Raw genomic sequence first — 115,343 nt, forward strand, 5'->3', positions numbered from 1 at the left:
GTTAATAATAATTTTCTCATTTTCTTATAGTTTTAATTGTAATAAAATAATTTCGTTATCTATATATTGCTAAAAATAGAAATTAATTTCCAAATAACAAAAACATTTATTATCCGGAACATATATTAGATAGATATGCTTTAAGTCAAATAGTTAAAACGGATTTTGACAAATTTTAACCTTCAGATCAATATAATTTCCTGTTGATTACCCTGTTCATATAGTCCTGGTACCATGCTTTAGCAATCAATATTCCTTTTTGAGCTTCCGGATTACTTTTCAGTTGATCCATCAGGTTTTTCTCCAGTCCAAGATCAGTCTTGTCAAAAATCCCAACCACTTCTTTCCCGTCGAAACGGTAAATATAATTTCCGATAATAAACTGTTCCACGGAACCATCTGAATTAGCAATGATCGGAGCGGTTTGTTTTTCACTCACTAAACTTCTTCCCCAGCTTCTGATTTTTTTATTGTACCCAATCAGGTCTGCCAGAGTAGGATAAATATCAATTTGTTGGGCAAACTCATTATTTACTCCTTTTAATTGATATTCAGGATTTGGAGAATAAAATAATAAAGGAACAGCAAAACGGTTCATAATTTTTTCATATTCAGGATAATATACTTCATTGGTATGATCTCCTGTGAATACAAAAATTGTATTCTTAAACCAAGGCTGTTTTTTGGCGGTTTCAAAATATTTTTTTATCGCGTAATCAGTATATTGGATAGGCTCATGCATCGAATTCTTACCTTTTTTAAATTTCCCATTATATTTTTCAGGAATTTTAAACGGATGGTGGGAAGATGCCGTAAATACAGTAGTCATGAAAGGTTGCTTTTTCCCTACATTTTTAGCAAAATATTGCAGAAAAGGTTCATCCCAGATCGCCCACATCCCATCAAAATCGTTATCATTATGGTATTCTGTTTTGCCGAAATAATGTTTAAAGCCTAAAATATTACCAAAACCTAAAAAGCCCATCGACCCATTCGGTGCTCCGTGATAAAAAGAAGTATCATATCCCATTTCGTTACAGACAGAGACAATGGACTGTATTTTCTGATTTGAATAAGGTGAACTTGTAAAAGCATCCGTCAAACTCGGAATCCCAGCCAAGACAGAACTCATTCCGTGAATTGACTGTCTCCCGTTGGCAAAAGTATTAGGAAAAATAAGACTCTGCCCGGCGAGACTATCCATAAAAGGTGTATAAGAGACGTAATCTTTTATATTTTTACCTTCATTAAAAGCCCCGGAATACTCTCTGCCAAAAGACTCTACAATAAAAATAACAATATTAGGCTTCTCGGCAACCTTCCTTTCATATAATTTATAAGGATGAAGATTTTCTTCGATAAATTTCTCATCAACAAAATGGACTTCTTTAAAATTATTGGTATTTAAAGTCCTGAAAAATGAAAAAGTACTGTTCAGCACCATATTTCCCTGGGAAGGCAGTTTTGCAAACCGGTTGGCATCCACCAAATTTATAGGTCTTGTGCTGTGTTTGAAATCGCCGCGTATACCCCCAACTGCCAGAACCGCTGTTATACAAAGCATAATTACGGACCAAATAAAATACGGAACCAGCTTTACAGGTCTGCATTCGGTTATTTTTACCTTTTTATACAGGAAAATCCATAATGCCATTAAAACTACAAACCAAATGAGTACAAAAGGATTCTGAATAACCGACGATGTGAAAACCTTAAAAATATTATTCTCATGCTGTGCAACCTGAAACGCAGCGGAAGTCAGCCTCATTTGGGAAAACTTAAAATAAACCATATCACCAAAATTCATGGCATAAGCAATTCCGTTGGTGATAAAGTAAAGCCAGAAGAGAAATTTCTGGTATCCTTTTTTAGTATTAATGATGATTGGAATAATGCTCAACAGAATAAAAAGTGCATTGACATATAAAATTGCGGTGGTATCGAATGCGATTCCGTGAAAAGACAAGCTGAAATAATCTGATACAGAATCAACTTTAATCAATCCGCGGTTAAAATACCAAAACAAAAACCGCGCAATCTGATAGAAAAAATAAGCTAAAAAAATCCGGTACAACAATACCAGAAGTTCCTGTTTCCTAAATTCTTTAAACAATTTCATGGCGCAAATTTATCAAAATAATGCAACAGTTAAACAATATAGCAATATATCAACGTAATAGTGTACGAATGAACTAATGGAACAGTGTAACGATTCGGAATGAAGAAATAATTGATACACCGTTAAATTGATACATTGTTACATTAATTTATTAATTTTGTGACTATGAATTTTATTAAAAATAATTTAGCCAACGTTATCACTCTGGGAAATTTATTTTCAGGTTGTGTAGGGGCCATTCACCTTATTTTGGGAGATTATCAGACGACCGCTATCTGCCTGATTTTTTCTTTGGTATTAGATTTTTTTGACGGTTTTGTAGCACGGGCTTTAAAAGCAAATTCCAATCTGGGTGTTCAGCTGGATTCATTGGCAGACATGGTGAGTTTTGGACTGGTTCCAGGCCTGACAATGTTTAAAATACTTGAACCATTTGGAACTGATCTGTTTGGTTTTTCTTTGCCTTTTGAGATTAAATATTTCGGATTATTAATTACATTATTCTCTTGTTTAAGATTGGCAATTTTCAATCTGGACGAAGAACAGAAATATTATTTTAAAGGATTAAATACTCCGAGTAACACTATACTTATATTTGGAATTTATTATTTTTTACAAATACATACTCAACAAGAACCAACAAATCAATTTGGAAGTTTAAGTATAAATTTCAATTTTGGTTCAGAGATATGGCTACTATTAACAATACTTTCATCTTGGCTTTTAATTAGTCCGATCAAAATGATTGCGATGAAATTCAAATCGATGAAACTGCAGGATAATTATCCAAAAATTGCTTTATTAGTTGGGGCTATCATTATTTTAATCTTCTTTAAAACGGTCGGAATTCCTTTAGTCATCATTTATTATATCTTAATTTCTCTTATCTTTCAAAAACAATTGAAATAAGATTGATTTTATTGCGATTCCATTTTCAAATTAACACATTCTCAAATTTTCAAATTATAACAAATGAACTTAAAATTACATAAACCGCTCTGTATATTTGATTTAGAAACAACAGGAACCAACATCGGGAGAGACCGTATTGTTGAAATCTGTATTTTAAAAGTGAATCCTGATGCTTCAAGAGAAAGCAAAACCTGGAGGGTAAATCCGGAAATGCCAATACCCAAAGAATGTAGCGAGATTCATGGAATCTATGATGAAGATGTAAAAGAGGCTCCGACTTTCAAAGAAATTGCTCCGAAAATCATGGAAATGCTTTCCGGAAGTGATCTTGGAGGCTTTAATTCCAACCGTTTTGATGTTCCGTTACTGGCAGAAGAATTACTGAGAGTAGGAATTGATTTTGATCTAAGTAAATTCAGATTGGTAGATGCACAGACGATTTTCCATAAAAAAGAACCAAGAAATCTGAGTGCCGCCTACCAGTTTTATTGCGGGAAAACATTGGAAAATGCCCATTCTGCTGAAGCTGATGTGATGGCAACTTTTGAAGTGCTGGATGCACAGGTCGGAAAGTATGATGATATTCCGAATGAAATCGGACCGCTGAGTGAATTTACGTTCCATAATAAACATGCAGATCTTGCAGGATTTATCGGTTATAACGAAAAACTAGAAGAAGTTTTCAACTTCGGAAAATATAAGGGACAGTGCGTAAAAGTTGTTTTCAAGAAAGATCTGGGATACTTCGGGTGGCTTCAGAATGCAGAATTTCCGCTGTACACTAAAAAAGTCTTTACTAAAATCCAATTATCAAGCAGATTTTAATAATGAGTGAACTTGTTAAATTCAAATTTTACGAAACGGCACTGCAGGCAAACAGAGACAAGCAGATTCTGGCTGAAGGCGGCATCAATAGCTTTATTGCCAATGAACAGCTGATCCAGTCGGACTGGCTTCTTTCACAGGCGGTTGGAGGAATTCAGCTACAGGTTTTTGAAGAAGACCTTGAAAAGGCGCATCAGGTTTTGGAGGACTACAAAGAAAATGAAGTATTTTCCCTGGAAGTGGAACATACCATTGCAGATCCAGAATTTGACTTTGTATGCCCAAAATGTGGATCCAATCATATTTACAGGGATGACAGCGCGACAAGTTTTTTTGGTATTTCAATTCTGACAAGCCATAAATTCGTGTGTTATTACTGTGGAAATGAGTTTACCCATTAAAAATGAATGAATTTTTCAATTTTTCGCTTTTAGTTTTTGTAACAGGTATTTTTGTTTTCTTTATCAAAAGGATACCAAAGGAACCAAGATTCAAAGTGACCAAAATCTTTTTAATTTCAGGAATTGCTTTATATTTCATCTATTTAATTGAGTTTTTAGGCATTGTAGATATTTATGGAGCCTTTTCACAGAATTTTTTTTATGGAGTATCTCTAAGTCTTTTGCTTCTGGCGATGAAATTTGGTATAAAAAATCCTGGATTAAAATTAATCAATATTTTCTCTTTTATATTTAATATTCCGGTTTTACATCAGTTTATTTTAATTATTGCCGGAACAATTGGCGGGATAAAAATATATCATACACCATCAATAGAAAAAGAGACAGCAAATTACAGAATTGAAAGCGAGTATAGCTCGCCAGGGATGACAAGAGCTGAAGATGTTTATTTTGTACAAAAAAAATTTCCTTTTGAACAAAAATACAAACTGCTTTCTGTTCCGAAAAAACAATATATTGACAGTATGAAATTTACGGAGATTCGTGATTCATTACATATTCAATATATTGGCAAGGAACTCGATATTAATACAACATTTAGCATTAAATAAAATTATGAAAATAATCTGCATAGGGAGAAATTACAGCGAACACGCAAAAGAACTGGGAAATGAAATCCCGGAAAGACCAGTCATTTTCATGAAACCTGATACTGCCGTTCTGAAAGGAAATGATTTTTATATTCCGGAGTTTTCAAATGACGTTCATTATGAACTTGAAGTGGTCGTAAAAATCTCAAAAGGAGGAAAATATATCCAGAAAGAAACGTCTCATAAACATTATGAGGAAATCGGGTTAGGAATTGATTTTACGGCAAGAGACCTTCAAAGTGAACTAAAATCAAAGGGCTTACCATGGGAGCTTGCTAAGGGATTCGACGGTTCTGCAGTCGTTGGAAATTTCTTTAAAAAAGAAGATTTTAATCTTGAATCTTTGAATTTTTCATTATTAAAAAATAAAGAAAAAGTTCAGGACGGAAATACGAAAGACATGATGTTCGGTATTGATGATATTATTGCTTTTGTTTCGCAATATTTTACCTTAAGAGTTGGTGATCTTATTTTTACAGGAACTCCAAAAGGTGTTGGTAGAGTTGAAGAAAATGATATTCTGGAAGCTTATCTTGAGGATAAAAAAGTGATTGATATCAGAATATTGTAGATAATTTAATGCTGTTTTCTACCATATTTTTCTTAACTTTAGTAGACAAAATTAAAGGTTATGGTAAATATTGTATTGCCCGTAGATTTTGGGGACAAAACAGAGCAGCTCATAGAAGGTGCAGTAAAATTTGCAAAGCAGATAAACGGCAGGATTTTTCTTATCCATGTAGCGCCGTCGGATATTGGTTTTGCGATCGGTGATATGGGTTTCCAGTATTTTCCGGAGGTTGAAGAGAACGAGATCAGAGAAGAACTGGTACAGCTTAATAAAATACAGCAAAGAATTCTTGCCCACGAGGTAGATTGTGAACACATCCTGAAACAGGGTATTGCGAAGGATATTATTCTAGAACATGCCCATGACAAAAAAGCAGATTTTATTGTAATGGGGTCACACGGAAGAAGCGGAATATATGATGTTTTTGTAGGAAGCCTAACAAAAGGAATCACCAAAGACTCTAATATTCCTGTGCTGGTATTGCCTATTCATGAATAGCTATAATTTTTTAATCGTTAACAATAAAAAAAGCCGATCAAACAGAATTTGATCGGCTTTTTACTATATAACCAATTAATTAACCTTCTTTTTTGTAGATATTCGGATCATAGTAAGGGAACTTCCCTTCTGTTGGAGAATAGTAGTCTTTGTCTTTATTGTTGCCAAGTGTAACCACCAATACATAGCACCAGTAGGTAAACAATGCGCAGCAAACAATAAATAAAATCCAGTTTAATACGTTTCCGAATGCATCATAAAAACCAAACGACCATTTGAAAACTTTGCTTAAGAATAGAAAGAAAGACGTCATTATTTTCCTTTTTTAAATTAACTTTGTACAAATTTATAAAAAATGTTTAAATTACTTTCAAAAGAAAGCAATATTTTTTCAATACCGGTTTATATTGGTTTTCTTCTGTTAATAGTAATAACTTTTAACTTTTTGAATTTCAACACTTATGAAGCAATTATCGCTGTAATTACCTTTCTGGGAATTGCTTTGGGATATTTTTGCTTTCACAGCATTGCGCTGAATTATCAGACTCATTTACCTTTATTTTTATATACATTTTTTATTTTTGGATTATATCCCGGAAGGCTTGATATCGGTCTGGCCATTGCACTTCTTACCAATTCTTTTCTTCTGCTTCTTCTTACCAGCACCAATGAAGACATCAGAAAAAAATCTTATGTTCTGGTAGGATCTATTGTAGCCTTGAACTTTATTTTTCTTCCGACAACCTGGCCGATGGCGGTTTTTGTGATCATCCATGTTGTTGCCACTTCTGAAAGGATAGGATTGAACATTTTCAGGTTTTTGTTGGGAATTTTACTGATCGTTTTCAGTTATTTCTCCGTGATGTTCTTTTTAGATTTCACTTCATGGAATATGGATTACTTCCCTTTCGGAAGAATGAAATTTGTTACTGATTATGAAGGGCTGCTGCCACTGATTCCTATTGTGCTGATGCTGATCTACGCAGTTTATGACCACTTTAGAAATTATAATAAGAAGAGCCCGGTAAGCAGATACAAGTACACTTTTTTATTGGTTTTTTCGTTTGCCCAGCTGATTACCATCGTGCTTTATATGAACAAAAATTATGAGTACTTATTGCTTCTTGCATTCCCTTCTACGATTATCCTCAGCCGGATGTTGAGATTTTTACCGAAGTACTGGATGCAGGAGGTGAGCCTTTGGGTAATAATTTTCAGTTTAATCGGTTTTAAAGCCGGAACTTATTTTGATTTATTTTAAAAGATTATGATTCAGATAGACGATAAATTGATCTCCGAAGAAATTTTTTCTGAAGAGTTTGTTTGCAACCTTACCAAATGTAAAGGTGCCTGTTGTGTGGAAGGAGACGTAGGAGCTCCTTTGGATAAAGATGAGTTGGAAATTTTAGATAATATTTTTGATAAAATTAAGCCTTATCTTACCCCGGAAGGCATTAAAGCTTTGGAAGAACAGGGAACATGGACCACCGATCCTATGGACGGCATGTATGTAACACCAATGGTGGAAGACCGTGAATGCGCTTACGTTACCTTTGATGAAAAAGGCATTACAAAATGTGGTATCGAAAAAGCTTACGAAGATGGCGCCGTTGACTGGCAAAAACCAATTTCCTGTCACCTCTACCCGATCCGTATAACGGAATATTCTTCTTTTACGGCTTTAAATTATCATGAATGGAGCGTATGCAGTGACGCCTGTACTTTAGGAAAAGAACTGCAGGTACCTGTATATAAATTCCTGAAAACACCGTTGATCAGAAAATATGGTGAAGACTTCTATGAAGTACTGAGCGGTGCAGCCGAAGAATGGAAGAAAGAGTACGGCTCGTAATGGGGTTTGAGAGTAAGGGTTTGAGAGTTGACTTGTGTATGTGTATTCATATGACCTAAAGATCAACATTGACCTTTAGTAATTAATAGAACAATAAATAAAAATCCCGTCCGGTAGATTTATCGGACGGGATTTATTTGGAATATTAAATCGAATATTAATTTGCAGCTCCGGCTTTGATCACCGCTGTTTCAGGTTTTGCTTCATCTTTTTTAGCATTTTCCCAACCATCTTCCGGCATTAAAGTCGCCACAATTCTGCCTTTTGTAAGGTATTTTTTACCTACATTCTGAAGATCTTTTACCGTTAAAGCTTTCACTTTTTCCTCATAGTTCAGGATTTCATACTTATCACTTCCATCCATCTGATTTTTAGTAAGCGCATTCATCCAGTACATATTATCCTTCAAGCTTGTTTTGTGGTCATTATATTCGCCTTCTTTGTATTTGTCAAGATCTTTTTGTTCAGGTCCTTTGTCAATTAACTTCTGCAGCTCTGTCAGTGCACTTTTTGTAAGTTTATCTGCATTTTCAGGTCCGCAAGGGAAACTGATGCTGAAACTGTAATTGTTGTAAGGTACCCGGTACATTCCACCTCTTGCTCCTCCGCCATAAATTCCACTTTCATCCTCGCGTAGTTTTTCAATCACTTTTATGGTAGCTACTTCTCCTAAAGCTTCCAGCGCAAGCGCTTCTTTTTCATTATAAGGAGTTTCACCCAGATAAGTGATCGTCACCATACTTTTAGGATCTTTCCCTTTTTTATAGGTTTTCGTAAAATCCCCTGTCATCTGTCTGTATCCCGTATCCTTGAAGTTGGATGATTTTCCTGTAGACGGAAGACTGGCAATATACTGCAGCACTTCATTTTTAAATTTAGCTTCATCAATATTTCCTACAAAATAGAAATGGAAGTTTCCGGCATTGGCAAATTTCTCTTTATAAATATCATATGCTTTTTTATAATCTGTATTGGTCCATTCTTTTTCTAAAGGAACAATACCTATAAATCTTGGGTTCTTCTGATTCATAAATTTGGCATGCTCATTTGAGAAATAAAACTGAGGATTCGACAACAGATTGTCCAGCATAGCAGATTGCTTTGTTTTATAGGCGTTGAATGCGTCAGGATTATAATTAAGTCCTGTAAAATACGCATACATCAGTTCCATTGCCGTACCAAGATCTTTTTGTGTCGTGCGTCCTGAAACTCCTTCAAATAAAGAACTTACCATAGGATTTACGCTTACCTGCTTTCCGGCAAGATAATTCGTAAGATCTGATTTTGAAAAACCGTTTACTCCAGCTTCTGATAATGCAGGAAAAGCAAACTGAGTTTTATTGTAATCAGCATCATTAATCAGAGAGCTTCCTCCCATACTTCTTGCGGAGAAAACAATTTCATCATCTTTAAAATCCGTTTTTTTGAATGTTACTTTTGCCCCGTTGCTTAGTGTCCAGGTTGTAGTACCCAGTTTTGCATCAGTTTCTGTTTTGGCAATTTTTCCTTCTGATTTGAATGGCTTTACTAAATTTTTAATCGTTTCTTTCTCCTGGTAAGGCTTAAGATCAGCCATTTTCACGCTTTCAAACATGTTTAAAACCATAGCCTGCGTCGGCATCGGAACATTGTCTTTTTTAGGACCGGTGATCACGACTACCCTGCTATCGTCTTTCACGAATTTTTTGATAACTTCATTCGTCTGAGCGAGTGTTACTGAAGGTAAAAATTTCTTTGTATCCTCATATTCCCATGCAATACCCGGAATCGGCTCCTGCTCCAGGAAGTTTCTCACATATTCATCGACCAGCATATCGCTTTCCGTTTTATCACGGTTGTTGTAAGATCTTTCCAGGTTTGATAAAACCTGAGCTTTTGCTCTGTCAAGTTCAGTCTGAGTAAATCCGAATCTTTTAGCTCTTTCGGTTTCTTCCAAAAGCACTTTGAGCGCATTCATCTGGCCACCATCTTTAACCATGGCAAATCCCTGGAAACCTTCTTTGCTTCTTGCATACGTTCCTCCATGATAAACTGATCCATAAGTAAATGGAGGATTCGTAGAATTTACAAGTTCTCTCAATCTGTTATTCAACATGGTTGAAGTAAGGTTTTCAATAATACTCTGATTGTATTGCTCAACTGTAACATCCGGCTGATAAGCTTCCGAATCTTTCATGATAAACTGAACCATTGAGCTTGTCGCATCAGGATCCGTTTCCACAGCTACCAGCGTTTCTTTATGGTTTGGCAGATCAAATGTTTTTCTTTCTCTTGGTTTTTCAGGATTTTTGTATTTGCTGAAATTATCTTTAATTTTCTTTTCAATCTCATCTACATTCACATCTCCCACAACAACGATTGCCATAAGGTCCGGTCTGTACCAGTCTTTATGAAACTGTCTGATCACTTCAGGTTTAAAATTTTCAAGCACTTCTTTCTTTCCTATCGGAAGCCTGTTGGCATACTGAGAATTGTACAACAACTTAGGAAGATATTTGTCTGACATTCTTTTGTCTGCACCAAGACCTAATCTTAATTCTTCCAGAACAACGCCTCTTTCCTTATTGATCTGCTCATCAGAAAGTGTTGCATTGAATGCCCAGTCTTCCATTACCTTAAGGCCTGCGTCAAGATTGCCTGGTTTATCCAAGGGAACCGGAAGCATGTATACCGTTTCGTCGAAACTTGTGTAAGCGTTAAGGTGCTGACCGAATTTTACTCCGATTGACTGTAGAAAATCAACCAGCTTGTTATCTGGGAAATTTTTTGTCCCGTTGAAGTTCATGTGCTCCATGAAGTGTGCAAGCCCTTGCTGGTTTTCGTCTTCAAGAATAGATCCTGCATTGATCGCCAATCTGAAATCTACTTTCTTTTCGGGTAACGTATTTTTTTTGATGTAGTACTTCATTCCGTTTGAAAGAGTACCGATTCTTACAGAGGGGTCTGTAGGAATATTCTGTGCGAATGCATTTGCAGAGAAAAGGAAAACCACTGCAAATGAAGATAGCATTTTCTTCATAGTTTGATTATTAATTTTTATGGTTCAAAAATATCATTTATTCACAGAACGAAGAAATAATGAAAATATTATTTAGAGTTAAAATTCGTTAAATAGAGTTAATTTTTCAGGATTCTTCAGGAATTGATTGCAAACAGGGAATAGAAATCTGTTTTCGTTGGATTTTTTTATCATTTTAATGTGTCTTATTTGAAGCAAAAATACAAATTCAATAAAAAGCGGTAAAGGAGTTTTTAGTTAATCTTTCGTTAAATATCAATTCAATAAAAAAACCGGGACGAGCCCGGTTTAATTATGTTAAATAATAAATTTTATTTAAAATCAGCATCCGAAACTCCGGAATTAAGTGTGATTTTTGTAGTCTTAATAACCACTTTCTGACCGTTTCCTTCTGCCTCAATTTCCTGAGGAAACTGAATTCCGTCTACAGTCATATAACTTTTTACAGTTGCTACTCCTTCAGCTGCAGAGGATTTATACAATAATCCTGTAGAAGCATCAAAATAGAATTTACCTTTATCTGAGTTTAATACATTGTAGTCTTTTCCATCTACTTTTTCAACGGTAACTGTTGTGAAGCTGGCCGGATCATACGCTAAAGCATCAATTACTTTGCTCTTTTTTAAATCTGCAATTTTATCAGCCGGAATATCCATTTTTTGACCTCCCTGCTCGAAGTATCCTTTTTCACCATCAAAAAACTGAACCATTTTCTGACCCATCACAGATTGCTCAGATTTGAATTTGTTTCCCATTTTTTTGGTGGTCATCGTAATATCCATTCCCTGAACAGTAAGTGTATTTTCGATAAGTGTTGTTTTAATACTTTCCAGTTTATCTTTTCCTCCCAAAGCTTTAAGATAATTGTCGATAACTTCTTTGGGTGTTAATTTCGATTTTACAGCTTCCGTCTTAGCCGGAGCAGCAGTAGTTGTTTGTGCAGCCACAGGAGCAGCATATAGCACAGCGCATAAAAAGGGAATGATGATCTTTTTCATATACTAAATTTAAGTCGTAAATATATGAATATTGTATGATAAAATTTATGGATGACCCATAAAAAAACCACCAAAATGGTGGTTTATAAATATTTATAATTGTATAAATTATTTTTTAAGCTCCTCTAAAAACTCGTCGTGAGAAATTACAGTTTCTTTTTTTGTTGCTTTTTCAAGAATTACATCTTTAAGTTTTGTCATAGCAACTTCAGAAGAGATTTGTCTTACCTGCTCTTGGTCTTTCAACATTTCAACAGCATATTTCTGGATTTCTTCGTCTCCTAAGTGGTGGATTCCGTAGATTGCCAGTTGATTTCTTACCAATTGCTCAGCCTGTGCCAAAACATCAGCATAGTCTAATTGAATCTCATTATCCGTCATTAATTTACCTTCAATGATCTGATATTTCAACTGGTTTTTCTCAGTTTCAAGAATTTGTTTAGCCTGTTCTTCAGACTGGATGTTCTGATTAGAGAAGATTAACCATTTTACAAGGAATTCTTCCGGTAATTTTACTTCTTCTTTTTCAGAAACCTGCTCCAAAACTTTATTTACAAAGTGTACATCTGCATTTTGCTGGAAGTATTCATCCAGTTCAGATTTTACCTTTTCTTTTAATTCTTCTTCAGATTTGATGTTTCCTTCACCATATACTTTATCGAAAAGATCCTGGTTAAGCTCAGCAAGATTCAAAGAATAGAAATCTTTTACTTTTACTTCCACTTCATTGTGGTGTAAGTGCTCAACTTCTTCTTTAGAGAATCCTAATTCTTTAGCCAATTCTTCGCTACCTGCAAGCGTTTCTTTAGAAACTTTTACAGATCCGTCCATTTTCAAACCTTTTACCAATTTGAATGCTTCTTTGTTTTCAGCAGTGATGGTAACATTTTTAGGATGGTGGTGGTGCTCTCCTTCTGCATCTTCTTCCACTACCTGAGAAACTTCCAGGGCGATGTAAGAATCTTTAGTGATTTTATCTTGAGGAACCTGCTCAGCGAAACGCTTCTGCATGTTTTCGATACTCTTGTTAATTTCTTTTTCAGAAGCTTCAACTTTGTAGTGAGGCGCTTCGTATTTAGCTAAATCGATGCTAAATTCAGGCTCAAATCCTACTTCAAAAGCAACTTCCAACTGATCAGCATTGTAATCGAATTCGTTTACTGGCTGAGGAACAGGCTGACCAACTAATCTTAATTTGTTTTCATTTACGTAGTTGTTTAAAGCATCAGAAACCTGCTTGTTGATTTCTTCGAAAGCAATGCCTGCTTCATATTGTCTTCTAACCATACTTAAAGGCACTTTCCCTTTTCTGAAACCAGGAACTTGCGCATTTTTAGCATAATTAATCAATTGCTTCTCAACTTTTTCTTTATAGTCAGATTTTTCCAATGTCACTGTAAGCAATGCACTTACATCATCATGGTTTTGTGCGGTAACCTTCATTATTGATTAAAATTTTAGGTTGCAAAAATAGGAAAATTTTATGAAAATCTCTCATTAAAATGAACTTAAAAAGCCAAATAATGTTAAATAAAAAACCACCGAAAGAATCAGTGGTTTTATAACAAGATTAAGGATCTATATTAATGAATAATATTATAATTAGCCTGAGCGTCGGTTTCACCTCCGGTATGGGTACCGTAGATAACTCCGTTTCCGCTTACTGAGGAAGCTTCAGACACAGTTACCGGCTCATGATAGAGCGTAAGAACCAACTGTGCCGGGGCAGAAGTATTTTTAATTGCCGTATTCACAACCCATTTTGTTTTTATTCCGACATGGTTTCCATCGCCTCTTACAAATCCGGGATCGTCAGTACGGGTCAACGTAATATCGGAATTCGGGAAATTATACACTAAAAAGTGCTCATCTACAGCATCTTTTATTTCCTGTGTAGCATCTTCATCTCCGTTTCTGAACATCACTTCTACATTATAAGTATGGCCGTCAACCAACTTAACATTCGGGTTGGTGGTACTGTTCACCTGATAGTCGTACACCACAGAAGTTCCTGTTGATGCATCTGTAACTTTCAGCAGAACATCAGACAATTCTTCCTGCGGAAGGTCATCTGCTTCATCGTCGCTTCTGTTACAAGAGGTTAAACTCAAAGAAGCCGATAAGAATAATAGTCCTGCAATAAGTGTTGTATTTTTAAAAATATTTTTCATTTTTTTGATTTAAGTAATTAAAATTGATATTTAAACGTTAAAATAAAGTTTCTTCCCATATCATCAGCGAAGAAACGGAGCCTGTTGAGATAATCTCTGTAGGCTTTATTAAATACATTACGGGCTGAAAAATCAACGCCGAAATTTTTAGACAGCTTTACCCCTGCCTGAAGGTCCCAGAGCGAATATCCGTTGGGAGGTGTGGAAATATCCACTTCCTGATTATAGGCATTGCCATTTGAATCAAATAATCGGATCGGAACATTGTAAATCGGAAATCTCGTTTGCTTCAGGTAAGTATTGTTGCTTACATTTACATAAAAGTTTTTCCACTCTTTTTTACTGAATTCCAGTGAATTATTAAAATTCGGCGGCATCATCAGGATTAATGACACATTGTGGGTAAGATCCTGTCCGTAAACATATGATGCGCTTCCTTTATATCCGAGATTATCGGTAATTTTAAGCTGAACATCGAGGTCTACCCCATACATCTTTGCATCAATCTGTTCATAGTTGTACACGACAAAAGCCCCTCCCCATTGTGTATTCTGGTATCCCGAAGGAATTTCGTTAATAAAGTTTTTGGTGTAAAAGAAATAGGGATTTACAGAGATATTTAATCCTTTTAAAACATTGGCTCTTACATCAGCCACAAGATTAAATTGGTTCCCTGTTTCATTTTTGATCCTCATATCTCCTCTTTCAATGATCGCTGCCGAATGATGCAGCCCATCTGCAAAAAGCTCAGCAACATTCGGAGATCTTGAAACCCTCGCATAATTGAATTTCAAATCAAAATTCTGGAAAGGACGGTAGACGATACCTGCATTGGCCGATACATTATTATAACTTAATGATGGTTTTGTAAGAATTCTGTTTTTGTTTACTCTTACAGCGAAGTCAGAGAAATCGGAAGCATATAATTTGTTCCAATCGCTCAGATCATACCATTTGGTCACTTCATAATGATCAAAATCGTACCTTCCTCCCAATTCCATATCCAGATCCGGAGTGATTTTATATTTAAAAACAGAATAAGCTCCAGCGTAATACCTGTCATAATTCGGGACAAGGCGTCTTGCTTCAGTCTGTGTATTGGAATAGTTGTTCTGATAACCCGCGTTAATTCCCGATTCAAGATTCCAGTTTCCTCTTTCGATGATGTGATCGATATTCAGGTCGTTGGTGATCAGCTCCAGATCCAAAGCAGGTTTTTTGCTGAGCTCTTCTCCACGACGGATATCAAACTCTTTCCTGTGATTATACTGAAAACTGTAGGTCGCTGTAATTTTACCGAAATTCTTAAATCTCTGATAGGCAGAAACTTTAGCAATATGGTGCTCAATCTCCTGTCTCGGGTTATCAATATCATAGCTGAAATCTCTCTGATAAATAGGCTCCGGAGAAGTAAGCGCAAGATACAAGTCTTCCGAGTTACCTACATGCGAGCTTCTGAGAATTCCTACCGAGCTTTTCGTAAGATAATAATCAAAAGAAAACCCTTTATTGAAAGTCATTTTCTGGACTCCAAAATTAAATCCTGAACTTTGAAGTCCTGTATTCATCAGCCCATAATTGGGTGCATCAAGATCTCCAAGCTTTTTAAAGCTTCCGTTGGTTTTAATCGCCCAGCCGTCTTCCCAGGTTTTCGCCAGTTTTACATTAAGGTCGCCACCTTTTCCATTCGAAATTCCTGATAGAGAAACCGCTCCCATTATCGTATCTTTCTTTGGTAAAACCTGTGGCTGCAGAACAACAACACCTCCTACTGCGCCGCTACCATACTTCAGTGCCGAAGCTCCTTTTACAACATCGATATGTTCAAAATTGTTGACATCTACGTTGGGAGCATGCTCTACACCCCACTCCTGTTCTGCCAGCTTAACCCCGTCATTAAGTATTAAAACACGGCTTCCGTACAACCCATGAATAATAGGTTTCGCGATATTATTTCCTGTTTTTAATACATTCACACCGGAAATATTGGTTAAAAGATTTCCGAGATTCTCGGTAATATTTCGTGAAATTGTTGATTTGTCAAGCGTTTTCACAACCATACTTCCATTGTTTTTATGGCTTCCATGAACGGTCACCGTTTCGATATCCTGAATATGGTGTTCAAGCGTTATCGCCAAATGCAAATCCTTTGTAACTCCTACATTTTCAGTATAATCATTACAATCAGGATGTTTAGCAATGAGTATATAATTTCCCGCAGGAATTTTACTGATAGAAAATTTACCGCTTTTATCTGTTTTTGCTGAATAGTTTCCCATTTTCACGACTGCATTTTCCAGCATGGTTTTGTCATGAAAATCCTGAACAGTTCCTTCTACAGTATAAGTCTGCTGCGCATTTGTAAATGCAAATCCACACATGATAAGCATAAAACTGTATATCAATTTCATTGTTAAATAGATTGATTGCGTACCTTTTTCAGGTACATTTTTCGTAAAAAATTAATTGTTGGGAATTGGATAAAGTAATACACAGGGAAATAACCCTTGCATCAAGATATTAAGCTTTAACCAATAAGAATCTGTAAACTATGAAATTGCCGGCGGCCCGCGAAGCTGAAAAGTAAATTTTGTCTGAGACCAGATTTTTTCCTGAAGAGTAATGATCTGCTCTACTTCATGCGTATAGCTTTCAAGAGTAAAACTGAATTCTTCAGGGACTAACGTATGTCCTGTAGCCATAAAATGACAGGCCAGACAGTCGGCTGCTTTTTCTTTGGCTACGTTTTTTGTAATGGTATTTTCTGATTTTTTAAAACTGAAATTTTTAAAAACATCTTCAGAACTGTGGCTATGGAAATTCTGGGAAAACAGCGCAAGAAAGTATATTCCAAACAATAATTTGGAAATAAAACTTTTCAGATTTCTGCTTTCTTTAAAAATCATTCGTCAAAATTATAAAAATAAATTAAAAATGGACATTAAAGTTTTCTTAAAATATTTTTGATTTATAAGTAGGGTGAATTGAAATTTTGTTACAAATATTGTGAATTATTTTAACACGTACTATACTAAGATGCTTCGACTAGCTCAGCATCTCTATGATTTTATTTTATTAAAATTAATTTAATTGAGTACCCAAATATTCCCACTCTTGTAAAGCAACCTCTAATTCTTCTTTTGTTTTATTGTATTTTTCCAGCGTTTCTTCAGAAGGATTTTCTTTTGTAAAAGAAGCTTCAAATTCTTCAACCTTTGTTTCCAGTTCGGAGATTTTTTCTTCTACTTTTTTTATTTTGTTCTGAATATTTTTCTGTTCTTTACTTACGATGGTTGATGATTGCTGGTTTTCTGCTGCCGACACTTCCTGCTTCTTAGCCTTTGCCTCAACCTTATTTTCCTCTCCATGAAGTTTTGCTTTCTCTGCAGAAATTTCGCGAATGGTTTCTTTTTGTCTGTATTCCAGGTATTCGTTGATATCACCCAGGAACTCTTTCATACGCCCATCACGGAATTCATAAATTTTATCACAAAGTCCCTGAAGGAATTCCCTGTCGTGAGAAATCACAATCAGTGTACCTTCAAACTTCTGAAGTGCCAGCTTGATAATTTCTTTCGATTGAATATCCAGGTGGTTGGTAGGTTCGTCCATGATCAGCGTGTTGAAAGGACGTAACAACAATTTACATAAAGCCAGACGGTTTCTCTCACCTCCTGAAAGAACTTTTGTTTTTTTCGTCACCGCTTCTCCCTGAAAAAGGAAAGATCCTAATAAATCTCTCACTCTAGGTCTTGTTTCTTCGGTTGCGGCATCTTCCGCTTCTTCCAAAACTGTTTTATTTGGCGTTAAAACCTCTTCCTGATTCTGTGCAAAGTAACCGATATTCACATTATGCCCGAGGTTCCATGAACCGGAGTAATCTTTAATATCTCCTGCCAAGATTTTAGCCAGCGTTGTTTTTCCCTGTCCGTTTTGCCCTAAAAGCGCAATTCTGTCGCCTCTCTGAACAATAAAATCAACATCATCAAAAATCTGCTTCTGCCCATAGGCTTTTCCTAAATTTTCAGCTTCGAAAATTACTTTTCCCGGAACAACGGACTGTACGAAACGGATATTAAATTTAGAAACATCTTCATTATCCACCTCGATACGCTCGATTTTATCTAATTTTTTAATAAGAGACTGTGCGAATGATGCTTTTGTAGCACTGGCACGGAACTTATTGATATTGTCTTCCATCTGCTTGATTTCCGCATCCTGATTCTTTTTAGCCTGAATCAGCTTTTCGCGGCGGTCTTCGCGCATAATGAGATATTTGGAATAATTGGCTTTATAATCGTCAACTTTTTTATTGTTGATATCAAAAGTACGGTTGCAGACAGCCGTCATAAACTGCTTGTCGTGACTGACTAATACAATCGCTCCCGGATAATCTTTAAGGAAGTTTTCCAGCCAGATAATCGATTCCATATCCAGGTGGTTGGTAGGCTCATCGAGAAGCATGATATCATTCTTTTGAAGAAGTAGCTTTGCAAGCTCGATCCTCATTCTCCATCCTCCGGAAAATTCATCGGTAATCTTTTGAAAATCATCGGCTTTAAAACCTAAACCGAACAGTACTTTTTCCATGTCGCCTTCCAGGTTGTAGGCATCATGATTCATCAAAAGATCATTCAGCTCGGTCATTTTATTGATCAGATCCGTATAAGAATCACTTTCATAGTCGGTTCTTGTCGCCATCTGATGATTCACCTCTTCAAGCTCATTTTTCCAGGCATTGATTTGCTCGAAAGCCTGCATTGTTTCGGCCCAAACGGTTCTTCCTTTTACAAAATCAAGATCCTGTTTCAGGAAACCGATGGTAATATTTCCTTCGGGTACAACATTTCCTTCATAGAAATTGATTTCCCCTGAAAGCATTTTTAATAAAGTGGATTTCCCCGCTCCATTTTTACCGACCAAACCAATTTTATCATCCTTTTTAATCGTGAAATTCACGTTTTGAAACAGATAGTTTCCCGAATGATGTAATCCTAAACCTTGAACCGAAAGCATGTTGAATAATGATTAAGAGTGAATAATGAATTTTCGCGTGCAAAAATACGGAAAATAAAAGAATTCGCTACAGAAAATTAAGTTCTTATAAATGTGCGTCTTAAAAGACATAAAAAAAGAGCTGTCTTACCAGGACAGCTCCACACCTAAATTTAAAACTGAAAAAGTACTAACATTTATAGTATAAATTTTCCTTAATCAATATTGTACGATTCCAATGATCATTATTTGGAATGTTTGTTCCGTATGCGTAATCCACGATAGAATCTTCTATGTGATGTATTTCGTGCTGCTGTTTCGACTGGTTGGCAATGAACTGATCGTCGGAATTTCCCGGAACATTCAATCCGTTGTTGATAAATTCCGTATGGTCATTAATCTCTGAATTTTTTATGATTGCAGGATGATACAATCCGAAATTCCCTGATATATGGGTATAATTTGCCAGTGCATTATAGCTGTAATCAGGTTTTGCTTCCGGAGAAAGATTTTTGATATAATTTTCCAGAGTTTCTGAAAGCCGTATCAGATAAGCATGTTTCTCAGGATCAATTAAAAAATAAGTATCTAAATCGGTATTAAAAATTAGCTTTTCAGCATTTGACTCCTGCAGCATAAGTTTTCCGTACACTTTGGAAAGTTCGTTGTATACAAGCTTTCTGGCAATATACGCCTGCGAAAAAGCCTCTCCCTGATCGATCCTGAAGTCATTCAGAAGACAGTTCCATATCAGATGTCTTTGAGCGTCGGTTGCTGTTGTTCTGATGGTATTGATATAGGCATCCAGCTCACTGTCAACGAGAAAGTTCGGTGAAATGTAAACTGATTGAGAACCTTCCAGATATCCTCCTCCGATATCAGCATGAGCACCGGGAACAAATATTTCTTTCCATATAGTATTTACCGTTTCAAACTTGGAGTCTTCCATTAAACCTGAATCTTCGAAAAAACCTGTCAGAGGAAAGAAAAAACGGCATTCGTTCACTGCACAGATATGGAGTGCTCTTTCTGTCGAAGGATGCAGCGTAACATTATAATCATTAAAGGGTGCAGATTCTACTGTATCGAAAACGCCGAGAAATTTCACTTTGATATTTCCATGAAAAGAAGAATCGACCTTGAGCAGTTCGTAGCAGAAATTTCTTGCCAGCATGGCTCCTCTGCTGAATCCGTAAATATAAAATTCATATTGTTTTGTGCAGTCGGACATGATATCCCCGGTAAAAGAAAATGCTTTCTGAAGTTTATCATCAGAAGAATATCCGTGAGATCCTGAAGAATTCTTACAGGTTGCAATGGCAAAATCACTGTCTTCCTTCCCGGTGACGGTACCAATCCCTTCTACGTAAAGTTTTTCCTCACCATTAAACAGTTGAAACAATTTATAAATATTGGTAATATTTCCGTAATAGCTTTCATTGTTTTTCGGAGGTTTTTCAGGAGAAGTTGCGTTCATCCCGTTATTTCCGGTTCCGTCGAAAAAAACTCCGATGGATATTATGTTGCTCTGCATGTCACCTTGTGGTTTTACTTTTTAAACTTTGTTAAAGATTTTAAACTTTGACAAAGTGAACGAATTCTTCAAAGTAACGATGAAAAAAACCGGGACAGTAGAGTAAAAAGTACTAATTGAAAAATTCCGTATTTCTACGGAATCAAATCCTTTCTAAAGGATGAATATTATTGATAATTGCATAAATGACAATTCCGACTGTATTTTTTGCACCTATCTTCTCAACGATCCGCTGGCGGTGGCTTTCAACGGTTCTGGGGCTGATGAAAAGCTTTTCAGCAATTTCGTTATTTGTACATTCCTGGCAGATAAGCTTTACGACATCTTTTTCGCGGTCGGAGAGTTCATCATCCATTTCAAAAAGGGTTCTTTTTTTGGTAGGACTGTTCATGTAAGAAAAAATCATCTGATGATCTTCGGGAGTAAAGAAAATTCCGTTTTTGTAGACCATGGTAATCGCTTCTATAAAAGCATTGCGGTTGGAGTTTTTAGGTAAAAATGCTGAAACACCCAGCTTTACCATATATCCCAGAATCGTTGTTTTGTAATGTGAAGAAAGAATAATAATTTTAAGATTGGGATATTTTTCCTTGAGAATTTCTACCAGTTCAAAGCCGTTCATTGGCTGCATCTGGACATCAACCAGGGCAATATCGGGAAAGTTTTCCTCCGAAGTATTTTCCAGAATTTCCAAAAAATCCGGCCCGTTGTTCGATGTAAATTCTACGGAAATATTCTGCTCGGAAGACAACAGCATTTTCACTCCTTCCAGGATGAGCTGCTCATCATCAATTAATGCTATTTTAATCTGGGAATTCATTATTATACGGAATTTTGATAATTAATCGGCTGCCTTTATTTAAAACATTTTTCCATTTGTGCACTGCATTCATGGATTTTATTCTGGATTCTATATTTTTAATACCCATTCCTTTTTTCACTTCTTCATATTCAAAGCTTTCTCCATTATCCGAAATAACAACTGCCAGATTGGTTTGGTTATCTTTAATGTAAATCCAGACTCTTGATGCTTCCGAATGTTTAAGAACATTGGTTGTAAACTCCTGAATGATCCTGTACAACTGCACTTCTATGAAAATATCCTTTTTCTGAAATTTCGGGCTTACGCTTAATGAGATGTTTATTCTCCCGGAAAGATTGGCAATCAATTCTTCGATGTAGAGAACAAGTCCGACAGTTTCCAGATTGACAGGGTACAATGAATGTGAAATACTTCTTGCAGAATCGATCAGGGAAGACATCTGTGTGGTGATGTTTTTCTTGATCAGCTCATCTCCTTTCGTGTCTAGGTTATTTAGCCATAATGATAAAATATTAAGTCTGTTCCCAATATCATCGTGAATCATTACTGCAATTCTTTTTCTTTCAGACTCCTGAGCCTTTATATTTTCAAGCACCAGGTTTTTCTGATGGAGAACTTCTGCTTCATGCTGTACGTTTTTTTCTTCAATTATTCTTTTAATAAAACTTCTGTAAGCGAGAAGAATAAACGTCATGATAATTATCAAAACGACAATTAACGTAACAAAAAAACTGATATTGAGAGTTATTTCTTTAATTTTAAAAAGGTATAAATAAACGTTAAATATAAAACACTGCTTAAGATATTATTGATGCTCCATAGATTTACTGCTTCATCCTGAGCCAGATCTGAAAACTGCCTAAGGAGAAAAAACAAAAAAACCGACAATGCGTAATACAGAAAGATCATACTGTCTGCCAGCATAAAACGATCATTAATCTTGCTGTTTTTAATCTCTGTAAGCAATGCATATCCTGCAAAACAGATCACAATGATATTGGATATTGCTTTTTTAACATCATTTGCCAGCAACTGAGAATCAATCAGGAATAAAACAGTGAGTATCCCAACAGGAATATACCAGTAATTAGGCATCTTGAGCTTCCTTATAAACAAAATGCACAAGAGCAGAAATTCTCCGGCAACATAAAAAGGAAAGACAAAATTGACATCCTTTATTCCAAAAATATAAAAACAGAGTTTAACAACAGCTTCAATCAAAAAAAGAAAAATGATATAATAAACATACCATTTTTCTGTATTTTTAAAAAATTTGTACCGGATAAGTCCTATAACAGTACAAATAAAAAGTAAACTATTATTAAGATAAAGTATTACTTTGTAAGTATCCACAATAGATTTTGATATTAATTAAACGGGCACATCGGCGGGCAAGGTTGAGACCAGTCGTAGGTATTGGTGATGGTCTGTATACTGCCTCCCTGGAGTTCCTTATAAAACGAGATAAAAATAAGCGTTGGCAATACCCTTTGGTATATCTCAGAATATTTCAGCCCGAATGAGGCTACGATGCGGTAAAGCCCGGCTTTCGTAGGTGTAAGATCCTTTGCTGGCACATAAAATTTTCTGAAAATCCTACTTCCTTTAAACTCAGAACATTCTCTGTAGAACCACGTCATACCGTCATTTCTCCATGTTTCGATGGCATCAATTGCTTTATCCTGCGCCAGCATAGGCTGACTTGAAACTGGGAAAAAAGTATCCGAATCGTAGTCAGTCCTTTGCAGATCTTTTGAAAGAACAGCGTTCTTAATAACAACGTATTGTTCAGTTTCCTGTAATTTCAGATCTCCTTCAAGCTCTTTTAATGGACTGTAAGGAAGTTTATCGACAATAAGTTTCTGACCACGGGAGTCTAACGGACATAGTATGGCAACTAATTTACCTTCATGAACACCTATTTCTGCACAAAATTCAGTATACTTATTTTGAGCTGCCATCCAATCGGTCTGTTCTGTATCAAAATTGAAGACATAATTGGTAGGGATAAGATTCTGGATAGATTTATAATCCGAACATCGGTTTGTCCATTCTGCAACGGCTACATCAAATTGATCTCTGCTGAGTGTATTCATATTTCACGGTTTTTTAAAGTGCCATAAAATTAAAGAAACTAAATTATCTGTGCAAGTATATCACATGTAAATGAAAATTATTTAATAATTCCTAACCGTAATGTGAAAACAGCTTTGCTGCTTCTCTTTGATGTAGTAAATCCGTCCGGCATCATGATAATATTTCAAAACCTTTTCCAGAGCCACCTCCAGGCGTCGATTTTGCCTCAAAGTCCCATTGAAACGCACATAGGAAATATCGAAAGAATTACCGTAATTATGAGAGCTGATCCCCAATGAAGCATTCGTATTAACTTTTCTTAATCTACATTGGTCTTCAAGTGTCCTGGTAATCGACGATACCGTGAATGTGCTTCCTTTGGTTTCTTTACTGAAACGCGCACCTATTCGTTCCAGCATAAGCTTTCCTTTAGAAACCATCCAGGCCCTGCTGTAATCAAGTTTTTGTACCCGATATCCTTTTCCTGATTTATTGATTTTATGGAATTTCCCGTTATTAACATACTTCAAAACAGTTTCTGAATTTTTCAGAAGCTTGACACCAAAACTTTTAGAAGCATCCAGATGAGGCTTATAGAGCAAGGTGGGTTCTACTCTTAAAATTTCCGTAAGATCATAACATGGTAAAGTTTTTTTGGCTACCTGAGAAGAATAAGTCCCCTGAATAATGAAAGCAAAAGCCCCACACAAAAACTTTTTCATTAAAGATGTTTTAATTATTCAAACTAAAAATAATGAAAATATTTTAGACGATTCTACTATTAGAATAATTTATAAGAGAATTTTAAGTAAAAATATCGTAAATAAATTAAGAAACTGGATTATTGAAAAGAGAGCTATTTCAGTTTTTTAATATCAAACGGATTTTTAAAGATCAGTTCTTCATGCTTTCCTTTAATTTCCATTTTTCGTTGCAGTAAATTCAGAGCCATTTTGCGGATGAAGAGATCTTTATCGATAAGCTTCCAATAAGGATCTTCGTGAACTTTACTGGGCTTTCTGATTGTATAAAACTCGGTATCCCAAGAATCGACATTATGATAAAACTCGATAATTCCGCAATGTTCGGGAATTAAATCATGATCTACCATTCCCATCGGAAGCAGAAAACTGAATGCGTTACAGGCATAATCTCCACAGGATATTTTGTCGTGCTTCAGGAATTTTTCCCCAGTATTGCTGTTGGTATAAGATTTTTTAAAATCATTTTTAAAATCACTTTTTGAAAGCTTGATTTCAATTTCATGACTGAAGCCCTCTGCATCCACAATCAGAATATCAGCTTCCCAATCTGCCTGAAAATGGTTGGTCAGCACAATTTCTTTCTCAAAGTCACATTGAGAATAAATAAATGCGTGAACCAGTTCTTCTATTTTTAACACTTTTTTTCTAATTTAATAGGACTGTATTCTATTCTTATCTAAGGTCGTCCCTATTGGACTTTTTTTAAATTTATATTTAATAGGACTGCATCCTATTCTTGTTTAGGTCGTCCCTTCGGGACTCTGTTTAAATTTATTTATAGAGCCTATTCTTAATTTAATGTTTAATAGGGCTAGGCCCTATTCTTATTTAGGTCGTCCCCTCGGAACTCCAATTTTTTTTTATCCCTAACGACATCTGCGATAAAACAAAAACAATCATCTACATAGTAACGCTCATACTCTTAAACTCTCGAACCTAACTTACAAGAAGACTGCATCCGCGAATATCGGAATGATCAATCCTCCCCAGAACCTGGAATTTATGACCAATAATTTTACCTAAATCCTGAGTCGCGATGAATGAACAGCTATGAATATTAGCCAGATCAATAATATTTATCGCGCCCGTTCTGCCTTCTTTTTCATAAGAGAACGGATCTTCAGTATTTCTTACCATAATTCTCATCCAATTCGGACATTCATATTCATTGTTTCCCAAAGAATAAGCCTGTGAAAGAAGCTCGGTCATAGAATATTCTGAGTAGATTTTTTTGGTTTGAAAGCCTTCCTGTAAAATGTTAAGAAGTTCATCTTTGGTCATTTCTTCTTTTCTGCCTTTCATTCCCCCTGTTTCAATCACTATTAAATTCTCTAAAAACTTCAGAGATTCTTCGCTTCTTTCAGAATGACAATAGTCGATAAAATCAAGCAATGCGAAGGATACTCCAAAAAGAATGACTTTTTTATTTTCCAATTCATTTAAAAGGGTAAACAAATCCTCATGATTATAAAGAAAATATCCGTTTTCGGGTTTTGCGGATTTCTTCATTAAAAAATCAACCATATAAATAAGGGAAGAATTTTGCCGCTCAAGATAACTTGGCAACAATCCAAGGAAAATAAAATCTTCAGGTTTTCCGATAAACTGTTCAAAACTTTTATAGATGCTTTCCTTATAAATCTCTTCATCAGCGATAAAATGTTTCGAAAGATTCATCTGTGTGGTTCCAGAGCTTTGAAAAAAAAGATCAGCCGTCACATTTTTATCCAGAATCTGATGATTTTTAAACATTTCGATCGGAAGAAAAGGAATTTTAGAAAGCTCGTCTACCTCATCAGGATTGATATTGAGATAGTCTACAAAACGTTTGTATATTTCAACATTCTCATACTGATAACGGAAAGTTTTCAGTGATGTGTTCAGGAAATCCTGTTCTGTCTGTATATCAAATATTGTATTCACTCGCGAAAGTACTTTATTCTTATTGCCTCATTATAAAGTCATTAATAAAACAAGTAAGGTTTTTAATATTTTTTTAATGCAAAAATTAAATTTTGGTCAGGTTATTGCAATTACAAATCCGGAATATGGATTAAAAACAAGAATGAACTAGGTTCATTCGAAGAATTACCTCTTTATGAGGTAATTTTTTTTGCGTTTTCCCCAAAAGTCTTCAGCTGAAATTCATGCTCGAAAACCCCGTAGGTAAAATAGGAAATCCAGTCTCCCAGATTGATGTATTTTGCTTTTCCTTCTAGTTCCATGATCATGGGAAGATGACGGTGGCCGTAGATAAAATAATCGATTTTCTGTGTTTTCAGCTTTTCTTTAGAATAGATGATCAGAAATTCTTTATCCTCACCCAAAAATTCCTTGTCTTCATCCCCTGAAATCATTTTGTTTTTTTGGGACATGTACAAAGCGATCTTCATCGCAATATCCGGATGCAGCCATTTGAAAAACCACTGTGCGACAGGATTCGTAAAGACTTTTTTCATTCTCTTATATCCCTTATCACCCGGTCCCAAACCATCGCCATGAGCCAGCAAAAACTGCTTTCCGCCCATTTCAAAATACTGTTTACTATAAAATACGGTACATCCAATTTCTTCTTCCAGATAATCTTTCATCCAGAGATCATGGTTTCCCACAAAAAAATAGATGTGAATGCCCCGGTCTTTCAGTTCGGCAATTTTGCCCAAAACACGTACGTATCCTTTCGGAATGACATGCTTCCATTCGTGCCAGAAATCAAAAAGATCTCCCATTAAAAACAAAACCTGTGCATCATGCTTGATCTCATCCATCCACCGGATAAAAAGCTCTTCACGCACCTTACTTTCCTTTGGATTGGGCGCACCAAAATGCTGATCTGAAGCAAAATACACTTTCTTTCCAGGTTCTAAATTAATGGTTGTCTTTAACACTTCTGAATGTTTATTGAATAAATTACTGATTATCTTCCGCCAGCCACTCTCCGTAAGAGTTTTCTGTTTCGTGAAGTTTAAGATAAGCTAAAGAAATTCCTTCCGGAAGCTTAGACTTTATTTTTGCAGCAATTGCATACAGCATATTCTCGCAGGTTGGCTGGAAGGTGCAGTAAATTACCTTATGCCCTTTCTCTTCGAGATCTTCGCCCAGTTCCTTATGCGGTGACAGCCCGTTGATCAGCACGGCATGATCCCAGACATCTACTATTTCAGACTTTACGATACTTTTTATATCTCCAAAATCAACTACCATCCCGTTTTTCGGGTTCTCCAAATCATTAACAGGCTTTCCCTTCACTGTTACAAACAGCTTATAAGAATGTCCGTGCATATTTTTACATTTACCATCGTAATTATACAGCACATGAGCGGTTTCGAATGTAAAAATTTTTGTAATACGTATCATAGCGCAAAGATAAGGAATTTGATTTGAGTTTCGGTTTGGTAAATTACAAATGCCTCTTAGTGAAATTTGTTTTTTATACAATAAACAAAACCCGGATAACGTTGATAAAAGAAATTAAATAACCGCTAAATGATCGCCGGCTTACGATTTCTTTCATCATTTCTGCTTCTTTTAAGTTTAACTTTAAATGCTCAAAGACACTTCCAGGCTCACCCTCTTCTTGAGAAAAAGATCGGTCAGCATTTTCCTATTGAAAATTATAAAAATAAAGAAGGTAAAAACTTTAGTGCTAATGAACTTCAGGGAAAATTTTCGCTGATCAACTTTTGGTCAACGACCTGCGCACCGTGTATTGAAGAACTTCCCTATCTGAACAAACTTGAAGAAACTTTAGGCACCAATATAAATTTCATAGCCATTACCCACGATCCCAAAGAGAAAGTCGACCGTTTTTTGGCAACACATCAATTTAACTTTATGCATATTACAGATTCGGTTAAGGAATTACAATCTTATTTTTCAGTAATCCGAAATCCCATCACCTTTATTATTGATAAAAAGGGAAACGTGCAGGAAATCACCGGAAATATCGATGAAGAAAAGATGAATCTTATCCTTTCAATTCTAAGCAAATAATTATAAAATATCCAGCCAGTCACTTTCCAGCCTGATAATTCTTTCTGTTTCTTTATCAATGAAAACCCAAAGTGTCAGTGAATCTACCACCAGCTGATCATTACAGTAAAATTCAACTTTTCTGGGCTGCCTTATTCCTTCGGGAGTTTTAGGATAGGTTTTCACCGTGAGCATATCTCCAAGATACACTTGTTTTTTGTATTGAATATGATGATCCAGAAGCATCCATATATCATCAGGATTACGGGTTTTATGTTTTACAAAATCCCAATGCTCCCCGGCGATCTCTTCCACCCATTTGACGTACTGAACATTATTGACGTGATTATTCCTGTCGATATGTTCTTCTGTTACCTGTATCTGTTTTTCATAAATCAAACTCATTTCTCAATATTTATACAAAAATAAGCTATAAGTACAAAAACCTCCCCAAAACCGGGAAGGCTCTAACAATAAAATTACTTAAAAATAGAATTTTCTAATGAAATTGTGCCGTCTCTGTAGAATCTTTCATTGCAACGGTTGCCGATGAACCACCAGTTACAACATTCTGGATCTCGTCAAAATATCCCGTCCCCACAAAAGACTGATGTTTTACCGCTCTGAAACCTCGCTGCTGTAAGGCAAACTCACGCTCCTGCAGCTCGGAATACCCAGCCATTCCTTTTTCTTTGTATGCCAAAGCAAGCTCAAACATAGCTGTATTCAGTGCATGGAATCCGGCCAGGGTTATAAACTGAAATTTATAGCCCATCTTTGCCAGCTCTTCACGGAATTTGAGCATTTCATCCACAGAAAGCTTTGCCGCCCAGTTAAAAGAAGGTGAACAATTATAGGCGAGCATTTTTCCGGGAAATTTTGAATGAATTCCTTCCGCAAACTTTTTAGCCTGCTCCAGATCAGGGTTTGAGGTTTCCATCCAGATCAGATCTGCATACGGAGCGTAAGACAAGCCACGGTCAATTCCTTGTTCTACGCCGTTTTTCACTACAAAAAAGCCTTCGGAAGTCCTTTCTCCTGTGAGAAACTTTTTATCCCTTTCATCAATATCAGACGTCAACAAGTCTGCGGCATCAGCATCTGTTCTTGCAATAATGAGAGTCGGAACACCCAGAACATCCGCCGCTAAACGAGCCGAAATCAGTTTATTAACTGCTTCCTGAGTTGGAACGAGCACTTTACCTCCCAAGTGCCCACATTTTTTAGCCGAGGACAACTGATCTTCAAAATGTACAGCTGCGGCTCCGGCTTCAATCATCTGTTTCATTAATTCATAGGCATTCAGGTTTCCACCAAAACCGGCTTCTGCATCTGCAACTATCGGAACCAGATATTCTTTTCCGCCTCCTCCATTTACTGATTGGATCTGATCTGCCCTCAATAAAGCATTATTAATTTTCTTTACTACAGAAGGTACTGAGTTTGCAGGATATAAAGACTGGTCGGGATACATTTCGCCAGATAAATTGGCATCCGCAGCAACCTGCCATCCTGAAAGGTAAATAGCTTCCAAACCGGCATCCACCTCCTGTACAGCTTGATTTCCCGTTAAAGCCCCTAATCCAGCTACAAAATCCTGTTGATTCAACTGATTCCAAAATTTCATAGCCATTTTAGTAGCAATGGTGTAGTCTAATTTATAGGATCCCCGCAATTTAAGCACATCTTCTGCTGTGTAAGTCCTTTTTATCCCTTTCCATCTTGGGTTTTTACACCAATCCTTTTCTATTTCCTGAATTTGATCTTGTCTTGTTTTCATATTATTTTAGTTAGATTATTTTGAATCGTGATTATTTTATCTTACTTAAACTCTTTTATACAAACCTATTATCGGCCTATATAAACGGATATGCTTTCAATGTTAAAAATTCTTCAAACTTTTCACAGAAAACCAATTCATTAAAAAGTTCCTTGGCAAGATTGAATTTTCCGGTTCTGAAGCGTTCTTTCCCAACATACTTTTCTATACGTTCAATCTCTTCAAATTCCCATTGAAGGAACAGTTCTCTGGTCAGTTTTCGGCCATCACCCAAAATGGTATCATTTTTTAGCCATTGCCACAGCTGTGTTCTTGAAATCTCCGCGGTTGCCGCATCTTCCATCAAATTATAGATTGCAGCTGCACCAATACCCATCAGCCAGGATTCGAGATAAAGAATTCCGACATTAATATTCTTACGAACCCCTTTTTCCGTGATTTCACCTTTTGGAATCTCAAGCAGATTTTTTCCGGTGATTTGATAATCAAATTTTTTATAGATCTGGTTTTTCAACGGCATAAATTGATCGAAAATATCTTTTGCGACAGAAACCAAAGCCGGATGAGCCACCCAAGTGCCGTCATGCCCGTTTTTCACTTCACGTTCTTTATCGGCACGTACTTTATCAAAAGCAATACGGTTTGCTTCATCATCATTTTTAATGGGAATCTGTGCTGCCATACCTCCAATAGCATGAACATTTCTTTTATGGCAGACCTCAATCACTCTTTTTGAATAAGCACTCATAAAAGGTGAAGCCATTGTCACCTGATCACGGTCCGGTAAAATGTATCCGGGAAGATTTCTGAATTTTTTAATGAATGAAAAAATATAATCCCAGCGCCCGCAGTTCAGTCCTGAACTATGATCTTTCAGTTCAAACAAAATTTCGTCAATCTGAAAAGAGGCGGTTATGGTTTCAATCAAAACAGTTGCTTTTATGGTTCCCTGCGGAATTCTGAGATAATCCTGAGCAAAAACAAAAACATCATTCCACCATCGGGCTTCTTCATAATGTTCTAATTTTGGAAGATAAAAGTACGGACCACTACCGTTCTTGAGCAACTGCTTGACATTTCTGAAAAAGTAAATTCCAAAATCAATTAACGATCCCGAAGCCTGTTCACCATTAATTTCGATATGCTTTTCACTTAAATGTAGGCCCCGCGGGCGAACTATTAATACTGCCGTTTTTTCATTTAGACGATAATATTTCCCCTGTTCGTTTGTAAAATCAATACATCGGTTAACCGCGTCGGTGAGATTAATCTGTCCTTCCATACAATTTTTCCAGGTAGGAGAATTGCTGTCTTCAAAGTCTGCCATAAAGGTAAGTGCACCGGAATTGAGCGCATTGATAATCATTTTCCGGTCGACAGGTCCCGTAATTTCCACTCTTCTGTCCAGCAAATCATCCGGAAGTGGTGCACAAACCCAATTTCCGTTCCTGATTTCTTCAGTTTCAGGAAAAAATTCCGGAAGAATTCCTTCATCGAATTTCTGCTGGGTCTTTTTTCTCTGTTCTAAAAGTTTTACTCTTTTCTGATTGAAATTTTGATGCAATTCTACAAGAAAATCTGTCAAATCACTTGTAAAAATATTCTCAAAATCCTCCTGAGCATTTATCTTTAATTGGATCTTAGTTTCCATAACAAATTGATTTTGCAATTCTACATGACAAACTTAAATAAAAATTTTCACAAATAGCGAACGTTCGCTAAAATATTAAAAAAAATATTATGCGAAAAATCGTAGTTAATATTTATATTTGATTTATGAATCATGAAAGTGACTATATCAAGACTGTTTTCGGACTAAAACTGAAGCAACAGAGGCAAAAGAAAAACTGGTCTTTACAGGATCTTGCTGTAAAAACCGGTCTGTCAAAATCATATCTTAACGAGATTGAAAACGGAAAAAAATACCCTAAACATGACAAGATCATCCAGCTTTCAGAAGCTCTGAACTGTACTTTTGACGACCTGGTATCAACAAAGCTTGATAAAAGTTTGCTTCCGTTCAGTGAAATCCTACAATCAGATTTTTTTAAAGAAATTCCTCTTGAGCTTTTCGGAATCAATAAAAACAATCTTATCAGCATTATTAGTGAGGCCCCTAAAAAAGTAATGGCATTCATCAATGCCCTGATTGAAATTTCACAGAACTATAACTTAGGGAAAGAAAGATTTTATTTTGCGGTTTTACGTTCTTTTCAAGAACTTTATGATAATTATTTCCCTGAGATAGAAGAAAAAGCAGTAAAGTTTTCGGAAGAAAACCAGTTAGAAATGACTAAAAATCTGCAGTGTGAAGTTTTGGAAAACATTTTGACAGACAGCTTTAATTATACCATTCGGTCTGAAGATTTTGAACAATATGAGACCTTGGATCATCTGCGGTCTTTATTTATTCCTGAAAAAAGACTGCTGCTCCTAAACCGAAAATTAGAGCAGGACCAGAAAACTTTTATTCTCGCCAAAGAAGTTGGATTTAATGTACTGGAATTAAAAAACCGTCCAAATACTTATTCATGGCTGGATTTTGGAAGTTTTGAGGAGATCTTAAATAATTTTTATGCAGCTTATTTCGCTGGTGCTCTATTAATATCAAAAGAAAAAATTAAGGAAAAGACTTCAGAATTTTTCCTGCAAAATACATGGAATCCATCTGATTTTGAGGCTTTAACTAAGCAATTCACTCATTCTCCCGAAACATTCTATTACCGCCTGACAAATGTACTTTCCTCCGAATTAGGAATTAAAGATTTGTTTTATCTGTGCCTGGTAAAAAAGAAAAACTCAGATAAAATCCAGATTCTTAAGGAATTACACCTAAATCATCAACAAGCCCCACATGCTAATGCCACCAACGAGCATTACTGCAGACGATGGATTGCAGTGAAAAACCTGCATTATCTAAAGGAAAATGAAACATTGACAGACGCACAGATTTCTCATTATAAAGACCAGGGTATAAGTTATCTGGTTATTTCAACCTCTCAGAAAAACCCGTTCTCAGATGGAAGCAACAGAAGTTACTGCCTGGGTATTTTATTAAATCCTCAGACGATCAAGAAGATTAATTTCATTAAATCTTCCACTTTAAAAACCATTAATGTCGGTGTAACCTGTGAATCCTGCAGTGTTGCGGACTGCGAAGTGAGGCAGGCGCCACCTATCAGGCTTGAAAAGGAATATTTCAATTCTAATATGAAGATTGCCATTGAGAAGATCAGGAAGGATTTTTAATTTTAAGACATAAAAGAAAGATCAAATAATAGATGATTAATTAATATAAAAGAAAACTATCCGAATATATAACTGGTGATTTTGGCTGTAAAAGACTTAGTATAAATTTCTTATTCCAATACAAAATATTTATTTTAGTACTGCAATATGATACACAAATGATTTTAGACCTATTATTCCCGAACCGATGCCTGGGCTGCAATCGCATTATTGACGCCGATCTTCTGGTATGTGAACTTTGTTTTCAACAGATCGACTTTACCCATTTCAACTATTTTGATGATCATTTTATTAAAGAAAAATGCAGATTACTTTTTCCTGTCGCGCATACTTTTGCCTTAATGCAGTTTAAAAAGGAAAACCTCAGCCGAAAAATCATTCATGAATTAAAATATAAAAGCAGAGAAAAGGCAGGAAAAATTCTGGCAGAATGGACATCAGAGCGTTTAGAATTTAAAGATGAAAAGCCTGATCTTCTTATTTCAGTACCATTACATCCAAAAAAATTAAAAGAAAGAGGCTACAATCAATTACATATTTTCACAGAACAGCTTTCTGAATTTTATGAAATTCCATTTGATCATCATTTAATTAAAAGAAATTATTATTCAAAAGCCCAGGCCCTGAAAGATAAACAGCATCGCCTTGAAACAGAAAATACGTTTTCGATCACAAGAGCAATCTCCGGAAAACATGTTTTAATTATTGATGATGTTTTTACCACCGGAAATACTCTGGCCACTATTGCATGGGAAATTCTTAACGCAGGAAATAATAAAGTAAGCGTATTGGTAATTGCGGCTGATATTTAAAAGAGGCTGTATTCTCTGACAAATTTTGTAGAAAATACAGCCTGTTTTTTTATTGAATTCAGCGTTAAATTATCGCTGAAGCTTTTCTCCGTAGCTTAAATCCCCGGCGTCTCCCAGTCCAGGAGTAATATACCCTTTTGATGTTAATTGTTCGTCAATTGCTCCTACCCATATTTTTGCTTCAGGATATGCTTTCGCGATCGTTTCAATACCCTGTTTTGAGGCAATTGCTGCTACAATATGAAGCTGACTGGGTTTTCCGTTAGTCAATAAATCTTTAATAGCTTCAATTAAAGATGCGCCTGTTGCCAGCATAGGATCTCCGACAATCAGAGGTCTTCCTTCGATATCTGGGCAAGTGAGATAGTCTTGCTTGATCGAGAAATAATCGTTGGCATCATGTTTTCTGTACGCCGCCACGAATCCGCAGTCTGCTTTGTCGAAATAATTTAAAATCCCATGAAACAAAGGAACTCCTGCCCGCAGAATCGTTGTAATGACAGGCTGAACAGCAATTTCCTTCACTTTAATCTTATTCAGCGGTGTTTGAATTTCGATCTCTTTCTGTTCTAAACTTTTGCTGATTTCAAAGGCTGCAATCTCTCCGATTCTTTCCATATTCCTGCGAAATCGCATTCTGTCGTGCTGGATATCAACATTCCTGAGTTCATTGATCCATGAATTAACCAAAGAAAACTGTTCTGATAAAACAACTGTATTCATTGTTGTGAAGCTTTTATCTAAAATATAAAAATTAATTGAGAATAAAATCCCTCTTAGAAAGATCTAAAAGGGATGGTAATTTATTTTTGTCTGAAATACACTTCAATAGGAACTCCGGTAAATCCGAATTCTTTTCTCAGCTGGTTTTCAGTAAATCTTTTATATGGCTCTTTTACATACTGCGGAAGATTACAGAAGAAAACAAACTGTGGTGACGGCGTAGGAAGCTGTACACAGTATTTGATCTTAATGTATTTTCCTTTATTTGCCGGTGGTGGTGTACCTTCAAAAATCGGTAACATCACTTCATTTAATTTTGAAGTTTTGATTTTTTTCTTACGGTCTTCATACACCTGCATTGCAACCTCAACCGCTTTTAAAATTCTCTGTTTCGTTAAAGCTGAAACAAACAAAATCGGAATATCATTGAACTGACCGATCTTATCTTTTATCTGCTTTTCGAAATCACGCATTGTGTTGGTCTGCTTATCCTCAATAAGATCCCATTTGTTGACCAAAATCACAATTCCTTTTCTGTTTTTCTGCGCAAGACTGAAGATATTCATATCCTGAGATTCCCATCCTTGTGTAGCATCTACCATAATAATAACCACATCAGAAAACTCGATGGATCGGATAGAACGCATTACCGAATAAAATTCCAGGTCTTCAGAAACCTTTGATTTTTTACGCATCCCAGCAGTGTCTACCAACACAAATTCGTAACCGAATTTATTGTAAAGCGTCTGAATACTGTCTCTTGTGGTTCCTGCGATATCGGTTACGATATTTCTCTCCACATCAAGCAAAGCGTTTGTCAGTGTAGATTTACCAACATTCGGGCGGCCTGCAATGGTAATTTTCGGCAATCCTTCAAAAGGATCTTTATATTCAGTAGTTGGGAAATCTCTTACGATATCATCCAGCAGATCACCTGTACCGGAGCCTGTTGCGGAAGATAATGTGTAATATTTATCGATTCCAAGCTGATAAAATTCTGTTGCTGGAAGTTCTTCTTTCGAAGAATCTACTTTATTGATTACAATATAAATAGGTTTATTGGATCTTCTTAAAAGTCTGTAGATTTCCTGGTCTGTATCGGTAAGCCCTTCTTCCACGTTCATCATAAAAATTATTGATGTAGCTTCATCTACAGCCAGCTGTACCTGCTTACGGATTTCTTCTTCAAAAATGTCATCAGTTCCGACATCATATCCTCCGGTATCGATTACGGTAAAATCTACGCCGTTCCAGTCGGATTTCCCGTAATGACGGTCTCTGGTAACTCCGGCAGTAGAATCTACGATAGCTTCTCTCCTTTCTAGTAAACGGTTAAATAACGTGGATTTTCCTACGTTGGGACGCCCAACGATTGCGACAATATTCGACATAAAAAATGTTTAATAATCCTTTGCCAAAGCTCGGGACAAGTTATTAATGGGTTTCTCCAACTTTTGGAGCCCAATTTTTTGCAAAGATACTGTTTTTATTTTAGTTCAATTAAATATAAGTATGTGAAGAATCTCAGAATGTAGTTATAGATTAATAACAATCGTATAATGGCTATCCATTAATGTTAATTTTCAAAGAAAAATAATTCTTTGACTATCAGTAAATAAAGAACAAAGCCACATCCAGCAAGTATAAATCTTCACATTTCATTTTTATTTTTAAAATAATTTATATAATTTCGCGACATAGAAATACAGACCCATGGTGTAGCGGTAACACTACTGATTTTGGTTCAGTCATCTGGGGTTCGAATCCCTGTGGGTCTACTTGTTGGGACAAATCTAAAAAAGAAAGATTTGTCCCTTTTTTATTTCCTCGAATCTCCCTTTCTTTAGAGTATATAAGCTGAACTGCCGAATTAACCCTCAGTGTTCGATGTTTTTCTCCGTCAAACACCAGCTTTTCAGGGAACATCGAACTAATAATCTGCCTTTTTTGCTCCATATCACCTTCTACATAGTATTTGTAAAGATTTATGATCTTCGCAAGCTCACTTTTTAATAGCCTACTAATTTCAGCATTCTGATCCGATAAATGGCTGAGATCAAACTCCAATCTTTCAATTTTAGCATAGGTATCTTTTTTTATAAAGTTGTAATCATCATCTTCCAAAGTACCATCAACTTTTTGAATCAACGCTTTTTGCAAACGCGCATTTAAATCTTCGACCTGTTTCAGCATATGTTTTCTTTCAATATTCTGTTTCTTAGTCTTTAATTGAAAATCTTCTAATACTGTTTCGATAAAGACCTCTGACATCCCTGGTCTTGGAAGAAGTTCTGATAACTGTTGTTCAAAGGCTGTATTAACCTCAGGCGCCCGGAACCTTACACCGCACTGCGAAGAACAGTGGTAATAATAGTAATACTTTCCCAATTTTCCTTTTGAAGCACTTCCTGTTAACATCCGTTCGCATTTTGGGCATTTTAAAAATCCTCTTAATGGAAGATTATCCATCGAAACGATTTTCGGTTTGGTGAAATCACGCTTTCTTCCATCTAACACATCCTGAACTTCTCGAAATTTCAGCTCACTGATAATAGGTTCATGAAGCCCCTTCACAAAATACGCATCTTCATCCTTGAAGGCAGGAATAAAGATTTTACCACAATAAATGGGATTTCGGATTGCCGTCCAAAAATTATTCTTACTGAATCGGGACATTCCTTTAGCCTTTTCCCTGACCATTTTCCAGATCTGATTTGTATTGAAGCTATTCTCCAATATTTTATCAAAAGCCCATCTAAGGATTTCTGCCTCAACCTCTTTAATTGCAATATACTTTTTATGGTCTTCGGTAATTTTATTCACATAGCCTAAGGGAGCTGTACCCATCCAACGTCCTTCTTTCCGTGCCCTACGCATTCCGTAAAACACATTTAAAGCTCTTCTTTCATTCTCCACTTCGGGAATGGTCAGATAATGCGAAAGCATAATTTTGGATTCAGGGATGGACATATCAAGAGGCTGCTCTATTGCCTGAGGGTCACTTCTCAGTGAGCGTAATATATCAATAGTCTGATATGCTTGCGAAGTATTACGGCTAAACCTATCCCATTTGGTAAATAAAAGCAGGGTTGCATTTTTAATATTTCTCTGTTTACGCAGGACGGTAATTAATTTCTTCCATTCCGGGCGGTTGAAAGTTTTTGCTGAATAATCTTCGATATAAACATTTCTCACTGAAATTTCTTTCAGCTCACAGTATCTTCGCAGCCTATCTTCCTGATCTCTTAAAGAATATCCCTTATCTGCCTGCTCATCAGTTGATACACGTATGTATAAATCTGCAATCTTTCCCATACATAAAAGTTTTTGGTAAATTTTGGACGTTAGTCTTTCGCAACTGAAAGATACTGATTTACTGCGACATCTGCAATTTTTATCATAAACTTAAGTATAATTTCAGCTTCTTCAGCAGAGACTTTTGTGCCATGCTTTGCAAGTATAATGACCACCTTTTCGGGAGTCAGTTTTTTTGAATATTGTCTTTCGTTTTCTTCCGAACAATTTCCTGTTTCCATCGCATTATTATTTTAATACAGCCCATAGTCTATAGGCTCAGATTAAAATTATATCCTAATAGGCCCCGATCTTTTAAAATGGTATTTTGTGGTACAATTTGTCCTTTATTTTCCGGATTGGAGCTTCAATTGGGAATCTCTAAAATAAGTGATCTATTTAACATAAAAAGAAAACGCAATTAATTTGGCTAAATTAAAAGGCATTAACATTTTAAATCAACTAATCAAATAGATTCTACTACTATAAATTGTATCTTTACCACTTAAATAAAAAAAACATCTTATATTAGAATATGCCAATAACAGTTTTTGAAAAACATATTCAGGAGCTCAATTTTTCCTTTATTTCTCATATAGGGACAAGTGGTGTATTATTGACTGCCAACTACGAAAATATTAGCAATACAATTGCTAGTCCTGATATTCTATTTGCTTTAGAAACAGCATGCAAATTTGAAGCAGATGCTGTTTATTTCCGTTACTTTGAAGATGGAAGAGCGGCTGTTCCGCAATTATATATTTTTGACTATACTCATAAACCTTTAAGTTCAGAAGACCGAAACCGTATTCACCGAAATATGTGGAATGGCTATCAAGTTCCTGCATATATTATTATTGAAAAATCTGCAGTTGGTGTGTTCGACGCGCGAGAAAAACCCAAAGAAGACAAAAAACATTATGCAGAGGAAATCATTAGAAGAACAGGTGATGCTATTAAATCATTCAATGCTCAGAGTTTTAATGATGGATTATTTTGGGAAGAGGATATTAATAAGAAACGATTTCAATTTGAGCAATCAGCTACTCGCGATTTGATTCGTGGGCTTAAAAATGTATATGAGGGGTTTCAAAAGGAATCCAATCTTGATAAACATGTCGCATTAAAGCTTTTAGTACAGAGCCTTTTGATTAAATATTTAGAAGAACGTGATGAAGATGCTAAAAGTGGATATTTTGCAGGAACATATTTTAAAAATAATTTCCAATGCTCCGATTTTTGTGATGTTATTCGCAACGGTAAACTACTTCTTTTGTTAGATAAACTTGCAGAAGATTTCAATGGAAAAATATTTGAATGGCATAAAGATAATGAAGCTGAATCAAGAGAAGCTATTCAAAAAAGTGGAGTGCAAAAGTTGGCAGAATATTTAGATGGTAATGTTCAAAATGGAAGCTATGTTCTATGGAGACTATACTCATTTTCGCATTTGCCGGTTGAGGTTATTAGTTCAGTTTATGAAGAATTGCTAACCGACAGCAAAGATATCGTATATACTCCAGAGATGATTGTCTCTACTCTTGTTGATGAGTGTATGCCGCTTAAAGTTCCTCAAAAGGACTTTAAACTGATTGATGTTAGTTGTGGATCGGGTATTTTTTTAGTCAAAGCATATAAACGTATTGTTCAATGGTGGAGATATGAACAATGGCAAAAAACCGGAAAGTTAGAAAAACCGTCTCTAGCTGTTTTAAAAGAATTATTACTAAAAAGTATTCATGGAATAGATATTCAACAAGACGCTATCCGACTGTCAGTGTTTAGTTTGGCCTTAGCTATTTTAGATGAAGTCAACTTAGATCCACCTACATGGGGAAAATTAAAATTCCCCGATATGGGTGACAATGTTATTACTAAAGATTTCTTTGAGTTTATAACAGATAAGCCAGCAGGTGATTTTTCATTGGTTATCGGTAATCCGCCATTTAATCCTCCATTATCTGAAGATGGGAAAAAACAATCTAATGGCAAATACATTTATAATATAAAAGAAAAATATGGGTATAGAAGCGATATAAATATTCCCGACGAAAACCCAGCATTGCATTTCTTAGTGCAATCTATGAAGCTTTTAAAAGCTGATGGAATATTATCAATGATCCAACCTTCAGGGCCAATCTTATATCAAAATGATATAAGATTTAAGCAAATTCTTTTTTCCAATTTTAATCTGTTGCAGGTAATCGATTTCACAAAACTTGCGGACAAATTATGGGGTCGAAAAAATGTTGCAACAGCGGCTGTATTCTTACAAAATTCTAAACCTGATAGAGAACATATTTTGCATCTGGTAGCTAACCGTACTTTTTCTAATACGAACAGATTATTTTTAGAGTTTGATCATTATGACTTTTATTTTATAAATAAAATTGATGCAATCACCAATCCATATATATGGAAAACTAATTTATTGGGTGGAGGAAGAGCTATACAATTAATAGAACGACTGGGCTGTTTTAAGACACTCAGAAGTTTCTTGGATGAAAAAATCATAAAAAATGGATGGAAATATAGTGAGGGGTACACTATTGGAAATAAAAAGCATTATGCAGACTATATACATAATAAAATATCTGTCTCCCCGAAAGATTTACAAGAAGATGGTGTTATTAAAACAGGTGTAGAAACTCAATCTTTTTTTGAGGCACCTAGAGAAGCTTCTAAAGATATTTATTTATCTCCTCATATTCTTATAAAAGAAAATATCGGAACAAGAACAATCCCTATTGATTTTCTTGAATACGATGCCGTTTTTAGCCATGAAATTGTTGGAATCTATGCGCCAAATTCTGAAATTGAGGAACTTAGAAGGTTATACAATGTGTTTAAAGAATACAATGATCTTTACCGTTTCTTTATTTTCGTAACAAGCAGCAGAATACTGATCGGAAGAGCCACTGCTTTATTAAAAAGAGATTTAGATAATCTACCATATCCCGAAGTGACGGAGCAACTGAAATTATCCGAAGTTGAAAGGATTGTTGTAAAGGATGTTCTGGCATATTATAAAGAAAAAGACTACACAAAACTGTTAGATCCTCCTTCAAAAAAATATGTTAGAGAATATCAGAAGGTCTTTTGCAAGACTTTAAACAGTATCTATCATACAAATAATAAGCAATTCCAACTGTACAAAATTTTAGAGACCGATAATTACTTTGCTATACATTTTGAATATAGCGAAGAAACGATTGCTCCTTTAGAAGAGTACATCTCCGATTTAGAGCAGTATATTCAAGAAGTTATTTCTCAAAAATATAATAAGCAAGAACATGTACGCATACAGAAAATAATGAAAGTGTATGGTAAGGACAGCATCATTTTGGTAAAACCAAAACAATTACGTTATTGGTTGTCATCCATTGCATTACGCGATGCCGATGAAGTATTTGCTGACTATGTAAAAGCCCGTTATCAAGATGCTTAGAGATAGTCTACCTCCATATCAACTGCCTAAATCACATGATTTATCTGTGCCAGATAATCATGAGGTTGAACATATCTTGTTATTTATAGATAAGAAAGTACCTGAATTTCCTGATTACTATAAAACCATTAAAGATTCGGATCGGGAAAATCGAATTAGTGATTTTCTAGTAAATCATCTTCAACTTTGTAAAATTGAGAATAATCAGGATTACTTTCCGTATGATTTTAGAAAAAACCCTACTCAGGAAAGTTCAGGTAAAGAAACAGATATTGGCGTTTTTGTTTTAACCAGGGATAGAAAACCATCCCCTATTATTGAATTTGAAGCGAAACGTTTTTCGGAAAATTCGAGTAATGAGCAATATGTTTATGGAGATCGTGGTGGAATTGAGCGTTTTAAAAGAGGTCATCATTCTTCGCACCTAAAGGTTTGTGGAATGTTTGCTTATGTTCAAAACAGAACTATTGAAGAATGGTTTTTAAAAGTGAATGGTTGGCTAACTAAACAATTCAATACGAATACAGATAATACAATAGATTGGTTAGAAAATGAACAACTTTCAAAATATGCGTCGCTTTCTACAGTAGAGAAATATTGGTCTAGCCATACCAGAAAAACACTTAAAGATGAAATTTCACTTTGGCACTATTTCATTAATTTAACTACATAAGTCTCAAGTGGTAACTTCGCTCTCATAAATCTATATCATTTATTTGCTAGATGGTAATGCGTGATGGGGCTAGAACAGAGGTTTATTTCTGTTCTTATATATCTTGTGGATTAATTCTTCAAATTCCTTAAAATGATGCTCAATAATATTATCAACGTAAGCATACATGGTGAGCCGGTCAATTTCAAGTCCGGCTATCAGCTTTAAGAACTTCTGGTGGAATTCAGGACGAATATATACAGACCTCCCTTTACTTGCGTTTTGTTTCGGAATTTTAAAGAAGGTCTCAAAATATTCTTTCTCCGTTAATCCTGATGAATTTGACCACCTAGTTCCACTGACACGCGATTTACTTCTGATTAGTTCATTATCTTTTGGGATGTCAGCTGACATCGCACGCTTTAAATAATCATCATCAGTTACAGGTTGGGTAATATTATCTGTTGTTTCGAACCCGTTATCATTCTCATTTGAAATTCCTTTTTTCTCGTGAGACCTATTTTCGTCATTTTGAGGATCTTGGTTTTGATTTTTCATACATTGAAAGATTAAATATTTATCGCCTTTTTGTATATGTGGTTCGCTTTCAAAACTTTGTTGCACCCGTTTCTAAAATCAGGTATATTATCCTATAGCTCAATATCAGTATTTAAGCAGAACAAATTATAATATCTTGACATAAAAAGGTTATCATTCCAACCTCATATCATTTTACAATTCTAATTTGATAGTGATATATAAAGTTATAATGCCAGCGATACGACAAATTAACTCAATGAATTCATATGTTATTGTTCCAATGTATTGAAAGGCAGTATTTTTCCTTCGTTGTCCTAAACAAAGTTTAAATGTAATATCCACCCAGTAATAAACCCAGGGATAAATCCCTTTTCACAAAAGGACTAACAAACTCAATGAGGTACACTTGAGTGCCTGTTAAGAATATCTAACTTTTACTTATATTTACCTGTATAAACAAATAGCTATGGGAAAATTTTTTACTCAGTCATTCTATATTCCCGAAAATGATCAGGCCAGAATCACTAAACTGGGAACATATGATGTGATGGAAACACATAATAACCCCGCATTTGATACAATTGCAGGTATTGCAGTAGATATTTTTGGTTCATCAGGAGCCTTCGTCAATTTTGTTGATTCCGAAACAGTTTTCTTTAAAGCTAATCTAAGCTCATTTCCCAATAATCATGTAGAAAGAAAGCACAGTTTATGTTCGCTTACCGTTCTATCTGATGATATTACGATTATATATGATACCCATCTTTATGATGAACTTAAAGAAAATCCGTATATATGTTGCGAAGGAGGTATACGATTCTATGCAGGTGCACCCATAGTGACCGAGGATGGATATAGAATCGGTACTATTTGTGTTATAGACAGTGTACCCAGAAAGGAAGTCACCGATTTACAGTGCTCTATCCTTAAAAAACTGGCGTCTTTGGCGCTGGATAAGTTAGAATCCATGAAAGCAAAACGTATGTTAGCTAAAGTGGCTGATGACCGCTTTCACCACGTGGCTCATGATTTATTTAATCCGCTGACAGTCATATCACTTTCAGCGCAGCAAATCCAGAGGTCAGTCTCTAAAACAGAATCGATATATAAATTGGGTTCAACTATTTTTGAGAAAGCAAAGTCGATAGAATATAATATCAGCAACATGCTTAAAGATGATCTTTCAGGGGAAAAATATATGCATCTCTCGATCGTTTCCTTTGAAACGGATGATATCCTAGATTGTGTAAGCAAAAATTTCAGCCATATTCTAAAAAATAAAGAACAACATCTAGAGGTTTGCAGCACCCGTAATTTGAACATTACTGGAGATAAACAGCGTATCATGGATATTTTGGGCAACTTTCTCAGCAATGCATCTAAATATTCTTCCGCTGGTTCAAAAATCATCCTCGAATGTGAGGAGCATCCACATACAGTACTTTTTAGTGTAACAGATCAGGGTCAGGGAATATGTCCTTCTGAAATCGGCTTACTTTTTAAAAAATTCTCCTGTTTATCATCAAGGCCTACCGCAAATGAAAGATCTCATGGTCTTGGTCTTTATTCTGCAAAAATACTTGCCGATCTTCATCATGGAAAGGTATGGGCAGAAAGTGCCGGAAAGGATTTAGGAAGTTCTTTCTTCCTGGAGCTCCCTAAAGATTAAATCTATTCCATATCTTCATTCTCTCTGAAGATCAGATTTTTGTACAATTATCCCCTTAATTTCTATCATCTCAGGTGATAGAAAGCATGGATAGATTAATCGCTCATTCTTTTTATATATACCGTTTTCTTCAAAAAATATTATACTGTCATAGTTTCAACTCGTAATACATTAATTTAATGCATGTTACAGCTAATTACCATTTTAGGAGCATCACAAATTATAAAGTCATCATGTTTGCGTGTAATGATTTCATCTTCATATAATTTTATGATTTTAATTTGTCAGCAATATATAAAGTTATAATGTCAGCAATATGACAAATTGAGTCAATGAATTCCAGTATTATTTTAAGGATGTATTCACGGGCAGTATTTTTCCTTTATTGACTTAATGCAGTAATTATAAGATTGAGTGATTAGGAAACCGAAGGACAAATACAGCCACTCAATGTCATACTTCCCCTTCATTTTATTCGCTTTGCTATATTCTGAAAAATAGATATAGCAAATGAACTGTAAGCAATTAAATTCCATAGGGCTGGAAGAAGTCCTCGCTTTTCTCGGACACCTTCCAACCCGACAAAATGAAAAAGAAGCATGGTATCTCAGTCCTTTTGGGCCTGAATCTCATGCCTCTTTTAAAGTTGACAGGCCGCAGAACCTCTGGTACCTCTTTTCAGAAGGAGCTGGCGGCACAACGACCGATTTTATTCAGAAATATTTGCACACATCAGTAAAAGAAGCCCTGGAATGGGCATCCAATCAAAATTTTTCTTCTTTTCACCCGCAGACAAAAACGTTAAAACCCAATCCAAATTACCGCATAGATAAGATTATGGATATCTCTCATCCAAATCTTATCCAGTACCTCTATGAACGTGGCTTAAGTGAAAAGGTATATCCCTTTATCAAAGAAGTATGGTTTACAATCGAAAATAAACAGCTTTATGCGGTCGGATTTAAGAATAATTCTGATGGATGGGAACTTAGAAACGTTTTCTACAAAGGGGCTTTGCTTAAAAAGGATATTACCTTTTTGCCATTCTTTCAGAAAGCTGAATCAATCAGTCAAAATGAAGCCAGAAAGAATGCAGGTAGTGGTAAAGTCGCCGTTTTTGAAGGGTTTACCGATGCCTTGTCCTTTATTGAATTGCAGAAATCTTTCGAGGGGGATCTGCTGGTATTAAATTCTACAGCAATGCTAAATAAAGCATTAACCGTGCTTGACTCATATTTAGAAATTAGCCTGTTTTTGGACAATGATAAAGCCGGAACGCAGTGTAAAGATACGATCACCAAGCACTTCCCCCATGCCAGGGACTTTTCCCTCCTCTATTCAGATCATAAAGATTTAAATGAGTTCCTCACAGCAAAAATGAAGCATCATGCTCATGACACGATCAATACAGCGATCACAAAGACAGCAATAAACGAACCTACAGAAAAACAAAATAATTGCAAAGAAGAAACAAACAGGATAAAGAAAGGACTGCAGAGGAAGATGTAGCACTGCGCTTTTTAGCAAGCTTTCCGCAAAAGTTAGGAGCTCATTCGCAACTTTGAAGGTCGGTATCCTTCCAACAAAGTTTCTACTTCGCCCGCAGGGGCTAAAAAAAGTCATTTAAAGGACTGTTTAAATGAATGTTTGAAAGTATCGAATGATTATAAGCGGCCCCAGAGATAATACAAAATTTTTAACGCATATCGCATGAAAACCTCCATCAATTTTAAAGCGGTAAAATCCGATTCTGAAACGCATAATTTTCGCAGGAAAACTTTTGACTACATCCGCAAAGACCTTTCTCCACAAAATGAATACTGGCAGGAAGATAAAATAACAGACCGGATTTTAAAGATTGAAGCGTACTGCAAAGAAAAATCAGGCAGGAAATTACAGAAGAATGCCATGCCCGTCCGTGAGGCCGTTGTCGTTATCAAAGAAGATACGACCATGAAAGACCTTCATGATCTCTCAAAAAGATTACAGGAAGAACTCGGAATAAGAGTGTTTCAGATAACCATCCATAAAGACGAGGGTCATTTTGACAAAGAATCTAAAGAATGGAAACCTAATTTGCATGCTCATCTTGTCGCCGATTGGCAGGACCTTACAACCGGAAAAACACTCAAACACCAATCTTTCCACTATTCCAAAATGCAGGATCTGGCGGCAGAATGTCTGGGGATGGAAAGAGGTACTGCCGGATCAGTAGGAAGACTGGAAGCGGTCGAGTTCAAAATACAAAAAAAAGAGCAGGAGCTAAAAGCATTAGAAGAGAAATTAGATCAAATGAAAGCGGAACTGGGTTCAAAAAAGTTCAATGATCTTATCGTTAATGACACCAATTTCTTTGGAGCAAAGCAGATCAAAACTAAAGAGACGATCACTAATTTTGGCAATACTTTTAAGCTATATAATACCGAATTACTTAAAAACAACAATGAACTCGATAATAAAACAAGGCAGGTTACAGAGCTGCGAAAAGAAATCAAAGATCTAAAAAGAGAAAATACGCAACTGAAAAGCAAAAACACAGCACTTGTGACAGATGCAGATGTTTTTGCTTTGGAAAAGAAAAAATATTTGGACTCTGTTGCAGAGGCACTGGAAAAGGCAATCCATTTTCAGCGGTTTAAAAATCCTCAGGCTGATAGATCGGATGATAAGAATCTTTTACGGGAGATGAATGAGATATGCAAAGAGTTTTCCCAAAAGAATCATATTCCATTTTCTGCTTTGGAACAAATATTTACCATAACTGAACTGGCAACAGGTCTGTTTTCACTTCTAAGACTGGGAGACGGAAATGAGCCTGAGCCGGAATATATTCCAGTACCCAGGAAAAAAAAGAAAAGAAGGAATATCAGATATTAGTGATCGTAAGCGGAACGATAATGTTTATAATGTGCCACATTAGTTTTTATAAATATTCTTTACACTTTAACCTGATTTAACGATAATTATTTTTATAGATATTTCTTTATTTGATTATAAAAATATAATTTAGATACTTATAGACCTGTATATTACAAAGTCTTAGAGGTTGTTCAAGCAAATAAATGATGTAATTTTTCAACAAGGAAGTCAGATGAATGCGAATACTATTCAATTGTTCGATAAACTCATGGATCAGTCTGTGGCCCGTTTTGCAGAACTTCCTGGTATAAAAACAGCAGTTTATACTGATAATACCTCGCATATAGGGGAAATGGTCAGTTATATAACGCAATTGTATGTGGACTGTTTCAAACATTTTGGATGGCTTAAAACAGAAATCCCCTTTTATAACCGGGTTTTATGTGGTAACAGCGGATCATTCGCTAAACTTGTTCCAAAAGATTCTGTTCTTTCTCAACTTTTTGAGTATCTGCCTGAAGATGGAAGTAAGATTGCACAGTCTCCTGTAGCTTTTCACAGGCACTTTGTTATTCTGCCTGACTTTTATTCAGTCAGTGGCCTATTATGGATTAATAGTGCACAACAGTTGTTTATGTGTTTATCAGAGTGCTCCGTTATCAGAGATACAGTCATCATCTCTCCTGGTCGCTACGCTTATTTATCTGAGCTTTTAGAACAGTATGATTCTCTTCTAAATCCTTCAATAGAAGAATGGACCAAAGAAAAAGAAATAAGTTATCATAAGGTTCTTCGAGATTCCAAATTGTATTGGGGTGATCCTTTCTACAGCCATTACCTAAAGATGAAAATTTTAGGAGCCATAGAAGAGGTTCTTTTTACCACCAACACATTAAAGGAGATCGCCATCAATCAGAAATTCGGCAAATATTCATTGCTCTATAAAACTTTTAAAAGGTATGGTATTGATCTTGCCAAAATTCCAAGGTTTTCTAAAATCTAACCCTATTTAATTCAAGGGTATAATCGTAACGCATAATCTTTACAACAATTGACCCCTATAACTGACATATCAATGATGCTTCTTAAAAATGATTCTTCCTTTTTAAGAAGGATTGTTTACCTTTATTGCACCAATCGCTATATACCGTTATGAAGCCCCGTATTCCAATCGACGAAAGAGAACTGCTGTTAAAACTGCGGAATGGGGACACATCAGCTTTTAGTCTTGTTTTCACAACGTATTACCACAGCATGTGCCTGTTTGCTGAAAAATATGTCGGACAGCAGTATGCAGAAGATATTGCAAACGATGTATTTTTAAAGCTATTGGAATCAAAAATACTTTTCAATGATTTTATTCATCTCAAAGCGTATCTATACAGGGCTATCAAGCATTCCTGCCTTGACCTGCTTAAAACAAAGGCAAGGGAGAATATCAGACATACCGCTTATATGGAAATGAATAATGAACCACAGGCCAGTTATCTTGTCTATATCATGGAAACCGAGGCAAAACGTATCCTATACAATGCACTGGAAAGCCTGCCCGCTCAAACTGCAAAGGTGATGAAACTTACCTATCTGGACAGCATGAGCAATCAGGAGGCTGCCGATAAGCTCGACATATCCATCAATACTGTTAAAACCCATAAACAGCGCGGAGTCAGTAAGCTTAAACGGATCTTGTCTAAAGAAAACTTTGGATTTTTGCTTTTATTCTATTTTTCTGATCTTTTTTAGTTTTCCTGTCATTCTTTTTGTCATCCGTGTCGTTTGGTTGATACCAAGCAGTAAACATACATGGATTATAAAGAAGAATGCGATGCGATACGAATAGGCGAGCTGGTCGCCAAAAAGCTCCATAGTGAACTTTCAGAAAAAGAAGAGGAATTGATGAACCGTACGCTGGATCAGCATCCTGAATACAGGAATGTTTATCAGTTCCTTGCAGAGACTGAAAAAGATAATCTTTTCGATCAAATGCAGACCTATGATTCGGATGCAGCCCTTAAGCGTGTTCTTGATCGATATAACAAACCTCGCAAAAAGAAAACACGGCTTATTTGGTATGCTGCCGCCTCACTGATAATATTTTTAAGTTTAGGAGGTTACTGGATGATATCAATCCGAAATATATCAGATGGGCATCAGATCACTTCACAATACGGTGATGATGTGATTTCCGGAATCTTAAAACCAAAAATGATATTGTCCGATGGCAGCAGCTACGAGCTTGATACAGCGCAAAGCGGGATCAGGATAAACGAAAATGGTATTCAGTATGACAATGGTGTTATCATTGTTTCCGAAAAAGCCTCGGTCAGTGTCACTTTAGTGACCCCCAAAGGAAGACAATATCGCATTACACTTCCAGATGGCACAAAATCCGTTCTGAATGCCGCCACATCACTGACTTACCCTTCGCAGTTTACCGCTAAAGAGAGACTTGTGGAGCTACAGGGAGAAGCCTATTTTGAAGTTGCCCATAATGCTGCAAAGCCGTTTCGTGTAAAAAGTACCGGTCAGCAAATTCTAGTGCTGGGAACAAAGTTCAACGTGTCTGCCTATCCGGCAGAAAAACCGGTCACCACCCTGATCGAGGGTAAGGTAAGCCTGCGTTCAGAAAATGTCAAAGAAGTATTTCTTGCACCCGGACAGCAGTCTGAACTGGGAAAAGAAGCCTTTAAAGTACAGGATGTCCAACCTGACGATTATCTTTCATGGATGAAGGGCGAATTTGTTTTCAACAATATGGCACTTGATCAAGTATTCAATGTTTTGGAAAGATGGTATGATGTTACATTTGAATATCCGCCTGGATTGTCCCAGCAGTACATATATGCTGAAATTACCCGCAAACATAAACTTTCCGAAGTACTCAACATATTAGAGCGTGTAACCGGTCTTGCCTTTAAAATCGAAGAAAGGAGGGTGATCGTAAAAAAATAAGTGTTTCATATGTTTACCGGGCACCAGAAAAATGCCGGAGCTGTTAGAGCAGCTCCGGCGGGTGTCGGTTAAAAAAAGTGTCTGACAACTAACTAATTTATGTACCAACGATACAAACATAAGCATTACTCAGCAGTAAGGCAATAAGAACGCTGACCTAATGTATGGTGCCTGTATCTAATTTATGATCAAGAATGATAATCAACAACAAAAGGAAATGTCATACTGTACCCAGTTACAATAAGGTTTCTTTTTCAATACCACGCAGAATAAAATATCTTATTGTATTGCTGGCAATGTTTTGTTTTTTCCTGTCAAACAGGAGCTACGCTCAGCAGATCACATTAACGGTAAAAAAAGAAAAACTGGTCAATGTGATCAAGCAGCTGCGCAAACAAAGCAAAGGATATGATTTTGCATTTAATGCAGCAATACTGGAAAGATCCAACCCCGTAACGGTAAGCCTTTCAGCTACCAGTCTTGAAAAAGCACTGACAGAAATTTTCAAGGGACAGCCACTGACCTATGATATAAGCAATGGTACTATTATGATCAGAGAAAAAGAGGTTAAACCTACTAAAGAACCTGAAGAAAAAGGATTAAAAGAATCCATCAACCAGCAAACTATACAGGGGCGTGTGTTAAATGATAAAGTGCAACCCTTATCAGGGTCATCCATAACGATAAAAAATACTGGGTTACAATATATAACTGATAAGGACGGGTATTTTGAAATACCCACCCGCTACAGGGATTCCATAATAATTATATCCTTTATTGGATACGAAACAAAAGAAGTTACCACACCGCATACTACACAGGTTATTCTAGCTCAAAATCGGGCAACTTTGGGGTTTGTGGATGTCGTGGTAAATACCGGATACCAATCCTTGCCGAAAGAACGGGCTACAGGAAGTTTTGTTGTGATTGACAGTTCTCTGTTTAACAGGAAAGTTTCGACCAACATACTGGACCGGTTGGACGGTGTGACCAGTGGGCTTATATTTAACGGATTGGCATATAACACACCGATCAATACACCAACGGGAGCAGGAAAGAATTTAGGAATCAATATTCGTGGAGAAAATACCATTAATGCAGCAACAGATCCACTGATCGTGATTGATAACTTCCCCTATGAAGGAAATCTTTCTGCTATCAATCCCAATGATATAGAAAGTGTTACTGTGTTAAAGGATGCCGCTGCTGCAAGTATCTGGGGAGCTAAAGCAGGTAACGGGGTTATTGTTATCAATACTAAAAAAGGGAAATATAACACGCCTGTAAAGATTAGTTTTTCGACCAATTTAAATGTTATCTCAAAACCAGATCTTTTTAACAATGACCGTTACATATCATCACAAGACTATATTGATATTGAAAAGCGGTTGTTTGATAATAAATATTTTGATCAGGATCTTTCCAATACAGTAACCTTTCCGCCTGTCTCACCCGTTGTTGAGCTCTTGTCAAAACACCGGGAAAATATTATTTCGGATCAAGAGCTTGAAAAACAACTTATCCTATATCGTGACCGCGACATCAGAAGTGATTATGACAAGTATATATATCAAACGCAGGTCAACAGGCAATATCACCTTTCCATTAATGGAGGAAATGATAAACATTCATTCTTTTTGTCCGCAGGTCAGGATAATAATCGGGGAAACTTTATCGGTAAAAAAGACAGTCGCAGTACCTTAACATTGGGTCATATCGCCCGCCTTATAAAAGGCCTTACACTTAGCTCCAATCTGTTGTACAGCAAAAGCACCATAAAAAATGAATTTAATGAAAACCTTTACGGTCAATTAGTGAGTCTCAGCGGGAATTATACAGGGCTATTTCCATATGCACAGTTGGCTGATGATCAGGGGAACCCTTTGTCAATAGCAAGAGGAACAACAGATGCTTATAAGAAATCGCTTGAATCCAAGGGATTTAAAGACTGGAACTACAAACCTTTTCAGGAGTTTTTGCTTGCGGATGCAACAAGAGCTATTTCAGATCTTACCTTACGGTTTAATCTCGAATATAAAATTTCTGATCCTTTGAAGGTTAATATTCTTTATCAACACCAAAACCAGGTTATTAACGGCAGAAACTACCAGTCCCCTGAAAGTTATTATGTCCGGAATATGGTCAATACTTTTGCTCAATATAATCAGCAAACAATGTCAACAAAGTTTATTTTCCCACAAGGAGCTGTATTAAATATGAACACCTACAACTGGAATGTAAACAATTTCAGAGGACAGCTCAACTATGACCGAAAATTTGGTGTCCATACTGTTACGGGAATATTAGGGGCGGAGGTAAGGGAAATCAATGTTGAAGGATGGAGCCGCACTTCTTATGGATATGATGATCAGTTTGGAACCGGTGTTCCCAACCTGAACTATTCGGATGCCTTCCCAACCAATCCCGGTGGAGCCTCTTATATTCCGGCACCGACCGGGGATGTCTATGGAAACCTGGACAGGTTCATTTCCTACTATACCAATCTCGCCTACTGCTATTCGGATCGATACACTTTAAATTTCAGTGCGAGAAAGGATGGATCGAACTTATTCGGTGCCAACGTAAACAATAGATTCACTCCGCTCTGGTCAACTGGAATCGGCTGGAATGTAGCTAAAGAAGAATTTTATGATATGCCCCTGTTTACACTCTTAAAAATAAGGGGAACTTTCGGATACAATGGAAATATTGGCAATACCCCCGCTCAGTTGACTGCACGTTATCTGCCTATTTACCCGGAATCACCTTTTTTGCCTGCTACCATTATTTCCGCACCCAATCCTGAACTAAAATGGGAAAAAATAAAAAACATCAATGTAGGATTGGATTTTGCTACCAAGGCCAATGTTATTTCAGGAACTTTGGAATGGTATAGAAAAGAGGGGATCGATCTTTTACAGCCTACACCTATTGCCTCTCAAACAGGCTTCACTTCTTTTACGGGAAATTATGCCAACGTTAGGACACAAGGTATAGATTTAACCCTGAACAGTATTAATACCAGAGGAAAATTCTTATGGAAAACAACCTTGCTATATAGCCATTTGAAAGATAAGCTTACTTCTTACGATGTGAAACCGACATCATCATCCATATTATTAGACAGATCGTTGGTGGTAGGAAAGTCTATGTACGGACTGTTTTCTTATGAGTGGAAAGGTTTAGATCCTGCAACTGGTGATCCATTAGGAAATTTAAACGGAGTTGCAAGCAAAGATTATACAGCAATAATCAATAATTATCAGCCTGACAGCCTGATCTATCACGGTTCTTTCCGCCCCAGTTCTTTTGGAGCCTTACGCAATGAGTTTTCTTTCAAAAATTTTAGCCTCTCCGCTAATATCACCTTTAAGTTTGGGCATTATTTTAGGAGAACATCAACCTCTTTAAATTATACTTCAATACTTCAGGGACGTCAAAACAGTGATTACGAACAACGCTGGCAGAAACCGGGTGATGAGTTAATTACGAGTGTCCCCTCAGTGATCTATCCCGATAACAGCCAGCGTGCACAATTCTATCAATATTCTTCGGTATTGGTAGAAAGTGCCTCGCACATTCGCCTTCAGGATGTCCGGTTTTCGTATCTGATAAATAACAGTTTTATAAAAAGAATGAAGCTGCAAAATTTCCAGCTTTACGCGTATGCCTCCAACCTTGGCATCCTATGGAGAAAGAATAAACATAATATAGATCCGGATGCATACAGCTCATTAACCAACACAATATTTTCGGCTCCATTCAGCTTGGCTTTTGGATTAAACCTCACTCTATAAAAAAGTTACCATGAAAAAAATACTTTATATCGTTATAGCGACTTTTATGTTACTTACCATATCTTCCTGTGAAAAGCAGAACGAATGTTGGATGCAAAACGTCAGAAGGAAATGGTAATCCCTGAAACCTTAAAAGATTTTCAGGCAATCCTTGATTATTTTTATACCATTCATACGGCATTCCCCATTTATGGGCAATTGGGTACCGATGACTTTATACTAGCCGATGCAGATTATTCTCGGAGTACAGAAGATATCAGAAACGGTTACATTTGGAATAAAACAATATGGAGCAGCGATAATACAAGCTGTTGGGATGTTCCCTTTGCGGTTATTTTAAAATCAAATGTTGTTCTGGACGGCTTGAATAAAGTCTCCAAGTCCGCAAATACTGAAGTTTTATATAATGATATTCAGGGACAGGCCTATTTTTACAGGGCTTTGTTCTATTATCATTTAGCACAGTTATTCTGTAAAGCATATACCAGCAATTCTGACAGTGATCTTGGGCTACCGATAAGGCTTACTTCTGATGTCAATGTCATCGCACAAAGAAGTTCTCTTGCTGCTACCTATGCACAGATGATAACGGACACAGAAAAAGCCGTTGCACTCTTTCCTCAAATTTCGGTCAATAATCGTAGACCTTCAAAAGCTGCGGCATTAGGATTACTTGCGAAGATATATTTAGTAATGGGAAACTATGACAAAGCCGGGTTTTATGCCAATGAAGCCCTGAAAATCAATAACCTACTCCTTGATTACAATTCTACCTATGCCAATTTAACAAGAACATACAGATTCCCAGCAAATCCCTATGATCATCCTGAAATCAATTTTTATGGCCGTGGCGGTGGCTATGCCGTTGTTATGCCATCTTCAAGTACTTTGGGAGTCATCAATGATGAATTGTACAATTCATATGCAGATCATGACTTGCGCAGATCTCTTTTTTACTTCACCAATACGGCCGGCTTACATAAGTACAGAGGAAGCTATACAGGAACAAACAGTAATTTCTGTGGTATTGCCACTAATGAAATATATCTTATTCGTGCAGAAAGCTATGCTCGTATGAAAAAAACAGACCTTGCCTTAAAGGACCTCAATACATTACTCAGTTATCGATATGAAACCGGTCACTTTATCCCATTAACTCTATCCGCTCCCACTGATCTTTTAAAAACTATCCTAAAAGAGAGGAGAAAAGAACTTGTGGGAGTAAGTAATATCCGTTGGGAAGATCTTAAACGCCTAAATACAGAAACCGCCTTTGAGAAAACCTTAACCCGAACGGTTAATGGCCAGACCTACACATTAGAGCCCAATAGCCCTAAATATGTATTGCCTATTCCGAATAATGAGATACAACTAAGTCATATTACTCAAAATGAGAGATAACATGAAGACTATATTTCTTGCGCTTTCATTGTTTTTTTTGACCGATGGGGCTTTTTCTCAAGATACACAGCATTCATTTATTATGAAAGTTCATCTCAAAGATGCTGTTAAGGAAGATACGCTTATATTGCGCTTGGTTGACGAGTGGACACTTAGGAAAAGTTCTGAAATTCGCTCAGCCATGGATCATAGCGGTATATTTAAATTTCATATCAACACTAACCGTTCCCGGGGATATTGGGATATCAAGTTGTTACGATATAATCCTTTAACCCGTCTCAGGGAAGAGAGAACAGTTACTTCACTCTTTTCTTGGGAAGAAAATGACGATATTCTGCTGCATCTTTCCAATACTCCCGAGATGGTTGGGATTAGCAGCAAGTACCTTTTTGAGGGAAATGGTTCTGCCAAATACCAGCTTCGGGCAGATTTATTTGACAATGAATCTTTACGAGCTCCTTATTTAAAGGAATTCAAATCATGTTCTTTTACCTCTGACATGATCTATATCCAGGAAGTTAACCCTTTTATAAAAGTGCGCGTTGATATGCTTAACAATAAAAAAAACGAGCTATCGGAAACGGCATATTCAATTTTGAAAAAAGATATTGAATATAGTAGCCCTGAATCATTCAGCGAAATGGCTGATTATTATATGCAGCGTATGAAAAGTAATGAGGATTTCATCGATTTATGTAAGATAAACTATTTTAATTCCACTAAAGCCATCTTTCCGGTTACTCAAGATTATGGTTTTTTACACTCAATGTTAGCTATTAAGAAGGCACAAAAAAAGATATTTACCGATATAAGAATGACCTATTACCCCGAATCAAATGTGTTAAACAGGTATTATGACTATATCAAAGTAAATACTTCAGGTGAAGCGCGGGAACGGTTGTTGATACACTATTTTAATAATTACAAAAAATCGGAGCACATAGACAGTTTATTGCAGGATGCTGGATCTTTTTTTCAAACGAGAGAGGGAATTGCGGAATTAAACAAGCTTAAAAGCCCCTATCCACCTAGTGTTGGAATGGGATATTCCTTTATTGACAGTGAAGGAAAAAAAATGAATCTTGATGATCTAAAAGGAAAAGTAATCCTGATCGATGTCTATAATCCAGGCTGTGCTCCATGTGTACGGCTTTATAAAAACGTGATCTCGAAAGTTAAAACAAAATTTGCCCAAAACCCTAATTTTGTAATTGTTTCCTTATCTGTTGAACGGAAAAATGATATCTGGCAGAAAACACTGAAAACAGGGCTATACACATCATTCTCTTCCAATACTATAAATGTATTCACCGGAGAAATTGGGAAAAATCATCCCTTTATCTTGCAAAATAATATCGTTAGCAATCCATCGGTTATTTTAATCGATGCGTCAGGAAAAACATTATACATCAACAATGAAATATTGTTTGACTACAGGAAACTCGTAACATTGTTGCAGACATTAATATAAATATAAATAAAGGGAGCGTTATTGCTCCCTCTATCTTATAACTAAGCGCTAATGAGAAAAATCAGGTTGCCTGCTATCGATGCTTGTTTTTGAAGTATCCATAACATCTGCAACTGAGATTTGGTTACCGGCTGATAAGGGCTGTGTAGTAGTTATTTGACAGGGCTGGTCGCTGCCTTCACCACACTGATTATCTTCAGGTAATGAGGTCGATACGGTGTAATTAGAGCCACTTAAACTCGTTACCCAATAGGTTTGAGCAACTTTTGTTTTAGAATCTAATTTTGTAAAGGCAAATACGCCTATTGTGCCAGCAACGATGAGTAACGCTGCAATGGCTGTTTTTAATGTTTTCATTTTGGTAAATTTTAAAGGTTTATATTGGACAGGTACTCCTGTCCCTCGATAGCGATGAGAAAGGCATACGTCAGAAAAGAGTATGGGCTACTTTTTCAGTCGCAATAAAAAGATTGGATCTGAACACACCTTTAAGGATGCTGGATTTTAATGGGCAACCGACCCTACAGTCGCTAATTGAAATCCTATTATTTTGACAACATCCGAAATCAGGGTAATATCTCGTGACTGTCTAAATAATAAAATGGCTATCATGAAAAACTTTAAATTACATTCAAATGTAAGTGCATTATAAGCGGATTTCCAAAATATTGTTGTTAACATTCTAGAATAAGGACCTTCATTTTCTAGAATAGTAACAAGTAAAATAAATTCTTTTAAACATGATTTTCACTATTGCTAATGTATGGGAATCAATATATAAAAAGCAAAAAGTTGTTGTCTTAGAAATCAAATTCACACTTTAGAAACTGTATTAGATTGCTCGGACACTGTATTAGAATCCATTAACACGTAAAAAAAGATGATAAAATAAAATCCTATTATAATTTAAGTGTATGATAATCAGTGTCATTGAATTGTAAAAAAATATCCAACAATTTTGAATGTAAAATTTTTAAAAATGAACATTTAAATTGTTTGCACAAAGGATGCTAAAAAGATAGTTGTAATTTAATTGCTTAAATTGTTCAATTTGCGCATCAAAATTGCTAATTTTTGACAATTATTACATGCGCATTTTAACAATAAGGATTCACAAAAGAGTATTTTATCTTGAATAAGATAAATTTGATAATCTTCAGCGAACGTTTTACTTTGAGGATTTGATGAAATAAAAAAGAAAATTTGAGGAAACTATCTAAAGAAAAAATCATGATTTTATAGTTGCATAAAAAAATTGAGGCTGCTCACGCAAACAGCCTCAATGAATCATAAATGATTATTAGTACTAATTTTTTATACTTTTGACACAATCTGTGGGTTCAAAAGATTCTTCTATAAATTTTATATACTCAGTGGTACGGTAAAGAATATCGTAATAAAAATATGCATCACGTTTAAAATCGTCGCTATATTGCTCAGTATATATATTCTTATTGCACCATCTCTGAGAGAATCTTTTCTTTGTATCGTCTTCGCCCAAAACAATCTCATTCTCACTAATCCTACGTGTAGTCATTGAACCGTAAAACCATCTAAATACAAAGGCCGGAGGATCAAAATGAGGATGAATGAACTTTTCAAAAATGACCGTTCTGCTAATTCTATTTTTATCTAGTTTATTACTTTAAAATTAGGTGCTTCCCACCATCCTTTTCTGAAATTATTTTTACAATTAAAATATACTGAATCGCATTAATACCATTCTTAAAAAGCTTCTTTTTTCTTGTTTATCCAAATGATCTCAATAGCTGTAAAGGTATCAGCTATTGAGATCATTTGGATAAACCCACCGATTGTTGGTGGGTTTATTAGCATAATTATGCGTCATTTTCGATGTATTCCAAAATTCTTAGTGCAAGATCAGAATTAGAAATCGCGCTATTTTGATTCACAAAATCATTAACTAAATCATCAAGCATAGATAAAGGGCATAAGTTCTCGTATGTCACGCCTTCATTTACAAATATTCTTGTACCCGGTACCTCTTCTCCATTGAAAAGCCTGTAATCAGCTTCCAACTCTAAAGAGCCAACTGCATAAATATCTACTAAATCATATTCAATGTTGATTGAATTATCTAAAAATAGTTTATCTATTTTATTTTCTCTAACTGATTTTATAATTGCTACTAATTTCATATTTATAATTATTTATTCCACAATGACATTCCTCCTTTTCCGACTGGATGCATCGTACCCCAATAAGAACTACCAACTGTATGTTGGGTTTTGGGTACAAGCTGAATTACTCCCGGCTCTGTACCATGATGCCAAACCCAATTAGTTGGGCTTTTACCAAGTATGCTTCCTGTCGATGATTTAGGAACAGTGATCCCTAATTCAGACATTACCTCAGGTGCCATGCCGCTCTCTAAGGCTGTATTAGCAGCTTTGAAATGAGAATAATAGGTTCCTCCAGGATAAAGGTCACCGGACAACTTAGTTTCAAAGGCAATAGAATAAAAAGAACCTTCTGTTGCTGTTTCTTCAATTACCACTTCTGCAACACTCGCGACATTTGACATTCTCCCATATCCACCCCACATCAAACTTCCGCCACTACCTTCATCCCGCAGTATCTCCATATGAGAACTGTTTACATTTCGGGCAAATTTATCAAGCCAGCTTTCCCCTGCGTGATAAAATGGATCATCTCTCCAACCTCTGTACTGCTCTAAAGGACTCTCTCCATTGGCATTTACATTAGCATTTCTAATTAATCCAAATAATCTTGTTCCTGTATCAAATGATCCTTCGGGTATTCCTACTGCTATTTTATTGGAGCTTTTCTTTCTACCAAAAAGATTTCTAAAGAAATTCCCAATACTTTTCCATATGCTTTTCTTTGGGGTTGGATCAGTAGCGGTACTTCCAGCACTACCACGTTCTCTTTCATTACTTGAAGTCAGTTTAATAAACTCTTCAAAATGTCCAAAGTTTCTTCTTTCGTTAAACCAACCGCTGCTGACAGGGACATTCCATGACCATCCTTCATCTACCGCCATCGCCTTTCTTCCATCCGGATCCACAAAGCTTATGGGGTTATCGTAAGCATAGTTGTAAGGACTAAACCTTCTGGAAGTCTCCGATAATGGATCAATAACACCCCATCTAGCGATATCCGACATGTACATTCTGGCTTCATAGTCGTTCCATCCGGTTTCGGTCTGCAATTCTTTCCCATTGTATTGGTATTTATAGGAAGAATTGTTGACGGAAAGAATATTGGTATCATGTCGTAATCCAAACGGATAGTAGCTGTTTTCTTCAAGAACTTCTGCGCCGCCACTGGTTGTATTTCTGGAGTAACTCAGACGTACATTTCCCAAATGATCTGTATAGGTGTAAATATACTTATTTTTTTCAAAATCGTAATAGCCTTCAGAAGTGGGAACAAACTTTAAAACAGGGTTTGATAGACTTCCTGTATAATTTTCTTCGTACTGAAAACCATCAAGATAATCGGTAATGGTGCTTGCTTCGAGATTTGTTTTTCCTGTTCCGTAGGTATAGATCTTTCGAAGCTTTACGCCGTCCGCCCTGTACAGGTATTTAGTTTTAACATTATAATCCAGTTCCATTCCGGTAAACCTCGGTACGTAGGTCTTGTCAAATTTTACCAGATCCGGCAAATCAAGGATATTGTAATCGATCTGCAAAATTCCTTTATCCATATGATCTTTCATATTTCCATTGGCGTCATAAGAGATTGCCGTTCCGGAAGTATCAGGATACCCGGCATAGTTACCCGATCCGTCATTTACAGAAAGGAGCTTATTACCTGTATAGGTATAAGTAAGGTTGTCAATGAGTTCCGCGGTGCCGGAAAAACTTTTTGTATTTCTCTGAAGAGATGTAATGTTTCCGGCAATATCATAAGCAGCCGATTCATTATAAAAATTATTTCCGGGTACAGAAGCATTGGGTTCAGCATAGATTCCTTTGGTGAGCCTGTTCAGGTTGTCATACTGGTAACTGTATTTTTTCAGCACATTATCCATTGCCGATTTCCAGCTTACCTCGGAGACATTCCCACTGTATTTTCCAGTTGAATTATTCGAAGGATCAAAGTAAGAAAGTGAATAGGCAAAAAGGTCAGTTCCCAGACTGGCAGGATCATTTACTTTGGTTACCGATCCCCTGATGTTGTAGGTGTAATCTACAGTCTGCAGATTATTTCCCACTTTTTTATTGGTGAGCTGCGAGAGTTCGTTATAGGTATTCTCAGAGAGCAGCTCCTGCGCATTGCCATCTACCTGATGCCACTGTTTTTTCAGGCGGTTCTGAGCATCATATTCAAAAGCCTGGGTGATTGTTTTCGGCGTATCTGAGGATAGTCGGGCATGAGTGATTCTGGTCTGCAGTACAACCCCTGCAAAATCCAGTGAAGATTCTGTTTTGGTAAAGCCTCCCAAATAATTAATCGAATGGGTACCGATGGGCCTTGCCTTGTTGTCGTACCAGATATAGCTTTTGGTCCAGTTGTCATCTTCGATGTTCTTTACATACGAAGCAGTGGGAAGGTTTTTGGTATTCACGGCAGCGCCCATATTGTCTCCTATGGTACTGTTAGAGAAGATCTGTGAGGGTCTTTCAGGACTTTCGGCAGGATAGGTATCGAAATAATGGACACTGAGAATTTTGGTAAACGCCGTAGGATATACAGTGTTGGTGTAATAAGCCGTCACACCGGTGGCATCGAAACCGCTTGCACTTCTGCTTTCATTCTGTGCTGTTGCAGCGCTGTTGGCGTTATTCTGCTCGGCCTGTCTGCCCTCACTTCCATAGTTGTACGGGCTGGTAAAAATCCCGGTATAGACGGCCCTGCCAAATTTGTCGTATTTGGTGAAAAGCCATTGCTTAGAGGCTCCCATATTGGCATCCTGTGTCATCAGTACACGGTCCTGTTTATCATAGACGATATATTCCCAACCTTTCCCCGGAAGCTTTTTTTCTACCTGCCTTCCTTTGCTGTCGTATCTGTACTGATAACAAAGATCGTTGAGAAGAGTAGTAGTCAGTGCCTGTGACACCGCCAGGGGAGGAATCACGTAGGCCAGCTGTCCATACTTGTTATAGACATAATACGTTTCCGTATTCTCTTTCCGTACAAGAATGGTTTGTCCTTTTCCGTTTTTAAACTCCGTGGTTGTATGGCCGTCTTCATCGGTTACGGAAGTTTTCACCAGCTGTCCGGCACTGTAGTTTCCAGACAGGGTGATGGCATTGTCGGTGGCGCTGTTCACCCATGAGGTGCTGGTCACGGTATATTTCTTCACCTCAGTGGCGGTATTCATTTCATATCCGTAATTGATGGAATGTCCGTGATAATCTGTTCCTGGTTTTGTAACGGAAAGAAGCTTTGCGGCAGGTGAATTTTCCATTACGGATTCGGAATAGAAATAAAGATCCGAGCCGTAGGTTTGGGAAGCATTGGACTTCGGATTGCTGTAGATGGCACCGTTCTGTGTTCCCGATTGCGGAATGGGCAGATAAGATTTTACCTGTCTTCCAAATGGGTCGTATTCAACAGGTACGGCCATATCTTTTCCTGTTGGTGAGCTTTTGATGCTGATGGTCTGCTTGAGCCTTCCCAATCCGTCTGAATATTGTACAGCCTCTGTTTTTTTGCTGCAGTCTTCATTCAGGCAGTTTTTGGTGTAGATATAGTTTTCGCTTGTTGAGAGATTGGTAGTCTGTGCAGAAACAACAATCCCCAACAAAAGGCTTACTAGTGAAAATATGTTTTTCATGGTTGTGTTACGGTTTGTAGTTATACTGATTTTCTTTGATGATCTGTCCGCTGGCGTTTTTCACTCTGAATAATCTTCCTGAAGAATCATATTCATAGCTCTGTTTGATCCCGTTGGAAGAAACAGTATGGGTAACGCCAACCAGAGGATCATAAGCAGATACGGATATCGGATATTGCTGCAATGCGGGATCAAGACGTAAGTTTTCCAAAGCAGTCAGTAATGCGGCTTCATTGGCAGGGTTGTCCGCATCTGCATTGGAAGCGGTAATGGCAGCTGCAATGGTGGAGATAGAAGCTATATTGCTGTATTTTGCTCCGGTAATCTGTGCGATCGGAAGGGTCTGGTAATATCCCCAAATGGTCGTTACCGAGTTACCTGCTTTGTCCGTGATCTGCACCAGATTTCCTTTGCTGTCATATACATCAAAGGTCATTTGTGTTTCAGGATTCTGAGCCAGGTCTGTTACGATGACCGAAGTGGGATAAAAATGACTGGTATCTCCGAAAAGCGTTTTACTGGTTGCAAGGATACTTCCATTTTCTTTGGTTACGGTTTCCAGCGGTACGGAAATCATATTGGCATTGATCAGTCTTGTGTCTGCAAGATCCAAAGCATATTTAGTCGATGTTTCCTGTATATCGCCGTTATGTGTGGTCAGTTTTGAGGAGATCTGCTGGAAATTATCCGGGCTGATGACCACCTCGTTGCTTGTAACCTGGCCGGATGCTCCATATTTTACGGTATTCGTTTCTTTAGTATATTGAACAAAACCTGGAATGTATGAATAATTAGATGATAAGGCATGCCCTGATGCTCCGGGGATTGCATTGATTGTATATTCATATTCCGTCTTTTCCTGAAGCTGGCCACTGCTGTTCAGTACTTCTTTCTTCTCCATCAGGGCCTGGCTGGTAAGATTGAAGAAAAGGTAATTTCCATTAGCGTCTTTATAGTCTTCTGGTATTTTAAAGCTGTACTGGATTGATCCGTTATTTTGAGTTCCGGACACTTCGGTTTCCTTTACATTTTTGTACAAAATAAAACTTGATGTTGAAAGAGCAGTAGGATCTGTGAGCTCGGAGTCATACATGAAACCGGTACCATCCAGCGGATTGGTAAAAGAGTTATATTCATAGTTTTTTGTCTTTACCAATGTTCCGTCGGAATCATAAGAACGTATCGCCTTTATTCTCGCCCCAGCACCTACAACGTATCTGTTGTTATAAGGGGGCGGTAATGCTTGAAGCTGCTTTAATACAAAATTTCCATCATCGGGCGGATTATTTGTCGTTATGGTGTACGTTCCCGGATAAAGTTTATAATTTGGAGTGCTGCAATCGGCAGCATTGGTTCTTGTCATTATGGTTCCGGAAGCATTTTTAACGGTAAACGTGAAAAGCGGTGGAGCATTGTCAAGATCTGTTATAATGCCGTCATGATTAGACCCGCTTGCGAGATAAACAGGATATTGTAACCCTGAATTCCCATTAACCTGAAATGTATAAGTTAACGAATTCGCAGTATTATAAGGAATAGCCGTTTGTGCATAGTACTGAACAGTCGGGTCGGCCATATGGTTATAACCAGAATAGTTAGCATTACTTCTGTTTGAATATATTTCATTAGGCTCAAATTCATATATAATATATCCTTTAGTTGGGAAGGTTATCTTTTTAAGGATATTTTTAGGATAGCTATTAGAGGCTCCTACCTTACTGCAAAAACTCCCGGCTTGTGCCGCATAATCTGTATTATAGACATCATTATATTCGAAATCGGTTTGTTCACTGACAGCAAGGTTCCTGTCCATTTTTTTTAATGAGGCAAGGGATCTGTTTGTGGATTCAAGCATTCCGTACACAAATTCATATTTAGAAATCGTCGCCCCCTGTTTATCTGTTAAAACAACGTTTTTTACCGAATAAGGATCATTCGTCGGGTTCAGGCTGTTATTGTCATACGATGAATTATAATCGAAGGTAAACGTCATTTTTCCTTTGGAGGTAATGATATCTTTTACTTTGCAGTACTGATATTTGAAAATCGTGGAAGTACCAATATACTTTACTTTTTTATCATAGGTGAAGCTGACAATTTCATGATTGCCGGCATCCTTCACCTGATTAAGCTCAAACCCCGTTTTATAATTTTTTGTTCCTGCACTCGTAGAATACGTTCCAATATTATAATCATTAAAGAAATATTGATAACCTTTGTCATCCGTAATTTTAAAAGAATTAATAATTAATTTGGTACTGGCGAGATCTCTTGTATATTCAATTTTTAACTTTGTTCCCGAGATATTATTAATCACAAGATCGCTGCCCGAACCGCTTTTATGGATATTGAATTTTCCAGAATATCCGGGAATCGTATAATAAAAAATATCGGCTTCGCTTTCGGTAATATCGCTGATATTTTTCGATTCATCAACACTTCCTATCACCGCTCTGTTGATGCTTCCCCCTTTGAATAAGGACCATCCCAATCCTACCTCACTCGTAGGATTACCGTCAAGAGCACTGTACGGATGATAAGATAGTGCGACCGATATCGGAAAATTTGTATCTGAACTTTCTAAATTATAAATCGGAATATTGATTGAAGGGATTCCTGTTGCCGGAGAAACTCCTGCATTTACATAATTTTGAAAGGAGGCTGCCATAGGCAAAGAAGAGTTTGTTTGCCCGGATATTTTTCCTGTCAATCCAATGGCTGTGATTGTTAATAGGTTAAAAAATATATTCTTCATCTTAGCTTATTTTTTAATCAGTTTAGCACTTGCTGTTTTATTATCATTTGTTTTCACGCTCACCAGGTACGCTCCCTGAACCAGCGCCTGCGTATTGATCTTCGTAACCTTATTCTTCGTCTTTATGCTCTGCAGCTGCCTTCCACCCATATCGTACACGGTAATCTCCGCTTCCGTCTTCCCATCTCCCAGCATCCCGCTTCCGGCATCCATATTGATTTCCACATACGCGTACTCACTCACCGGGTTCGGATAAATCTTAATATCCTGCTTCTCAATCAGCTGATCAATCTGCTTGTCTCCCAGCTTTACAATCTTCCAGTTCTCTTTTCCTAACTCTTCAGCACTCGTTCCCGCCAACACAATTGAGCCGTCTCTGTTCAGTTTTATGTCGGATAGTCTCTCTTCTCTTTGTCTCTTTTCTCCAATGACATGTTTTCTCCACTGCTCATTCCCATTCTGATCTAAGTACAGCATCCAAAACGTCTCATCGTCACTCTCTATTCTTCCTTCCGCCTGCGTGTAACCACCCAGCAAAATGCCTTTGGTCAGGTTGCCGGATTCCCCTCCTCTGGAGGGGTTAGGGGAGGATATCACACTCATCCCCATCAACATATCTCTATTTTTGAAGTTGTAGGATTTCTGCCAGATTTCTTCCCCTCTTTCATCGAGTGAAATCAACCAAAGATCCGTTCCGTCTTCGATGCCGACGGTTTTATTTCCTGATCTTTCCGATCTCGATTCTCCTCCGATTAAGTATCCTGTAGAAGTCAGAGCCAATGTTCTTAAGTGATCATCCCCTTTTCCACCGAAATTCTTTTCCCATTCGACTTTTCCGTCTTTTGAAAGCTTGATGATCCAGTAATCCCCTTCACCGAAATTGTTGGTAGACTTTGCATAACCGGAAAGTGATTTTGAATTTTGAGTTGAAGGGTCTTGCCCCCCTCCTTTGGAGGGGTCGGGGGAGGATGCACTCCTTGAATACACGCCCAGCAAAGCCCCTCCGTCTTTCGTAGGAATCATCTTCTCCACCTCATCCAATCCTTTTCCGCCTAACACCAATTGTGATAATTCTTTTCCGTTTTTATCCAGTCGAACTACCAGAATATCCTTCGACCCGTAACCTTCAGCGGAGTTTTGGACATTTCCTGCAACGAAAAACCCTAAATCAGTGGTTTGAATGACAGCTCTCGCTTCTTCATCCGTAGCTCCTCCAATGGTCTTCTGCCACAGTTCATCCCCAAATTCATTGATCCGGATCAGCCAGATATCCGAACCACCTTTGGAATCTTCCTTTTTATCAAGCCCCTTTCCTGAATATGAAGTACCAGAAATCAAAAAACCACCTTCTTGAGTTGCAACTGTTGCCGATAAGAAATCATGATTTTGTCCCGAGAAATATTTTTCCCAAACCTCTTCTCCATTTTGGCTGAATTTTACCAAATGGAAATCATAGCCTGTGTTCTGCTTCTGTCCGTTGGTTGAGGGTTGATCGTTGTTGGATTTAATACTGCTTCCCGAGATCAGATATTGCTGGTCAATAGTAGTGGTGATCTGGGAAAGAAAATCCTGTGTTGAAGACTTAATGTCTTTTTGCCAGACGACGTCTTGAGCAGAAAAAGTTCCTATCGTGCATATTGAGAATGCAATCATATGGAGTCTATTCATAGAAATTAGTTTTTATAGGTTATTTATTGTTCACATAGATTGGAGGATCTATGGTTTTATTTGGCAAATCTACACCCCCTACACGACAAAATATGACGTATTATAATCGCCCCGTAAATTTTCCGACAAGCGAAATTATTAATTCTTTTTTCACAAAGTTTTAGGGAATATCCCATATCCTTACCCGTGTTTTTACGGTAGTTCCATTATTTAGATCACTTGAGGGAGAGCTAAATTTACACAGCTAAGGTAAATAGAATTATATCAGTAGGTGATAACTTTAGTTATAAAACCAATAACTAAAGTTATAAAATAAAAACTTTAACAATATTTTGTTAATTTAGCAATATTGAAAGACTGGATTATGACCACATTAGGAACAAAACTGACGAAATTAAGAAGAAACAAGGGCTATTCACAACAAGAACTGGCTGATAAACTGGGTGTTTCACAGCCTGCATACCATAAATGGGAAACCGATGATGTAAAGCCGGATCTTGAAACTTTATTAAAAGTTAGTCAGGTGCTTGGCGTTGATTTGAATGATCTAACGGACGATTATAATAGTCTGATCCAGAATAGTCAGTTCAGGGGTTCAAATATCGTTGGCAACCATCAGCCCGTAATCAATATGAACTCACCAGAGTTCATGAATCAGCTTTTAAAAAATCAAGAACAGATTACACAGATTCTTCTAATACAAAATAAATTGATTGAAACATTTACGGAAAATATAAAGAATTCCAAATAGCTTGGCCCCAAATTATTATAATCTTAATATCTCAATCGTCCTTACAAAATTGTAACGACGATTTTTCATTCTTTACAATATTAATGACACAAATTTTCTCAAATCCTGAAGTAAAAAGTTCGAACTTTGAACTATTGGGTCTACAAAAAAGGAGAAATGATAATCATTTCTCCTTTTTTATTTATAGCAGTCCATCGCTGATCTGAAAAATACAGTGTGCATAGAATAATACATAGCCGTGATTCGAAAATATTTTCTTTGGATTTAAATATTTATACAATTTCAATATTTTCTTTATTTTACGCCTAACAATTTGCCTATTAGTATGTTGTTCGATTTTTTTCAGGCAAAAATCCACTGAAGTTCCGTATAAGTGAGAATATTGCTCAGCAATGATGTTAATTACCTGAGGGTCGTTTGTAATTCTTGCAAAGTTTGCAAGCCTTTTGTCCAGATTAATTGAATCATGAAAACTCATTCTATTCAAATCTACCATGTAAATTGAATAAGAATCATCTTCTTTTCGAATTAAAAAATTATTTGGTGAATTATCAAGAAATAAAATTCCATCGTTATGTAGACGAAACATTAGCGAGGCGTACTCTTTTATGATTTTTTCACGGTCAGGAAAAGAATGATCTCCAAGAATATGATCGAATGTCCAGCAATTTTCCAGTTGTTCAGTGATGTAATAGCTGGATGTCAATCCGATAAAATCGTGATTTTCAATGTAGGCAATCGGTTTTGGAGTCCAGTAGCTTTTCTGGAGAAGCATATGCGCGTATTCAAACGAACGCTGCGCCTTTGACTTCCGGTAAAATTTGTAGATGTGTCTGTTGATAATATTATGTTGTTTAAATAATTTAAAATTGAGATGAATCCCATTTAAATTAAATACCTTAATCACATTTCGCGAACCATTTCCGATTAATATCCCTCCGGATTTAAATATTTTTAATGTTGATAGAATATCATCTTTATACATGTATAGGCCTTCAGCAATAATAAATTTCATATCATATTATTTATTTTATTCAATGGTTTTACGTAGTAAATCCATAATATTTTCGATTGTTGTGTGTCCTGTATTTACAGAAAAGCTTTTTGAATTATAAGGCTTGTAAATGTTTTCATCTGTAACAGAAAATAAGCCTACCGTAGGCACTCCGCTGGCACTGGCCAAATGCATCACCCCATTATCTGCCGCAATAAACAATTGTGTATTTGCCATAAAAGCTCCCATTTCCCTGATATCCGTACTATAGAAATGAGGTATTGTAAAGTTTAATTTAGAAATATTTTCTACAGGCAAAAGCTCGACAATATGATGATCAGGAAATGTTTTTTTCAAATGGTCGTAGAAATCATGCCACCATTCTTCTGAGTAGCATTTGTCTCCGGTAGCATTAGTGAACAGACATATTACAGGTTTGTTATTTTGCACTATGGAAAATAGATTTTTTTTCCCATTTTGAATCTCTTCAGCATCCAGTTTAATATCCATATAGGGTAGTTCATTATTATTTTCCGGAACTCCCAGTTGTGACAAATATTGTCTCAAATTATAGATAGGATGTTTAGCAGAGTGCTGATAATCATTAAACTGCTGTACATATTTTTTATCATATTCACCAAATAATTTGTATTTAGACCGTGTAACGTAAGTTGATATTCTGCCTGATGATGAACCAAAATTCGCATTGATCACCAGATCATACTTTTTCGATCGTAGTGATATCCAACCTGCTAAATATTTAAAAATATTACTAAACGGCTTTTTGGGAAGCTGGATAATTTTGTCGATATTTTTATAATTTTTATATATTACTGGAGTAATCTGTCCTTTAACGAAAAGATCAATCTTACTGTCAGGGAACGTATTGCTCACCTCCTCCACCAAAGGACTGAGGAGAAGCAAGTTACCTAATCGATGATTGGGCCTGGATATCAGAATTCTTTTTATCTTAAGATCATTTTTATCTACTTTTTCAAAACTGGATTTACCAATATTTTCAGTCAGTTTCCTCATTAATGACCTTCGAATGGCATTAATTTTTTTCGGTATTTTCATTAAAAAAATATATTTACAATGATAAACATATTTAACGACAAATTGTTGGTAAATCATATGTCATTTAGTCGAATATCCATAACAATTACCTATTATAACAATAGATGCTATCTCAATAATTTTGTTTATTAATATCATTTTTTTGGGAGATATGTAAACTAAAAAAATCCATATTACATCATTGCAATATGGATTTTTGTTTTCCTATTTTGAATACAGTTATCTTTATAAAGTAAAAATCAGCTATTTACTTTAATAAAGATGTTAACTTAAATTACTTTAAATCAAATCTGTCCAGGTTCATCACTTTTACCCAGGCCGAAACAAAGTCATTAACAAATTTTTCCTGAGCATCTGCACTTGCATAAACTTCAGCGACAGCTCTTAATTCTGAATTGGAGCCAAAAACAAGATCAGCCCGTGTAGCTGTCCATTTTTTGTCACCTGTTTTCCGATCTGTTCCTTCATACAATTCGTTATCATCCGAAGCAGCTTTCCATTGCGTACTCATATCCAGAAGATTAACAAAGAAATCATTGGTAAGAACGCCGGGTCTTTGCGTGAAAATTCCATGTTGTGAACCGTCAAAATTGGCATTCAAAGCCCTCATTCCCCCTACGAGAACAGTAAGTTCAGGAGCCGTAAGCGTTAAAAGCTGAGCTTTATCGATCAATAAAGATTCAGTAGAGACAGAAAATTTCTTTTTCAAATAATTCCTGAACCCATCCGCTGCAGGCTCGAGGTATTTCATAGATTCTATATCGGTCTGCTCTTGCGATGCATCCATTCTTCCCGGTGAGAAAGGTAAAATAATAGTGTGTCCCGCATCTTTGGCCGCTTTTTCCACAGCAGCTGTTCCTGCAAGAACGATAAGGTCAGCCAATGAAACTTTTTTGCCACCGGTCTGATTTTCATTGAATTCTTTTTGTATACTTTCCAAAGTACTTAAAACTTTCTGCAACTGAGGAAGATTATTAACCTGCCAGTCTTTTTGAGGAGCCAAACGGATTCTCGCTCCATTTGCTCCACCTCTCTTATCACTTCCTCTAAATGTGGATGCGGAAGCCCAGGCAGTAGATACCAGTTCAGAAATGCTCAATCCGGAATCAAGAATTCTCGATTTTAATGCTTCGATATCAGAATTATTAATCAGAACATGATCCACTTCAGGAATCGGATCCTGCCATATCAATTCTTCAGAAGGCACATCTGGTCCCAGATAGCGGGCTTTAGGTCCCATATCTCTGTGGGTAAGTTTGAACCATGCTCGAGCAAAAGCATCTGCAAAAGCGTCAGGGTTCTCGTAAAATCTTCTTGAAATTTTTTCGTATTCAGGATCAAATCTGAGAGACAGATCCGTTGTCAGCATTGTTGGTCTGTGTTTTTTATTCGGATCAAATGCATCAGGGATAATCTCTTCTCCACTTTTTGCTACCCATTGATGGGCACCGGCGGGACTTTTCGTAAGTTCCCATTCATTTTCGAAGAGATTTTTAAAGAAATAATTACTCCATTGGGTTGGAGTTTCCGTCCAGGTAACTTCAAGGCCACTGGAAATGGCGTCCGGCCCTTTCCCTGATTTATAAGTACTGTTCCAGCCGAATCCCTGTGCTTCAATTCCAGCGGCTTCGGGTTCTTTTCCCACGTGATCTGCAGGTCCTGCCCCATGCGTTTTTCCGAAAGTATGACCTCCGGCGATAAGAGCAACTGTTTCTTCATCATTCATGGCCATTCTTCCGAAAGTATCACGGATATCTTTCGCTGCCAAAATAGGATCGGGATTTCCGTCGGGCCCTTCAGGATTTACATAAATCAGCCCCATCTGTACGGCTGCCAAAGGTTTTTCAAGATTTCGTGTATGAATATCACCGTCTGCATCATCGTCGGTAGGTAAAACACCGCGACCTTCTACCACACCATCAGATCCGTGTGCATATCGAAGATCACCACCTAACCATGTCTTTTCAGAACCCCAGTATACATCCATATCCGGCTCCCATACATCCTCACGACCACCGGCGAAACCGAAAGTTTTGAAACCCATCGATTCCAAAGCAATATTTCCGGTAAGGATCATTAAGTCGGCCCAGGAAATTTTCTTCCCATATTTTTGTTTAATTGGCCAAAGAAGTCTTCTTGCTTTATCCAGACTTACATTATCCGGCCAACTGTTCAGCGGCGCAAAACGTTGCTGTCCGGCTCCTGCTCCTCCTCTCCCATCACCTACACGGTACGTTCCAGCACTATGCCAGGCCATACGGATAAAAAGAGGTCCATAGTGTCCGAAATCAGCGGGCCACCAGTCCTGAGAGTCGGTCATTAAAGCGCGTAAATCAGCCTTAACAGATTCCAGATCAAGACTTTTAAATTCTTCAGCATAATCAAAATCATTATCCATAGGGTTTGATAATGCTGAATGCTGCCGCAGAATATCTACCCTCAGCTGATCGGGCCACCAATCTGAATTTTTGGTAGCGCCGCCGGCAACATTTTCTTTTTTCATAGATCCGTTATGAAACGGACATTTACTGATATCATTCAAATCTTTTTCCATTGTCGTTTAATTTTTATGTTGATTATAGTTAATTATATTTCTAATTATATTTCACAAACTTACATTAGTTTAAACATAAATACAATCTATCAAAAATATTTGATCAATAGTTAAAAACAATAATACTATTTATATCTAAAAATTTTGGTAAGAAAGATTGTACTTTTAACAATCATTTAAATTAATAAAATTTGCAATAGGCTGAATTACAATATAAAACTTTGATACTATTTAGAATTATTCCAATATATGACTGAGGTCATAATTCGGAAATTTTATCTTATTTTTATATTCACTTAAAACATGTAGATATGAAAAAAGTTTTGATTGTTATTCTTGTTGCCTTTATCATCATTCAGTTCTTTCCTATTGATAAGACAAATCCGGAACCCACACCCGGTATGGATTTTTTAAAAATAAAAAATACCCAGCCTGAAATTGCCAAAATCATAAAGACTTCATGCTATGATTGCCATTCCAGTGAAACAAAATATCCCTGGTATTCTAATGTTGCACCTTTTTCATGGATGCTGAAAAATCATATTGATGAAGGAAGAAAGGAACTAAATTTTTCAACCTTTGCCATTTATCCCGCGAAAGATCAGGCACATAAATTGCAGGAATGTATAGAGATGATCGAAAAAAAAGAAATGCCACTTGAATCTTATTTCATTGGGCATCAGGATGCAAAATTGAGTGATGAACAAAGAAAGATCTTAATAGATTATTTTAAAAGAGAAAAAACGGAAACGGAAAGGAAAATGTTTTATTAAATCTTAAACATCATGGAAGAAAACTGGCAAAACAAACACATTGTATTTTTCGACGGCGACTGCGGGGTATGCAATTTCTGGGTACAATGGATTCTTGAAAGAGATAAAAACGACCAGTTCTTATTTGCCTCACTACAATCTGATTTTGGTCAGAAATTTTTATCTGAACGAGGCTTAAATACCAAAGTCTTCAATACACTCTACTTATGGAAGCCGGGACAATATTACCTGGAAAAATCCAGAGCGGTTTTAAAGATTGCCAATTTGCTTGGTGGCATTTATAAGCTTTCGGGATTAGGTAAAATTATTCCTTCTTTTTTAAGCGATAAAATATATGATATCGTTTCAAAAAACAGGATGAAACTGGCTAATCAGAAATGCTATCTGCCAACTCCTCATCAGAGGGCAAAATTTATTCAGGTGTAACATTGTTCAATTTAAATTAAAAAGACTGCCTCTCACAGAAGCAGTCTTTTATTTTCAATATTACTGGTTTAATGACCATACGGAATAAGAATTAGGCGCACATTGAATTTTCACCCATTTGTCTGATTGTGTAGTTGGATACCAGGTCGAACTTCCTGTAAAATCTTTAATCTGCTGACTCGTCCAATTGGTTTGAATCCATCGTTCCTGCCAGCTTGAAGAATTATTGATGTAAACAACAAGGCCCGGATTTCCATTATAGCCATTTCTTCTTGCAATATATTCATCGTTGTCGGTATAAAGAATAGAGGTTGTTCCTGTAGCTTTATTATTGTGAATCCAGATGAGATTGTTGAGTCTTTCCTTATTCAGCCATTCTTCATAATCCCGGTAAAAGATTGTGGGATACCCTTCGTGAGTTAAAATATAAGCATAAGCCAGCATTTTGTTGTAAATAATATCCGTATCGTGATTCGCTACAAAAGTTACAGCTTTGTAAGGGTTTCTTTTCCACATCATGTCATCATTAAGGACATTTAAATTTCCATTATCAAACGCTTCATCCATTTTGTAATAGGCTGCAAAATCAAAGACTGAACTGTTGGCATTATTTGCCCACCATTCCAGCGTATTGACATTGGAATCCCAAAGCTCTCCCACAGAAAATCCGCCAACATTGGAATTCCAGGTATTCACTACCCAAGGGCCGAAACCTTTAACATAATCAAATCTCCATCCGTCAAATTTCATAACATTCTTATAATATTTTGCGACAGAATCATCTCTTCCCCAAAGCCAGTCCTGTACATATGGATTAGCATGGCATAAATCCGGAAAACCTCCGAAAGCACCTTCATCATTATTTCCGTAAGCGTTTTTATAAAAGTCATTGTAATTTCTTGTAAACTTTCCTGAGGCAACTCCTGAAAAATTCGTCCAGGTATTGGAACCAACATAAGGATTGTACTCTGACTGTCCGCCACTATTATGATTAATGACAATATCTGCATACACCTGCATATTTTCAGTGTGAGCTTTCGTAATCAATGATTCGAGTTCCGCCCGGGAACCGAATCGTGTTTCAACACTTCCGTTTTGATTATAATTTCCGAAGTCATAATAATCGGTAGGATCATACCCCATTGAATAAGCTCCGTTCTGTGCTTTTGAAGCTGGAGGAAGCCAAACTGCACCAATTCCGGCATTTGACCAGTCTGTTAATTTTCCTTTTACGGTATTCCACCAATTACCTCCGTCGGGAACATCCCAATAAAACCCCTGCATAAGAACACTTCCTCCGGGACCTGCAACGAATTTTGCATAAGGAGAAGTTCCTGTACTGAAAGGCCGCCCGTCGTGATTGGTAACATTCACGATTTTGTTGTGAACTTCTGTTTTTTCCTGAGTTTCATTAATCATCTCATCATTATTCTGACATGAGCTTACGAGGCCTAAAGCCAGTAATGAAAGTAGAAAATGTATTTTTTTCATATTTAAAATTTTAATTATTAAAGCCTTACCTAAATTACACTTTTATTAAAATAATATCTACTGATTGTGATATATTTTTCATTTTTAACATTAAATTCTATTAAAAAGTAATTTATAGTATCATTAAAAAATCATAAATTTTAAAGATTTTCAGCGCAAATTTTCCATTATTGCATATATTTGCATACTATGGAATACAATACCCAAAAAACCCAGCTTCATCTGCCGGAATATGGCAGAATTATACAACAGTTGGTTGAACGTTGCAAAGAGCTTCCTACAAAAGAAGAGAGAAGTGAAATGGCAATGGCAATCATTGATTTTATGGGTCAGAGAAACCCGCAGCTCCGCGACGAAGAAAATTACAAACATAAACTTTGGGACCATTTATTCATTCTTGCCGATTATGATCTTGATGTAGACTCACCATACCCTTTTCCTACCAGAGAAGAGCTTGCAGAAAGACCAAAAAGAATGGAATACCCAAAACTTCAGGGAGATTTTAAATTTTACGGGAAAAGTATTCTTCAATTAATAGAAAAAGCAATCGAACTCGAACAGGGAGACGAAAAAGAAGCCCTGATCGAGGTAATTGCCAATAATATGAAGAAATCTTACAACGTATATAATAAAGAGCATGTAACCGATGACGTTATTTTCCGTCACCTGAAAGAACTTTCAGAAAACCGACTGGATCTTACAGGAATAGAAACGCTTGAAAAGAGTAAAATCTATTATACGAGCAATAACAACAACCGTAATAACAATAACAGAAACCAATCTAACAACAGAAACCAATCTAACAACAAAAGAAGACACAATAACAACAACAATCATAAAAACAGAAAGTAGACATGAGTGGAACATTTCAAATACGAGGAGGAAAGAGACTGCAAGGTGAAATCACTCCACAAGGAGCAAAAAATGAAGCTCTACAGATTCTTTGTGCCGTTTTGTTAACTGATGAGGAAGTAAGGATAAAAAACATTCCGGATATCCATGACGTTAATCGATTAATTGAAATTTTAGGTGACTTCGGAGTAAAGGTTACCAAAAACGGCCACGGAGATTATACTTTCAAAGCGGATCAGGTTAATTTTGATTATATAAAGTCCAGTGAGTTTAAAAAAGACGGTGCAAAACTAAGAGGATCGATCATGCTGATGGGGCCAATGCTGGCAAGATATGGTGAAGCATATATGCCGACACCCGGAGGTGACAAGATCGGAAGAAGAAGATTAGACACTCACTTTCAAGGACTTGTAGAACTAGGAGCAGAGTTTCATTACGATGAAGAGGAATATTTTTATTCATTAAAAGCGAAAGAACTTAATGGAAAATTTATTCTTCTGGAGGAAGCTTCTGTAACAGGAACTGCCAATATCGTAATGGCTGCCGCATTAGCAAAAGGTAAAACAAGAATTTATAATGCCGCCTGTGAACCCTACCTTCAGCAACTTTGTAAGATGCTGAACAGAATGGGGGCTAATATTTCAGGAATAGGTTCAAATTTATTGACTATTGAAGGGGTTGAATATCTTCACGGAACTGAGCACACCATGCTTCCGGATATGGTAGAAATCGGTTCATGGATTGGTCTTGCTGCGATGACGAAATCCGAAATTACCATTAAAAATGTAAACTGGAATCAGCTTGGTGTTATTCCAAATACCTTCAGAAAATTAGGAATTCAGCTTGAGCAGAGCAATGATGACATTTTCATTCCGGCCCAGGAAAATTATAAAATTCAAAAATTTATTGACGGATCCATTCTTACCATTTCCGATGCTCCATGGCCGGGATTCACCCCGGATCTACTTTCCATTATCCTGGTAGTGGCTACACAGGCGAAAGGAAGTCTCCTGGTTCATCAGAAAATGTTTGAATCCAGATTATTCTTTGTAGATAAACTGATTGATATGGGTGCTCAGATTATTCTTTGTGATCCGCACAGAGCAACAGTAATCGGATTAAACCAGGAATCTCCGCTCAGGGGAACAACGATGGTTTCTCCGGATATCAGGGCTGGAAATGCACTTCTTATTGCAGCGCTTTCTGCCGAAGGGAAATCAATCATTCATAATATCGAGCAGATTGACAGAGGATATGAAAATATCGATGGCAGACTAAAAGCGATTGGTGCCGATATTGAAAGAATTTAATCCAGATAAGTCATAATCTAATAAATAAAAGCGTTCAGTTTTCACTGAGCGCTTTTTTGTAATTAAAACTATATGAACCTATCTTATAAGTACTTCCTGCAGACATATTCTACTGTAGTACTCAGAAGTTTATTTTTATTCAGATAAAATTCCAGTTCTTCGAAATCATCTGAACTTACATTAATATACAGCTGAACAGAGCCGAAACTCCGGCCATTAACATATTCCACATTAGCCGATAACACCTTATGACATATCCCGAACTGATTATATATTGTGTTCATCAGGTGCTCAAACTTCATTTTACCATTGAGTTCGATTTCCAGGATCAGTTCTTTTTTTGGCAGATTTATTTTATTTTGTATAATCTGCAAGTTTGGGTTTGGTGTTATCATAGCAAAATATTTATTAAAGACTACTGTTCATTTTTCTCATGCGTTAAACTTAGACAAAAATATAAAAAATTATTAGTCTACTAAATTTATAGGATAATAATTTTCAATTTTATCCTATTTTTTTAAACATAAAAAAGTGGACTCATTAGAATCCACTATTATGTTAAATTTAAAATGTTATCGAAGTTCTTTTATTTTATCAAGTTTTTCGGATGCCGCCAGTCCGTTGGGGTTACAGCCCGGTTCACCTTCCGGAACTTTCAGATTTTTCTTTTTGTAAAAATCTTCCCAGAAAACATTTGTTTTTCCTGTTTTAGGATCAATGAAACTCATAGGCTCCAGGACAAAAATATGATCCTTTCTGAAAGCCCTTTCAATGAAATCAGAACAATAATAAGCGTTTTCATTTAAAATATAATTAAAATTGTAAGGCTTTCCTACCATAGAATTTGCTTTCTCAATTGCAGAAGGAATAGCATTTCTGTATTGAGGTTTTAACCTGTAAACTATCACTCTTTGTTCGTCATCAGCCTGATCCTGAAGAAAATCTTTCAGTCTTTGTTTCTGGGAACCTCCTTTTGGAGCAGCATGTAAAACATAAAAATCGCTTCCGTCAATTTCTAAAATCCCGATGTGATCAAAAGAAATATTCTTCTGCTTTTGCGTAACATTATTAATAGCCCCTGAAAGCCCTGAATCTTTAGCGGTAACAAACAATAAATCACCGTTTTCCAATCCCGAAACTTTTGAACTTCTACAGCTTATAATATTATTTAAAATAAATAAAACTGTAAAAATTGAAAGTACAATCTTACTTCTTAAAATTTTCTTCATAACAATTTATCCAATCCTGAACCGTCATTTTTCTACATACTTCAGCCAATAATTCAAGGGGGATATCATCCATTTTCTTGAAACGTACGCAAGATTTACCCATATCCAGTTTTCTTTTAGAATATTTGGGAAATTCTTGTACAAACCAATTCAGCAATTCAGGTTTAGCATACATTCCCATATGATAAAATGCGATAAAATTTTTTTGAGAAGCTATACTTAAGAAAGGTAATGGTGTGCCTGGTGCACAATGATAACCGGCAGGATAAGCCTCCAGCGGAACACCCCATCCGATCATTCCGTAGCTGCTGTCCTGAGAAAAACCTTCCGGTAAATTATTATTAATAGTATCAAAAAGTTTTCTGAAAATCTCCTGTCTTTCTTCAGGAATCTTCGAAATATAATCTTCTATAGAAACGGATTGTATCTGCATTTTTTCAGTTTTATAATTTTCCAAAATAACAAAAATTTAATGAAAGATAAACCCTTAAGCAAGAACAAAAATTTGTGTCTTTTCAATGGCTAAAAACTTTATTTTTTTGCTCTTTTTATTATATTTGCAAAACAAAAAAATATAAATGACAAAAAAAATTACTTTCTTGAGTATCCTCATGATCTGTTTTGGATACTTTCAGGCCCAGGTTCCCGGAACTCTTGATTCTACCTTTGGAATTTCAGGCAAAATCACCTCCAATCATTTTTCAACGCAAATGATTTTTGACACCGCCACTCAACCGGACGGGAAAATTATTGCAGTAGGAGCCGCTACGGTAGGTTCGTCCAATAATAATACTTTCTATGCGGTGAGATTTAATGCTAACGGAGCGATTGATACGACCTTTGGGTCAAATGGGTATTTCAATCTAGACATGAGCGGTTTAGGGTATAATAACTTTGCCAGAACTGTGGAGTTGCAGCCAGATGGAAAAATAATATTAGGAGGTGCTGTTGCGCAATATATCAATGGAGACAATTATTATTTTGGGGTACTTAGATTAAATGGAAACGGAACCGTAGATACCACCTTCGGAAACCAGGGAAAAAGTATTTTTTCAATGAGTTCTTCCAGTTCTACGATCAATCAGATAAAAGATATCGCTCTCCAAGCTGATGGAAAAATAATTGTAGCAGGAACGTACTATAACAGTCCCTCAACGGATTTTGCCGTTGCAAGACTTAATACCGACGGATCATTAGATTCCGATTTCAGCAATGATGGCAAGGTCCTCATAGGTTTTACGTACAATTCTAACATTAATTATGATGAAGCCTATAGAATAAAAATTCTCAATGATTCCAGAATCCTTATTGGTGGTAAGACCTATTTTAATGATGGTGCATGGTGTATGCTACTGCCGGATGGATCAATGGACTCTTCTTTTGGAACAGGAGGAAAGAAGACCTTTACCACAGATAATAGTTTTAACTTTGGAACCTTCTATTTCCTTCCAGATAATTCAATGCTAATCGGTGGTTATTTTTCCGGAAACAACGGTGATGCAGCTCTCTACAAAATATCTTCTAACGGTACATTGGATATGACGTTCGGGAACAATGGCAAGGCCATCGTAGATCTTGATAATTCCAGTTCGGATGGCATCATTGCAGATCTGGATATTGACAGTACAGGAAAAATTTATGCAGTAGGCCAAACTTCGACGGGAGGAATTTCTTATTTTTACCTTCTCAATTTCAATAGCAACGGCACATTGAATACTGATTTTAGTTATGACGGAAAAGTTTTGGCTAATTTTGGCGCCAATTCAAACTATGGCAATTCCGTATCCGTGCAACCCAATGGAAAAGTACTGCTTGCCGGCTATTACAATTACCCATATACGGCAGCACTGGCGAGATTTAATAATCAGCCCTATTTAAGCACGACGGAAGTATCAGAAAAAAATACACTGACCATATATCCGAATCCGACAACTGATTTTTTTATGATTTCTAAATCTGAAATAGCAGATATAAATCAAAAAGCTGAAATAACGGATGAAGTCGGTAGAATTATAAAAACGGTATTTATTAACGCAGATCATACAAGAGTAGAAGTTTCGGATTTGAATCCGGGAGTTTACTATGTGAATGTTAATAAAGTAACAAAAAAATTGATTGTAAAATAGTTGTTATTAAATCTTTATAAAAAACAGCGTTCTTACAAGAGCGTTGTTTTTGTTTTATACTGTCAAATTTCACTTATTTTGATCTAATAAATGGATTCTATAAAAAACATTTCATTATATAAACAGGTAATTTCACAACAGATATCTGCAAAATCCTTTTCTTTCCGACGGTTAATTTTAATATTGCGGAATTAAATCTTATTTTTGCCATACAAATTTTTTGAACAATGCCGAATATTTCAAACAGAGCACTGCACATGCCGCCTTCGCCGGTAAGAAAACTGGTTCCTTTTGCCCTTGCAGCCAAACAGAGGGGAATAAAAGTCTATCATTTGAACATCGGACAACCCGATATCGAAACTCCGGAAACGGCACTGAATGCTTTAAAGAATATTGATCTGAAAGTGCTGGAATATGCGCTTTCTGAAGGTAATCTGGACTACAGAAAAGCATTAACAGAATATTACCATTCGTTAGGTTTCAACGACCTTACAACAGATAATTTCATCGTGACCAACGGAGGTTCCGAAGCTTTGAATTTCGCTATTTCCACGCTGTGCGATGACGGAGATGAAGTGATCATTCCTGAACCTTATTACGCTAATTACAATGGCTTTACAAGTACTTTTAATGTAAATGTCGTGGCGGTTCCTTCAACCATAGACACAGGTTTTGCGCTTCCTCCGATTGAAGAATTTGAGAAAAAAATTACCGAAAAAACAAGAGCAATTGTTATCTGTAACCCCGGAAATCCTACAGGATATCTCTACACCCGTGAAGAGCTTCAAAAACTGGCGGAAATTGCCTTGAAATATGACATTGTTGTTATTTCAGACGAAGTTTACAGAGAATATGTATACGACGGAAAACAGCAGATTTCTATGCTGGCTTTTCCTGAGCTTGCTGAAAACTGTATTATTATCGATTCAGAATCAAAACGTTACTCAATGTGTGGAGTAAGAATCGGATGTATGATTACCCGATCTAAAAAAATCCATGATGCGGCCATGCTTTTTGCACAGGCAAGACTGAGTCCGGTTCTTTTAGGCCAAATCGCTGCAACCGCCGCTCATCAGGACGATCAGGCTTACATCAGAGCGGTACGGGAGGAATACACACACCGAAGAAACATTCTGGTGGACCTTTTGAATGCTATCCCTGGAGTAATTTGCCCGAAACCGAAAGGGGCCTTCTACTGTGTTGCTGAACTTCCTGTAGATGATACAGAGAAATTTGCACAATGGCTTCTTGAAAAATACTCGAATCAGAATGAAACGATTATGGTAGCGCCAGCCGGAGGATTCTACAGTAATCCAGAGCTTGGCAAAAAACAGGTAAGAATCGCATATGTTTTAAAAGAAGAAGACCTGAAAAGAAGTGCTGCTATCCTGAAAGATGCGCTTCAACAATACAAAATAGAATTCAGTCTTTAAGCTGAAAAAGAATAATAATCTGTCAGCAATAAATTTGGTGGAGATATTCTTTCCGCACTTTTATTGCTGATATTTTATTTTAAATTAGATAAACGAATTTGTTTAAATAATACAAATGCACGAAAATTTTTCATTAAGACCCTATAACACGTTCGGTGTTGATGCAAAGGCCAGATACTTTACTGAAGTTCATTCTACAGAAGAATTAATTGAAGCGCTGAATTATTCAAAAACCAGCACTTTACCATTACTTTTTCTGGGCGGAGGAAGCAATATTTTACTGACAAAAGATTTCGACGGACTGGCCATTCAGCTCAATCTCAAAGGAATTCATGAAGATTTCATTAATGACAATGAAGTATTGGTTACTGCAAAAGCTGGGGAAAACTGGCATGAATTTGTGATGTTTTGCCTGAATAAAAATTATGGCGGACTGGAAAATCTTTCTTTAATCCCCGGAAATGTTGGAACATCGCCCATGCAGAATATCGGGGCTTACGGTACCGAAATAAAAGATACTTTCGTGAACTGCACCGTTCTTAATCTTGAGAATCTTCAGTTGGAAATGTTCAATCTGGAACAATGCAGATTCGGATACCGGGATTCTGTTTTTAAGCAGGAAGGAAAAGGAAAATATGTGATTTTAGAAGTTACTTTTAAATTAACAAGAAAAGATCATAATATCAAAACAGAATATGGCGCCATAACGTCTGAACTGGAAAATTTAGGCATTGAAAATCCTACCATTCAGGATATTTCCAAAGCAGTTATCAACATCAGAAAAAGCAAATTACCGGATCCGAAAGAAATCGGAAACGCGGGAAGCTTTTTTAAAAACCCAACCATTCTTTTGACTCAGTTTGAAGAATTGCAGCAAAAATTTGAAAACATTCCGGGATATGCGAATGGAGATTTTGTAAAAGTTCCGGCAGGCTGGCTTATCGAGCAATGTGGCTGGAAAGGAAAACAAATAGGAAATGTTGCCTCCCATAAATTACAGGCGCTGGTTATCATCAATGCTACAGGAGAAGCGACAGGGCAGGAAATTTATGATTTTTCAACAAAAATAATTGATTCTGTACAGGAGAAATTCGGTATTGAGCTTGAAAGAGAAGTGAATATTATTTAAAATAAACAGTAAAAACTTTGTCAAAGATCTGAACTTTGACAAAGTTATCATAAAAACACATAGAAAACATGAAAATAGCTATTCTCGGAGCCGGAAAAATGGGCTTATCTTTTTCTAAATCATTTTTAAAATATGAACTGATAAAGCCGGAAAATCTTCATCTGATTACCAGAAATGAATCCAAATTTTCCGAGATTTCGAAAGAATTTTCCAAGTCTAAAATTTCAACTTTTGATCAAGTCAATGATATTGATGCAGATCTGATTATCATCGCTGTAAAGCCACAAGATTTCCAATATCTCTCTGAAAACTTCCGGTTTCAGATGAAGGAAAATCAAATGGTTTTATCCATCATGGCAGGAATTAAAATTGAAAAAATTCAAAAACTATTAAATCATCCCATGGTTGTAAGAGCAATGCCTAATTCCCCCACTCTTCTCGGAATGGGAATTACCGGTTATACTTCCGCGGAAGGAGTTTCTTTCAGTCAGCTCATCAATATCGAAAGATTACTTAACTCAACCGGAAGATCTGTTTATCTCGAAAATGAAGACCTTTTAGACGGCGTTACAGCACTTTCAGGAAGCGGACCTGCTTATTTTTATTATATTGTTGATGCCATGATCAAAGCAGGTATTGAAATGGGAATCGATGAAAATCTATCAAAACTTTTTGTACAACAAACCATGTTGGGGGCCTATCATCTGATTAATAATTCAGATAAAAGTCTGGAGGAACTGATTAAAGATGTCGCATCAAAAGGCGGCACAACAGAAGCAGCACTTAAAACATTTAACGAAAACAACCTGAAAGAAATCCTGAAAAGCGGAATCCTGAATGCAGAAAACCGGGCAAAAGAACTGAACGGATAATTATTGAATACTGTAAAATAATAAAATTTTATAAGATTTCTTTAACATCAATTGCATTTCTTTTCATTTCAAAAGCCTTAAATTTGTATGTTAAATCAATTGAATGAAATACGTTTTACTTACGCTCATTTCAGCAATGCTGCTGTCGATATCATGGCCTACTTACGGGGTTCCTTTTTTTATATTCTTTGCCCTCGTTCCTCTTTTGATGATGGAGCACGGTGTTTCAAAATTTTCAGAGTATAAGAGAAAAAGCTGGGTGGTTTTCGCGCTTTCCTATATATGCTTTGTCATCTGGAACATTGTAACGACCGGATGGTTGTACGGAGCAAAAAACCCGGATGGAAGCCACTCGATATTAGCCGTTGTATTCCCGGTACTGGTTAATTCACTTCTTTATTCTTTAGTATTTCAATGTTACCATTGGTACAAAAATGCGCAGGGGACATATTGGGGATTAGCGTTTTTCATCGCCATATGGATGAGTTTTGAAAAATTTCATTTGAGCTGGGAATTTACCTGGCCCTGGCTGAATCTTGGGAATGCATTTTCAGAATACCCAAAACTGATTCAATGGTATGATACGCTGGGTGCTACCGGCGGAAGCTTCTGGATATTATTGATCAATATTTTAATCTTTTACACCATAAGAATCTGGCAGGCCGGAAGAAAAAGAAAAGATCTGATCAAAAACACATCAATCGTTGCAACTTTAATCATTATCCCAATGATCATTTCAGTTGTGAGATACAATAGCTTTAATGAAAAACCAATCGGAAGTGTAAATGTACTGATGCTTCAGCCTGATCTTGATCCTTACGCGGAAAAATATTCCAAAGACAGCCTGATCATTGAAAATGATCTTTTGGATCTGGCGGAAAAAAATTCAAAAGGAAAAATAGATTATTATATCGCTCCCGAAACTGCCCTTCCCGGCAGAGGTTCGATTTCCGAGCGGGGTTTTGAAAAAAGTATTATCCTGAATAACCTCAAATCATTTTTAACAAAACATCCGGGTTCCGTATTTGCAACAGGAATTTCTTCGCACAAATTTTATACTTCCGAAGAAAATCTTCCGAAAGAAGCTTATCAATTGAATCCGGGACTCTGGGTGGAAAGCTTCAATTCTGCCGTTCAGGTTGTTCCCAACCGTAATGTTGAAGTTTATCACAAAGGAAAGCTGGTTCCCGGCGTTGAAATATTCCCTTATATGAATTATTTAAAGCCACTTCTGGGAGATGCCATGCTGAATCTTGGAGGAACCGTTGCATCTCTTGGAACTGATAAAGAAAGAGTTGCATTTGCCAATCCTTTCAATAAAGGAAAAATGGCGCCAATCATCTGCTATGAAAGCATTTACGGTGAATTCACAGGGGATTATGTAAAAAAAGGCGCAAATTTTCTAGCCATTATGACGAATGATTCCTGGTGGGGTGTTTCCGAAGGTCACAGACAGCTGCTTTCTTATGCAAGACTGCGTGCTATTGAAACCAGAAGAGAAATTGCAAGGGCTGCCAACAGCGGAATTTCGGCTCATATCGATGCCAGAGGAGAAATCATTGAAGATACTTTTTATGGAGATAAAACAGCCTTATTTGCAAAAGTGAACCTTTACGATCAGATGACTTTTTATACAAGAGCCGGAGATCTGCTTTCAAGATTTTCAATTTTTGCCTTGGGATTTCTGTTGTTTTATTTTTTAATTAAAAGGTTTCAGGCAAGAACAAAGAAAAGCTAGAAAGACAGGAAGTTGGATAAAGAAAGAGGGAGGTTATTTGAAGTTAATATTTGAAAGTTTATTGTAAATAATTTCTTAAAAGATTTGTCTATCTAAAAAATTCTTCGTTATTTTGCACTCTCAAATATTATAGTACAAATAAGAACATCGAGATATGTCAAGAATTTGCCAAATAACAGGAAAGCGTGCAATGGTTGGTAACAACGTTTCTCACGCTAATAACAAAACGAAGCGTCGTTTTGAAATTAACTTATTGGAGAAGAAGTTTTACCTTCCGGAGCAAGATAAGCACGTAACACTGAAAGTATCAGCTCATGGATTGAGAGTGATTAACAAGATTGGAATCGAGGAAGCTCTGGAAAGAGCAACTAGAAACGGATTGATTAAAAAGTAATTAAATCATGGCAAAAAAAGGAAACAGAGTTCAAGTAATCCTTGAATGTACAGAGCATAAAGAAAGCGGTATGCCAGGAATGTCTAGATACATTTCTACAAAGAATAAAAAGAACACAACTGAAAGATTGGAATTGAAAAAATACAATCCTGTTCTTAAGAAAGTAACTGTTCACAAAGAAATCAAGTAATTATTAAAATATAATTTACCATGGCAAAGAAAGTAGTAGCAACCCTACAAAGCGGTCAGTCTAAAAAGATGACTAAAGTGGTGAAAATGGTGAAGTCTTCTAAATCAGGAGCTTACGTTTTCGAAGAAAAAGTAATGAATGCAGACGAAGTAGATGGTTATTTGAAAAAATAATCTACACTTTATTTACAATATAAAAAACTACTCATCTTTTGGGTAGTTTTTTTGTTATCTTTGTTTTTAGTCTAGCTGGAAGTCAGAAGCTGGATGCCGGAAGTTTAATCATGAAAATATAAAAACAAGATTGAGTACTTCAAGCTTTCATGAGCAACTTCCTTCATTAATTAAATTCCGTAATTCATAAGATGAGTTGGTTTAAAAAAATTTTTAAAAAAGAAGAGAAAGAAACCTTAGATAAAGGATTGGAAAAATCCAGCCAGGGTTTTTTCGAAAAAATGACAAAAGCCGTAGTCGGTAAAAGCAAGGTAGACGATGAGGTACTGGATGACCTTGAAGAAATACTTATTGCTTCTGATGTCGGTGCATCTACAACCATCAAAATCATAGAAAGAATTGAAGAGCGTGTCGCAAGAGATAAATATGTAAGTGTAAATGAATTGGACAAAATCCTTCGTGAAGAAATTTCAGGATTACTGCTTGAAAATCCTCATGCAGGAACAGGAAATATTGATGCCTCCAAAAAACCTTATGTAATTATGGTAGTGGGCGTAAATGGTGTGGGAAAAACAACAACCATAGGAAAACTTGCTCATCAATTCACTTCTGAAGGCAAGAAGGTAGTGTTGGGCGCCGCTGATACTTTCCGTGCTGCAGCAGTTGACCAGTTGGTGATCTGGAGCCAGAGAGTGGGCGTTCCTATTGTAAAGCAGGAAATGGGCTCAGACCCGGCGTCCGTAGCTTTTGATACCGTACAGAGTGCCGTTGCCCAAAATGCAGATGTAGTCATCATTGATACGGCAGGAAGACTTCACAACAAGATTAATCTGATGAATGAACTTTCAAAAATTAAAAGAGTGATGCAAAAGGTAATTCCCGACGCGCCACACGAAGTTTTATTAGTTCTCGACGGTTCTACCGGCCAGAATGCTTTCGAGCAGGCCAAACAGTTTACAGCTGCTACAGAAGTGAATGCTTTAGCAGTCACCAAACTTGACGGAACAGCAAAAGGAGGCGTTGTCATTGGTATTTCAGATCAGTTCCAGATTCCTGTAAAATATATCGGCGTTGGAGAAAAGATGCAGGATTTGCAATTATTTAATGGTACAGAGTTTGTAGATTCTTTTTTCAAGAAGAGATAAATCTTTTTGAATCAAATCATCAAATATTAACATTAAAAAATGCAACTATGGGATTTTTAACATGGATTATTTTCGGGCTACTAGCCGGAGCACTAGCTAAAGCGATTATGCCAGGAAAACAGGGAGGCGGAATGCTTATCACTATGATCTTAGGTATCATTGGCGCTTTTATTGGAGGAGCAATTGGCGTATATGTCCTACACTGGGGAGATGTAGATTCTTTCTGGAATTTCAGAAGCTGGATTCTAGCTATTGGAGGAGCTTTGATTGTTCTGTGGATTTACGGAATGCTGACCGCCAGGAGAGTTTAACTGGTACAATAAAAAATTAAAGCGGCGGATTTGAAATTTCAAATCCGCCGCTTCTTTTATAACAATATAATTTAGTTAATTTTAATCTGGTAAGGCATTTCCATTTTTATTTCAGACTGAAGCTTTCTCTTTTCAGTAATCTGCTGAAGGATTTCATAATTTGATTTACCGATCTTGTTCTTAATTACTCTTTCGGAAATTTCATCCTGATTCAAGTCTTTGAATATCTGTTCGAATGGGGTCATGCTTTTCGGATATGATGCCACTGCATAAGATTTTAAGCCTGCCTTTTGAGCGGCAAATTTTACGGCATCATTTAATGTTCCCAATTCATCGACAAGTCCTATTTGTTTCGCTCTTGTTCCGCTCCATACTCTTCCTCCACCGATATTATCAATTTGCTCAAAACTTTGTTTTCTGTTTTGTGTTACAAAATGTACAAATCTTTTATAAGTTCCTTCAACACTTCTGGTGATAAGACTTACACCGTAAGGAGTGACACCATTTAATGAAGAATAATACTGCGAATTAGCATTGGTAGAAACAATGTCGGAACGGATACCGTTTTTGTTGGCAATGTCCTTAAAATAAGGAATCACCCCGAAAACACCTATAGATCCTGTAAGTGTATTAGGCTCAGAATAGATCTTATCTGCCGCCATTGCGATATAATAACCTCCGGAGGCTGCATAATCACCGAAAGAAACGATCAAAGGCTTCTTCTTTTTTAATTGCTGAAGTTCAAACAAAATCTCATCAGATGCATTAGCACTTCCCCCTGGAGAATTAATCCGGAATACGACAGCTTTTACCTTATCATTTTCCTGAAGATCTTTAATGTATTTGATGTACTTTTCAGAGTGAATATCGCCGTACTCGTCTCCACCATAAATTGATCCTGAAGCATATAAAACGGCAACTCTATCTCCGGATTCATTATCATCAGAATATGAATCAATATATTTTCCTAAAGAGATTTTATTTAATTTTTCGTCCTTTTTTACATTTAATTTTGATTTAATCAACTGATCATATTCCGTTTTCTGAATAAGTTTATCGGCCAACTTGTATTTCAATCCTAATTCCGGAATCATACCGTACAGACTATCAACTACAGTTCTGAAGGCTGCCGTATCAATTTTTCGGGAAGCTGCCATCTTTGAAGATGTATTTTTCCAGATATCATTCAAAAGTGTGCTCAGCTGCTCTTTGTTTTCCGGAGAAATATCATTTCTTAAAAACGGTTCAACCGCAGATTTGAATTTTCCGTGACGGATCACCTCAATACCAATACCGTATTTATCGGCAAAATCTTTAAAAAAAGTAACTTCAGTGGCGAGACCTTTGAGCTCAATCATTCCCGAAGGATTAAGATAATACTGATCAGCAACAGAACCCAAATAATAAGATGCCTGAGAAACTGCATTTCCATAAGCATATACAAATTTTCCGCTTTTCTTAAAATCAGCAATAGCATTTCTTAAATCATCAATTTGCGTAACCCCGGCATTAAGATTATCAGCTTCAATACTGATTCCTTTAATATTATCATCAGTTTTAGCCTTATTAATAGCCTCGATAGCATCATAAATCAGGATATTTTTATTCTGATCACTAATATTAAACAATCCTCTCTGCTCTTCAGTCGGACTGTCGATGATATTGGTTTTTAAATTAATCGTGAGAACGGAATTCTTTTTTACAACCACAGACTTTTCATTTCCCATGGCACTAAAGACCAGCATTATAATGAAAAAGAAGAAAAACACGACACATAATATGACAATTGCCACTATATTTGCCAGTACATTTTTAAAAAAGCTTTTCATAAAATCAATCATTTTACAATATGTCGCACCATAAAGTCGTTTTGTTACTAGGAAGTAATCTTGGAGATCAAAAAAAAAATTTGGAGACTGCTTTGGATAAAATAAAATATGCTGAAAATGAAATAGTAAAGGTAAGTGATTTTCTTACATCAGAACCCGTAGAATTTGTTAGTTCCAATATTTTTTGTAATATTGCAGCAATAATATTCACTCATCTTTCTCCGATTCAGCTTCTTACCCTCATAAAAAGCATTGAAACGGAAATGGGAAGGGCTAACGATTCCAGCGTAACAGGAGGTTATACCGACAGGATTATTGACATCGATATCGTTAAGTATAATGAAATAAAATTCATATCAGAAAGATTACAAATCCCTCATCAAAAACATCTTTCTGAGAGAGAATTTTCAAGAGTATTATTAAAAGATTTTATCTTATAAAACATAAAAACATATTTGTATGAAATTAAGTTTGTTATTATTGGCTGCATTGCCTATTGCGTCGTATGCGCAAGATAGTATTGCTGTCACTTCTAATGATATGTATCCCAATACATTTTCTTCAGGCTCTGCTAATGTTCAATCCTTCAACAACAAAGCGAGAAGATTCAACGATTGGTCGGTATCAATAGGTGGAGGCGCTGCCTTTATGGTTCATTCGGACCTTGTATCAATCACGGACGAGAAATTCAACTGGGGCTACAATTCATATGTAAGTTTAGACAAGCAAATCAATCATGTTGTAGGAATCAGTCTGATCTATCAACGAGGTGAAACAAAGCAAAAAGGCCAACTAGAAGGTGCCGAAGGGATAGCTGCAGGAGTGGCAGAAGCCAGAACCAAGTATAATCAGATTGCGTTGATGGGTGATGTGAATTTTTCAAATATTCTGAGGAGAGTAGACAACCATTCACCATACAGATGGGCAATGCATGGATATGCGGGAATGGGATTTATGAGCTTTAATACTTCATTGCATGATAATAAAGATTACAGTTGGAGCACCAATCCAAGAAGAATTCCGCTTTTTATCAATCAGAAACTGGGACTCAACTCGGTGTATTATCAGTTTGGGCTTGGGGTAAAATACAATGTCTCCAGCTTAATTGATGTTGAGGCAAGAACAATGTATATTATCAGTGGGGATGATGAATTTGACGGTGGCGGATACGCAGGTTCCGGAGATTATGATCCGAATTCAAAAATACCTAAATATAATATGATCGATAAAAGAAGATCAGATAATGTATGGACGGTCAACCTGGGATTATCTTTCAAATTGGGAAAACACACGACTCATCTCGCATGGCATGATCCGTTACAGGAAGCCTATTACAGAGCAAATGTTTTGGAAAATAAAAGTACAGAACTTATTGTATGTGAAAAAGGTGACAAGGATAACGATGGCGTTTGTGACGACTGGGACAGACAACCTGATACTCCGGCCGGAGCAAGAGTTGATGGCGCCGGTATTGCCTTAGACGTAGACCTGGATGGCGTTATCGATTTATATGATAAATGCGTAACGGTTCCTGGACCGGTGGAAAACCAAGGATGCCCAACAAATAAATAATTATCTTTAATTAAACAAAAAATACATTATGAAATTAAGTTTAGCAATTGTAGCATTAGCATTATCAGCTCCTGCATTAAGCTTTGCACAAGACTCTATAGCAGTTCATTCAGGAACAATATATCCAAATACATTCTCTTCAGGTTCAGCCAATATTTCACCGTTTACAAATACAGCAAGAAGATTCAATGATTGGGCGATTTCGTTTGGTGCCGGTGTGCCATTGGTTCAGTCTGCCGACCTCACCTCCATAAAAAATGGTAATGGTAAAAATCTTTTCGGATATTCTGCTTATGTAAGTATTGATAAAGCGATTACCCATGCTTTTGGAATCAACTTGCAATACGACCGAGGAGAAACAAGACAAGGATGGTTTAATACAAAAAAATCTGCACCGGCAGATGCATCTGTAAATCAAAAAGTGGGAGCAAGAACCCAATATGATGCGATTTCATTGTTTGGAGACATTAACTTTTCCAACCTATTCAGAAGAGTAGATAACCATTCTCCTTACAGATGGGCTTTACATGGCTATGCTGGGTTAGGAACATTAGCATTCAGAGCTTATCAGAAAGATGAAATGGGAAGCAGCATGGTTTCTGAAGTAAAACCCTTTAATCTGAAATCAATGTTTGCCGAAGCGGGGGCAGGATTAAAATTCAAGGTAAACAGCAGAATTGATGTCGAAAGCAGATTGATGTATGTGATCACCGGAAGCGATGAGTTTGACGGAGGTGGTGACAAATACAGTACGATCAATCAGATAGAAGAGCAGGTTTCTGACAATTTCTTTAATGTAACCTTAGGACTTTCATTAAAATTAGGAAAACATGAATCGCATTTGATGTGGCATGATCCGCTTCAGGAAATGTATTATAAGCTTGATGTATTAGGCAATAAAAATCAGGATATTGAAGTGTGTAAAAAAGGAGATCTTGATAACGATGGTGTATGCGACGACTGGGACAGACAACTTGATACACCTGCGGGTGCAAGAGTGGATGGTGCGGGTGTAGCACTTGACACTGATTTAGACGGGATTATTGATCTTTATGATAAATGCGTAACGGTTCCCGGACCTGTTGAAAACCAGGGATGTCCGGTAGTAACATCAGTTCCTGTAAAAGATGGTCTGGTAGACGAAAGTGAAACCAAACTCGAAGGAATTGAGTTCAATCTGAATTCAGATAAAATTTTACCTTCAAACACTCCTATTTTGAACAATGCCGTTAATTACATCAACTCTTCCAACGGAACATACACGGTAATCGGAACAACTGACACCAGAGCGTCAGAAGCTTATAACCAGAAATTGTCTGAAAGAAGAGCAAAAAATGTTAAAGATTATTTAATTAAAAATGGAGTTCAATCAGATAAATTAAATGCAGTAGGAAGAGGTGAAAAAGACCTGAAATATCCTGAATGCAACCCTGCTACAAAATGTCCCGAATGGAAGAACAGAGCCAACCGAAGAGTTTATTTTGAAGCAAAATAACAGTAGTTTTAGAAATGATATGAAAGTCACGCCATGCGTGGCTTTTTTTGTCAACTAAGTTTCATTAATTTTATCCCATGATTTCTCACCAAGATTTTCAAGAATTAAAATTTAAAACCTTAAAATATTTTTGGGGTTACGATACTTTTCGTGATGCTCAGGAGGCTATTATCGATTCTGTTATTAATGAAAAAGATACCTTAGTCCTTCTGCCAACGGGTGCGGGGAAGTCCCTTTGTTATCAGCTTCCTGCCTTGTTAAAAGAAGGAACCTGTCTTATTATATCTCCGCTTTTAGCATTGATGAAGGATCAGGTAAGCCAGTTAAAATCAAGGGGAATTGAAGCAGAATATCTATCGTCGGAACTTGATGAATACGATGCTGAAGGCATCTACGACCGTTGCAAGGAAGGTTTAACGAAAATGCTGTACATCTCTCCTGAAAGATTGACCAACAAGCAATTTCTTCAGAACATTGAGGAAATTCAACTTTCATTTATTGCGGTGGACGAGGCACACTGTATTTCTGAATGGGGTCAGGATTTCAGGCCAAGCTATCAGAATATTAAAGAATTCAGGAAAAATAATCCGAAAATTCCGTGTCTGGCCTTAACAGCAACAGCTACTCCGAAAGTGCTGGAAGAAATCAAAGCAAAGCTTGAACTCAAAAATCCGCAGGTATTTCAGAAAAGTTTTAAACGTGACAATATCAGAATTTTCACTGAAGAAGTTTCAGATAAATTTCAGAAGGTTTATGACATTTTAAAGTTTACCCGCGAATCGGGAATTGTTTATGTAAGAACCCGCAGGGAAGCTGAACTTCTGTGTGAATTTCTCAAAAGAAATCAGTTAAAAAATGTAGACTTCTTTCACGCAGGCCTTACAGCAAAGGAAAAGAATGCGAAACAGATGATCTGGAATAACAGTGACAGTCAGGTTTTAATTTCCACTAATGCATTCGGAATGGGGATCGATAAAGATAATGTTCGGTTTGTCATTCATTATTCTCCGGCTCCTTCTATCGAAAACTATTACCAGGAAATCGGAAGATCCGGAAGAGACGGACAGGAAAGCTTTGCCTTTTTGCTCTGGGACAAGCAGGAACTTTCAAATTTTGATGATATTTTAAAAAACCAAACTCCCAATAAAGCTGAATTTTTAAGAATCCTTACTTACCTCTACTCTATCTTTCAGGTTGCAGAGTTTGAGTTGCCAGAAAAGGTTTTCCAGCTCAGCCTCAGCGGGATTCAAAATTTTACCAAATTGTCTTCTGCGAAGATTAAGAATGTCTTAAACTTCCTTCATAATCAGGAAATTATTTATTTTAATGATCATAAAAGCCTGTCTTCTCTGCAACTTTTGATGCAGGCAGACGAAATTGATCAGCTTCCTCATAAAGATTCGTATTTTATTGAATTAATGCTTCGTACTGTTTCCGGAATCACTACACATAAAGTGATGTTCAGCGAGCAGCAGGTAAGCAATAAGATTGGCGTAAGCGTTCACTTAATAAAAGAAAGATTAAAAGAACTTCAAAAGAAAGGCTATGTAGAATATGTGGACGGCGCTTTATCAAGCATTAAATTTTTAAAGCCCCGCGATGAAAGGCTTAACAATTCTCAATACTGGAAACTTTTTGAGCATATTCAGAAAAATAAAATACAAAAATGGGAAGAAATGAAATTTTACATCGAAGATAACAGCTATTGTAAAATGAAGCTTATTCTTACTTATTTTGGTGAAAAAAAATCTAAAAACTGTGGGAAATGTTCCGTTTGTGAAAAAAACAAGCAATCCATTTTCGGAAAGAATATTTCAGGGGAAATTATGAATATACTGGCTAAAAAACCTTGCACCATTGAAGAGTTATCCATTCAGCTAAACTATCAGTCCAAAGAAAATATTTTGGAAAATCTTATTTACCTGTTAGATTCCGGGAAAGTAAAAATGTTGAATTTCAGAACGTATGCGATTGCTTAATATGAGTAATAATTATGGATAAGAGGTTTAATAAATTTTTATTTAATTTTTAAGAGAATGTTTAAATTTTACTAAGTAAATTTTTTATAGTTTTTTCTTATTTTTCTAAATTAAATAAACTTTGTTTATTCTTCAATTTAACATTAAGAATTTCAGCGAGTTATACTTATATCAATTAATTGATTTTTATTAAGTTTTTAAGCTAAAGGGGCCTTAATTTATTAATGTTAAAAATAAATTATAGATTTAAACAGATTCTAAATCTTTTAATCATTTGATAAAGGCCTTATCTTTACAGCATGAAATCATTAAGAGTCGTTTTTTTAGGCACTCCGGAGTTTGCCAAAACTTCTTTGGAAGCCATTCATCATTCTCATCATGAAGTGGTCGGCGTCGTAACCGTAGCAGACAAGGCAAGCGGACGTGGGCAAAAAATCAATCAGTCGCCGGTGAAAATTTTCGCCGTAGAAAATAATATTCCTGTTTTTCAACCCGAAAAATTAAGAAATCCTGACTTTCTGGAAGAATTGAGAAAGCTGGATGCCGATGTTTTTGTTGTCGTGGCTTTCAGAATGATGCCGAAAGTACTTTTTGAAATGCCGAGAATGGGAACTTTTAATCTTCACGCTTCGCTGCTCCCGGATTACAGAGGAGCTGCTCCTATCAATTACGCTGTGATCAACGGGGAAGAAAAAACAGGCGCTACGACATTTTTCATTAATGAAAAAATTGATGAAGGAAATATTCTTCTTCAGGAAGAATTGTCCATTTTACCTGATGAAAACGCAGGAAGTCTTCACGACCGGCTCATGGAAATGGGTGCCAAACTTGTAGTAAAAACACTTGACGGACTGGCCGAAAATACTATTACCGAAAAACCTCAGCCACAGGTTGAGCAGCCTAAAAATGCGTACAAAATATTTAAAGAGGATACCAGAATAGATTGGTCCCGAAAGTCAAAAGAAGTGCATCAGTTTATTTTGGGAATGTCACCTTACCCTGCAGCTTTCACAACATTGAAAATTGGTGAAGAAGAAAAAGGACTGAAAATTTTCGGTGGTAAATTTGAAGTTTCAAATCATGATAAGGTAGCAGGAACGTTGGATATTTCAAAAAGTGAATTTAAAATTTATACCCAAGACGGAATTTATTATCCTTTGGAATTGCAGCTTGAAGGAAAGAAAAGAATGAATATCAAAGACTTCCTGAACGGATTCAGAAGTTTTGACGAAATAAAAATGGCTTGAGAAATTCTCAAGCCATTTTTATGTGTTGTTAATGGTCAATTTGCTCCGCAAGTGAATGGTTAATCTTAAAGACAAACGCCAATTTTCAGTCTAATGGAAAAATTCACAAATAAAGTAAATTGACCATTAACCATTCACTTTTAAAGCTGCACCATCTCCGTTACCTCAACATCATAACCGCCAACCTGAGGTTTAATATTGGTATTTTGAGTGATTACTTTAAATTTATTGATTCCAAGATTCTTTAAAATCTGGGTTCCGATACCGTAATCTCTGTAATTGTATGCCAATGTCGGATGCTGAACCTGCCCATCCTGATAATTCAGGAACTGTTGAAGCTTTCTTAAGGTATTCTCAGAATTAGAAACATTATTAATAAAAATAATAGCTCCTTTTCCGGCTTCATTCACCATATTGGTTACTTTTTCAAGCAAAGGCTTTTCACCGTTATTTAATCTTGTCAGTACATCAAAATACGAGTCGGAAGACTGCACTCTAACGAGAACCGGCTCGTCTACCGTCCATGAACCTTTCGTTAAAGCAAAATGAATCTGATCATTTGAAGTTTCCCTGAAAGCAAAGAAATCATAGTCTCCGTAAGCTGTCTTTACTTTTCTTTCTTCAATTCTTTCAATAAGATTTCCTTTTTTAAGCTGATAATGAATCAGATCTTCGATAGAAACAATTTTCATATCATGTTTCTGTGCAAAAGCATAAAGTTCCGGCAAACGTGACATAGAACCATCTTCATTCATAATTTCACAGATCACGCCACCTTCCTTTAATCCTGCAAGACACGTAAGATCAATGGCAGCTTCCGTGTGGCCGGCTCTTTTCAGAACACCTCCTTTTTTTGCACGAAGCGGGAAAATATGCCCTGGTCTCATGAAGTCCGTCGGCTTCGAATTTTCGTCCATTAAAGCTAAAATCGTTTTTGCCCTGTCTGCCGCCGAAATACCTGTAGAAGTTCCGTTTCCAAGAAGGTCAACCGATACGGTAAATGCGGTTTCCTTAGGATCGCTGCTGCGGCTTACCATTACTTCAAGTCCAAGCTCGTCACATCTCTTTTCAGGAAGCGGCATACAGATCAGTCCTCTTCCGTGAAGCGCCATGAAGTTGATGATTTCGGGTGTCGTAAGCTCAGCGGCACAAAGAAAATCACCTTCATTTTCTCTGTCTTCATCATCTACTACTATGATTATTTTACCATTTTTAAGGTCTTCAATAGCCTCCGGAATAGTATTCAATTTAATATCAGACATTTTTACTTTAAATTTTCGCAAAGATACTCATAAAATAAGCATCTCCCAATTATGATAAGGGTTTGTTATATTTTTGATATAGCGTCTTTTGCTTTTCTGAAAATGGTATAGGAATCAAGCCTTTTCTGATGGTCATAAATATGAGAATTAATCATCAGTTCATTTACATTAAATTTCTCCTGGAAGCTTTTTAGCTGTTCTTCAATTTCAGACTGATCTCCAATTAAAGTATAACGCAATTTCTGTAACACCATCGATTTTTCCATCGGCGACCAAATCTCATCCATCGTATCGACCGGAGGAGCAAAAGGTTTTCTGTCGTTTCGGATAATATTGATAAATGCCTGGAATAAAGTGGTGGAAATTTTATGAGCTTCTTCGGAAGTTTCTGCTGCTACCCCATTGACACAGGCGATAATATAAGGTTCGTTTGAATATTTTGAAGGTTCAAAATTCTGTCTGTAGATATTGAAAGCCATCTCCATCTGCTCAGGAGCGAAATGACCGGCAAACGCGTAAGGAAGTCCGAGTTCCGCAGCCAGAAAAGCGCTATCAGTGCTGGATCCTAATATATACAAAGGAATATCTAACCCTTCACCCGGAATAGCACGCACTAAAGCATCGCGGTTTTCTTTCGAAAAATATTTCTGTAATTCTAAAATCTGTCTTGGAAACTGCTGATTGATAATTGCCGGATTTCTTCCTAAAGCCTGCGCCGTAAGACCATCGGTTCCGGGGGCTCTTCCCAGACCAAGATCAATCCTTCCCGGAAAAAGTGATTCCAGGGTTCCGAATTGTTCGGCGATTACTAAAGAACTGTGATTAGGAAGCATAATTCCGCCCGATCCTACTCTGAATTTTTTGGTACCGTTGGCGATAAAGCCGATGAGAACAGAAGTTGCTGAGCTCGCAATACTTTCCATATTGTGATGTTCGGCAAGCCAGAATCTTTTATAATCAAGACTTTCAGTATGATTTGCCAAAGACAAACTGTCCTGAAAAGTATCGTGAATGGTCTTTTCCTGTTTTACGGGTGCAAGATCAAGCACGGATATTTCAAAATTTTGCATAATTTTTAAATTTATAGTCTTTTAAGACCAGACAAATTTAAAACTTATTATTCGCATTAGTTACTTTTTGTAATTGATAAGACTTATCGATGAATTCAGGGAAAAGCTATGGGAAGAATTTATTTTTATCAATCATTTAAAAATGCGATCCGTATCGAAAATTTCAAATGAATAGATAGATTGTATTACGAATAGGTATAATATTCTGTTTATATAGATATTACATGTAAAACATTCACACAATAAATATTTAACAATAAAAAAATACATAAAATGATTAATTAATTATAAAAATATAAAAAAATTGCGAATTAATTCATTTTTATTAAATTTGATTCAAATATTTACAAATTATGAAAAACGTTATTCAAACACAGCTTACTCCCGATTTAAAAACACAAATCGACACTAAAATTGCAGAATTAGAAGCTTTATTCCAGGGAAAACTCGTTGCTTTAGACGCAGATCAAAGAAAATTTTATGGACTCATTAATGAACAAAACAAACTTTTTGTAAACAAAGTGAGAGACTATAAAGCCAACCAACCTCAGTTGAGTGCCGGTGATGTAAACTGGGATGAGTTTGAAAACGATTATCAGGCGCGTGTTTTCTTAGAAACAAGAAAAGAGAAGTTAGCGAGCCTGGTCTATCAAATGGAAAGCACCAAGATTTTACATGATTACGACAATTACAATGATGCATTAGACGATTATGCATACTCCCAATACAAAAAAGGAAGAGAGGTCATTGGTTTTGCAGAAAAGGTAGCCGAACTGAAACAGTTTTTCCCAAGAACGCCAAAAAGCAGTACCTCTGAAGATAAAAACAAAGCTGATTAGTGTTATTTAGCACTTATACCTAAACATTTAAGTCATTTGATGATCCGTTTAGGTCTTTTTGCTAAAGTTTTAGGTGTTGGGGTTAAAATTTTAGGTCTTTCGGTTAAAATTTTAAATGATTTGGCTAAAATTTTAGAGACTTTCATTAAAGATTTGAGAAAAAACAAAATCAGACAGTTTTAGCGGCTGTCTGATTTTTTAGAAAATAGTCCATAGGATGAAATGATCTCAACTTAAGAGCCTGCTTTGGGAAATAAATAAACAATTAATAATCATTAAAAACACAACTTATGGAACGAAGATTAGTCTATGTGCTGAGCAGAGAGTTCGACAGTCCTTTGGGGCAAAATAGCCTGTTTTATGAAACTTTTGTAGTACCACCAGAAAAGAAGGCAACTTATCCACCATCAGAAAAATATACTATGGTTCATCATCAGGCTGTTTTTTGCGAAAGTGGAACCGAAGTTTTTGACAAATACGAAAAAGACCCTATTGAGCCTGATTATTTTACCATCTATTACGAAATGGTTTCTAAAGATACCAGTAATTTTTTTGGAACTGCGTGTAGAGTGAAAATGGGAGATTATGCAAGAGAGCAGTTGATAAAGCATTATTACAGCAAAGGAAAAACGATCAATTACGATGGAAATACTTTAGACAGAAGCGTATCGGATTTCAATAGCCTTATGAAAGTGATTGCAGAAGATTACGGCATTGATGCTACCCTTTTGAAAGGGGCTATATATTTGGAAATCTTAGACAGAAATAAAATAAACGATACCTTTAAAAAAGTATCTTCATTGAACAACCAATTGGCAGATTGGTTAAAAGGAGGTATAGAAGCTACTGAAAAATGGAAGTTTACAGAAGAAAACTACGATTACATAAAATACTACGTATTGCCAATGTATAGTAATTTTCAAAATAAAATAGGCGCAAGTGGTTTTCCACAACAGGAAGTTAAATACAAACCTATTATCCCTGTTCCTTTTCCCAACAATCAATATAAGAATATGTCTGAGTCTCCACATATTGTGGCAGCTGGTTTGAAAAATCTTAAAGATTTTGTCACTTCATTCGATAAAATTTCTACTGCCGTTGTTTATAAAACTGTTCAGGCTACCCCTACTATTGAAGATGATGTTCTTTTTGCTGTTACTTATTTGGTAAAAAACATCCTAGAGGATAATATGCCGGAAAGTATCAAAAATATATACAACAAGCTGAAAGCTGTTTTTGATGATTTGTTGAATGTTGTTTCAGGAATTGAAAATTTTATAAAAGCAGAACTTAATAACGAGATCGCTAAAATTAATGCTTTCTTGTGCGGTTTAATCAATGGGCTTATATCACTGGTACAAACGATCATTATGCTTTTGGCAATGGTCGTTGAAAAATTTCCAATTTTTGAAATAGAAAAAAGCAGTCCTTTGGAATTGGCAAAACATCAGGAGGAACTTGAATTTATAGAGGATTTTGTAGATTTATTTGCAAAAAACTCTAAAGAATTTTTTGATGGTATTAAGAATCTTTTTAGTGATGGGAAGATATGGAGAGAAATCTCTCAGTTTTTTGATATGCTGAAAAAGAAATTTATTCAAGTAAAAGATTTAAATGAATATTTTTGGGCATATTTTGTTGGTGGAGTTGCTTTTGAATTGATTTTAGATGCTATTATTGCTTATTTTACAGGAGGTAGCTCTTTAGTTGCGGAAGCATCTGCAAAAATTAGTCGGTTGACAACCAAAGCAGAACAGGCAGGAGCCAAAGCTATAAATTTTGGAAAAGGTCTAGGGAAGAAAGTTGCCAATTCTGCAAAAGATCTTTATAAATGGCTGGAAAAGGAGTTTTTAGACTTAATAGAAGCAGTGAAAAGTGGAAATTTTGCTCTTTATTTGAAGAAAAAATTCTATGAATTAATAGATGATGTGGAGGGTTTGCGTAAATTGGCTTTTGGAAGATGGCTCAATAAATTTGACAAAGGTTTTTTCAATCATTTAGATGGAGAATTTAATACAAGTTTACTTGAGCGTATACAACCTTCCGGTTTTAAATATCTTGACGAGTTTTTGGTTTCACAAGGTGGACACAGAGGTTCAGCTATTCTCGACGGAATTATTGATGTAGAAAAAATAATAGAACCTGAAGGAATTTATTCTATGGCACAATTGCCCGACGATGTTCCTTTTAAGGCTAAAATCAGTATAAAATACAAAGATGGCTATTTGGTGAAAAATGCGGAATCTTCTATGTTCCCTAAAAATTGGGATGTTAAAAGAATACAGGAGGAAATTGCATATGTATATGAAAATACGGTAGCTAAAGGACAAGGAGTAAACCCAGCCTCATTGGGCAAAAAATTTAAACAATATAAGTTCAAAGACTCCTCAGGTAGGTTTGACATATTAATTGAAGTTGATGATGCAGGAAATATTATGAATGCATATCCACTGCTGTAAAATAAAAATATTATACAAAATGAAATATACATTTAAAAAAGATATGTGGGGAGACACAATCTTACACTCTATTCAGAGTGAAGAAAGTACTATAAATCACTTTGGTAGTTGGAATTGGACTGCACAAAAAATTCAAAATTTAATTGATGGTGTAGAGCAAAGTAAAGACAAAGAACCTGATGAATCTTTTGACTGGCAAAACGAGGATGTTTTCTTCCGAAGCAATAAATATGGAGTTTTCTTCGTAGACCTTATGAAACAAAGAGCAGGTGAAAAATCTAAAAAACAAGACTTAGATTTAGAACACGATGAGTTTATTAAGTTTCTGCAAGACTTTAAAAAATTTGTTAAAGAAAATAGTTGATAGCCACGTATTTATAGGCAACGTTAGTATTATGAAATCATCAAAAATAATGAGAGTATTTATCAGTATAAAATAATTTGTTAAAAGGGAGCTTTTGTAGCTCCTTTTTTATATCAATTTTAAGAGAAAAGTACCCATTTGATAACAATAAAATTTCAAAAGAAATTGGATAAGGTGATAAATAAAAATCTCCAACTTTTTCATTTCAGAGATTAATTATTGGATGAGCTAGGCTGGAAGGGGAAATCAGCAAGCAAGCGTGGGAAATTCCTGGGAAGAGAATACATGAACAACAGGCAGATGAAGGCTCTTGAAAAATATATTGCGGAAACTTTGGGGGATGTAGGAGTAGTTATGCGAAAAGGAGAAGATAAATTTTTAGATGCCAGTGGAGCTCAGGCAGGTTTCTCTCCAATGAGCAGAGAGCTATTCTTTAGAAGAAGATTTACTTTTTATGAGGCTTTTCACGAGATACAACATGCTTTGGAATTTAAACTATTGGGAAAAGAAGCGTATTTGGAGGGAATGTTTGGAACAAGGATTGAGCAATTACTTAGAAAATATAAAAGAGAAAAATATGTATATGATAAAATAATGGAGAAAAAGTATTTATTCAATGAATTAGAACTAAATGATGCTGAAAGAGTACTTAATAGTGTGAAAAAAGAATTAGAATTAATAGGTATTGATTATAAAAAATTATAAATATGGAAAATAAAGAAAAGGTTATTGAAAAGGCACTGAAAATATTAGATCAGTTGAAATTTCAATATGGGAATTCTGAAGAGGATTTAGAGTTTATGAAAAAAACACTCCATTACGAAAATGTGAAAATGTATGATGGAAAGGTTTGGGAAAGTTATACATTTGTTATTTTTCATAATGTTTTCGATTTACCAGCAATTTATCACTGTATTGTAAACGCAGAAACTTTACAACTAAAGGGTATTCAAGAAGATTTAGGAGTACAAGAAATAATTTATGATAAAGAAGGTAAAGCAATAGGCACAAAATTCATAAGCCCCTCATTTCCTTATGACAAGCAATAAGTAGGCAAAACCGCTCAAGAAATTGGGCGGTTTTTTTGTTAGAAAGTTGCCAATTCTACGCAAGAGCTTTATAAATGGCTGGAAAAGGAGTTTCTGGAAATGCTGGAAGCCATAAAAAGTGGTAAAGTTGCGGAATGGATTAGAAAGAAAATTGATACTATATTTGGAAGTGGTAATAGGGTTCATGATGAAGTAATTGAGGATATTGAGGAGCTTTTCAGAAAAATTAATGACGGTTTTGGATTCGATGGGGGCAGGTTGTTAACTATAAAAGAGATTAAAAAACTTCGAAAATTATTAAAGGAACTTTATGATGTAGATTTGAAAATCGTAGATAAGGACTTTGGAATGAAGCAAAAGCTTAAAGACTGGAATGCAAGAGGTGTAGTAGGTTCTTTCAATCCAAGACTTAAAACTATGTTTTTGCGTTCAGAAGTTTCAGAGTTAACCGTTTTTCATGAAATGGTTCATATGAAAACCTGGAAAAGATTGTCACCTGAAGAGTATGCCAAACTACCCTTGTGGGAAGATGAAACAATAGTTTGGGATGCTATCTGCAAAACAAAAGATAAATGGACTAAAAGAGAATTAGTTGATTCTTATGAATATGTAAATGATAGAATTAGAATACCAATGGGGCAACCGAAGTTAATTATTGACGAAATGGAAGAATTGGTGAAATTAAAAAAATTAGGAATGTTAAAATAAATTAGAAATGAAACATACAGAAAAACAAATAGAGCAAATTGCAAAAGATATTTTAGAAAAAACTAACTTTATCTATGACACTAAAGAAAAAATGATTATTCGTGAAAATGAAGATTTATATTTGGATGGTAAAAAAATTAACTCTTGGAATGTATCTATATTTTTTGGAGAAGAAGATTGGGGCAAAAATCAATTAGCAGGACTTGTAATTAATGATGATAATGGGCATCCTATTTATTTACAACATAGTTTTAATAGTTTCATATATTATAAAGTTAATGATAATGGAGAAATAATAACAGAAGTGAAACAGGGTAGCAAATAGAATGAAACATACGGCAAAAGAAATAATTGAATTATCTAAAAAAATTCTAAATAATTCTGGATTCGGTTATGATGACGAGAATCAAATAAAGTGTGTAGAATTAAATGAAGATTCTTTTTGGGTTATAACAAAAATCAAAACATTTGGCAGATTTCTTTTTTATGGGAAAACAGGATTTTGGTAAAAGCAGAGGTGCTTTCCTATATGTTGATGATAAAAAATTACCTCTTTTGTTAGTTCATTCACTTGGTCAATCTAAAATTACCTATTCTTTATTAAATGATGGAAAAACCATTATTAGTAGTACTAATGTAAAGTTTACTATTGAAGAGTAAAAATGAAAAAAACAGAAAAACGACAGCAAGTAATAAAAGCAACATTAAAAGTGCTAGACCAGTTAAAATTTCAATATGGAAATACACCCGAACATATTGATTTTATAGATGCTATTTTTTATGAAAAACAAAAGATGTATGACGGTAAAGAATGGAGTCATTATAGTGTAGACTTTTTTCATGATGTATTTGGTATTCCAACACCATATTATGCTGTTGTAGATGCAGAAACGATGAAGGTTAAAGGAATACATGTAGACCACGGAGTATTTGAAATTATTTATGATAAACAAGATAAGCCTGTAAAAATGAAATTCATAAGCCCCTCATTCCCTTATGACAAGCAATAAACAGTATAACCGTCTAAGAAATTGGGCGGTTTTTTTGTTAGAAAGTTGCCAATTCCGCGCAATATCTTTATAAATGGCTGGAAAAGGAGTTTTTGGAATTGGTTGAAGCGATAAAGAGTGGTAGATTAGCCAATTACTTAAAGACCAAATTTAATCAACTATTAGGTCGAGAAGAAGAGGTTTTTGATGAATTATTGGATGAATTGGGATGGGAAGGGAAATCAGCAAGCAAGCGTGGGAAATTCCTGGGAAGAGAATACATGAACAACAGGCAGATGAAAGCTCTTGAAAAATATATTGCGGAAGTTTTGGGGGATGTAGGAGTAGTTATGCGAAAAGGAGAAGATAAATTTTTAGATGCCAGTGGAGCTCAAGCAGGTTTCTCCCCAACAAGCAAAGAATTGTTTTTTAGGAAAAAGTTTACTTTTTATGAGGCTTTTCACGAGATACAACATGCTTTGGAATTTAAACTGTTGGGGAAAGATGCGTATTTAGAAGGAATGTTTGGAACAAGAGCAGAAAAAGCAATAAGAACCTATAAACGGGAAAAATGGGTTTATGATAAAATAATGGAAAAGAAACATCTATTTAATGAATTGGAATTAAAAGATGCAGACAGAGTTTTAAACGAAGTAATAAAAAAATTAGAATTAGAAGGAATTAATTACAAAAAGTTATAATAAAATGGAAAAGATAGAAAAAGAAAAAGAAATAGTAAAAATTGTATTAAAGGTATTAGACGAATTAAAATTTAGTTATGATAAGAATGAAGAAGAGCTTGAATCTATGACTGCATATTATAATAAAAAAGAAAAAATGTATGATGGAAAAGAATGGGATTATTATAGCGTTTCCTTTTATACAGAATACAATGAAGTAATGGGAGATGTATTTCTAAGAACTTGTTACGTAGATGCAGAAACTATGCAAGTAAAAGGAATACATGGAGATCATGGGGTTTGGGAAATTATCTACAATGATAAAGGAATAGCTGTAAATAAAAAATTTATAAGCCCCTCATTTCCTTATGACAAACAGTAAAAAATGGAAAATCAATTAAGAGAAAAAATAATAGAAAATGCGCTAAAAACATTAGACCAATTAAAATTTCAGTATGAAAATACAGAAGATGAATTAGAGCATATGAAAAAAGGATTATATCTTGAAAAGGGAAAAATGTATGATGGGAAAGTATGGGAAAGCTATACAACAACAGTATATCATAATGTATTTGATATTCCAAAAGCATATTATTGCATAATAGATGCTGAAACTTTACAACTAAAAGGTATCATGGAAGATTTAGGTGTACAAGAAATAATTTACGATAAAGAAGGTAAAGCAACAGGTACAAAATTTATAAGCCCCTCATTTCCTTATGACAAGCAATAAGTAGGCAAAACCGCTCAAGAAATTGGGCGGTTTTTTTGTTAGAAAGTTGCCAATTCCGCGCAAGAGCTTTATAAATGGCTGGAAAAGGAGTTTTTAGAGTTAATAGAAGCAGTAAAAAGTGGAAATTTTGCTCTTTATTTAAAGAAAAAATTCTATGAATTAATAGATGATGTGGAGGGTTTGCATAAATTGGCTTTTGGAAGATGGCTCAATAAATTTGACAAAGGTTTTTTCAATCATTTAGATGGAGAATTTAATACAAGTTTACTTGAGCGTATACAACCTTCCGGTTTTAAATATCTTGACGAGTTTTTGGTTTCACAAGGCGGACACAGAGGTTCAGCTATTCTCGACGGAATTATTGATGTAGAAAAAATAATAGAACCTGAAGGAATTTATTCTATGGCACAATTGCCCGATGATGTTCCTTTTAAGGCTAAAATCAGTATAAAATACAAAGATGGCTATTTGGTGAAAAATGCGGAATCTTCTATGTTCCCTAAAAATTGGGATGTTAAAGTATAGACAATTGCGGCGGAGAATCTTAAATCTTGACTGGCAAAATACAGAAATCTTTGAAGAGGATCTGGGAACCTCAATAATAATGACACTACCAAACAAAGGTGATCAGTGCTATTTAGCACACAGACCTAAACATTTTAGTCATTTGATGATCGCTTTAGGTCTTTTTACCTTCCGTTTAGTTCTTTGGGTTAAAGTTTTAGGTCTCTGGGTTAAATTTTTAGGTCTTTTGGTTAAAATTTTAAATCATTTGGCTAAAATTTTAGGTATTTTCATCAAAAATTTAGCAAAAATGAAATCAGACAGTTTTTGGCAACTGTCTGATTTTGTTTTAGAATTAGGATCAAGTTTCCCAACATTTTTTATAACACCTATTGATCCATTCAAGGAGAGCAATTGGAAGTGATTTTAGCCTGTATTTTATTTCAGATAATCATTGCATTAAATTCATGTCAATTTTTGTAAATGAATTTGCATACATTCAAAGAATTAGTAATATTGTAAAATAATGTTAAACCATGAAATCAAAATTACTTTTCCTTTTTGCGATATCGCTTTTATTGATTAGCTGTAACTTTAATCAAATTTATAGAGACCGTGAATCTGATAAAGCTGACGGAGAAAAAATTCCGCAAAAATTTTATTGGGAAGTCCGGTATGGAGGGAATCAGGATGATATTTATAAATTGTTCGGTGAAAAATTTTTCTCTGTCACTACTAAAGAAAAACTCACAGAACTCTTAAATATCACCAGTCAGATCGGCCCCGTACAGGAATATAATCTTACTAAATGGCAGACCTTAGTTGTAAAAGGAAGCAACTCTAAAAGTGAATATGTGTTCACTTATGACGTAAAAAGAGGCACTGAAAAAACGCAGGAAACCTTTACCTTGGAAAAAGATAAAAATGGTACTATCAAAATTGTCGGATATCGTGTCAATCAGGACTTATTGAACAAATAAAAAAAGGATGGTAAATTATAAATTACCATCCTTTTTTATGCTAAGAAAATTTTTATTTCATTCCTTATATCGTTTAAAACTCATCTTCTGCTTTAGGTCTTTTTTATTCTGAAGCACAATATAATCGTTGTTAAGTTCTTCAATATCAAAAGATTTCTCCTGCCCAAACATTGTAATTTTAATGATTTTATTAGACTTTTCAATCTTATAAGTTCCCTGCATACCGCCAATCAGCGCTTTGGTTTTTCCATTTTTCATTTCCAGCGTTGCCGTACTGTCTTTGTTAAAGGTAAAAATTCCTGTTGAAGTTGTATTGGCAAAAAAATCCTGAGACCAGGAACCAATTAATATATTATAATCAAAATCATCCTTTTTATCAGAATTCAAGAATAATAAAAGAAAAAAAGTAAATAAATATTTCATAATAATTAGTATTTAATTATAAAAATACAAAAATTATCTATCGCTAGATATTTAAATTTCAATTTCTATAGCTTTGCTTTCTCTTTCAGATAATTAAAATGATTGATCAGAATCCTGATTTCATTAAATTCGAAATCACTGGGCAATGCATTTTTCCATTCTGTCAGCGTTTCTTTAGGATCAGATTTAAACAAATTTTCAAAAGCTTTAATTTTATCGGAAGTAATCACCCTTGAAATATCCAGTAATCCCTGCTCAGCAAATTTTGCAAGATGTCCGATCACGGTTTCTTTTACAAGGCCTCTCTCCAAAGCAATTTCTGAAATGGTTTTCCCCTGTTCAAACAACTGAAAGGTGAGAACCTGCGATGGCACTTTCGCGATCTTCATACTCACTTCCTGGTTATTTTTTTCATCCAGAAGCTTGGTTTCCAGCAGGTGAATTTCTTTTAAACTGTTTAAATACTCCTCAATATCCTCCAGCCACACCCTGAATTCTTCATTATATTGTTTTAAGCCTTTAGTCCCTTTAATTTCAGCATAAAAATCTTTCAGCGGACTGAAAACTTTATCCCTTATTTCGGTAAAAAAGAAATTGACAGCTCCTTTGGTTTTGCTTTCTATTTCAGACCATTCTTCTTTCTTTTCGATAAAATTATTAACCTTCTGAGAGATTACCCTTTCCAGCTTTTCAAAAATTTTACCCAGATTCACGATCTCGTGCTTCAGTTGCTTATAAAGCTGATCGGTTTTTAGATGATCGATACTTTTAGTCGCCACAGAGAGCTTATTCCAGTCTTCCACCTCTTTCAAAAGCCATTGAGAATCTACGGTACGAAGCACTTTCCTGATGCTGTAATCATACTTTTCATTATTTAAAATAGCTTCTACCTTATCATTGGCAACCGTATCAGAATGAAAATGCAGAATTCTGTTGTCTTTAAAGATAACTTCAGGCGTAATCTTCGATTTTAATACAATCCCTTCCAGTGTACGGCAACGTGACAGCGCCACATACACCTGTCCGGCCGTAAAACTTTTTCCGGCATCAATAATCACCCTGTCAAAAGTAAGTCCCTGGCTTTTATGAATCGTAACCGCCCAAGCAAGCTTTATCGGAAACTGCTCGAAGCTTCCTAGTACTTCTTCTTTGATGTTTTTATCCGTATCCAGGAAATATTTCTTCTGTTCCCAGACTTCTCTTTTTACTGTGATTTCCCGTTCGCTGCCATCAAGGATGACTTTAATTTCATTTTCATCAAGCGCAGAAATCTCTCCCAGCTTTCCGTTGAAATATTTCTTTTCCCCTGAAATATCATTTCGGATAAACATGATCTGGGCTCCAATTTTCAGGTCTAAAAACTGCTCATTCGGAAACTGATTTTCTTTAAATTCACCAAAAAGCTTAGCCTCATAGGTTTTAGGACTTACCTTTAATTCGTCAAGTTTCTCCTGATTGATATCGTCTGCCATCTTATTGTGGGAACAGAGATAAACATACGGCTCCTCCCCCATTTCAAAATCAGGATCGTATCTTTCATTTAAATGATCAAAATCGATATTGGCTACATCACCATCACGAATTGCATTTAAGATGGCGAGAAAATCTTCATCAGACTGACGGTAAACTTTGGTCAGCTCAATCGTGATCAAAGGGATTTCCTTAATCGCATGACTATCAAAAAAGAAAGGTGAATTATAGCAGATTTTTAAGATATGTTCGTCCCTTACCACCGGCGGAAGCTGATACAGATCTCCGATAAAAAGCATCTGTACTCCCCCGAAACGTTGATTATTCCTTCGGATAAACCTTAGTGAAAAATCCATCATATCCAGAACATCTGCACGCAGCATAGACACCTCATCGATGATAATGATTTCTACTTCTCGTAAGAGCTTCAGCTTATCTTTCCGGTATTTAAAATGCGGCATCAGATCGGCAATATTATTGGCCATACTGGTATCGATGCGGTCTGTGGTGGGCAGAAAGGTTCGCAGCGGCAGCCCAAACATCGAATGAATGGTAACGCCGCCTGCATTAATGGCTGCAATCCCGGTGGGCGCAACAACAATGTGCTTTTTATGGGTGCGTTTTACAAAATCATTGAGAAAAGTAGTCTTTCCTGTTCCTGCTTTTCCCGTTAAAAATACGCTCCGGTTGGTATGCTCTATTAAGTCAAAAAAATCATTATTCATCGCCGCCAAAATTACGGAAAATGAAATGTAAATCCTTACCTTGGCACAACTTTTGAAAATTCTTCAACATAACGAGAGAAAAACAACTTATGAAAATCCCTGTATTCATCTTATGTGCGGCGCTATTTACGGCCTCATGTTCTTCTACAAAAAATACGGACGCCAATTTGCCGAAAGACATTTCCGAGCGTCCGGCAGACGAGAATAATCAGAAATACGAACAGGCACAGCTGGATAAATTAAAAGCTTCCATAGAGTCTGAAATTTCAAAAGAAAAATGTACAGATCCCACTGAATGGACGTTTGCGCCGATGGGTGCAAAAGCATGTGGAGGACCACAATTGTATATTGCTTATCCTAAAAAACTGGAAACTTCAATTTTAGCTAAAATAAACGACTACACCGAGAAGGTGAAAACATTCAATCAAAAATACGGAATCATGTCTGACTGTATGATGATCATGCCGCCGACTTCTATCAAATGTGTCAACGGAAAAGCCGAATTGGTGAATTCTTAAAATTTATAAAAAATCTTGCCCAATGGAGCAAGATTTTTTTATAAGTTTTAAGTCAATGGTGAATTGTTAAAGGTTAATTTATAAAGACAAAGTAAATTTACATTTCACCATTTACCATTCACTATTGACTAATTATCCTTCCACGTGTTTTACATTTTCTTTATACCACGAAGAATATTTCACATAATTATCAGCAATCCTGTTAACCTCTCCTTCCAGCAGCTGGGAATTAATATCTTTGATTTTTCTGGCAGGTACTCCGCCCCAGACTTCGCCAGATTTTATATGTGTTCCCTGTGTAACAACAGAACCCGCTCCGACAATTGAATTTTCTTCAACAAGACAATCATCCATTACAATCGCACCCATGCCGATCAGTACATTATCTTTAATTGTACATCCGTGAACGATCGCATTATGACCAATGGAAACATTATTTCCGATATTTAAAGGATGTTTCTGATACGTGCAATGCAACATCGCGTTGTCCTGAACATTTACTTTATTTCCCATTTTAATATAGTGAACGTCACCACGAATCACTGCATTGTACCATATGCTGCAGTCTCTTCCCATAGTTACGTCCCCAATGATTGTAGCGGTTTCTGCCAAAAATGTATTCTCTCCTATTTGTGGTGATTTACCTAAAAGTTCTTTTATAAGTGCCATATGTTTAATTTGAAAATTGATAATAAGTGATTTTAATTAATTTTTACCATTCATTATTTCTAAATCATGCCGATAGCAAAAATCTAACTTCCAACCCCCTGCTTCTACTTCTAATTGCGTATTTTTGTATCTCAAATTTAAAGAAAAAATGCATACTATACTTATAGAGCCGACTGAAAACCCGAAAGTGATGAAATTTGTTGCGGATTACAACCTGATCCCCGGGTCACTGGAGCTGGACAGAGATTCAGATATTTCCGAAATCCCTTTGGCACAGGAACTTTTTAATTATCCGTTTGTAGAAAGAATTTTTATTACGGCAAATTTTGTAGCGGTTGCAAAACAGGATACAATAGAATGGGAACATGTAGCGGAAAGCCTTAAAAATGTAATTGAAGACGAGCTTCTTGCCAACCCGAGAATTTATCTTCAGAAGAAAAAAGAACTTTATCAGATCTATGCGGAAATGACCCCGAATCCTAATGTGATGAAGTTCGTTTCCAATAAATTATTGCTGGAAGGTTTTGTAGAAGTGAAATCAAGAGATGCTGCAGAAGGTGTTCCTTTGGCACAAGCCGTTTTTAAAGAATTTGATTTTGCCAAAGAAGTTTTCATTTCTGATAATTTTGTTGCCGTAACAAGAGATAATTCCGTAGAATGGCACCAGGTAATGATGACCGTACGTGCACTGATTGCAGAATATCTTCAGAATGGTGGACAAATTTCGAATATTGAAGCGCAGAAACATGAAAATCCTGTAGAAAAGATCATTAACAGAGATTACACAGAAGACGAGCAGAAAATTTCAGATATTCTGAATGAATACGTTGCTCCTGCCGTAGAAAATGACGGTGGAAAAATTTCCCTCATGGAATACGACCAGGAAAATAAAACGGCAAAAATGCTTTTACAAGGCGCATGCTCAGGATGTCCAAGCTCTACTGCTACTTTAAAAAACGGAATTGAAAATATTTTAAAACAATTCGTTCCTGATCTGGTAGAACGCGTAGAAGCTGTGAACGGGTAAACGAAACCACTTCAGATAGATGAATATCAAATAATACGGTCCGACTATTGATGAAAGACTGAAAAATTTAAATAAATAATGAAGGGAATTTTATTGGTAAATTTAGGATCGCCAAGATCTACAGCAGTACAGGATGTGAAGGAATATCTCGACGAATTCTTAATGGATGAAAGGGTAATCGACTACAGATGGATCTTTCGTGCGCTTCTTGTTCAGGGAATTATCTTAAAAACACGTCCACCAAAATCTGCCGAAGCATACAAAACAGTGTGGACTGATGAAGGTTCACCGCTGATCGTTATCACAGAAAAAATCCAGAAAAAGCTACAGAAGCTGGTAGATGTTCCTGTAGAAATCGGAATGAGATATGCCGAGCCAAGCATTGAAACAGGAATCCGGAAACTGACTGACAAAGGCGTTACTGAAATCGTACTTTTCCCTCTTTATCCTCAATACGCCATGAGCACCACGGAAACAGTGATTGAAAAAGCAGAAGAAGTAAGAAAGCAGAAATTCCCGGGAATAAAAATCAATTATATACAACCCTTCTACAACCGCGATATCTATATCAACTGCCTGGCAGAAAGCATCCGCGAAAAACTTCCTGAGAATTTCGATGCCCTGCAGTTTTCTTATCATGGAGTTCCTGAAAGGCACATCTTTAAAACAGACCCTACAAAAACATGCAATCTCAATGATTGCTGTACCAGGGAAAATAACCCGAGCCATCAGTTCTGTTACCGCCATCAGTGTTATAAAACCACGGAGACAGTGATTGAAAAACTTAATTTACCAAAGGAAAAGGTAATCGTTTCTTTCCAGTCGAGACTTGGAAAGGACAAATGGATAGAGCCCTACACCGATGAAACCTTCGAAACCATTCCTAAAAAAGGAATTAAAAATCTCGCTGTGGTTTGCCCGGCTTTTGTTTCCGACTGCCTGGAGACACTGGAAGAAATTTCAGTGGAAGGTAAACATCAGTTTACGAGCGCCGGCGGAGAAAATTTTCATTACATTCCTTGCCTGAATGATGAAGATCGCTGGATCGATGTCGTTAAAACATTGTGTGAGGAAAAGCTCAATGAATTCTACTTAGTATAAACATATAACCTTCGGAAACGGAGGTTATTTTTTTTGAATATATATTATAAAGACATCTGAAGTTATAACGAAACACTTATTATTTACAGTATCCGGACTACAATTATATATATATTGGAAAACATTTACATCAAAGATCATTTCTTGTTCAGTTTTAATATTAAAAAAAATAAAAAAAACATCATACCCCCCCTATAAAAACACACTTTAAAGAAAAATAATATAAAATAATTACAACTACCCTTAAAGTTTAATATATTATTTTGAAATTTAAATATTTTCACTAACTTTACCCCATCAAAATGACATTTAACTTAAAAAAATAAAGATGATGAATGCAACTGCAGAAATTTTAAAAAATAAGATTGAGAAATTCAGTCCTGATGCTTTGGAAGCTTTTGCAAAAATGATGGAAAGCTTTGAAGAAAAGAACAATTCTGTTACATCGAAATTTTACCTGGATGAAATTCTGTACAGAATACAGTTTCATAATGAAAATCCTACTACAAAACTGGATTTTTATGAAAACATTTCAGAGCTGAAAAAGTATTGCGCCTAATGAAAATTCTTCTTTCGTCTATTGCCAAAAACGACATAAGACTTCTTATGAGGGTTTTCTGCGCAGAACATAAGCAAAAAGGAATTGATTTTCTGGAAAGCCTTAAAGTGTGCATCAACACCATAGCACTAGATACGGAAAGGCCAAGAGACATCAGCATTCGAATGATGGAAGACTTCCCTGTCAATATCCATTATATTTTTGAGAATGAAGAAACGCTTTTTGTAACGGCGATATTCAGAAGTTAAATAGATTTCCAGACTTTTATTATATTAAGCCTTGCAGATTTATCTGTGAGGTTTTTTAATAAAAAAGAACTATCTCCATAAAGTAGCACAGGTTCATAATAAAAACGTAAGCACCCATTATCTAAAACGTCGATACCTTTTAAATAAAACGTCGAGAGGTTTTGACCGAAACGTCGAGAGATTTTCCTTAAAACGTCGAGAGGTTTTTCAACAACGAACACTATGATTGAAAATCAATACATTACATTTCCAATCATCACGACTCAAAGTCTAAACACTAAGACTCGAAAACACAATCTACCTGACCGGTGTTCTGAATTCACCATATCCCATTAACCCATCATAATTCCTTCCAAACGGAGCATAATATAAGAATGCCTGATAGAGATTCTCGGTCTGCCAGAAGTTACCGTTAACTTCACCGAAATTAAGGCGTCCGTCAGGACTTTTTGTAGCCAGGATGTAGTTATAGAATCCTTGTTTAAGATATATACGGGCAATATATTTTTTGTTTTCGGCATCATACTGCATTTGGTTTTCTTTACTTGGCTTAAAGTCGTTGAAACCACCCAACACATATATTTCCTTATCCACAGGATCTGACTCTAATGAAAAATATACCCAGGAATAATCGGCTTCCCTTTCTGCATCCCTTTCTCTTCCCAGATCATTTCTTCTGTAATACCACGCTCCGTTTACGTCTGGCTGATATTGGTAATTGAGCGGGAAAGCCCAGACCGGATGAAGATACGTATTATTAACGCCGTCTTTCACTTCAGTGGCGCGAACCATATCCGCCGCCATATTCATATTCTTGTTGTCAAAATAGTAGAATTCATTGTTTCCGGGAAAG

Annotated in this window: 108 protein-coding genes, 1 tRNA gene and 1 pseudogene (2 of these 110 only partly in view); 63 read left to right on the plus strand and 47 right to left on the minus strand. The window is 36.1% G+C overall.

The window, feature by feature from the left end:
* Positions 1-20 carry the start of a DUF2147 domain-containing protein gene (locus tag BMW64_RS01375; RefSeq protein ID WP_089998057.1) on the minus strand. Its footprint begins 397 nt before the window's first position, so only the first 20 of its 417 coding nucleotides appear in the window; the start codon lies at positions 18-20; its stop codon lies beyond the left edge, outside the window.
* A 167-nt stretch (positions 21-187) separates the two neighbouring features.
* Entirely contained in the window at positions 188-2,119 is a 1,932-nt protein-coding gene (locus tag BMW64_RS01380; RefSeq protein ID WP_089998058.1) for an LTA synthase family protein, read from the minus strand.
* 165 nt (positions 2,120-2,284) lie between these two features.
* Between BMW64_RS01380 and BMW64_RS01385 the strand changes: the two genes are divergently transcribed.
* From BMW64_RS01385 to BMW64_RS01410, 6 genes are all read left to right on the plus strand, one after another.
* Positions 2,285-3,028: a CDP-alcohol phosphatidyltransferase family protein gene (locus BMW64_RS01385; RefSeq protein ID WP_089998059.1), complete on the plus strand. Its 744-nt coding sequence runs from the start codon at positions 2,285-2,287 to the stop codon at positions 3,026-3,028.
* 63 nt (positions 3,029-3,091) lie between these two features.
* Positions 3,092-3,856, plus strand: coding sequence for a 3'-5' exonuclease (locus tag BMW64_RS01390; RefSeq protein WP_089998060.1), 765 nt, complete (start codon positions 3,092-3,094; stop codon positions 3,854-3,856).
* A 2-nt stretch (positions 3,857-3,858) separates the two neighbouring features.
* Complete coding sequence (locus BMW64_RS01395) at positions 3,859-4,257, plus strand: putative signal transducing protein (RefSeq protein ID WP_089998061.1); 399 nt, start codon at positions 3,859-3,861, stop codon at positions 4,255-4,257.
* Between the two features lie 2 nt (positions 4,258-4,259).
* The gene (locus BMW64_RS01400) at positions 4,260-4,868 is read left to right on the plus strand and encodes a hypothetical protein (protein ID WP_089998062.1); all 609 of its coding nucleotides are present in this window, start codon (positions 4,260-4,262) and stop codon (positions 4,866-4,868) included.
* Between the two features lie 4 nt (positions 4,869-4,872).
* On the plus strand, positions 4,873-5,478 hold the full coding sequence (locus BMW64_RS01405) for a fumarylacetoacetate hydrolase family protein (RefSeq protein ID WP_089998063.1): 606 nt from the start codon (positions 4,873-4,875) through the stop codon (positions 5,476-5,478).
* A 60-nt stretch (positions 5,479-5,538) separates the two neighbouring features.
* Positions 5,539-5,976 (plus strand): universal stress protein, encoded by a 438-nt coding sequence (locus BMW64_RS01410; RefSeq protein WP_089998064.1) that lies wholly within the window; start codon positions 5,539-5,541, stop codon positions 5,974-5,976.
* Between the two features lie 79 nt (positions 5,977-6,055).
* Here the strand turns inward: BMW64_RS01410 and BMW64_RS01415 are convergent, their stop codons facing one another.
* Entirely contained in the window at positions 6,056-6,289 is a 234-nt protein-coding gene (locus BMW64_RS01415) for a DUF6341 family protein (RefSeq protein ID WP_089998065.1), read from the minus strand.
* A gap of 42 nt (positions 6,290-6,331) precedes the next feature.
* Between BMW64_RS01415 and BMW64_RS01420 the strand changes: the two genes are divergently transcribed.
* Positions 6,332-7,237, plus strand: coding sequence for a DUF6427 family protein (locus tag BMW64_RS01420; protein WP_089998066.1), 906 nt, complete (start codon positions 6,332-6,334; stop codon positions 7,235-7,237).
* A 6-nt stretch (positions 7,238-7,243) separates the two neighbouring features.
* Positions 7,244-7,828, plus strand: a complete 585-nt coding sequence (locus tag BMW64_RS01425; protein WP_089998067.1) for a DUF3109 family protein — start codon at positions 7,244-7,246, stop codon at positions 7,826-7,828.
* Positions 7,829-7,985: 157 nt separating this feature from the next.
* Here the strand turns inward: BMW64_RS01425 and BMW64_RS01430 are convergent, their stop codons facing one another.
* From BMW64_RS01430 to BMW64_RS01515, 17 genes are all read right to left on the minus strand, one after another.
* Positions 7,986-10,847, minus strand: a complete 2,862-nt coding sequence (locus tag BMW64_RS01430; protein WP_089998068.1) for a M16 family metallopeptidase — start codon at positions 10,845-10,847, stop codon at positions 7,986-7,988.
* 311 nt (positions 10,848-11,158) lie between these two features.
* Positions 11,159-11,845: a hypothetical protein gene (locus tag BMW64_RS01435; RefSeq protein WP_089998069.1), complete on the minus strand. Its 687-nt coding sequence runs from the start codon at positions 11,843-11,845 to the stop codon at positions 11,159-11,161.
* 108 nt (positions 11,846-11,953) lie between these two features.
* Positions 11,954-13,288 (minus strand): trigger factor, encoded by a 1,335-nt coding sequence (locus tag BMW64_RS01440; protein WP_089998070.1) that lies wholly within the window; start codon positions 13,286-13,288, stop codon positions 11,954-11,956.
* Positions 13,289-13,428: 140 nt separating this feature from the next.
* The gene (locus BMW64_RS01445) at positions 13,429-14,016 is read right to left on the minus strand and encodes a hypothetical protein (RefSeq protein ID WP_089998071.1); all 588 of its coding nucleotides are present in this window, start codon (positions 14,014-14,016) and stop codon (positions 13,429-13,431) included.
* 17 nt (positions 14,017-14,033) lie between these two features.
* Entirely contained in the window at positions 14,034-16,427 is a 2,394-nt protein-coding gene (locus BMW64_RS01450) for a TonB-dependent receptor (protein WP_089998072.1), read from the minus strand.
* A 138-nt stretch (positions 16,428-16,565) separates the two neighbouring features.
* Positions 16,566-16,922, minus strand: a complete 357-nt coding sequence (locus tag BMW64_RS01455; protein ID WP_089998073.1) for a hypothetical protein — start codon at positions 16,920-16,922, stop codon at positions 16,566-16,568.
* Between the two features lie 175 nt (positions 16,923-17,097).
* Entirely contained in the window at positions 17,098-19,032 is a 1,935-nt protein-coding gene (locus BMW64_RS01460) for an ABC-F family ATP-binding cassette domain-containing protein (RefSeq protein WP_089998074.1), read from the minus strand.
* Between the two features lie 169 nt (positions 19,033-19,201).
* A complete protein-coding gene (locus tag BMW64_RS01465; RefSeq protein ID WP_089998075.1) occupies positions 19,202-20,545 on the minus strand; it encodes a T6SS phospholipase effector Tle1-like catalytic domain-containing protein in 1,344 nt (447 codons plus the stop codon).
* Positions 20,546-20,687: 142 nt separating this feature from the next.
* Entirely contained in the window at positions 20,688-21,365 is a 678-nt protein-coding gene (locus tag BMW64_RS01470) for a response regulator transcription factor (RefSeq protein ID WP_089998076.1), read from the minus strand.
* Positions 21,349-22,062, minus strand: coding sequence for a sensor histidine kinase (locus tag BMW64_RS01475; RefSeq protein WP_177175211.1), 714 nt, complete (start codon positions 22,060-22,062; stop codon positions 21,349-21,351). The genes BMW64_RS01470 and BMW64_RS01475 overlap by 17 nt, the downstream gene beginning before the upstream one ends.
* 50 nt (positions 22,063-22,112) lie before the next feature.
* Positions 22,113-22,463, minus strand: a complete 351-nt coding sequence (locus tag BMW64_RS20370; protein ID WP_143052619.1) for a hypothetical protein — start codon at positions 22,461-22,463, stop codon at positions 22,113-22,115.
* A gap of 272 nt (positions 22,464-22,735) precedes the next feature.
* The gene (locus BMW64_RS01485) at positions 22,736-23,464 is read right to left on the minus strand and encodes a hypothetical protein (RefSeq protein ID WP_089998078.1); all 729 of its coding nucleotides are present in this window, start codon (positions 23,462-23,464) and stop codon (positions 22,736-22,738) included.
* An 81-nt stretch (positions 23,465-23,545) separates the two neighbouring features.
* Positions 23,546-24,166 (minus strand): DUF5715 family protein, encoded by a 621-nt coding sequence (locus BMW64_RS01490; RefSeq protein ID WP_089998079.1) that lies wholly within the window; start codon positions 24,164-24,166, stop codon positions 23,546-23,548.
* A gap of 134 nt (positions 24,167-24,300) precedes the next feature.
* Complete coding sequence (locus BMW64_RS01500) at positions 24,301-24,846, minus strand: hypothetical protein (protein ID WP_089998081.1); 546 nt, start codon at positions 24,844-24,846, stop codon at positions 24,301-24,303.
* A gap of 298 nt (positions 24,847-25,144) precedes the next feature.
* Complete coding sequence (locus BMW64_RS01505) at positions 25,145-26,131, minus strand: long-chain-fatty-acid--protein ligase (RefSeq protein WP_089998082.1); 987 nt, start codon at positions 26,129-26,131, stop codon at positions 25,145-25,147.
* A gap of 173 nt (positions 26,132-26,304) precedes the next feature.
* Positions 26,305-27,096 carry a UDP-2,3-diacylglucosamine diphosphatase gene (locus BMW64_RS01510; protein ID WP_089998083.1) on the minus strand — a complete coding sequence of 264 codons (792 nt, stop codon included), beginning with the start codon at positions 27,094-27,096 and terminating at the stop codon, positions 26,305-26,307.
* A 22-nt stretch (positions 27,097-27,118) separates the two neighbouring features.
* Positions 27,119-27,565, minus strand: a complete 447-nt coding sequence (locus BMW64_RS01515; RefSeq protein ID WP_089998084.1) for a 6-pyruvoyl trahydropterin synthase family protein — start codon at positions 27,563-27,565, stop codon at positions 27,119-27,121.
* A 129-nt stretch (positions 27,566-27,694) separates the two neighbouring features.
* On the opposite strand from BMW64_RS01515, the gene BMW64_RS01520 reads away from it, so the two are divergent.
* A complete protein-coding gene (locus tag BMW64_RS01520) occupies positions 27,695-28,201 on the plus strand; it encodes a TlpA family protein disulfide reductase (RefSeq protein ID WP_089998085.1) in 507 nt (168 codons plus the stop codon).
* On the opposite strand, the gene BMW64_RS01525 is transcribed toward BMW64_RS01520, so the two are convergent.
* From BMW64_RS01525 to aceB, 3 genes are all read right to left on the minus strand, one after another.
* Entirely contained in the window at positions 28,202-28,585 is a 384-nt protein-coding gene (locus BMW64_RS01525) for an acyl-CoA thioesterase (RefSeq protein WP_089998086.1), read from the minus strand.
* Positions 28,586-28,679: 94 nt separating this feature from the next.
* A complete protein-coding gene (aceA, locus tag BMW64_RS01530) occupies positions 28,680-29,960 on the minus strand; it encodes an isocitrate lyase (protein ID WP_089998087.1) in 1,281 nt (426 codons plus the stop codon).
* A gap of 76 nt (positions 29,961-30,036) precedes the next feature.
* Positions 30,037-31,611 (minus strand): malate synthase A, encoded by a 1,575-nt coding sequence (gene aceB / locus BMW64_RS01535; RefSeq protein WP_089998088.1) that lies wholly within the window; start codon positions 31,609-31,611, stop codon positions 30,037-30,039.
* 125 nt (positions 31,612-31,736) lie between these two features.
* Here aceB and BMW64_RS01540 point away from each other — a divergent pair, with 125 nt between their 5' ends.
* Both BMW64_RS01540 and BMW64_RS01545 read left to right on the plus strand, forming a co-directional pair.
* Positions 31,737-33,209, plus strand: a complete 1,473-nt coding sequence (locus tag BMW64_RS01540; protein WP_089998089.1) for a helix-turn-helix domain-containing protein — start codon at positions 31,737-31,739, stop codon at positions 33,207-33,209.
* 158 nt (positions 33,210-33,367) lie between these two features.
* Positions 33,368-34,021, plus strand: coding sequence for a ComF family protein (locus BMW64_RS01545; RefSeq protein ID WP_089998090.1), 654 nt, complete (start codon positions 33,368-33,370; stop codon positions 34,019-34,021).
* A 69-nt stretch (positions 34,022-34,090) separates the two neighbouring features.
* Here the strand turns inward: BMW64_RS01545 and upp are convergent, their stop codons facing one another.
* Entirely contained in the window at positions 34,091-34,744 is a 654-nt protein-coding gene (upp, locus tag BMW64_RS01550) for a uracil phosphoribosyltransferase (RefSeq protein WP_089998091.1), read from the minus strand.
* Between the two features lie 80 nt (positions 34,745-34,824).
* Entirely contained in the window at positions 34,825-36,135 is a 1,311-nt protein-coding gene (der, locus tag BMW64_RS01555; RefSeq protein WP_089998092.1) for a ribosome biogenesis GTPase Der, read from the minus strand.
* Positions 36,136-36,451: 316 nt separating this feature from the next.
* On the opposite strand from der, the gene BMW64_RS01560 reads away from it, so the two are divergent.
* Positions 36,452-36,522, plus strand: a tRNA-Gln gene (locus BMW64_RS01560).
* A 532-nt stretch (positions 36,523-37,054) separates the two neighbouring features.
* On the opposite strand, the pseudogene BMW64_RS20830 reads toward BMW64_RS01560, so the two are convergent.
* A pseudogene (locus BMW64_RS20830) lies at positions 37,055-38,059 on the minus strand (recombinase family protein); the annotation flags it as partial.
* Between the two features lie 29 nt (positions 38,060-38,088).
* On the minus strand, positions 38,089-38,280 hold the full coding sequence (locus BMW64_RS01570; protein WP_089998093.1) for a hypothetical protein: 192 nt from the start codon (positions 38,278-38,280) through the stop codon (positions 38,089-38,091).
* Positions 38,281-38,573: 293 nt separating this feature from the next.
* Between BMW64_RS01570 and BMW64_RS01575 the strand changes: the two genes are divergently transcribed.
* On the plus strand, positions 38,574-41,486 hold the full coding sequence (locus BMW64_RS01575) for an HsdM family class I SAM-dependent methyltransferase (protein ID WP_089998094.1): 2,913 nt from the start codon (positions 38,574-38,576) through the stop codon (positions 41,484-41,486).
* A complete protein-coding gene (locus tag BMW64_RS01580) occupies positions 41,479-42,159 on the plus strand; it encodes a hypothetical protein (protein WP_089998095.1) in 681 nt (226 codons plus the stop codon). Before BMW64_RS01575 ends, BMW64_RS01580 begins: the two co-directional genes overlap by 8 nt.
* Before the next feature lie 69 nt (positions 42,160-42,228).
* Here the strand turns inward: BMW64_RS01580 and BMW64_RS01585 are convergent, their stop codons facing one another.
* The gene (locus tag BMW64_RS01585; RefSeq protein ID WP_143052620.1) at positions 42,229-42,696 is read right to left on the minus strand and encodes a DUF3408 domain-containing protein; all 468 of its coding nucleotides are present in this window, start codon (positions 42,694-42,696) and stop codon (positions 42,229-42,231) included.
* Between the two features lie 448 nt (positions 42,697-43,144).
* Here BMW64_RS01585 and BMW64_RS01590 point away from each other — a divergent pair, with 448 nt between their 5' ends.
* The 9 genes from BMW64_RS01590 to BMW64_RS01630 all read left to right on the plus strand — a co-directional run bounded on the left by BMW64_RS01590 (position 43,145) and on the right by BMW64_RS01630 (position 56,827).
* Positions 43,145-44,347 carry a GAF domain-containing sensor histidine kinase gene (locus BMW64_RS01590; protein WP_089998097.1) on the plus strand — a complete coding sequence of 401 codons (1,203 nt, stop codon included), beginning with the start codon at positions 43,145-43,147 and terminating at the stop codon, positions 44,345-44,347.
* Between the two features lie 510 nt (positions 44,348-44,857).
* Entirely contained in the window at positions 44,858-45,856 is a 999-nt protein-coding gene (locus tag BMW64_RS01595) for a toprim domain-containing protein (protein WP_089998098.1), read from the plus strand.
* A gap of 201 nt (positions 45,857-46,057) precedes the next feature.
* Positions 46,058-47,224: a plasmid recombination protein gene (locus BMW64_RS01600; RefSeq protein WP_089998099.1), complete on the plus strand. Its 1,167-nt coding sequence runs from the start codon at positions 46,058-46,060 to the stop codon at positions 47,222-47,224.
* 214 nt (positions 47,225-47,438) lie between these two features.
* Positions 47,439-48,209: a hypothetical protein gene (locus BMW64_RS01605; RefSeq protein WP_089998100.1), complete on the plus strand. Its 771-nt coding sequence runs from the start codon at positions 47,439-47,441 to the stop codon at positions 48,207-48,209.
* A 149-nt stretch (positions 48,210-48,358) separates the two neighbouring features.
* A complete protein-coding gene (locus BMW64_RS01610) occupies positions 48,359-48,949 on the plus strand; it encodes an RNA polymerase sigma factor (protein WP_089998101.1) in 591 nt (196 codons plus the stop codon).
* A gap of 60 nt (positions 48,950-49,009) precedes the next feature.
* Positions 49,010-50,158: a FecR family protein gene (locus BMW64_RS01615; protein ID WP_089998102.1), complete on the plus strand. Its 1,149-nt coding sequence runs from the start codon at positions 49,010-49,012 to the stop codon at positions 50,156-50,158.
* Between the two features lie 296 nt (positions 50,159-50,454).
* Positions 50,455-53,955, plus strand: coding sequence for a SusC/RagA family TonB-linked outer membrane protein (locus tag BMW64_RS01620; RefSeq protein ID WP_177175212.1), 3,501 nt, complete (start codon positions 50,455-50,457; stop codon positions 53,953-53,955).
* Between the two features lie 84 nt (positions 53,956-54,039).
* Positions 54,040-55,356 carry a RagB/SusD family nutrient uptake outer membrane protein gene (locus BMW64_RS01625; protein WP_089998104.1) on the plus strand — a complete coding sequence of 439 codons (1,317 nt, stop codon included), beginning with the start codon at positions 54,040-54,042 and terminating at the stop codon, positions 55,354-55,356.
* Position 55,357: 1 nt separating this feature from the next.
* Entirely contained in the window at positions 55,358-56,827 is a 1,470-nt protein-coding gene (locus tag BMW64_RS01630) for a TlpA family protein disulfide reductase (protein WP_177175213.1), read from the plus strand.
* 48 nt (positions 56,828-56,875) lie between these two features.
* Here the strand turns inward: BMW64_RS01630 and BMW64_RS01635 are convergent, their stop codons facing one another.
* The 5 genes from BMW64_RS01635 to BMW64_RS01660 all read right to left on the minus strand — a co-directional run bounded on the left by BMW64_RS01635 (position 56,876) and on the right by BMW64_RS01660 (position 67,023).
* A complete protein-coding gene (locus tag BMW64_RS01635) occupies positions 56,876-57,184 on the minus strand; it encodes a DUF6520 family protein (RefSeq protein ID WP_089998106.1) in 309 nt (102 codons plus the stop codon).
* A gap of 1,481 nt (positions 57,185-58,665) precedes the next feature.
* On the minus strand, positions 58,666-58,986 hold the full coding sequence (locus BMW64_RS01645; RefSeq protein ID WP_089998108.1) for a hypothetical protein: 321 nt from the start codon (positions 58,984-58,986) through the stop codon (positions 58,666-58,668).
* Between the two features lie 8 nt (positions 58,987-58,994).
* Positions 58,995-62,600 carry a DUF6443 domain-containing protein gene (locus tag BMW64_RS01650; RefSeq protein WP_089998109.1) on the minus strand — a complete coding sequence of 1,202 codons (3,606 nt, stop codon included), beginning with the start codon at positions 62,598-62,600 and terminating at the stop codon, positions 58,995-58,997.
* Positions 62,601-62,607: 7 nt separating this feature from the next.
* Positions 62,608-65,355 carry a hypothetical protein gene (locus BMW64_RS01655; protein ID WP_143052621.1) on the minus strand — a complete coding sequence of 916 codons (2,748 nt, stop codon included), beginning with the start codon at positions 65,353-65,355 and terminating at the stop codon, positions 62,608-62,610.
* 6 nt (positions 65,356-65,361) lie between these two features.
* Complete coding sequence (locus BMW64_RS01660) at positions 65,362-67,023, minus strand: T9SS type A sorting domain-containing protein (RefSeq protein WP_089998111.1); 1,662 nt, start codon at positions 67,021-67,023, stop codon at positions 65,362-65,364.
* 349 nt (positions 67,024-67,372) lie between these two features.
* On the opposite strand from BMW64_RS01660, the gene BMW64_RS01665 reads away from it, so the two are divergent.
* On the plus strand, positions 67,373-67,774 hold the full coding sequence (locus tag BMW64_RS01665) for a helix-turn-helix domain-containing protein (protein ID WP_177175214.1): 402 nt from the start codon (positions 67,373-67,375) through the stop codon (positions 67,772-67,774).
* Positions 67,775-67,955: 181 nt separating this feature from the next.
* On the opposite strand, the gene BMW64_RS01670 is transcribed toward BMW64_RS01665, so the two are convergent.
* The 3 genes from BMW64_RS01670 to katG all read right to left on the minus strand — a co-directional run bounded on the left by BMW64_RS01670 (position 67,956) and on the right by katG (position 72,399).
* Positions 67,956-68,789, minus strand: a complete 834-nt coding sequence (locus BMW64_RS01670; RefSeq protein ID WP_089998113.1) for a lipopolysaccharide kinase InaA family protein — start codon at positions 68,787-68,789, stop codon at positions 67,956-67,958.
* Between the two features lie 15 nt (positions 68,790-68,804).
* Complete coding sequence (locus tag BMW64_RS01675; protein ID WP_089998114.1) at positions 68,805-69,845, minus strand: glycosyltransferase family 9 protein; 1,041 nt, start codon at positions 69,843-69,845, stop codon at positions 68,805-68,807.
* 274 nt (positions 69,846-70,119) lie between these two features.
* Positions 70,120-72,399, minus strand: a complete 2,280-nt coding sequence (gene katG / locus BMW64_RS01680; RefSeq protein WP_089998115.1) for a catalase/peroxidase HPI — start codon at positions 72,397-72,399, stop codon at positions 70,120-70,122.
* A 311-nt stretch (positions 72,400-72,710) separates the two neighbouring features.
* Here katG and BMW64_RS01685 point away from each other — a divergent pair, with 311 nt between their 5' ends.
* The gene (locus BMW64_RS01685; protein WP_089998116.1) at positions 72,711-73,172 is read left to right on the plus strand and encodes a heme-binding domain-containing protein; all 462 of its coding nucleotides are present in this window, start codon (positions 72,711-72,713) and stop codon (positions 73,170-73,172) included.
* A 12-nt stretch (positions 73,173-73,184) separates the two neighbouring features.
* Positions 73,185-73,598, plus strand: a complete 414-nt coding sequence (locus tag BMW64_RS01690) for a thiol-disulfide oxidoreductase DCC family protein (protein ID WP_089998117.1) — start codon at positions 73,185-73,187, stop codon at positions 73,596-73,598.
* Between the two features lie 60 nt (positions 73,599-73,658).
* Here the strand turns inward: BMW64_RS01690 and BMW64_RS01695 are convergent, their stop codons facing one another.
* On the minus strand, positions 73,659-75,089 hold the full coding sequence (locus tag BMW64_RS01695) for an alpha-amylase (RefSeq protein ID WP_089998118.1): 1,431 nt from the start codon (positions 75,087-75,089) through the stop codon (positions 73,659-73,661).
* 189 nt (positions 75,090-75,278) lie between these two features.
* Between BMW64_RS01695 and BMW64_RS01700 the strand changes: the two genes are divergently transcribed.
* Together BMW64_RS01700 and murA are read left to right on the plus strand one after the other, a co-directional pair.
* Complete coding sequence (locus tag BMW64_RS01700) at positions 75,279-75,941, plus strand: DUF4290 domain-containing protein (protein WP_089998119.1); 663 nt, start codon at positions 75,279-75,281, stop codon at positions 75,939-75,941.
* 2 nt (positions 75,942-75,943) lie between these two features.
* Complete coding sequence (gene murA / locus BMW64_RS01705; protein ID WP_089998120.1) at positions 75,944-77,251, plus strand: UDP-N-acetylglucosamine 1-carboxyvinyltransferase; 1,308 nt, start codon at positions 75,944-75,946, stop codon at positions 77,249-77,251.
* 83 nt (positions 77,252-77,334) lie between these two features.
* Here murA and BMW64_RS01710 read toward each other — a convergent pair whose 3' ends face one another.
* The 3 genes from BMW64_RS01710 to BMW64_RS01720 form a co-directional block, all read right to left on the minus strand.
* Entirely contained in the window at positions 77,335-77,646 is a 312-nt protein-coding gene (locus BMW64_RS01710; protein WP_089998121.1) for an NIL domain-containing protein, read from the minus strand.
* A gap of 177 nt (positions 77,647-77,823) precedes the next feature.
* Positions 77,824-78,480: a YiiX/YebB-like N1pC/P60 family cysteine hydrolase gene (locus BMW64_RS01715; RefSeq protein WP_089998122.1), complete on the minus strand. Its 657-nt coding sequence runs from the start codon at positions 78,478-78,480 to the stop codon at positions 77,824-77,826.
* The gene (locus BMW64_RS01720; protein WP_089998501.1) at positions 78,458-78,913 is read right to left on the minus strand and encodes a DUF1801 domain-containing protein; all 456 of its coding nucleotides are present in this window, start codon (positions 78,911-78,913) and stop codon (positions 78,458-78,460) included. The genes BMW64_RS01715 and BMW64_RS01720 overlap by 23 nt, the downstream gene beginning before the upstream one ends.
* Before the next feature lie 145 nt (positions 78,914-79,058).
* Here BMW64_RS01720 and BMW64_RS01725 point away from each other — a divergent pair, with 145 nt between their 5' ends.
* The 10 genes from BMW64_RS01725 (at position 79,059) to BMW64_RS01770 (ending at position 87,991) form a co-directional block, all read left to right on the plus strand.
* Positions 79,059-80,606 (plus strand): T9SS type A sorting domain-containing protein, encoded by a 1,548-nt coding sequence (locus BMW64_RS01725; protein WP_089998123.1) that lies wholly within the window; start codon positions 79,059-79,061, stop codon positions 80,604-80,606.
* A gap of 227 nt (positions 80,607-80,833) precedes the next feature.
* On the plus strand, positions 80,834-82,039 hold the full coding sequence (locus tag BMW64_RS01730) for a pyridoxal phosphate-dependent aminotransferase (protein ID WP_089998124.1): 1,206 nt from the start codon (positions 80,834-80,836) through the stop codon (positions 82,037-82,039).
* A 109-nt stretch (positions 82,040-82,148) separates the two neighbouring features.
* Positions 82,149-83,168: a UDP-N-acetylmuramate dehydrogenase gene (gene murB, locus BMW64_RS01735; RefSeq protein ID WP_089998125.1), complete on the plus strand. Its 1,020-nt coding sequence runs from the start codon at positions 82,149-82,151 to the stop codon at positions 83,166-83,168.
* A gap of 68 nt (positions 83,169-83,236) precedes the next feature.
* Entirely contained in the window at positions 83,237-84,040 is an 804-nt protein-coding gene (gene proC, locus BMW64_RS01740) for a pyrroline-5-carboxylate reductase (RefSeq protein WP_089998126.1), read from the plus strand.
* A 103-nt stretch (positions 84,041-84,143) separates the two neighbouring features.
* Complete coding sequence (gene lnt, locus BMW64_RS01745; RefSeq protein WP_089998127.1) at positions 84,144-85,778, plus strand: apolipoprotein N-acyltransferase; 1,635 nt, start codon at positions 84,144-84,146, stop codon at positions 85,776-85,778.
* Positions 85,779-85,932: 154 nt separating this feature from the next.
* Complete coding sequence (rpmB, locus tag BMW64_RS01750; RefSeq protein WP_029294538.1) at positions 85,933-86,172, plus strand: 50S ribosomal protein L28; 240 nt, start codon at positions 85,933-85,935, stop codon at positions 86,170-86,172.
* A 7-nt stretch (positions 86,173-86,179) separates the two neighbouring features.
* Positions 86,180-86,362 carry a 50S ribosomal protein L33 gene (gene rpmG / locus BMW64_RS01755; RefSeq protein WP_027379950.1) on the plus strand — a complete coding sequence of 61 codons (183 nt, stop codon included), beginning with the start codon at positions 86,180-86,182 and terminating at the stop codon, positions 86,360-86,362.
* A gap of 20 nt (positions 86,363-86,382) precedes the next feature.
* Entirely contained in the window at positions 86,383-86,535 is a 153-nt protein-coding gene (locus BMW64_RS01760; protein WP_002976755.1) for a DUF4295 domain-containing protein, read from the plus strand.
* Positions 86,536-86,726: 191 nt separating this feature from the next.
* The gene (gene ftsY / locus BMW64_RS01765; protein WP_029294533.1) at positions 86,727-87,680 is read left to right on the plus strand and encodes a signal recognition particle-docking protein FtsY; all 954 of its coding nucleotides are present in this window, start codon (positions 86,727-86,729) and stop codon (positions 87,678-87,680) included.
* Between the two features lie 47 nt (positions 87,681-87,727).
* Positions 87,728-87,991 carry a GlsB/YeaQ/YmgE family stress response membrane protein gene (locus BMW64_RS01770; protein WP_089998128.1) on the plus strand — a complete coding sequence of 88 codons (264 nt, stop codon included), beginning with the start codon at positions 87,728-87,730 and terminating at the stop codon, positions 87,989-87,991.
* A gap of 71 nt (positions 87,992-88,062) precedes the next feature.
* Here BMW64_RS01770 and sppA read toward each other — a convergent pair whose 3' ends face one another.
* Complete coding sequence (gene sppA / locus BMW64_RS01775; RefSeq protein WP_089998502.1) at positions 88,063-89,820, minus strand: signal peptide peptidase SppA; 1,758 nt, start codon at positions 89,818-89,820, stop codon at positions 88,063-88,065.
* Positions 89,821-89,840: 20 nt separating this feature from the next.
* Between sppA and folK the strand changes: the two genes are divergently transcribed.
* From folK to fmt, 5 genes are all read left to right on the plus strand, one after another.
* Positions 89,841-90,260: a 2-amino-4-hydroxy-6-hydroxymethyldihydropteridine diphosphokinase gene (folK, locus tag BMW64_RS01780; protein ID WP_089998129.1), complete on the plus strand. Its 420-nt coding sequence runs from the start codon at positions 89,841-89,843 to the stop codon at positions 90,258-90,260.
* Between the two features lie 19 nt (positions 90,261-90,279).
* Positions 90,280-91,392, plus strand: coding sequence for a flagellar motor protein MotB (locus BMW64_RS01785; protein WP_089998130.1), 1,113 nt, complete (start codon positions 90,280-90,282; stop codon positions 91,390-91,392).
* 28 nt (positions 91,393-91,420) lie between these two features.
* On the plus strand, positions 91,421-92,887 hold the full coding sequence (locus BMW64_RS01790) for an OmpA family protein (protein WP_089998131.1): 1,467 nt from the start codon (positions 91,421-91,423) through the stop codon (positions 92,885-92,887).
* 77 nt (positions 92,888-92,964) lie between these two features.
* Positions 92,965-94,866, plus strand: coding sequence for a RecQ family ATP-dependent DNA helicase (locus BMW64_RS01795; protein ID WP_089998132.1), 1,902 nt, complete (start codon positions 92,965-92,967; stop codon positions 94,864-94,866).
* Between the two features lie 299 nt (positions 94,867-95,165).
* Positions 95,166-96,113, plus strand: a complete 948-nt coding sequence (gene fmt / locus BMW64_RS01800) for a methionyl-tRNA formyltransferase (RefSeq protein WP_089998133.1) — start codon at positions 95,166-95,168, stop codon at positions 96,111-96,113.
* Between the two features lie 140 nt (positions 96,114-96,253).
* On the opposite strand, the gene ribB is transcribed toward fmt, so the two are convergent.
* The gene (gene ribB / locus BMW64_RS01805; RefSeq protein ID WP_089998134.1) at positions 96,254-97,375 is read right to left on the minus strand and encodes a 3,4-dihydroxy-2-butanone-4-phosphate synthase; all 1,122 of its coding nucleotides are present in this window, start codon (positions 97,373-97,375) and stop codon (positions 96,254-96,256) included.
* A gap of 65 nt (positions 97,376-97,440) precedes the next feature.
* Complete coding sequence (locus BMW64_RS01810) at positions 97,441-98,445, minus strand: LLM class flavin-dependent oxidoreductase (protein ID WP_089998135.1); 1,005 nt, start codon at positions 98,443-98,445, stop codon at positions 97,441-97,443.
* 353 nt (positions 98,446-98,798) lie between these two features.
* Between BMW64_RS01810 and BMW64_RS01815 the strand changes: the two genes are divergently transcribed.
* From BMW64_RS01815 to BMW64_RS01885, 15 genes are all read left to right on the plus strand, one after another.
* Entirely contained in the window at positions 98,799-99,284 is a 486-nt protein-coding gene (locus BMW64_RS01815; protein ID WP_089998136.1) for a hypothetical protein, read from the plus strand.
* A 290-nt stretch (positions 99,285-99,574) separates the two neighbouring features.
* Complete coding sequence (locus tag BMW64_RS20550; protein ID WP_177175215.1) at positions 99,575-101,743, plus strand: EndoU domain-containing protein; 2,169 nt, start codon at positions 99,575-99,577, stop codon at positions 101,741-101,743.
* 19 nt (positions 101,744-101,762) lie between these two features.
* A complete protein-coding gene (locus BMW64_RS01825) occupies positions 101,763-102,107 on the plus strand; it encodes a hypothetical protein (RefSeq protein WP_143052622.1) in 345 nt (114 codons plus the stop codon).
* 219 nt (positions 102,108-102,326) lie between these two features.
* Positions 102,327-102,812: a zincin-like metallopeptidase toxin domain-containing protein gene (locus BMW64_RS01830; RefSeq protein WP_089998138.1), complete on the plus strand. Its 486-nt coding sequence runs from the start codon at positions 102,327-102,329 to the stop codon at positions 102,810-102,812.
* Positions 102,813-102,814: 2 nt separating this feature from the next.
* A complete protein-coding gene (locus BMW64_RS01835; protein WP_089998139.1) occupies positions 102,815-103,156 on the plus strand; it encodes a hypothetical protein in 342 nt (113 codons plus the stop codon).
* 99 nt (positions 103,157-103,255) lie between these two features.
* Positions 103,256-103,864, plus strand: a complete 609-nt coding sequence (locus BMW64_RS01840) for a zincin-like metallopeptidase toxin domain-containing protein (protein WP_089998140.1) — start codon at positions 103,256-103,258, stop codon at positions 103,862-103,864.
* A gap of 7 nt (positions 103,865-103,871) precedes the next feature.
* Positions 103,872-104,189 (plus strand): hypothetical protein, encoded by a 318-nt coding sequence (locus tag BMW64_RS01845; protein WP_089998141.1) that lies wholly within the window; start codon positions 103,872-103,874, stop codon positions 104,187-104,189.
* Between the two features lie 143 nt (positions 104,190-104,332).
* On the plus strand, positions 104,333-104,524 hold the full coding sequence (locus BMW64_RS20375; protein ID WP_143052623.1) for a hypothetical protein: 192 nt from the start codon (positions 104,333-104,335) through the stop codon (positions 104,522-104,524).
* Between the two features lie 2 nt (positions 104,525-104,526).
* Positions 104,527-104,874 carry a hypothetical protein gene (locus BMW64_RS01855; protein WP_089998143.1) on the plus strand — a complete coding sequence of 116 codons (348 nt, stop codon included), beginning with the start codon at positions 104,527-104,529 and terminating at the stop codon, positions 104,872-104,874.
* A 92-nt stretch (positions 104,875-104,966) separates the two neighbouring features.
* Complete coding sequence (locus BMW64_RS01860; RefSeq protein WP_089998144.1) at positions 104,967-105,554, plus strand: zincin-like metallopeptidase toxin domain-containing protein; 588 nt, start codon at positions 104,967-104,969, stop codon at positions 105,552-105,554.
* A 4-nt stretch (positions 105,555-105,558) separates the two neighbouring features.
* Complete coding sequence (locus tag BMW64_RS01865; RefSeq protein WP_089998145.1) at positions 105,559-105,915, plus strand: hypothetical protein; 357 nt, start codon at positions 105,559-105,561, stop codon at positions 105,913-105,915.
* A 3-nt stretch (positions 105,916-105,918) separates the two neighbouring features.
* Positions 105,919-106,266, plus strand: a complete 348-nt coding sequence (locus BMW64_RS01870; protein WP_089998146.1) for a hypothetical protein — start codon at positions 105,919-105,921, stop codon at positions 106,264-106,266.
* A gap of 171 nt (positions 106,267-106,437) precedes the next feature.
* Positions 106,438-106,791 (plus strand): hypothetical protein, encoded by a 354-nt coding sequence (locus BMW64_RS01875; RefSeq protein WP_177175216.1) that lies wholly within the window; start codon positions 106,438-106,440, stop codon positions 106,789-106,791.
* Entirely contained in the window at positions 106,778-107,194 is a 417-nt protein-coding gene (locus BMW64_RS01880) for a hypothetical protein (protein ID WP_089998148.1), read from the plus strand. Before BMW64_RS01875 ends, BMW64_RS01880 begins: the two co-directional genes overlap by 14 nt.
* 112 nt (positions 107,195-107,306) lie before the next feature.
* Positions 107,307-107,750 (plus strand): hypothetical protein, encoded by a 444-nt coding sequence (locus BMW64_RS01885; RefSeq protein WP_089998149.1) that lies wholly within the window; start codon positions 107,307-107,309, stop codon positions 107,748-107,750.
* 57 nt (positions 107,751-107,807) lie between these two features.
* On the opposite strand, the gene BMW64_RS01890 is transcribed toward BMW64_RS01885, so the two are convergent.
* Both BMW64_RS01890 and BMW64_RS01895 read right to left on the minus strand, forming a co-directional pair.
* Complete coding sequence (locus BMW64_RS01890; RefSeq protein WP_089998150.1) at positions 107,808-108,173, minus strand: hypothetical protein; 366 nt, start codon at positions 108,171-108,173, stop codon at positions 107,808-107,810.
* Positions 108,174-108,238: 65 nt separating this feature from the next.
* Positions 108,239-110,368 carry a helix-turn-helix domain-containing protein gene (locus BMW64_RS01895; protein ID WP_089998151.1) on the minus strand — a complete coding sequence of 710 codons (2,130 nt, stop codon included), beginning with the start codon at positions 110,366-110,368 and terminating at the stop codon, positions 108,239-108,241.
* Between the two features lie 89 nt (positions 110,369-110,457).
* Here BMW64_RS01895 and BMW64_RS01900 point away from each other — a divergent pair, with 89 nt between their 5' ends.
* The gene (locus tag BMW64_RS01900; protein ID WP_089998152.1) at positions 110,458-110,886 is read left to right on the plus strand and encodes an outer membrane protein assembly factor BamD; all 429 of its coding nucleotides are present in this window, start codon (positions 110,458-110,460) and stop codon (positions 110,884-110,886) included.
* 132 nt (positions 110,887-111,018) lie between these two features.
* Here BMW64_RS01900 and BMW64_RS01905 read toward each other — a convergent pair whose 3' ends face one another.
* Complete coding sequence (locus BMW64_RS01905; protein WP_089998153.1) at positions 111,019-111,555, minus strand: gamma carbonic anhydrase family protein; 537 nt, start codon at positions 111,553-111,555, stop codon at positions 111,019-111,021.
* 148 nt (positions 111,556-111,703) lie between these two features.
* On the opposite strand from BMW64_RS01905, the gene BMW64_RS01910 reads away from it, so the two are divergent.
* From BMW64_RS01910 to BMW64_RS01925, 4 genes are all read left to right on the plus strand, one after another.
* The gene (locus tag BMW64_RS01910) at positions 111,704-112,582 is read left to right on the plus strand and encodes a NifU family protein (protein WP_089998154.1); all 879 of its coding nucleotides are present in this window, start codon (positions 111,704-111,706) and stop codon (positions 112,580-112,582) included.
* A 78-nt stretch (positions 112,583-112,660) separates the two neighbouring features.
* On the plus strand, positions 112,661-113,683 hold the full coding sequence (gene hemH / locus BMW64_RS01915; RefSeq protein ID WP_089998155.1) for a ferrochelatase: 1,023 nt from the start codon (positions 112,661-112,663) through the stop codon (positions 113,681-113,683).
* A gap of 328 nt (positions 113,684-114,011) precedes the next feature.
* On the plus strand, positions 114,012-114,242 hold the full coding sequence (locus BMW64_RS01920; RefSeq protein WP_089998156.1) for a hypothetical protein: 231 nt from the start codon (positions 114,012-114,014) through the stop codon (positions 114,240-114,242).
* The gene (locus BMW64_RS01925; RefSeq protein ID WP_089998157.1) at positions 114,242-114,490 is read left to right on the plus strand and encodes a hypothetical protein; all 249 of its coding nucleotides are present in this window, start codon (positions 114,242-114,244) and stop codon (positions 114,488-114,490) included. Before BMW64_RS01920 ends, BMW64_RS01925 begins: the two co-directional genes overlap by 1 nt.
* Before the next feature lie 297 nt (positions 114,491-114,787).
* On the opposite strand, the gene BMW64_RS01930 is transcribed toward BMW64_RS01925, so the two are convergent.
* Positions 114,788-115,343, minus strand: partial view of a type IX secretion system plug protein gene (locus tag BMW64_RS01930; RefSeq protein ID WP_089998158.1) — the final stretch only. The gene runs 656 nt beyond the window's last position; 556 of the gene's 1,212 nt are visible here — the last part of the coding sequence; the start codon falls outside the window, past its right edge; the stop codon is at positions 114,788-114,790.

Source organism: Chryseobacterium taichungense (assembly GCF_900109935.1).
Classification (GTDB): Bacteria; Bacteroidota; Bacteroidia; order Flavobacteriales; family Weeksellaceae; genus Chryseobacterium; species Chryseobacterium taichungense.

Excerpts from the sequence above, each read along its gene's own strand:
- BMW64_RS01380 (WP_089998058.1), bottom strand. The coding sequence starts at position 2,119 with ATGAAATTGTTTAAAGAATTTAGGAAACAGGAACTTCTGGTATTGTTG.
- BMW64_RS01385 (WP_089998059.1), top strand. The coding sequence starts at position 2,285 with ATGAATTTTATTAAAAATAATTTAGCCAACGTTATCACTCTGGGAAAT.
- BMW64_RS01390 (WP_089998060.1), top strand. The coding sequence starts at position 3,092 with ATGAACTTAAAATTACATAAACCGCTCTGTATATTTGATTTAGAAACA.
- BMW64_RS01395 (WP_089998061.1), top strand. The coding sequence starts at position 3,859 with ATGAGTGAACTTGTTAAATTCAAATTTTACGAAACGGCACTGCAGGCA.
- BMW64_RS01400 (WP_089998062.1), top strand. The coding sequence starts at position 4,260 with ATGAATGAATTTTTCAATTTTTCGCTTTTAGTTTTTGTAACAGGTATT.
- BMW64_RS01405 (WP_089998063.1), top strand. The coding sequence starts at position 4,873 with ATGAAAATAATCTGCATAGGGAGAAATTACAGCGAACACGCAAAAGAA.
- BMW64_RS01410 (WP_089998064.1), top strand. The coding sequence starts at position 5,539 with ATGGTAAATATTGTATTGCCCGTAGATTTTGGGGACAAAACAGAGCAG.
- BMW64_RS01415 (WP_089998065.1), bottom strand. The coding sequence starts at position 6,289 with ATGACGTCTTTCTTTCTATTCTTAAGCAAAGTTTTCAAATGGTCGTTT.
- BMW64_RS01420 (WP_089998066.1), top strand. The coding sequence starts at position 6,332 with ATGTTTAAATTACTTTCAAAAGAAAGCAATATTTTTTCAATACCGGTT.
- BMW64_RS01425 (WP_089998067.1), top strand. The coding sequence starts at position 7,244 with ATGATTCAGATAGACGATAAATTGATCTCCGAAGAAATTTTTTCTGAA.
- BMW64_RS01430 (WP_089998068.1), bottom strand. The coding sequence starts at position 10,847 with ATGAAGAAAATGCTATCTTCATTTGCAGTGGTTTTCCTTTTCTCTGCA.
- BMW64_RS01435 (WP_089998069.1), bottom strand. The coding sequence starts at position 11,845 with ATGAAAAAGATCATCATTCCCTTTTTATGCGCTGTGCTATATGCTGCT.
- BMW64_RS01440 (WP_089998070.1), bottom strand. The coding sequence starts at position 13,288 with ATGAAGGTTACCGCACAAAACCATGATGATGTAAGTGCATTGCTTACA.
- BMW64_RS01445 (WP_089998071.1), bottom strand. The coding sequence starts at position 14,016 with ATGAAAAATATTTTTAAAAATACAACACTTATTGCAGGACTATTATTC.
- BMW64_RS01450 (WP_089998072.1), bottom strand. The coding sequence starts at position 16,427 with ATGAAATTGATATACAGTTTTATGCTTATCATGTGTGGATTTGCATTT.
- BMW64_RS01455 (WP_089998073.1), bottom strand. The coding sequence starts at position 16,922 with ATGATTTTTAAAGAAAGCAGAAATCTGAAAAGTTTTATTTCCAAATTA.
- BMW64_RS01460 (WP_089998074.1), bottom strand. The coding sequence starts at position 19,032 with ATGCTTTCGGTTCAAGGTTTAGGATTACATCATTCGGGAAACTATCTG.
- BMW64_RS01465 (WP_089998075.1), bottom strand. The coding sequence starts at position 20,545 with ATGCAGAGCAACATAATATCCATCGGAGTTTTTTTCGACGGAACCGGA.
- BMW64_RS01470 (WP_089998076.1), bottom strand. The coding sequence starts at position 21,365 with ATGAATTCCCAGATTAAAATAGCATTAATTGATGATGAGCAGCTCATC.
- BMW64_RS01475 (WP_177175211.1), bottom strand. The coding sequence starts at position 22,062 with ATGACGTTTATTCTTCTCGCTTACAGAAGTTTTATTAAAAGAATAATT.
- BMW64_RS20370 (WP_143052619.1), bottom strand. The coding sequence starts at position 22,463 with ATGCCTAATTACTGGTATATTCCTGTTGGGATACTCACTGTTTTATTC.
- BMW64_RS01485 (WP_089998078.1), bottom strand. The coding sequence starts at position 23,464 with ATGAATACACTCAGCAGAGATCAATTTGATGTAGCCGTTGCAGAATGG.
- BMW64_RS01490 (WP_089998079.1), bottom strand. The coding sequence starts at position 24,166 with ATGAAAAAGTTTTTGTGTGGGGCTTTTGCTTTCATTATTCAGGGGACT.
- BMW64_RS01515 (WP_089998084.1), bottom strand. The coding sequence starts at position 27,565 with ATGATACGTATTACAAAAATTTTTACATTCGAAACCGCTCATGTGCTG.
- BMW64_RS01520 (WP_089998085.1), top strand. The coding sequence starts at position 27,695 with ATGATCGCCGGCTTACGATTTCTTTCATCATTTCTGCTTCTTTTAAGT.
- BMW64_RS01525 (WP_089998086.1), bottom strand. The coding sequence starts at position 28,585 with ATGAGTTTGATTTATGAAAAACAGATACAGGTAACAGAAGAACATATC.
- aceA (WP_089998087.1), bottom strand. The coding sequence starts at position 29,960 with ATGAAAACAAGACAAGATCAAATTCAGGAAATAGAAAAGGATTGGTGT.
- aceB (WP_089998088.1), bottom strand. The coding sequence starts at position 31,611 with ATGGAAACTAAGATCCAATTAAAGATAAATGCTCAGGAGGATTTTGAG.
- BMW64_RS01540 (WP_089998089.1), top strand. The coding sequence starts at position 31,737 with ATGAATCATGAAAGTGACTATATCAAGACTGTTTTCGGACTAAAACTG.
- BMW64_RS01545 (WP_089998090.1), top strand. The coding sequence starts at position 33,368 with ATGATTTTAGACCTATTATTCCCGAACCGATGCCTGGGCTGCAATCGC.
- upp (WP_089998091.1), bottom strand. The coding sequence starts at position 34,744 with ATGAATACAGTTGTTTTATCAGAACAGTTTTCTTTGGTTAATTCATGG.
- der (WP_089998092.1), bottom strand. The coding sequence starts at position 36,135 with ATGTCGAATATTGTCGCAATCGTTGGGCGTCCCAACGTAGGAAAATCC.
- BMW64_RS01570 (WP_089998093.1), bottom strand. The coding sequence starts at position 38,280 with ATGGAAACAGGAAATTGTTCGGAAGAAAACGAAAGACAATATTCAAAA.
- BMW64_RS01575 (WP_089998094.1), top strand. The coding sequence starts at position 38,574 with ATGCCAATAACAGTTTTTGAAAAACATATTCAGGAGCTCAATTTTTCC.
- BMW64_RS01580 (WP_089998095.1), top strand. The coding sequence starts at position 41,479 with ATGCTTAGAGATAGTCTACCTCCATATCAACTGCCTAAATCACATGAT.
- BMW64_RS01585 (WP_143052620.1), bottom strand. The coding sequence starts at position 42,696 with ATGAAAAATCAAAACCAAGATCCTCAAAATGACGAAAATAGGTCTCAC.
- BMW64_RS01590 (WP_089998097.1), top strand. The coding sequence starts at position 43,145 with ATGGGAAAATTTTTTACTCAGTCATTCTATATTCCCGAAAATGATCAG.
- BMW64_RS01595 (WP_089998098.1), top strand. The coding sequence starts at position 44,858 with ATGAACTGTAAGCAATTAAATTCCATAGGGCTGGAAGAAGTCCTCGCT.
- BMW64_RS01600 (WP_089998099.1), top strand. The coding sequence starts at position 46,058 with ATGAAAACCTCCATCAATTTTAAAGCGGTAAAATCCGATTCTGAAACG.
- BMW64_RS01605 (WP_089998100.1), top strand. The coding sequence starts at position 47,439 with ATGAATGCGAATACTATTCAATTGTTCGATAAACTCATGGATCAGTCT.
- BMW64_RS01610 (WP_089998101.1), top strand. The coding sequence starts at position 48,359 with ATGAAGCCCCGTATTCCAATCGACGAAAGAGAACTGCTGTTAAAACTG.
- BMW64_RS01615 (WP_089998102.1), top strand. The coding sequence starts at position 49,010 with ATGGATTATAAAGAAGAATGCGATGCGATACGAATAGGCGAGCTGGTC.
- BMW64_RS01620 (WP_177175212.1), top strand. The coding sequence starts at position 50,455 with ATGTTTTGTTTTTTCCTGTCAAACAGGAGCTACGCTCAGCAGATCACA.
- BMW64_RS01625 (WP_089998104.1), top strand. The coding sequence starts at position 54,040 with ATGTTGGATGCAAAACGTCAGAAGGAAATGGTAATCCCTGAAACCTTA.
- BMW64_RS01630 (WP_177175213.1), top strand. The coding sequence starts at position 55,358 with ATGAAGACTATATTTCTTGCGCTTTCATTGTTTTTTTTGACCGATGGG.
- BMW64_RS01635 (WP_089998106.1), bottom strand. The coding sequence starts at position 57,184 with ATGAAAACATTAAAAACAGCCATTGCAGCGTTACTCATCGTTGCTGGC.
- BMW64_RS01645 (WP_089998108.1), bottom strand. The coding sequence starts at position 58,986 with ATGAAATTAGTAGCAATTATAAAATCAGTTAGAGAAAATAAAATAGAT.
- BMW64_RS01650 (WP_089998109.1), bottom strand. The coding sequence starts at position 62,600 with ATGAAAAACATATTTTCACTAGTAAGCCTTTTGTTGGGGATTGTTGTT.
- BMW64_RS01655 (WP_143052621.1), bottom strand. The coding sequence starts at position 65,355 with ATGAAGAATATATTTTTTAACCTATTAACAATCACAGCCATTGGATTG.
- BMW64_RS01660 (WP_089998111.1), bottom strand. The coding sequence starts at position 67,023 with ATGAATAGACTCCATATGATTGCATTCTCAATATGCACGATAGGAACT.
- BMW64_RS01670 (WP_089998113.1), bottom strand. The coding sequence starts at position 68,789 with ATGAAATTTATTATTGCTGAAGGCCTATACATGTATAAAGATGATATT.
- BMW64_RS01675 (WP_089998114.1), bottom strand. The coding sequence starts at position 69,845 with ATGAAAATACCGAAAAAAATTAATGCCATTCGAAGGTCATTAATGAGG.
- katG (WP_089998115.1), bottom strand. The coding sequence starts at position 72,399 with ATGGAAAAAGATTTGAATGATATCAGTAAATGTCCGTTTCATAACGGA.
- BMW64_RS01685 (WP_089998116.1), top strand. The coding sequence starts at position 72,711 with ATGAAAAAAGTTTTGATTGTTATTCTTGTTGCCTTTATCATCATTCAG.
- BMW64_RS01690 (WP_089998117.1), top strand. The coding sequence starts at position 73,185 with ATGGAAGAAAACTGGCAAAACAAACACATTGTATTTTTCGACGGCGAC.
- BMW64_RS01695 (WP_089998118.1), bottom strand. The coding sequence starts at position 75,089 with ATGAAAAAAATACATTTTCTACTTTCATTACTGGCTTTAGGCCTCGTA.
- BMW64_RS01700 (WP_089998119.1), top strand. The coding sequence starts at position 75,279 with ATGGAATACAATACCCAAAAAACCCAGCTTCATCTGCCGGAATATGGC.
- murA (WP_089998120.1), top strand. The coding sequence starts at position 75,944 with ATGAGTGGAACATTTCAAATACGAGGAGGAAAGAGACTGCAAGGTGAA.
- BMW64_RS01710 (WP_089998121.1), bottom strand. The coding sequence starts at position 77,646 with ATGATAACACCAAACCCAAACTTGCAGATTATACAAAATAAAATAAAT.
- BMW64_RS01715 (WP_089998122.1), bottom strand. The coding sequence starts at position 78,480 with ATGAAGAAAATTTTAAGAAGTAAGATTGTACTTTCAATTTTTACAGTT.
- BMW64_RS01720 (WP_089998501.1), bottom strand. The coding sequence starts at position 78,913 with ATGCAGATACAATCCGTTTCTATAGAAGATTATATTTCGAAGATTCCT.
- BMW64_RS01725 (WP_089998123.1), top strand. The coding sequence starts at position 79,059 with ATGACAAAAAAAATTACTTTCTTGAGTATCCTCATGATCTGTTTTGGA.
- BMW64_RS01730 (WP_089998124.1), top strand. The coding sequence starts at position 80,834 with ATGCCGAATATTTCAAACAGAGCACTGCACATGCCGCCTTCGCCGGTA.
- proC (WP_089998126.1), top strand. The coding sequence starts at position 83,237 with ATGAAAATAGCTATTCTCGGAGCCGGAAAAATGGGCTTATCTTTTTCT.
- lnt (WP_089998127.1), top strand. The coding sequence starts at position 84,144 with ATGAAATACGTTTTACTTACGCTCATTTCAGCAATGCTGCTGTCGATA.
- rpmB (WP_029294538.1), top strand. The coding sequence starts at position 85,933 with ATGTCAAGAATTTGCCAAATAACAGGAAAGCGTGCAATGGTTGGTAAC.
- rpmG (WP_027379950.1), top strand. The coding sequence starts at position 86,180 with ATGGCAAAAAAAGGAAACAGAGTTCAAGTAATCCTTGAATGTACAGAG.
- BMW64_RS01760 (WP_002976755.1), top strand. The coding sequence starts at position 86,383 with ATGGCAAAGAAAGTAGTAGCAACCCTACAAAGCGGTCAGTCTAAAAAG.
- ftsY (WP_029294533.1), top strand. The coding sequence starts at position 86,727 with ATGAGTTGGTTTAAAAAAATTTTTAAAAAAGAAGAGAAAGAAACCTTA.
- BMW64_RS01770 (WP_089998128.1), top strand. The coding sequence starts at position 87,728 with ATGGGATTTTTAACATGGATTATTTTCGGGCTACTAGCCGGAGCACTA.
- sppA (WP_089998502.1), bottom strand. The coding sequence starts at position 89,820 with ATGAAAAGCTTTTTTAAAAATGTACTGGCAAATATAGTGGCAATTGTC.
- folK (WP_089998129.1), top strand. The coding sequence starts at position 89,841 with ATGTCGCACCATAAAGTCGTTTTGTTACTAGGAAGTAATCTTGGAGAT.
- BMW64_RS01785 (WP_089998130.1), top strand. The coding sequence starts at position 90,280 with ATGAAATTAAGTTTGTTATTATTGGCTGCATTGCCTATTGCGTCGTAT.
- BMW64_RS01790 (WP_089998131.1), top strand. The coding sequence starts at position 91,421 with ATGAAATTAAGTTTAGCAATTGTAGCATTAGCATTATCAGCTCCTGCA.
- BMW64_RS01795 (WP_089998132.1), top strand. The coding sequence starts at position 92,965 with ATGATTTCTCACCAAGATTTTCAAGAATTAAAATTTAAAACCTTAAAA.
- fmt (WP_089998133.1), top strand. The coding sequence starts at position 95,166 with ATGAAATCATTAAGAGTCGTTTTTTTAGGCACTCCGGAGTTTGCCAAA.
- ribB (WP_089998134.1), bottom strand. The coding sequence starts at position 97,375 with ATGTCTGATATTAAATTGAATACTATTCCGGAGGCTATTGAAGACCTT.
- BMW64_RS01810 (WP_089998135.1), bottom strand. The coding sequence starts at position 98,445 with ATGCAAAATTTTGAAATATCCGTGCTTGATCTTGCACCCGTAAAACAG.
- BMW64_RS01815 (WP_089998136.1), top strand. The coding sequence starts at position 98,799 with ATGAAAAACGTTATTCAAACACAGCTTACTCCCGATTTAAAAACACAA.
- BMW64_RS20550 (WP_177175215.1), top strand. The coding sequence starts at position 99,575 with ATGGAACGAAGATTAGTCTATGTGCTGAGCAGAGAGTTCGACAGTCCT.
- BMW64_RS01825 (WP_143052622.1), top strand. The coding sequence starts at position 101,763 with ATGAAATATACATTTAAAAAAGATATGTGGGGAGACACAATCTTACAC.
- BMW64_RS01835 (WP_089998139.1), top strand. The coding sequence starts at position 102,815 with ATGGAAAATAAAGAAAAGGTTATTGAAAAGGCACTGAAAATATTAGAT.
- BMW64_RS01840 (WP_089998140.1), top strand. The coding sequence starts at position 103,256 with ATGCTGGAAGCCATAAAAAGTGGTAAAGTTGCGGAATGGATTAGAAAG.
- BMW64_RS01845 (WP_089998141.1), top strand. The coding sequence starts at position 103,872 with ATGAAACATACAGAAAAACAAATAGAGCAAATTGCAAAAGATATTTTA.
- BMW64_RS01855 (WP_089998143.1), top strand. The coding sequence starts at position 104,527 with ATGAAAAAAACAGAAAAACGACAGCAAGTAATAAAAGCAACATTAAAA.
- BMW64_RS01865 (WP_089998145.1), top strand. The coding sequence starts at position 105,559 with ATGGAAAAGATAGAAAAAGAAAAAGAAATAGTAAAAATTGTATTAAAG.
- BMW64_RS01870 (WP_089998146.1), top strand. The coding sequence starts at position 105,919 with ATGGAAAATCAATTAAGAGAAAAAATAATAGAAAATGCGCTAAAAACA.
- BMW64_RS01880 (WP_089998148.1), top strand. The coding sequence starts at position 106,778 with ATGTTAAAGTATAGACAATTGCGGCGGAGAATCTTAAATCTTGACTGG.
- BMW64_RS01885 (WP_089998149.1), top strand. The coding sequence starts at position 107,307 with ATGAAATCAAAATTACTTTTCCTTTTTGCGATATCGCTTTTATTGATT.
- BMW64_RS01890 (WP_089998150.1), bottom strand. The coding sequence starts at position 108,173 with ATGAAATATTTATTTACTTTTTTTCTTTTATTATTCTTGAATTCTGAT.
- BMW64_RS01895 (WP_089998151.1), bottom strand. The coding sequence starts at position 110,368 with ATGAATAATGATTTTTTTGACTTAATAGAGCATACCAACCGGAGCGTA.
- BMW64_RS01900 (WP_089998152.1), top strand. The coding sequence starts at position 110,458 with ATGAAAATCCCTGTATTCATCTTATGTGCGGCGCTATTTACGGCCTCA.
- BMW64_RS01905 (WP_089998153.1), bottom strand. The coding sequence starts at position 111,555 with ATGGCACTTATAAAAGAACTTTTAGGTAAATCACCACAAATAGGAGAG.
- BMW64_RS01910 (WP_089998154.1), top strand. The coding sequence starts at position 111,704 with ATGCATACTATACTTATAGAGCCGACTGAAAACCCGAAAGTGATGAAA.
- hemH (WP_089998155.1), top strand. The coding sequence starts at position 112,661 with ATGAAGGGAATTTTATTGGTAAATTTAGGATCGCCAAGATCTACAGCA.
- BMW64_RS01920 (WP_089998156.1), top strand. The coding sequence starts at position 114,012 with ATGATGAATGCAACTGCAGAAATTTTAAAAAATAAGATTGAGAAATTC.
- BMW64_RS01925 (WP_089998157.1), top strand. The coding sequence starts at position 114,242 with ATGAAAATTCTTCTTTCGTCTATTGCCAAAAACGACATAAGACTTCTT.